The following is a 115,343-nucleotide window of genomic DNA, read 5'->3' on the forward strand; positions in this document are numbered from 1 at the left end:
ATGGAAAATATTTTGGATCTGTGGAATAAAGCACTTCAAAAAATAGAGACAAAATTGAGCAAACCCAGTTTTGAGACATGGATGAAATCGACAAAAGCCCATTCTCTTCAGGGAGATACGCTTACAATTACGGCACCTAATGAATTTGCTAGAGATTGGCTAGAGTCAAGATATCTTCACTTAATTGCTGATACCATCTATGAACTAACAGGTGAAGAGCTCAGCATTAAATTTATTATTCCTCAAAATCAGGATGAAGAGGAAGCCATGCCAAAGTCTCCTATCAAAAAAATGTCTAAAGAAGAGCCCGTTGACATTCCACAAAATATGCTGAATCCAAAATATACATTTGATACTTTTGTTATTGGTTCAGGCAACCGTTTTGCTCATGCCGCTTCACTTGCAGTCGCGGAAGCACCAGCAAAAGCATATAACCCGCTTTTTATTTATGGGGGCGTTGGTTTAGGAAAGACTCACTTGATGCATGCGATTGGTCATTACGTGATCGACCATAATCCATCAGCCAAAGTGGTCTATCTATCATCTGAAAAATTTACTAATGAATTTATCAACTCAATCCGAGATAACAAAGCTGTCGACTTCCGTAACCGCTATCGGAATGTAGATGTGCTTTTGATAGATGATATTCAATTTTTAGCAGGAAAAGAACAAACACAAGAAGAGTTTTTCCATACATTCAACACACTTCACGAAGAAAGTAAGCAAATCGTCATTTCTAGTGACCGGCCTCCGAAGGAAATTCCGACACTTGAAGACAGATTACGCTCTCGATTTGAATGGGGCTTAATTACAGACATTACCCCGCCAGATCTAGAAACGCGTATCGCGATACTGCGAAAAAAAGCAAAAGCAGAAGGCTTAGACATTCCAAATGAAGTCATGCTGTACATTGCCAATCAAATCGACAGCAACATTCGTGAGCTGGAGGGTGCTTTGATTCGTGTCGTTGCTTACTCATCTTTAATTAATAAAGACATTAATGCAGATCTAGCAGCTGAGGCGCTAAAGGACATCATTCCTTCGTCAAAGCCTAAGGTCATTACAATTAAAGATATTCAAAGAATTGTAGGGCAGCAATTTAATATTCGATTAGAGGATTTCAAAGCAAAGAAACGTACAAAGTCAGTTGCTTATCCAAGACAAATTGCCATGTACCTCTCTAGAGAAATGACCGATTCCTCTCTGCCTAAAATCGGAGAAGAATTTGGCGGTCGTGATCATACGACTGTCATTCATGCTCATGAGAAGATTTCGAAATTAATTGTTGAAGATGAACAGCTTCAGCAGCATGTCAAAGAGATCAAAGAACAATTAAAATAATCAAGCTGATATAATGAGTACGGGAAAATGTGAATAACTAGAGCATAGTCATACACAGTCTGTCCACATGTGGATAGGCTGTCTTTCCTTTCTTTTTCTCGACTTATCCACATATTCACAAGCCCTACTATTACTTCTACGATTTTTATTAATAAAATATATATACATGTCATTAAGAAAATTTAGGAGGACCACTATGAAATTCACGATTCAAAAAGATCGTCTTGTCCAAAGTGTCCAAGATGTATTAAAGGCCGTATCCTCTAGAACAACGATTCCTATTTTGACAGGGATTAAAATTGTTGCGTCTGATGAAGGGGTTTCTCTAACAGGAAGCGATTCTGATATCTCAATTGAATCTTTCATTCCTCAAAGAGATGGAGATTTAGAGGTTATCACCATTGATCGTCCGGGAAGTATTGTGCTTCAAGCCCGCTTTTTTAGTGAAATTGTAAAGAAACTGCCTATGTCTACTGTCGAAATTGAAGTAGAACAAAATCACCTGACTATCATCCGCTCTGGTTCAGCGGAATTTAACTTAAACGGCTTAGATGCTGAAGAATATCCGCATCTTCCACAAATTGAAGAGCATCATGCATTTCAAATTCCGACAGATCTGCTTAAAAACTTGATTCGTCAAACTGTTTTTGCAGTGTCCACCTCAGAAACACGACCTATCTTGACAGGTGTAAACTGGAAGGTTGAAAAAGGTGAATTAATATGCACAGCAACGGATAGCCACCGTCTTGCTTTAAGAAAAGCGAAGTTAGATATTAACGAGGAAAGTTCGTATAATGTCGTGATTCCAGGGAAGAGTTTAACTGAGCTAAGTAAAATTCTTGATGATGGACAAGATCTTGTGAGCATCGTCATTACAGAAACCCAAGTTCTTTTTAAAGCACAAAACGTACTGTTCTTCTCAAGGTTGCTGGATGGAAATTATCCAGATACGGCCCGTCTGATCCCGCAAGAAAGTAAAACGGATGTCGTGGTCAACACGAAAGAGTTCCTTCAAGCCATTGATCGTGCATCACTTTTGGCAAGAGAAGGACGTAATAATGTCGTGAAACTGTCAGCTGATCCTGAACAAAGCCTTGAAATCTCTTCTAACTCGCCTGAGATCGGTAAAGTGGTGGAGACGGTTCAAGCAGATGACATTAAAGGGGAAGATCTTAAAATCTCCTTCAGTCCAAAATATATGCTGGATGCGTTAAAAGTATTAGAGGGAACAGATATTCATGTAAGCTTCACTGGTGCAATGAGACCGTTCCTGCTGCGTACGCCGAATGATGATTCTATCTTGCAATTGATTCTTCCGGTAAGAACGTATTAATTCAATCTAAAATGGCTGCTGTGTGAGTGCACAGCAGCTTTTCTTCTCGTTTTCCATGCTTTCTTTCATCCCAGTTCGCTTTCCCCCTTTCCTTCTTGTCTTGTTTTTTAGTACAATTAGATATTAGTGATATTGAAAGAGGTCGATACAATGCCTAATCTTATAACCATTGAAACAGAAATGATTACATTAGGGCAGTTTTTGAAATTAGCCGAAGTCATCCAATCTGGCGGAATGGCGAAATGGTTTTTAAGTGAACATGAGGTGTTCATTAATCAAGAGCCAGATAATAGACGGGGACGCAAACTATACCCAGGAGATGTTGTCGAGATTGAAGGTTACGGCACATTTCAAGTTGTGAATTAGAAACGGGTGACAATACATGTACATTCAAAGTCTGGCGTTAACTTCATACCGAAACTATGAACACACCGAGCTTCAATTCGACAATAAGGTGAATGTCATGATCGGTGAGAATGCCCAAGGTAAAACGAACTTGATGGAAGCGATCTATGTATTGTCGATGGCAAAGTCTCATCGTACGTCAAATGATAAAGAACTTATCCGATGGGACCAAGACTATGCTAAAATAGAAGGTAGAGTCATTAAAAAAAATGGTCCACTCCCAATGCAGCTCGTGATCTCAAAAAAAGGGAAAAAGGGCAAGGTCAATCACATTGAACAACAGAAGCTCAGTCATTATGTTGGTGCGTTAAACACCATTATGTTTGCGCCAGAGGACTTAAGTCTTGTGAAGGGCAGCCCGCAAATCCGCAGAAGATTCCTCGACATGGAGATTGGACAAGTTTCTGCTGTCTACTTGCATGATTTATCGCTCTATCAAAAAATCCTCTCTCAGCGGAATCATTACTTGAAACAATTGCAGACAAGAAAGCAAACGGATCAAGCGATGCTGGAGATTTTAACAGAGCAGTTGATTGATGCGGCAGCGAAAGTGGTCAAAAGACGACTGACTTTTACGAAACAGCTCGAAAAATGGGCGCAGCCGCTGCATTTTGGGATTTCTAGAGAGCTAGAAACACTTACGCTCCAATACCAGACGGCAATAGAGGTATCAGAAGTGTCAGACTTGTCGAAAATAAAGAATAGCTATGAAGAATCGTTTCAGAAACTAAGAGAGAGAGAAATCGACCGAGGGGTGACACTGTGGGGGCCTCACAGAGATGACCTGCTTTTCTTTGTGAATGGTCGGGATGTTCAGACATATGGCTCTCAAGGGCAGCAAAGAACAACAGCTCTTTCACTAAAGCTGGCAGAAATTGATCTGATACATGAAGAAATCGGAGAATATCCCATTCTTCTACTTGATGATGTGTTATCTGAACTTGATGATTACAGACAGTCTCATTTGCTCCATACCATTCAGGGACGTGTACAGACCTTCGTCACCACAACAAGTGTTGAAGGCATCGATCACGCCACCCTGAAAGAAGCGGAAATTTTCAGAGTAGCCAGTGGAAAAGTAATTGACTGATAAATGAGGTGTGAGTCTTGTATATTCATTTAGGTGATGATTGTGTTGTTTCTACACGAGAGATTGTCGCAATTGTTGATTACAAAATGAGGTCGTCTTCTGTTGTAGAAGAATTTCTACAAAAACAGGAGAAACATATCATTTCGTTATCACAAGGGACACCCAAATCCATTGTCGTCACAACTGAATCTGTTTATTACTCTCCTCTTTCCTCAAGCACGCTCAAAAAACGTGCTTCGTTTGTGGTTGAAATTGAAGTCTAAAAACTCAATTCATATAAATATATCGTTTAAGAAAAGTGTAGGTGAATGTACGTGGCAATGGAACAGCAACATAATAGTTATGATGAAAATCAGATACAGGTGCTTGAAGGACTAGAAGCTGTTAGAAAACGTCCAGGAATGTACATTGGGTCAACCAATGCAAAAGGGCTTCACCATCTTGTATGGGAAATTGTCGACAACAGTATTGATGAGGCATTAGCTGGTTATTGTACAGACATTACAGTGCAAATTGAAAAAGATAACAGCATTACAGTAAAAGATAATGGCCGCGGGATTCCTGTTGGAATTCATGAGAAAATGGGGCGTCCTGCCGTAGAGGTCATTATGACTGTTCTTCACGCTGGCGGTAAATTTGACGGCAGCGGTTATAAAGTATCAGGCGGTCTGCATGGTGTAGGGGCATCTGTTGTAAATGCATTATCTACTACCTTAGACGTGACTGTATACCGTGACGGGAAAATCCATTATCAGCAGTTCAAACGCGGCGTTCCAGTGGGAGATTTAGAGGTTATTGGTGAAACAGATGTAACCGGGACAACCACTCACTTTGTGCCAGATCCAGAAATTTTCACGGAAACCATTGAATTTGATTACGATACACTTGCTAACCGTGTTCGTGAGTTAGCCTTCTTAACAAAAGGTGTAAACATCATCATAGAAGACTTGCGTGAAGGCAAAGAGCGGAGAAATGAATACTGCTACGAAGGCGGTATTAAGAGCTATGTAGAACATTTAAACCGCTCAAAAGAAGTCGTTCATGAAGAGCCTGTGTACATCGAAGGTGAGAAAGACGGAATCACGGTTGAAGTAGCATTACAATATAACGATTCCTATACAAGCAATATCTATTCCTTCGCCAACAATATCAACACGTATGAAGGCGGAACACACGAAGCTGGTTTTAAAACCGGTCTAACGCGTGTCATCAATGACTATGCTCGTAAAAATGGCGTATTCAAGGATGGGGATGCGAATTTAAGTGGTGAAGATGTGCGAGAAGGCTTAACAGCCATTATCTCCATCAAACATCCAGACCCTCAATTCGAAGGACAAACGAAGACAAAGCTTGGGAACTCAGAAGCGAGAACCATCACAGACTCCCTTTTCTCTGAAGCACTTGAGAAATTCTTGCTTGAAAATCCTGATTCTGCGAAAAAAATTGTGGAAAAAGGACTGATGGCGGCTCGTGCAAGAATGGCTGCCAAAAAGGCTCGTGAGCTGACAAGACGTAAAAGTGCACTGGAAGTCTCCAGCTTACCTGGGAAACTAGCGGACTGTTCTTCTAAAGATCCTTCCATCTCTGAACTCTATATTGTAGAGGGAGATTCTGCGGGCGGATCTGCTAAACAAGGCCGTGATCGCCACTTCCAAGCGATCTTACCGTTAAGAGGGAAGATCCTAAACGTAGAAAAAGCTCGTTTAGATAAAATTTTATCGAACAACGAGGTTCGTTCAATGATTACAGCGTTAGGAACTGGAATCGGAGAAGACTTTACTTTAGAGAAAGCACGCTATCACAAAATTGTGATCATGACAGATGCCGATGTGGATGGAGCACACATTCGAACGCTGCTCTTAACATTCTTCTATCGCTACATGCGTGAAATCATTGAAAACGGTTATGTGTATATTGCGCAGCCGCCTTTATATAAAGTGCAGCAAGGAAAACGTGTGGAGTACGTGTATAACGATAAACAGCTGGATGAGCTGTTAAAATCACTTCCTCAAACACCAAAGCCTGGACTTCAGCGTTATAAAGGTCTTGGAGAAATGAATGCTGCTCAGCTTTGGGAAACAACAATGGACCCTGATGCGAGAACACTTCTTCAAGTCACACTTGAGGATGCGATCGATGCTGATGAGACATTTGAAATGCTGATGGGAGATAAAGTAGAACCGAGACGAAACTTTATCGAAGAAAATGCGCAATACGTGAAAAACCTTGATATTTAGATAGATCCTTTCTGAGAACAACCTTATTTCTTGTTTGGAATAAGGTTGTTTTTCAAGAAATAGGGGCGTGTAACGAATGTCCTGGTTTTCCGTGTTTTCGTTGATTTTCTAGTAAATAAATGTGTATAAAGCCGAGATTATTGATATAATGGAGAATAGTCTTGTGAAGATAAATACATATTTTACTCCCACATAATTTATTTCATGTGATACGTAAAGGGAGGTTCTTATAGTGAGTGAACAACATACACCAAATGTACGCGAAGTAAATATTAGTCAAGAAATGCGTACGTCCTTTTTAGATTATGCAATGAGTGTTATTGTTTCGCGTGCATTACCAGATGTGCGAGATGGCTTGAAGCCCGTGCATCGAAGAATTTTGTATGCGATGAATGACCTAGGTATGACAAGTGATAAACCATTTAAGAAGTCTGCACGTATCGTTGGGGAAGTTATCGGTAAGTACCACCCTCACGGTGACAGCGCTGTATACGAAGCGATGGTTCGTATGGCGCAAGACTTCAACTATCGAAATATGCTGGTTGAAGGCCACGGGAACTTTGGTTCTGTCGATGGAGACGGTGCAGCGGCAATGCGTTATACTGAGGCGCGTCTATCTAAAATTTCAATGGAAATCCTGCGTGATATCACTAAGGATACGATTGATTATCAAGATAACTACGATGGCAGTGAAAGAGAACCAATCGTCATGCCTGCTCGTTTCCCGAACTTATTAGTCAACGGGGCAACAGGTATCGCTGTAGGGATGGCAACAAACATTCCGCCTCACCAGCTAGGTGAAGTGATTGATGGGGTACTGGCGATAAGTCAAAACCCAGAAATGACTACACAGGAACTAATGGAGATCATTCCAGGACCAGACTTCCCAACTGCGGGACAAATCATTGGCCGAAGCGGAATCCGCAAAGCATATGAAACAGGCCGAGGTTCTATTACATTACGTGCAAAGTCTATCATCGAAGAAACATCCAGCGGTAAGCAGCGGATTGTCATTAATGAAATTCCATATCAGGTCAATAAAGCACGTTTGATCGAAAAAATCGCTGATCTTGTGCGCGATAAAAAGATCGATGGCATTACAGATCTCCGTGACGAGTCTGATCGTAATGGAATGCGGATCGTGATTGAACTGCGAAGAGACGCGAACGCCCACGTTCTATTAAACAATCTTTATAAACAAACGACACTTCAAACGTCATTTGGGATCAATTTATTGGCACTAGTTGATGGACAGCCGAAAGTCTTGTCCCTCAAACAATGTCTTGAATATTATTTAGAGCATCAAAAAGTGATTATTCGCAGAAGAACAGCATATGAACTTCGTAAAGCCGAAGCAAGAGCTCATATTCTAGAAGGTTTAAGAATTGCCCTTGACCACTTAGATGAAGTCATTGCATTAATTAGAAGCTCTCAAACTGCTGAAATCGCGAGAAATGGCTTAATGGAGAACTATAGCTTGTCCGAAAAACAAGCACAGGCCATTCTTGATATGCGTCTTCAGCGCTTAACTGGTTTGGAAAGAGAAAAGATAGAAGAAGAATACAAAGGACTTGTTGATTTGATTGCTGAGTTGAAAGCCATTTTAGCAGACAATGAGAAAGTTCTTGAAATCATTAGAGAAGAATTAACAGAAATCAAAGAACGTTTCAATGATACGCGCCGTACTGAAATTGTGACAGCGGGTATTGAAACAATTGAAGACGAAGATTTGATTCCTGTTGAGAACATCGTGATTACGCTGACTCATAATGGTTATATCAAGCGTCTGCCTGCATCAACATACCGCAGTCAAAAAAGAGGCGGTAAAGGTGTTCAAGGGATGGGAACCAATGAGGATGATTTCGTAGAACAGCTGATTTCAACATCTACCCATGATACAATCCTCTTCTTCTCTAATAAAGGGAAGGTTTATCGTGCGAAGGGATATGAGATTCCTGAATTCGGACGGACAGCGAAAGGGATTCCGATTATTAACCTGCTTGAAGTAGAAAAGGGAGAGTGGATTAATGCCATTATTCCAGTAAGCGAATTTGATGAAGATTCGTATCTCTTCTTTACAACAAGACACGGTGTATCAAAACGAACATCATTGTCTCAGTTTGCCAACATTCGAAACAATGGACTTATCGCATTAAGTCTTCGTGACGAAGATGAACTGATGGCTGTCCGTTTAACCAATGGAGAAAAACAAATCATCATTGGAACGAAAAAAGGTATGCTGATTCGTTTCGACGAGACAGATGTTCGTGAAATGGGACGTACGGCAGCTGGCGTGAAAGGAATTACGCTTTCTGAAGATGACATCGTCGTTGGGATGGAAATCCTTGAGGCAGATGCAAACGTATTGATCGTCACCGAAAAAGGGTATGGTAAGTTAACACCTGAAAAAGAATACCGTGTTCAAAGTCGGGGCGGTAAAGGTCTTAAAACATGTAAAATCACTGACAACAACGGTCCGCTTGTCGCGGTGAAGGCGACGAATGCTGAAGCTGAAGAGGACTTGATGATTATTACAGGAAGCGGCGTGATCATTCGTATGGCCGTTTCAGATATTTCAACAACAGGTCGAGTCACTCAAGGTGTCCGCCTGATTCGTCTAGGTGATGATGAACATGTCGCTACAGTGGCATTAGTTGAACAATCACAAGAAGATGATGAAGAGAATAGTGAAGAAAACGTAGAAACTATAGAGTCAGATCAAGAGCAATCTGAGTAAAAATAAAGCCGGTGAAGAACCGGCTTTATTTTTTTCTAAAAAAACATGAGTTTTTTTGAAATTTATAATGCTTTTTTCATAGATATGTGTTAATCTTTCAAAGGAGCAAAAAGAGGCTCTATTTTTTATCTCTTTTACAGTGGAAACTTCTTAAAAAAATAAAATGTTTTTCAAGAAAAATGTTGACTGTTGATAGAGATATATGATATATTTAAGTGGTCGCTTTGAGAGAGTGACACACAAGTTCTTTGAAAACTAAACAAGACAAAACGTACCTGTTAATTCGAGTTTTTATAAAAAAATCCTATGATACTTCATAGGTAGTCAGTCAAACTGGCGAGGCAGGAAATGATCACATGCTAAGTTCGCTACATCGTGTAGCAACGCATGTGTGATATGCATCCTGCATACCTCGGAGAGTTTGATCCTGGCTCAGGACGAACGCTGGCGGCGTGCCTAATACATGCAAGTCGAGCGGACAGAAGGGAGCTTGCTCCCGGATGTTAGCGGCGGACGGGTGAGTAACACGTGGGTAACCTGCCTGTAAGACTGGGATAACTCCGGGAAACCGGAGCTAATACCGGATAGTTCCTTGAACCGCATGGTTCAAGGATGAAAGACGGTTTCGGCTGTCACTTACAGATGGACCCGCGGCGCATTAGCTAGTTGGTGGGGTAATGGCTCACCAAGGCGACGATGCGTAGCCGACCTGAGAGGGTGATCGGCCACACTGGGACTGAGACACGGCCCAGACTCCTACGGGAGGCAGCAGTAGGGAATCTTCCGCAATGGACGAAAGTCTGACGGAGCAACGCCGCGTGAGTGATGAAGGTTTTCGGATCGTAAAGCTCTGTTGTTAGGGAAGAACAAGTGCGAGAGTAACTGCTCGCACCTTGACGGTACCTAACCAGAAAGCCACGGCTAACTACGTGCCAGCAGCCGCGGTAATACGTAGGTGGCAAGCGTTGTCCGGAATTATTGGGCGTAAAGGGCTCGCAGGCGGTTTCTTAAGTCTGATGTGAAAGCCCCCGGCTCAACCGGGGAGGGTCATTGGAAACTGGGAAACTTGAGTGCAGAAGAGGAGAGTGGAATTCCACGTGTAGCGGTGAAATGCGTAGAGATGTGGAGGAACACCAGTGGCGAAGGCGACTCTCTGGTCTGTAACTGACGCTGAGGAGCGAAAGCGTGGGGAGCGAACAGGATTAGATACCCTGGTAGTCCACGCCGTAAACGATGAGTGCTAAGTGTTAGGGGGTTTCCGCCCCTTAGTGCTGCAGCTAACGCATTAAGCACTCCGCCTGGGGAGTACGGTCGCAAGACTGAAACTCAAAGGAATTGACGGGGGCCCGCACAAGCGGTGGAGCATGTGGTTTAATTCGAAGCAACGCGAAGAACCTTACCAGGTCTTGACATCCTCTGACAACCCTAGAGATAGGGCTTTCCCTTCGGGGACAGAGTGACAGGTGGTGCATGGTTGTCGTCAGCTCGTGTCGTGAGATGTTGGGTTAAGTCCCGCAACGAGCGCAACCCTTGATCTTAGTTGCCAGCATTCAGTTGGGCACTCTAAGGTGACTGCCGGTGACAAACCGGAGGAAGGTGGGGATGACGTCAAATCATCATGCCCCTTATGACCTGGGCTACACACGTGCTACAATGGACAGAACAAAGGGCTGCAAGACCGCAAGGTTTAGCCAATCCCATAAATCTGTTCTCAGTTCGGATCGCAGTCTGCAACTCGACTGCGTGAAGCTGGAATCGCTAGTAATCGCGGATCAGCATGCCGCGGTGAATACGTTCCCGGGCCTTGTACACACCGCCCGTCACACCACGAGAGTTTGCAACACCCGAAGTCGGTGAGGTAACCTTTATGGAGCCAGCCGCCGAAGGTGGGGCAGATGATTGGGGTGAAGTCGTAACAAGGTAGCCGTATCGGAAGGTGCGGCTGGATCACCTCCTTTCTAAGGATATATGGAGCAGCGTGCGTTTTCGTCTTGTTTAGTTTTGAAGGAACTTGCAAAAGATCCTACAACATCATATCTTCGATATGAAAGATGGGCCTGTAGCTCAGCTGGTTAGAGCGCACGCCTGATAAGCGTGAGGTCGGTGGTTCGAGTCCACTCAGGCCCACCATCTTCTATTAAATCGGGGCCTTAGCTCAGCTGGGAGAGCGCCTGCCTTGCACGCAGGAGGTCAGCGGTTCGATCCCGCTAGGCTCCACCAACGTGTTCTTTGAAAACTAGATAACAATAAGTAATACATTCACATTGAATGCAATGCAAAGTTCATCACACATAGTGATTCTTTCTAAAGTAAGAAATGGTTAAGTTAGAAAGGGCGCACGGTGGATGCCTTGGCACTAGGAGCCGATGAAGGACGGGACGAACACCGATATGCTTCGGGGAGCTGTAAGCAAGCTTTGATCCGGAGATTTCCGAATGGGGAAACCCACTGCTCGTAATGGAGTAGTATCCATACTTGAATACATAGAGTATGAGAAGGCATACCCGGGGAACTGAAACATCTAAGTACCCGGAGGAAGAGAAAGCAAATGCGATTCCCTGAGTAGCGGCGAGCGAAACGGGAACAGCCCAAACCAAGAGGCTTGCCTCTTGGGGTTGTAGGACACTCTATACGGAGTTACAAAGGAATGATATAAGCGAAGAGGTCTGGAAAGGCCCGCCAAAGAAGGTAACAGCCCTGTAACTGAAATGTCATTCTCTCCAGAGTGGATCCTGAGTACGGCGGAACACGTGAAATTCCGTCGGAATCCGGGAGGACCATCTCCCAAGGCTAAATACTCCCTAGTGACCGATAGTGAACCAGTACCGTGAGGGAAAGGTGAAAAGCACCCCGGAAGGGGAGTGAAATAGATCCTGAAACCGTGTGCCTACAAGTAGTCAGAGCCCGTTAACGGGTGATGGCGTGCCTTTTGTAGAATGAACCGGCGAGTTACGATCCCGTGCAAGGTTAAGCAGAAGATGCGGAGCCGCAGCGAAAGCGAGTCTGAATAGGGCGCATGAGTACGTGGTCGTAGACCCGAAACCAGGTGATCTACCCATGTCCAGGGTGAAGTTCAGGTAACACTGAATGGAGGCCCGAACCCACGCACGTTGAAAAGTGCGGGGATGAGGTGTGGGTAGGGGTGAAATGCCAATCGAACCTGGAGATAGCTGGTTCTCTCCGAAATAGCTTTAGGGCTAGCCTCAAGGTAAGAGTCTCGGAGGTAGAGCACTGATTGGACTAGGGGCCCCTACCGGGTTACCGAATTCAGTCAAACTCCGAATGCCGATGACTTATCCTTGGGAGTCAGACTGCGAGTGATAAGATCCGTAGTCGAAAGGGAAACAGCCCAGACCGCCAGCTAAGGTCCCAAAGTATACGTTAAGTGGAAAAGGATGTGGAGTTGCTTAGACAACCAGGATGTTGGCTTAGAAGCAGCCACCATTTAAAGAGTGCGTAATAGCTCACTGGTCGAGTGACTCTGCGCCGAAAATGTACCGGGGCTAAACGTATCACCGAAGCTGCGGACTGTTCTTACGAACAGTGGTAGGAGAGCGTTCTAAGGGCTGTGAAGCCAGACCGGAAGGACTGGTGGAGCGCTTAGAAGTGAGAATGCCGGTATGAGTAGCGAAAGACGGGTGAGAATCCCGTCCACCGAATGCCTAAGGTTTCCTGAGGAAGGCTCGTCCGCTCAGGGTTAGTCGGGACCTAAGCCGAGGCCGAAAGGCGTAGGCGATGGACAACAGGTTGATATTCCTGTACCACCTCCTCACCATTTGAGCAATGGGGGGACGCAGGAGGATAGGGTAAGCGCGGTATTGGATATCCGCGTCCAAGCAGTTAGGCTGGGAAATAGGCAAATCCGTTTCCCGTGAAGGCTGAGCTGTGATGGCGAGCGAAATTTAGTAGCGAAGTTCCTGATTCCACACTGCCAAGAAAAGCCTCTAGCGAGGTGAGAGGTGCCCGTACCGCAAACCGACACAGGTAGGCGAGGAGAGAATCCTAAGGTGATCGAGAGAACTCTCGTTAAGGAACTCGGCAAAATGACCCCGTAACTTCGGGAGAAGGGGTGCTTCTTAGGGTGTTAAAGCCCCGAGAAGCCGCAGTGAATAGGCCCAGGCGACTGTTTAGCAAAAACACAGGTCTCTGCGAAGCCGTAAGGCGAAGTATAGGGGCTGACGCCTGCCCGGTGCTGGAAGGTTAAGAGGAGCGCTTAGCGTAAGCGAAGGTGCGAATTGAAGCCCCAGTAAACGGCGGCCGTAACTATAACGGTCCTAAGGTAGCGAAATTCCTTGTCGGGTAAGTTCCGACCCGCACGAAAGGCGCAACGATCTGGGCACTGTCTCAACGAGAGACTCGGTGAAATTATAGTACCTGTGAAGATGCAGGTTACCCGCGACAGGACGGAAAGACCCCGTGGAGCTTTACTGCAGCCTGATATTGAATGTTGGTACAGCTTGTACAGGATAGGTAGGAGCCTTGGAAACCGGAGCGCTAGCTTCGGTGGAGGCATCGGTGGGATACTACCCTGGCTGTATTGACCTTCTAACCCGCTGCCCTTATCGGGCAGGGAGACAGTGTCAGGTGGGCAGTTTGACTGGGGCGGTCGCCTCCTAAAATGTAACGGAGGCGCCCAAAGGTTCCCTCAGAATGGTTGGAAATCATTCGCAGAGTGTAAAGGCACAAGGGAGCTTGACTGCGAGACCTACAAGTCGAGCAGGGACGAAAGTCGGGCTTAGTGATCCGGTGGTTCCGCATGGAAGGGCCATCGCTCAACGGATAAAAGCTACCCCGGGGATAACAGGCTTATCTCCCCCAAGAGTCCACATCGACGGGGAGGTTTGGCACCTCGATGTCGGCTCATCGCATCCTGGGGCTGTAGTCGGTCCCAAGGGTTGGGCTGTTCGCCCATTAAAGCGGTACGCGAGCTGGGTTCAGAACGTCGTGAGACAGTTCGGTCCCTATCCGTCGCGGGCGCAGGAAATTTGAGAGGAGCTGTCCTTAGTACGAGAGGACCGGGATGGACGCACCGCTGGTGTACCAGTTGTTCTGCCAAGGGCATCGCTGGGTAGCTATGTGCGGACGGGATAAGTGCTGAAAGCATCTAAGCATGAAGCCCCCCTCAAGATGAGATTTCCCATTCCGCAAGGAAGTAAGATCCCTGAAAGATGATCAGGTTGATAGGTCTGAGGTGGAAGCGTGGTGACACGTGGAGCTGACAGATACTAATAGATCGAGGACTTAACCTATATTCTAATGTGAAGCATGAACATTGTTATCTAGTTTTGAGAGAACATTCTCTCCATCAGGTTTGGTGGCGATAGCGAAGAGGTCACACCCGTTCCCATACCGAACACGGAAGTTAAGCTCTTCAGCGCCGATGGTAGTTGGGGGTTTCCCCCTGTGAGAGTAGGACGCCGCCAAGCTTCTATAAGGATCAGTTCCAGTCGGAACTGGTCTTTTTTGTTTTTTCTTCTAACAGCATCATGATGTAAGCTGGAAACTTCTCTTCTGCAATCTCCATGTAGCGTTCAATCATGACGTAATCATCGCTAATGTATTGAGACAGCAGCTCGTACCACCATTCTGTTTCGTAGCGGGCAATCATACTAAGGTTATACATCAATAAGTAATGGCTGATGATCTCAGGAATCCCTAGAAAAGCATCTCGTGTTGAGGGTATAAACCATTGATCCATTTCTAAATCATAATGAAGATGAGTAGCAAGTGCTGGGTTTTCTTCCAGAAATACATCAAACGTCAGTTTTTTAGCCTCTCTCTGTTTGAGTTTCCAGCTTGTATGAAACTCAAAGTATTCAATAAAGCGTTCAGCAGACATGTTATAAAGTAATGGAATATGATCTTGAATCATCATTCCATTAGCCTTTTCTACTTTAACTAAAGTCGAGGGCTGCTTTTGAAACTCCAGAATATGACTCATTTCAGGTATTTTAGACAGGAGATGGATCATCGTAAATCGCTCATCTTCAAGACCATTTAATTGAAATAGATGCTTTAACACATGCATACACAGCCCATTTCTTTGGATTTTCACCTCATCTTCACTAAAACGGTAATGCTGTTTCTTCCTCTTTCTCGATGTTACGCCATGAGCTAAAACAGAGGTTTGAGAAGGATAATGGGGGTCCACTGTCAGCAAACATGCTTTTAGCAGCTGTGCCATTCCATAAAACAATAAAATAGGTTTAAGTTCTAGAGGCGCGATCGCAGCCTGTTCATAAAACGTGTGGCCATGTTTTAGAAAGTAAATAAATCGTTCACAGTTTTTATAGGCTTGCTGGTTTGCATCTTGAATGTTCCGTTTCTCATATTGTTGAAATAGAAACTTTTGGGAGGTTTCGAGCGAGTAAAAACGTTTTAAATCCTTCCATCCTGAACTTTTCATCTTCTTCCTCAACTCTCTTTATATTTTCTAAAAATTGCAACTGTTTGTTGCTTCCTTGACATGCTGTTTGCTAGTTGATAATCTACATATAATATTTTGCCGAAAAGAGGGGGATTTACTAATGTGGGAAAGTAAATTTTCAAAAGAAGGTTTGACGTTTGACGATGTTTTGCTTGTTCCAGCAAAGTCTGAAGTACTTCCGCGTGATGTCGATTTATCAGTGGAGCTAACAAGCACATTAAAGCTAAACATTCCAATTATCAGTGCGGGAATGGACACAGTGACGGAATCACAAATGGCGATTGCAATGGCACGTCAAGGTGGTCTTGGTATTATTCATAAGAACATGTCCATTGAACAGCAAGCAGAACAGGTGGATAAAGTAAAACGTTCAGAGCGCGGTGTTATTACAAACCCATTCTTCTTAACACCAGAGCATCAAGTATTTGATGCAGAGCATTTGATGGGTAAATACCGTATTTCAGGTGTGCCGATTGTCAACAACGAACAAGACCAAAAGCTTGTTGGTATTATTACGAACCGTGACCTTCGTTTTATTTCGGATTATTCAATGAAGATTAGCGACGTGATGACAAAAGAGGAACTTGTGACAGCTTCTGTTGGTACAACGTTAGAAGAAGCTGAAAAAATCCTACAGCAGTACAAGATTGAAAAATTACCTCTTTTAGATGACGAAGGAACACTAAAAGGTCTCATCACAATCAAAGATATTGAAAAAGTGATTGAATTCCCTAACTCCTCTAAAGATGCACATGGCCGTTTAATTGTTGGTGCCGCTGTTGGTGTCACTGGCGATACAATGACACGTGTGAAAAAATTAGTCGAAGCCAATGTGGATGTCATTGTTATTGATACAGCACACGGTCATTCTCAAGGTGTTCTAAACACTGTATCGAAAATCCGTGAAACGTATCCTTCTCTTAACATCATTGCTGGTAATGTTGCAACAGCCGAAGCAACAAAAGCATTGTTTGAAGCAGGAGCAGATATTGTGAAAGTCGGTATCGGACCAGGATCTATTTGTACAACACGTGTTGTTGCAGGTGTCGGTGTACCACAAATCACAGCGATCTATGACTGTGCAACAGAAGCAAGAAAACATGGTAAAGCTATTATTGCAGATGGTGGAATTAAATATTCAGGTGATATCGTGAAAGCATTAGCATCTGGCGGACATGCTGTTATGCTGGGAAGCCTTCTAGCTGGTACATCTGAAAGCCCAGGAGAAACAGAAATTTTCCAAGGTAGACGATTCAAAGTTTATCGTGGTATGGGTTCTGTCGCTGCAATGGAAAAGGGAAGTAAAGATCGTTACTTCCAAGAAGATAATAAAAAATTCGTTCCTGAAGGTATTGAAGGCCGTACACCATACAAAGGGCCAGTCGTTGATACAGTGTATCAACTAGTTGGCGGTATTCGTTCTGGTATGGGTTATTGTGGAACAAAGGATTTACGCACTCTTAGAGAAGAAGCACAGTTTATTCGTATGACGGGTGCAGGACTTCGTGAGAGTCATCCACATGATGTACAAATTACAAAAGAATCACCAAACTACACAATTTCTTGATAAATTGTGACAATCAAATTACATTTGACAGGGTCTATGACTCTGTCTATTTTTTTTGTCTTTATTGTGATAAAATTTATACTGTTGTGTTGAGATAAGCCCTTGTGGATTACATATATATGAAAAACGTCGAAAAAAGATGAATACGGAGGTATGACGATTGAACAGCAAGATGTTGAAACAGCTTATGGTCTCTATCCTTGCATTGGCATTGATTGTTACAGCATTTACACCAATGTCCAAAGCAAAAGCTGCTGAAGATCCATTCAGTGTGAATGCGAAAGCAGCGATCCTTATTGAAGCTTCTACAGGTAAAATTCTTTATAGTAAAAACGCAGATCAAAGACTGCCTATTGCAAGTATGGCAAAAATGATGACAGAGTATCTATTACTAGAGGCAATTGCTGAAGGAAAAGTGAAATGGGATCAAAAGTATACGCCAGATGATTATGTATACGAAATTTCTCAGGACCGCAGCTTATCCAACGTTCCTTTGAGAAAAGATGGTTCGTATACAGTAAAAGAACTTTATCAAGCAACGGCTATTTATTCGGCAAATGCAGCAGCGATTGGTTTAGCAGAAGTGATCGCTGGATCAGAATCAAAGTTTGTTGAAAAAATGAACGCAAAAGCAAAAGAACTTGGTTTAACAAACTACAAATTCGTGAATGCAACTGGTCTAGAAAATAAAGACTTACATGGCCAACAGCCAAAAGGTACAGGTCCTGATGAAGAAAGTGAAGTATCTGCAAAAGATATGGCTTTGCTTGCACAGCATCTCATCAAAGACCATCCAGAAATTCTTGAAACAGCAAGTATTGCGAAAACAAAGTTCAGAGAAGGCACGGACGATGAAATGGACATGCCTAACTGGAACTTCATGCTTAAAGGACTTGTGAAGGAATATAAAGGTGTTGACGGTCTAAAAACAGGATCTACAGATTCAGCCGGTTCTAGCTTCACAGGTACAGCAAAACAAGGTGACATGCGTGTCATCGCAGTTATCTTGAATGCAAAAGGTAATCTTCATACAGCACGTTTCGACGTGGCAAAAAAACTGTTCGACTATGCGTTTAAAAACTTCACGATGAAAGAAATGTACAAAAAAGGTCAACAAATCAAAGGACATGAAAACATCGAAGTGGATAAAGGCAAAGATAAAGAAGTACCTGTTGTGACGAAAGAAGCATTTTCTGTGCCAGTAAAAAATGGTGACGAAAAGAGCTATAAAGCAAAAGTAAATATCGAGAAAAAGAACCTAGAAGCTCCTATTAAAAAAGGAACGAAGGTTGGCATGCTGACGACTTCTTATTCTGGTGATGAGAAGGACTACGGCTATTTAAATAAAGACCAATCAGGTGTTGAGCTTGTGACGAAAACAAGCGATGAAAAAGCAAACTGGTTCATCCTTGCAATGCGCGGTGTAGGTGGATTCTTCGCTGGCATTTGGGGCGGAATCGTTGACACAGTAAAAGGCTGGTTCTAATAAAAAAACTGCTCTCTATACAAGAGAGCAGTTTTTTTATCGTTAAAAGAAGAGCGATTGCTTCTGATTTTGAGGAGTGGATAAAGCTTGCTGAAAAATATCACATAACTTTTCCACGCCCTCGGTCAGTGCTTTTTCATTCACATAGGAAAAGCTGAGGCGGATATAATTCTGTTTCGGCTCTCCAGGATAGCAGACAGAGCCAGGCAGAAAAGTAATTTGCTGCTTACGTGCTTCATGCAACAGTGCTCGTGTATCGACCCATGAAGGAAAGCTGAGCCATAAATTGAGCCCGCCCTGTGGAATCTGCCACGTTACATCTGTCGGTGCGTGCTTCGTTAACACATCCATCATCAAATCGCGTCTCACCTTCAAGGCGGTTCTTAGCTTCTTCGTATGATCAATCATTTTCTTCGATGTCAGAAACGGCAATATGGCCTTTTGTGTGAGGAGAGGGCTGCCTAAGTCATTATTGGCCTTTGCAGCTAATAAACGGTTAAATATCGAGCCTGACGCGGTGATAATCCCTATTCTGCATCCTGGAGCCAGTGTTTTACTTAATCCTCGTAAATAAATGACGTGTCCATCATGATCCAAGCTTTTAATAGGTGCTGGCGGCTTCTTTTCAAAATAAAGCTCACGATATGGGTCATCTTCTACAATGAGACAATCTATGCTTTGAGCCAGTAAGAGAAGCTGTTTTCTGCGTTTCATCGACATACTGGCCCCTGTCGGACTGTGGAAAGTAGGAATCGTATAGATCAGCTTCGGTTTATATTTATCACAAATGCTTTGAAGCTGCTTCATGTTCATTCCTTCATGATCGACAGGGACGGTAATGATTCTTGCTCCTCTGCCCATAAAGACATCAATGGCCCCGGGATAGGTCGGTGCTTCCATGACAACCACATCATCCGGCCCAATAAACGTACGTGCCACCAAATCAAGCCCTTGCTGAGAACCACTTGTTACAAGGATATTTTCAGGGGTAGACGGCACATCCAACTTTTCTAAAAAGGACTGAATGACTTGTCGCAACTGAAGATCACCTTGTATTTCACCATACTTCGACATGATTTGAGGATGTCTGGCTAGCACATGCTGCATTTCTTTTTCTAAATACCGGTTTGGCAAAAGACCTGGATCGATCATAGAGGAAGAAAGGTTAATGGCTTCTTCGACATAGTGATACTGGGCGAATTGAGACCGTGGTAAATAATCTGGAATCGACAACTGCCAATCGAAAGAAGTAGATGATGGAACCGGGGTCTCTGCCTGCTCTTGCTGCTCATCCACAAAAGTTCCTTTACCTTGCACTGTCGTTAAATATCCATCGTCCTTTAATCGGGTATATGCCTTAGCTGCTGTGACAAGACTCACATTGAGCTGCTTAGCTAAATCACGGACAGTTGGCAGCTTTTCTCCTTGCTGAAGCAAACCCGATTGAATGTGATCGATGATTGAAAAGTAAATTTGATTTGAAAGAGATGTATCAGAGTGCCGATGGATATCAATATGCATGAAACCCCTCCATAGAATGCAAAATTGTTATACATGATTTTTAATTGTTATAGTTGTATTATAGCATGTAAATCACACTTGAAAGAGAAAACGACATGTTTTTAGCTGTAAATCCTTTATATACAAGGGTTTATTCTTTTTTATCCGCTGATTGAATTGTTATACTATTCTCTTTATTGTTATACTTCCTCGCTTGTATGATAAAGATGTTGAATGAATCGAATAGACAAATGGGAGGAAACTATTGTGAGCAATAAGGGAACTGAACGAGTGAAACGTGGAATGGCAGAAATGCAAAAGGGCGGCGTCATTATGGATGTCGTCAATGCGGAGCAGGCAAAAATTGCAGAAGAAGCAGGTGCGGTGGCAGTCATGGCACTAGAACGAGTACCAGCTGATATCCGTGCAGCAGGCGGTGTTGCCCGTATGGCAGACCCAAGAATCGTAGAGGAAGTACAAAATGCAGTAACGATTCCAGTCATGGCAAAAGCACGTATCGGCCACATCGTCGAGGCTCGTGTTCTTGAAGCGCTTGGTGTTGATTATATCGATGAGAGTGAAGTGCTGACGCCCGCAGATGAGGAATTCCATTTAAATAAAAATGAATACACAGTACCTTTTGTCTGTGGATGCCGCGATTTAGGTGAGGCAACCCGCCGTATCGCAGAAGGCGCTTCTATGCTTCGTACAAAAGGAGAACCTGGGACAGGCAACATCGTAGAAGCTGTGCGTCATATGAGAAAGGTCAATGCTCAGATTCGTAAAGTATCGGCTATGAGTGAAGATGAACTGATGACAGAAGCCAAGAATCTTGGCGCGCCTTATGAATTATTGCTGCAAATCAAAAGAGACGGCAAGCTGCCAGTTGTGAACTTTGCAGCAGGAGGCGTTGCAACACCTGCAGATGCTGCGTTAATGATGCAGCTTGGAGCAGACGGTGTATTTGTCGGATCTGGTATTTTCAAATCAGACAATCCAGCTAAATTTGCAAAAGCAATTGTTGAAGCAACGACTCATTACACTGATTACCGTCTCATTGCAGACCTTTCAAAAGAGCTTGGAACAGCTATGAAAGGAATTGAAATTTCAAATCTACTGCCAGAAGAACGTATGCAAGAGCGTGGCTGGTAATTAAGGGAGCGCAAACGAACATGCTGACAATTGGTGTACTTGGGCTTCAAGGAGCGGTGAGAGAGCATATTCAATCGATTGAAGCCTGCGGCGCAGAAGGAAAGATCATCAAACGTGTAGAAGAGCTAGAATCCGTTGACGGTTTGATTATCCCTGGTGGAGAAAGTACGACGATGAGGAGACTTATGGATACGTATCAATTCATTGAACCGATCAAAGCGTTCGCTGCTAAAGGGAAACCGATTTTCGGGACATGTGCCGGTTTGATTATGCTGGCTAAGCATATCGAAGATCGAGAAGATGCTCATCTTGGCCTGTTAAATGTATCTGTTGCACGGAACTCTTTTGGCAGACAGGTAGACAGTTTTGAAGCAGATTTAAAAGTAAAAGGACTGGATGCGCCGTTTACAGGGGTATTCATCCGTGCGCCTCATATCATCAGCGCAGATAATGACGTAGAAATCATGGCTGAATATGATGGCAGGATTGTGATGGCGAAAGAAAACAATATCTTAGGCTGCTCTTTTCATCCAGAGCTGACAGACGATCACCGGTTAACACAGCTGTTTGTAGACATGGTGAAGTCCTACAAAACGAAGCTTGCTGTATAAAACGGTTGAAAAGAGATAAAACTTATAGTACATTAAAATCACAATCAAAGATCGAAAAAGCGTTGACGGGAAATAGTAAGAAGCCCCTCTTTCTCAGAGAGCCGATGGTTGGTGAGAATCGGTGAAAGATGCATTCTGAATCCATCCTTGAGCGAAATGCTGAAACACGAGAAGTAAGCATTTACGGTGATACCGTTACAGAGGAAAGAGGAAAGCGTGCTTCTGCATGTTTTCAATCAGGGTGGCAACGCGAGAGCTCTCGTCCCTTTCATGGGATGAGGGCTCTTTTTATTTTTCGATAAAAAAAGGAGTGTTACACATGCTTGATATTAAACAACTGCGCACGGACTTTGATCAAATCAAAGAAAAATTAGCACACCGAGGCGAAGATTTAGCGGATTTTGATAAGTTTGGTGAGCTAGATCAAAAAAGAAGAGAATTAATCGGGAAAACAGAAGAATTAAAGAGCCGAAGAAATGAAGTATCACAGCAAGTGGCCGTTCTAAAAAGAGAAAAGAAAGACGCCGATCACATTATTCAAGAAATGCGTGAGGTAGGAGATGAGATCAAGAAGCTGGATGATGAGCTAAGAACAGTAGAAGAAAGCCTGCAGCACATCCTGTTCTCAATTCCAAATATCCCTCATGACTCTGTACCAGTTGGTGAAACAGAAGACGACAACGTAGAAGTGAGAAAATGGGGCGAACAGCCAGCCTTCTCATTTGAGCCAAAACCACATTGGGACGTAGCTGATGAGCTAAAAATCCTTGATTTTGAACGTGCAGGAAAAGTGACAGGAAGCCGTTTCGTTTTTTATAAAGGGCTTGGTGCCCGCTTAGAGCGCGCATTGTATAACTTTATGCTCGATTTACATGTGGATGAGTTTGGTTTTACTGAAGTGCTTCCACCTTATATGGTCAACAGAGCAAGCATGACAGGAACTGGTCAGCTTCCAAAATTCGAAGAGGATGCCTTTAAAATACGTGAAGAAGATTACTTCCTCATTCCAACAGCAGAAGTGCCAATTACGAACATGCATCGCGACGAAATTCTCGAAGGTGAACAGCTGCCAATCAACTATGCAGCATTCAGTGCTTGCTTTAGATCAGAAGCTGGATCTGCTGGAAGAGATACACGTGGACTCATCCGTCAGCATCAATTTAACAAGGTAGAGCTTGTGAAATTTGTCAGACCAGAAGATTCTTATGAAGAATTAGAGAAACTAACAAATCAAGCAGAAAAAGTTCTTCAGCTATTGAACCTGCCATACCGTGTCATGAGCATGTGTACGGGAGATTTAGGATTCACAGCTGCGAAGAAATACGATATCGAAGTGTGGATTCCGAGCCAGAATACGTACCGTGAAATTTCTTCTTGCAGTAACTTCGAAGCATTCCAGGCAAGACGTGCAAACATTCGTTTCCGTCCAGAACCTAAAGCGAAGCCAGAACATGTCCACACATTAAATGGATCTGGATTAGCGGTAGGAAGAACCGTAGCGGCTATTTTAGAAAACTATCAACAAGAGGACGGCACAGTGATCATTCCTGAAGTACTGCGTCCTTATATGGGAAATAAAGAAGTGATGAAATAAGATGCCGTCAAGGCATCTTTTTCTTTTTACCAAAAGTCCTACAGTTTTCCTAAATTTAGCCGATAAAAAAATTAAAAGCTTCTAGGAAAGAAGGAATAACCTTGAATAGGCTTGACTATTATGTTGAAATGGCTCATTTACTTAGAAAGGTACTAGATGAAAGTATTCTTTTCGGCATCACAGATACAGAGAAGATACTTTGTTATTACCCGTCTAACACAATAGATTTTGGTATGAAAGTTGGAGACCCATTGAACCCAGAAGACCAAAATGTGGCGACGACATTAAGAGGACAAGAATATGACGGTCATCTATCAGAACATTTATATGGTTATGAAATTGCTGTAAAAGGTTACCCGATTTTTGATGAAGATAGAAAAGTAATTGGCTCTTTTTTAGTGGCATTTTCACATCATCGTGAAAAGAAATTAAGCGGTTATATGGAGCAAATCAATAAAGTAGCGAAAGAACTCCAAGGTGGAATTGAGCAAATTGCTGCACATTCTCAAGAGCTGGCTGCCACAAGTTTAGAAATAAGCGAACAGGCAGGAAGAGCGGAAGAGAAATCTGCGAATATTGAAGAAGTCGTCAAAACCATTGGCGGGATCGCTAGACAAACAAATCTGCTCGGTTTAAACGCTGCAATTGAAGCCGCAAGAGCAGGCGAGAACGGAAAAGGGTTTGCTGTCGTTGCTGATGAAGTTCGCAAATTATCAGATGGCTCGAAGGAAGCGGCTGAAACCATTAATACATTTTTAAAAGAAATCCAAGACAGCATTGGCACTTTGTCTGAAAACATCTCACAAATCAGCAGTTCAACAAATGAACAAGCCAAACAAGTGACAGACTTTACGAAGATTATCGAGTCATTAAATGACTTTAAAGTAGAGATGAATCAGTTTATTGAAGAAATTAGACAGGATACGAAATAGATCAAGAGCAGCCGTCAATGGCTACTTCAGCGTGTAGTCAAACCCTCGCATTCGTTGTCAGGTCTGCGCTTCGGTGCTCACGAATGTCAAATTCGCTCCGCTCCGGTGCTCGCCCTTCCTAGACTGCAAAGGTTTTCTATCACGCTGAAAAGAAGACAAAGGGCTAAAATCAAAATCATTTTAGCCCTTTGTCAACAATCTGGAGCAGCCATCAATGGCTGCTTTTTTATAGGCAAATATCATGCCGAAATCACATATTGAAATTTTTTTCGAAAAGATGTTGACTTCAAATAAAATGATATGGTATATTAATTCTTGTCGATACGGAGGAATACCCAAGTCCGGCTGAAGGGATCGGTCTTGAAAACCGACAGGGGTGTCAAAGCCCGCGGGGGTTCGAATCCCTCTTCCTCCGCCATATTGATTTTTTACCTTAGTTGAATTGAACGCAAGCATAAAAATTGGAAATTGTCAAACCGCTGCATTTCGCGAATGCAGCGGTTTTTTTTATTTTGTTTTAGAGCGATTTTTTTGAATAACAGAAGCTATTTCATGAAGAATGGGATCAAGTGAGCTTTCATCATGAAGTAAGTCGTAATCTTCAATATTAATTTTAATCACTGGGCATAAATCAAATTGTTCGATCCATTCCGTGTATCGAGTGTACATTTCTTCCCAATAAGCCCGGTCAGTTTGAGTTTCCATCTCTCTGCCGCGTTCCTCTATACGATGTAAAATATGATCTAAATCCCCGTGTAGATAGATGAGGACATCAGGGTGAGGGAAGTAAGGTGTCATCACCATCGCCTCAAATAGGCTTGTATACGTTTCATAATCAACCTCAGACATCGTACCTTTGTCCGCATGCATTTTTGCAAAAATGCCAGTATCCTCATAAATGGAACGATCTTGTACATATCCTCCGCCAGATTCAAAAATCCGCTTTTGCTCCTTAAAACGCTCAGCTAAGAAATAGACCTGTAAGTGGAAGCTCCATCTTTGGAAATCTGAATAAAAAGGCTCTAAATATGGGTTATCATCTACTTTTTCAAGAGAGGTTTGAAACCCTAGCTTGTCCGCTATTGTTTTGGTCATAGTTGATTTGCCGACACCAACAGTCCCGGCAATTGTGATGACTGCGTCCTTTGGTATTTCGATATTGTTCATAGCACTTGCTCCTTTATGTTCTGTACAATTTGCTGGTAATCTTGCTGTGAGGAAACGAAGTCTGTATGATCTCCTTCAATTGTAATGATAGGAAGCCCTGGCTCAGTCTGTTTTAAATGTTCAATAGCCAGGTCGTAATCTTCAATGAGTGTTTTTAAATAAGCTGGGTCGATGTCTTCTTCAAAAGAGCGTCCTCTCATCTGTATTCTTTCAAGTAAGGTGGGAAGGCTGGCTTTTATATAGATCATGGCATTTGGTTTAGGAAGATCGTCTGTTAGCAGGTGATAGATCTTTCTGTATTTATCCATGTGCTTTTTTGATAATGTTCTTTCTGCAAATATCATATTTTTATAGACGTGATAATCAGTGACAACTGGCTGCTGTTTATTCACATAGTTTTCTTCAATTGATTCTAACTGTTTGAACCGATTGCATAAAAAGAACATCTCAAGCTGAAAGCTCCATTGTTCCATATCTTCATAAAATTTATCTAAGAATGGATTTTCTTCTACAATCTCTTTTACTAAAGGAAATTGAAATTCCTTCGCAAGCATTGTAGCCAAAGTTGTTTTTCCGGCTCCAATCGGGCCTTCCACTGCAATAAAAGGGGCAGGATACATAGGCGTTCTCCTCTATCTATAAAGTTAAAGTTGTCAAACCAATGTATATTGTACCATACCCCTTCTAATAGATAGAGTGAATGGATTACGATGTCGTTCTTTTTTCAATATTAAATTGATCTGATAATAAGAGCCAATTTTGTGGGAAAGATAGACCTAATTTCCAATAAGCAATGCCGTTCAAATTTAGCTCTTTGATGAGGTTGAACTTTGCTTGAATTGATCTAGCGTCTTCGAACCAGACCTCATGCTCTTTGTTGTTGGCATCTGTATAACGAAAATGGGGTGCTTGTGCTGTTTCGTCGTATAAGATAGAGACATTGTGCTCTCTAGCAAGTGCAATTGCTTGTTGAGGACTGACGGCTTTGGCTATGGGGCCGCCCTGGACGAAAGGAAGTGTCCAATCATAGCCGTATAAATTCTGCCCCATTACAATTTTATTGGCAGGTATGACAGTTAATGCATATTCAATGACTTGGCGGACAGGTCCAATTGGAGAGACAGCTTGTGGAGGGCCGCCGCTGTACCCCCATTCATAGGTCATCAACACAACGTGATCGACGATTTTACCGATCGCTTCATAGTCATGGGCTTCATACCATTTGCCCTTTTGCTGACTACTTGTTTTTGGTGCAAGTGCAACAGATATTGTCCATCCTTCTTGATGGAAACGGGCTGTTGCTTCTCTTAAAAATTGAATATAAGCATCTTTATCAGCAGGGCGTAAATATTCAAAATCAAAATGGATTTCCTTGAATTGATACTTTTTGGCAACACGAACAATTTCATTTAAAAATGCCGTTTTGACAGATTGGTTAGTTAAAAGAATACGTCCAAGTTCATCACTGAATTTTTCATTCTCTAGATTTGTCACCACCATGGTTAATACAGTTCTGTTCTGAGCGGCAATCTGGGGTAGTTGGTCTAACGGTGGTTCTCGCAGTGTCCCATCTCTTTGTGCTTGAAAACTAAAGACGTCTAAATGGGTTAAGTATGGGGAGGCCTCTCTAGCTGCCTGCTTTAAGTTTTCACTGACTTGATTTCCCCGTGGTTCAATATAAGCATTGGAATTAATGTTCCTTTTCGGTCTTTGTGGAATATAGAGCAAGAAACGAATAGGCAATATCGCTTCAGGCCGAATTCTGTTCACGCGTGCCAATTCTTCCACTGAGATTTGAAACCGTCTACCAATTTGATATAGTGTGTCATTTTGTTTGACCTCATAAAATTGACCTCTAATTGGAATGACAATTGTTTGTCCAATGACGAGTTGATTTGGTGTTTCGATTTCGTTAGTACGGATGATTTCATTGACTGTCGTTTTAAAACGCATAGCAATGTCGTTTAAAGTATCTCCTCTTTTGACAACATAAATTTGAATAGTCAACGCCCCCTTTGTTATTGCTAACAATTTATGAGGGTTATAGCTAAATCATGTTTGATTTTCATTCGTGATTTCCTTAGCGGTAGTGATTTTGGCTAGAAGAACGTTCTCCATCATCGTTAAAGCGTAGTCGTTATCTCTGTCGTCGTTTGAAGCGATACAATCTTTAGGTACAATTAGATTGTATTCTCGCATGTATGCGTCATTTGCAGTGAACAAAACGCAAATGTTTCCGGCAATCCCGGTTAGAATAATGTCCTCAACACCTAATTCATTTAAGAGTGTCTCTAGTGCAGTACCGTAGAAGGCAGAATGCTTAGGTTTAATTAAGAAGTAATTATCTTTAGATGGTGTCATTTTCTCTAAAATAGGAGCGCTTCTTTCGTTTTTGCATGTTTCCATAACAGCTTGGATATCAGCCTTCCAAAGTCCGTAGTGATCGTTGATATAAATGATTGGCCAATTTTCCTTGAAAGCATGTTGTTTAAGAGCTAAAATTTTATTGGTCATTTGCTCTGTTTTTTCTGCAAGCACATGTCCCATTTCAAAATCAAAATCATTAATCATGTCGATAATAAGCAGCGCCTTTTTTTGCTTTGACAAAATAAGACCCCCTTTTTAAAAGATTGTGATAATATGTTAACCTCAATTTCCTTTTAAAAAACATGAAAAGAGAGCCGTGCCATGACGAAAGATGAAAAGTTTATGCAAGAAGCCATTTCTGAAGCCTTAAAAGCAGAACAAATAGGGGAAGTGCCGATTGGTGCGATCATTGTTGTTGATGATCAAATCGTGAGCCGGGCTCATAATTTAAGGGAAAGTGAGCAGCGTTCGATTGCACATGCAGAATTACTTGCTATTGATGAAGCCTGTAAAGCGACAGGGAGCTGGCGTTTAGAAGATGCTGTGCTTTACGTTACGCTTGAGCCATGCCCAATGTGTGCGGGTGCTATTGTTCTCTCTAGAGTGAAAAAGGTCGTATTTGGTGCATACGATCCAAAAGGTGGATGCGCAGGTACTTTAATGAATTTACTGGATGATGAACGGTTCAATCATCAGTCTGAAGTCATCGGTGGTGTACTTGAAAATCAGTGTGGTGAGCTGTTAAGTCAGTTCTTCAGAAATCTCCGTCAGCGAAAGAAACAAGCCAAAAGTAAATGAATGGATGTCGTTTGCAATTTGAGCTATAAGAAGGTATACTTATGTCTGCGTCACTAACAATTTAATATTCATTTTGCCGTGCTAAGCGGGGAGGTAGCGGTGCCCTGTACTCGCAATCCGCTCTAGCGAGGCCGAATCCCTTCTCGAGGTTCGTTTACTTCAAGGTCTGCCTTAAATAAGTGGTGTTGACGTCTGGGTCCTGCGCAATGGGAATTCATGAACCATGTCAGGTCCGGAAGGAAGCAGCATTAAGTGAAACCTCTCATGTGCCGCAGGGTTGCCTGGGCCGAGCTAACTGTTTAAGTAACGCTTGGGGTAGCGAATCGACAGAAGGTGCACGGTAAATCAATATTAAATGTAACTCATCTAGTTTAACTAGGTGAGTTTTTTGTTGTTGTTCAAAGAATAGCTTAACTGCTTTGGTTATACAAATAGATAAAAAGTCTTTTTGGAGCCATTTGTTTTTTTCACTAATCGCAAAAAGAACTGGTGTTCTGTTTGGAGTTTCAGGTCTTTTTACATAGCTAGAAAATACGTTTTTAATACATGGAAAGTAGAAAATCTCTAGTTGAAATCATCTTTTTGGCATATTAGAAAATAAAGGTGTGCTTTTGAATTGATCGGTGCATCATGTATAATGAAAAGGATGATAAATGGAGGAGGGCGTATTTGTGAGTTATCAAGCTTTATATCGAGTGTTCAGACCTCAAGTTTTTGAGGATGTTGTTGGACAAGAACACATCACAAAAACGTTGCAAAATGCCCTTTTGCAGAAAAAGTTTTCTCATGCTTACTTATTTTCAGGTCCTAGAGGAACAGGTAAAACAAGTGCTGCCAAAATCTTTGCTAAGGCAGTGAACTGTGAAAAGTCACCTGTTAGCGAGCCGTGTAATGAATGTGATGCCTGTAAAGGGATTACAAACGGTTCAATTTCAGACGTGATTGAAATAGATGCTGCCTCGAATAACGGGGTAGATGAAATCCGGGATATACGTGATAAAGTGAAATTTGCTCCTTCGGCGGTTACATATAAGGTTTATATTATAGATGAAGTACATATGCTCTCTATCGGTGCATTTAATGCTCTCCTTAAAACGCTGGAAGAACCGCCTGCTCATTGTATCTTTATTTTGGCTACCACAGAGCCCCATAAGATTCCTCTTACCATCATATCTCGTTGTCAGCGATTTGATTTTAAACGAATCACGAGTAAAGATATTGTTGGAAGAATGGAGAAAATTGTAGATGCAGAAGGCCTTGACGTACAGGAGGGTTCGCTCGAGATTATTGCTAGTGCAGCTGATGGCGGTATGCGTGATGCACTAAGTCTCTTGGATCAAGCGATCTCATTTAGTGGTGAACAATTGACAATTGATGATGCGCTGCTCATTACAGGTGCTGTATCTCAGCATTTCATTAGTCAGCTTGCTGAAGCAATTTTTGATCAAAATATTGCCACAGCGTTAGATACATTAAATGAATTGCTCCAGCAGGGGAAAGATGCTGCTAAATTAATAGAGGATATGATTTTTTACTTTAGAGATATGCTGCTTTATAAAACGGCACCAGATCTCGAGGGGGTCCTTGAAAAGGTAAAGGTCGACGAAAGTTTCGTGGCGCTGTCAGATCGTGTGACACCTCAGTTTCTGTATGAAACCATTGAAGTCCTGAATAAAAGCCACCAAGAAATGAAATGGACAAATCATCCAAGGATTTTCTTTGAGGTAGCTGTTGTAAAGCTGTGTCAGTCAACAGCAGGATTGACACAAGGCCATGCTGAAGCTGATTTAACGGCGCTAACAGATAAAATAAACAGGCTGGAACAGGAACTATCGAGGCTAAGAGCCGAAGGTGTACCAATGTCTCCATCTCATAGCCCTCAAGAAAAAAAGGAAGCGTCTCGACCACAAACGAGTAACAAAAATGGCTATCGTGCTCCTGTCGGCCGAATTCATGAGATTCTAAAAGAAGCGAAACGGCCTGAGTTAGAAAAAATTAAAGGCAAATGGGGAGAGCTCCTTGCCCAGTTGAAACAGCAGAATAAGGTGTCTCACGCTGCGTTATTAACGGACAGTGAGCCAGTTGCGGCTGCTTCGCATGCCTTTGTTTTAAAATTCAAATTTGAAATACATTGTAAAATGGTTGCTGAAGATAAAAGCGGTGTTCGGACCAATCTTGAACAACTGCTAGAGTCTATGTTAGGAAAAAGAGTGGAATTAGTTGGCGTTCCTGACGCTCAATGGGGTAAAATAAGAGAAGAATTTTTAAGAGATCATCAGCCGGATGAACAAGCAGATGGTCAGGGAACTTCTACTGAAGAGGATCCATTGATTGCGGAAGCAAAAAAATTAGTAGGAACTGATTTAATTGAAATTAAAGATTAATAAAAATGAAAGAGAGTGGTGTTCATATGCGCGGTGGAATGGGAAATATGCAAAAAATGATGAAACAAATGCAAAAAATGCAAAAGGATATGGCGAAGGCTCAAGAAGAGCTTGCAGAAAAAGTTCTTGAAGGTACAGCTGGTGGCGGTATGGTCACTGTCAAAGTAAATGGACAAAAAGAAGTCATTGATGTAGCAATTAATGAAGAAGTTGTTGATCCAGAAGATATTGATATGCTTCAAGATCTTGTACTTGCTGCGACAAACGATGCATTGAAAAAAGTCGATGAGCTAACGAATGAAACGATGGGTCAATTCACAAAAGGAATGAACATGCCAGGTTTATTCTAGGAGGAATAACTGAAGATGCAATATCCTGAACCAATATCAAAGCTGATTGACAGCTTTATGAAATTGCCAGGAATCGGACCGAAAACTGCGGTCCGTCTGGCTTTTTTTGTTCTTAGTATGCAGGAAGATGTCGTACTAGATTTTGCGAAGGCGCTTGTAAATGCAAAGCGTAATTTAACTTATTGTTCGGTATGCGGTCATATCACAGACCAAGATCCTTGCTATATTTGTGAAGATACAAGAAGAGATCAATCTGTTATCTGTGTAGTGCAGGATCCAAAAGATGTAATCGCAATGGAAAAAATGAAAGAATACAACGGCTTATATCATGTGCTTCATGGTGCCATTTCGCCAATGGACGGAATTGGCCCAGAGGATATTAAAATTCCTGACCTATTAAAAAGATTGCAAGACGATCAAGTGACAGAGGTGATCCTTGCAACCAATCCAAACATTGAAGGAGAAGCAACAGCCATGTATATCTCCAGATTGTTAAAACCATCAGGGATTAAACTCTCTCGCATTGCTCACGGACTTCCAGTAGGCGGGGATTTAGAGTATGCGGATGAAGTTACACTGTCTAAGGCTCTAGAAGGCAGACGTGAGATGTAGGAAGGAGAAGTACGGTACATGGGTTTTCTTCGCAGAAAATCAATTCGAAAAGAATTCGATGAGAAATTAATTCAACAGCTTTTTAAGCAAAAGGAAGAATGGAACAGACAAAAAAAGCTTGTCGCAAATAGCGTTGAGCCTTCACCGGACATTCTATTCGAATTAAAGCTTGCTCAAGCAAAGTACTTTTTCTATCTGAGAGAAGCGAAAAAGAGAAATTTACGTTTAAACAACTGGAAATAGCAGGTCTATTATACATAGTCCTCTCATATGCTTGTACTATTCATATGAAGAGGAGATGAGAGGATTATGGAACCTGTTATTGTGATCGGGTCAATTTTGCTAGCTGTGCTATTGTTGTTTATGTCAGGTGTGCAGGCGAATCCATTCAAATGGTTAGGGCTTATCGGAGTGAAGTTTATAGCAGGCGCTCTTTTTTTATTTTGCCTCAACCTATTTGGCGAGAGTCTAGGATTACATGTCTCTATTAACCCTGTAACGAGTGGAATTAGTGGTTTATTGGGTATTCCGGGCGTAGCAGCTTTAATCGTTATTGAAAAGTTTATTATTTAATGAAAAATATTATTGACTTTGATTCGATAGGGTGGTAAATTAATATACGTCGCTGATGACGAAGAAACGAAAAAACATAATAACAAAAAAGTTGTTGACACTAACAACTTGGATGTGATAAGATGTTCTAGTCGCTTCTGAAGCGGTAAACAAGTTCTTTGAAAACTAAACAAGACAAAACGTACCTGTTAATTCGAGTTTTTTATAAAAAATCCTATGATACTTCATAGGTAGTCAGTCAAACTGGCGAGGCAGGAAATGATCACATGCTAAGTTCGCTACATCGTGTAGCAACGCATGTGTGATATGCATCCTGCATACCTCGGAGAGTTTGATCCTGGCTCAGGACGAACGCTGGCGGCGTGCCTAATACATGCAAGTCGAGCGGACAGAAGGGAGCTTGCTCCCGGATGTTAGCGGCGGACGGGTGAGTAACACGTGGGTAACCTGCCTGTAAGACTGGGATAACTCCGGGAAACCGGAGCTAATACCGGATAGTTCCTTGAACCGCATGGTTCAAGGATGAAAGACGGTTTCGGCTGTCACTTACAGATGGACCCGCGGCGCATTAGCTAGTTGGTGGGGTAATGGCTCACCAAGGCGACGATGCGTAGCCGACCTGAGAGGGTGATCGGCCACACTGGGACTGAGACACGGCCCAGACTCCTACGGGAGGCAGCAGTAGGGAATCTTCCGCAATGGACGAAAGTCTGACGGAGCAACGCCGCGTGAGTGATGAAGGTTTTCGGATCGTAAAGCTCTGTTGTTAGGGAAGAACAAGTGCGAGAGTAACTGCTCGCACCTTGACGGTACCTAACCAGAAAGCCACGGCTAACTACGTGCCAGCAGCCGCGGTAATACGTAGGTGGCAAGCGTTGTCCGGAATTATTGGGCGTAAAGGGCTCGCAGGCGGTTTCTTAAGTCTGATGTGAAAGCCCCCGGCTCAACCGGGGAGGGTCATTGGAAACTGGGAAACTTGAGTGCAGAAGAGGAGAGTGGAATTCCACGTGTAGCGGTGAAATGCGTAGAGATGTGGAGGAACACCAGTGGCGAAGGCGACTCTCTGGTCTGTAACTGACGCTGAGGAGCGAAAGCGTGGGGAGCGAACAGGATTAGATACCCTGGTAGTCCACGCCGTAAACGATGAGTGCTAAGTGTTAGGGGGTTTCCGCCCCTTAGTGCTGCAGCTAACGCATTAAGCACTCCGCCTGGGGAGTACGGTCGCAAGACTGAAACTCAAAGGAATTGACGGGGGCCCGCACAAGCGGTGGAGCATGTGGTTTAATTCGAAGCAACGCGAAGAACCTTACCAGGTCTTGACATCCTCTGACAACCCTAGAGATAGGGCTTTCCCTTCGGGGACAGAGTGACAGGTGGTGCATGGTTGTCGTCAGCTCGTGTCGTGAGATGTTGGGTTAAGTCCCGCAACGAGCGCAACCCTTGATCTTAGTTGCCAGCATTCAGTTGGGCACTCTAAGGTGACTGCCGGTGACAAACCGGAGGAAGGTGGGGATGACGTCAAATCATCATGCCCCTTATGACCTGGGCTACACACGTGCTACAATGGACAGAACAAAGGGCTGCAAGACCGCAAGGTTTAGCCAATCCCATAAATCTGTTCTCAGTTCGGATCGCAGTCTGCAACTCGACTGCGTGAAGCTGGAATCGCTAGTAATCGCGGATCAGCATGCCGCGGTGAATACGTTCCCGGGCCTTGTACACACCGCCCGTCACACCACGAGAGTTTGCAACACCCGAAGTCGGTGAGGTAACCTTTATGGAGCCAGCCGCCGAAGGTGGGGCAGATGATTGGGGTGAAGTCGTAACAAGGTAGCCGTATCGGAAGGTGCGGCTGGATCACCTCCTTTCTAAGGATATATGGAGCAGCGTGCGTTTTCGTCTTGTTTAGTTTTGAAGGAACTTGCAAAAGATCCTACAACATCATATCTTCGATATGAAAGATGGGCCTGTAGCTCAGCTGGTTAGAGCGCACGCCTGATAAGCGTGAGGTCGGTGGTTCGAGTCCACTCAGGCCCACCATCTTCTATTAAATTGGGGCCTTAGCTCAGCTGGGAGAGCGCCTGCCTTGCACGCAGGAGGTCAGCGGTTCGATCCCGCTAGGCTCCACCAACGTGTTCTTTGAAAACTAGATAACAATAAGTAATACATTCACATTGAATGCAATGCAAAGTTCATCACACATAGTGATTCTTTCTAAAGTAAGAAATGGTTAAGTTAGAAAGGGCGCACGGTGGATGCCTTGGCACTAGGAGCCGATGAAGGACGGGACGAACACCGATATGCTTCGGGGAGCTGTAAGCAAGCTTTGATCCGGAGATTTCCGAATGGGGAAACCCACTGCTCGTAATGGAGTAGTATCCATACTTGAATACATAGAGTATGAGAAGGCATACCCGGGGAACTGAAACATCTAAGTACCCGGAGGAAGAGAAAGCAAATGCGATTCCCTGAGTAGCGGCGAGCGAAACGGGAACAGCCCAAACCAAGAGGCTTGCCTCTTGGGGTTGTAGGACACTCTATACGGAGTTACAAAGGAATGATATAAGCGAAGAGGTCTGGAAAGGCCCGCCAAAGAAGGTAACAGCCCTGTAACTGAAATGTTGTTCTCTCCAGAGTGGATCCTGAGTACGGCGGAACACGTGAAATTCCGTCGGAATCCGGGAGGACCATCTCCCAAGGCTAAATACTCCCTAGTGACCGATAGTGAACCAGTACCGTGAGGGAAAGGTGAAAAGCACCCCGGAAGGGGAGTGAAATAGATCCTGAAACCGTGTGCCTACAAGTAGTCAGAGCCCGTTAACGGGTGATGGCGTGCCTTTTGTAGAATGAACCGGCGAGTTACGATCCCGTGCAAGGTTAAGCAGAAGATGCGGAGCCGCAGCGAAAGCGAGTCTGAATAGGGCGCATGAGTACGTGGTCGTAGACCCGAAACCAGGTGATCTACCCATGTCCAGGGTGAAGTTCAGGTAACACTGAATGGAGGCCCGAACCCACGCACGTTGAAAAGTGCGGGGATGAGGTGTGGGTAGGGGTGAAATGCCAATCGAACCTGGAGATAGCTGGTTCTCTCCGAAATAGCTTTAGGGCTAGCCTCAAGGTAAGAGTCTCGGAGGTAGAGCACTGATTGGACTAGGGGCCCCTACCGGGTTACCGAATTCAGTCAAACTCCGAATGCCGATGACTTATCCTTGGGAGTCAGACTGCGAGTGATAAGATCCGTAGTCGAAAGGGAAACAGCCCAGACCGCCAGCTAAGGTCCCAAAGTATACGTTAAGTGGAAAAGGATGTGGAGTTGCTTAGACAACCAGGATGTTGGCTTAGAAGCAGCCACCATTTAAAGAGTGCGTAATAGCTCACTGGTCGAGTGACTCTGCGCCGAAAATGTACCGGGGCTAAACGTATCACCGAAGCTGCGGACTGTTCTTACGAACAGTGGTAGGAGAGCGTTCTAAGGGCTGTGAAGCCAGACCGGAAGGACTGGTGGAGCGCTTAGAAGTGAGAATGCCGGTATGAGTAGCGAAAGACGGGTGAGAATCCCGTCCACCGAATGCCTAAGGTTTCCTGAGGAAGGCTCGTCCGCTCAGGGTTAGTCGGGACCTAAGCCGAGGCCGAAAGGCGTAGGCGATGGACAACAGGTTGATATTCCTGTACCACCTCCTCACCATTTGAGCAATGGGGGGACGCAGGAGGATAGGGTAAGCGCGGTATTGGATATCCGCGTCCAAGCAGTTAGGCTGGGAAATAGGCAAATCCGTTTCCCATAAAGGCTGAGCTGTGATGGCGAGCGAAATTTAGTAGCGAAGTTCCTGATTCCACACTGCCAAGAAAAGCCTCTAGCGAGGTGAGAGGTGCCCGTACCGCAAACCGACACAGGTAGGCGAGGAGAGAATCCTAAGGTGATCGAGAGAACTCTCGTTAAGGAACTCGGCAAAATGACCCCGTAACTTCGGGAGAAGGGGTGCTTCTTAGGGTGTTAAAGCCCCGAGAAGCCGCAGTGAATAGGCCCAGGCGACTGTTTAGCAAAAACACAGGTCTCTGCGAAGCCGTAAGGCGAAGTATAGGGGCTGACGCCTGCCCGGTGCTGGAAGGTTAAGAGGAGCGCTTAGCGTAAGCGAAGGTGCGAATTGAAGCCCCAGTAAACGGCGGCCGTAACTATAACGGTCCTAAGGTAGCGAAATTCCTTGTCGGGTAAGTTCCGACCCGCACGAAAGGCGCAACGATCTGGGCACTGTCTCAACGAGAGACTCGGTGAAATTATAGTACCTGTGAAGATGCAGGTTACCCGCGACAGGACGGAAAGACCCCGTGGAGCTTTACTGCAGCCTGATATTGAATGTTGGTACAGCTTGTACAGGATAGGTAGGAGCCTTGGAAACCGGAGCGCTAGCTTCGGTGGAGGCATCGGTGGGATACTACCCTGGCTGTATTGACCTTCTAACCCGCTGCCCTTATCGGGCAGGGAGACAGTGTCAGGTGGGCAGTTTGACTGGGGCGGTCGCCTCCTAAAATGTAACGGAGGCGCCCAAAGGTTCCCTCAGAATGGTTGGAAATCATTCGCAGAGTGTAAAGGCACAAGGGAGCTTGACTGCGAGACCTACAAGTCGAGCAGGGACGAAAGTCGGGCTTAGTGATCCGGTGGTTCCGCATGGAAGGGCCATCGCTCAACGGATAAAAGCTACCCCGGGGATAACAGGCTTATCTCCCCCAAGAGTCCACATCGACGGGGAGGTTTGGCACCTCGATGTCGGCTCATCGCATCCTGGGGCTGTAGTCGGTCCCAAGGGTTGGGCTGTTCGCCCATTAAAGCGGTACGCGAGCTGGGTTCAGAACGTCGTGAGACAGTTCGGTCCCTATCCGTCGCGGGCGCAGGAAATTTGAGAGGAGCTGTCCTTAGTACGAGAGGACCGGGATGGACGCACCGCTGGTGTACCAGTTGTTCTGCCAAGGGCATCGCTGGGTAGCTATGTGCGGACGGGATAAGTGCTGAAAGCATCTAAGCATGAAGCCCCCCTCAAGATGAGATTTCCCATTCCGCAAGGAAGTAAGATCCCTGAAAGATGATCAGGTTGATAGGTCTGAGGTGGAAGCGTGGTGACACGTGGAGCTGACAGATACTAATAGATCGAGGACTTAACCTATATTCTAATGTGAAGCATGAACATTGTTATCTAGTTTTGAGAGAACATTCTCTCCATCAGGTTTGGTGGCGATAGCGAAGAGGTCACACCCGTTCCCATACCGAACACGGAAGTTAAGCTCTTCAGCGCCGATGGTAGTTGGGGGTTTCCCCCTGTGAGAGTAGGACGCCGCCAAGCTTTTATAAAGATCAGTTCCAGTCGGAACTGGTCTTTTTTGTTTTTTAAGAAAAGGAACAAACACTCGATCTGACATGGATACATATACTAAACTACCATCTAAAACATTCTTAATTTTGTATACAATTGAAAGCGCTAGGGCATACTGAAGCTATAAGTGGAGGTGTCACAATGAGCAAAAAAGAGCGAGAAGCGATTTGTTTGATTTGTGAAGAGAAAAAAACAAAGGGAATTTATTTATATCATCAGTTTTTGTGCCGAGAATGTGAGAGAAAGTTAATTTCTACATCGACCTCGGATCCTAGCTATGCCGATTATGTTAGAAAGCTAAAAAATCTTCATACGCCGCCTTTGTATTCATAGACCATTAGATGGTCTTTTTTTATGAGCTATGGAGGATTGGGCCTGTTTTTTGGAACTTAGTTTGGACATCATCCGTAATTAATAATAAGATAAACAGAGAGCCTGATTATTCATAGGAGTCGATGAACATGAAATCAATCTTTTATACATTTATATGGGCCATCCTCTCTACTTTTTTTTCGCTTGTGATTTTAACCGTCAGTATTGGGGTTTTCCATCATCATGTTGGATTATCGATACTGTATGCGATGATGGGGTGGGGCGTGATGTTTGCAGGGAGCAGATGGATTGCTTTCCAGTTGTTTTTAAAGAAACACGGACTATCTCGTAGTGATTATGTATATATCAAACAGCATTTAAAAGAAGCAGGACAAAAGCTCGTACGTTTAAAGAAGGCTTTATTTGCTGTGAAGAACGTACAGACGATCAAACATAATTATGAAATTCTCCGACTTGCACGACGAATCTATACGATTACAAAAAAAGAGCCGACCCGGTTTTATGATGCACAGCGTTTTTATTTTGAAAGCTTGGATTCTGTCGTTGAACTAACTGAAAAATATGCACTATTGTATAACCAGCCTGATCGCAGTCATGAGCTGGAAATGACACTCAGTCAAACTCGAGTGACGCTGACAGAACTGCAAAAGCAATTGACGAATGATTTGCAGCAAGTATTAGGAAGAGACATAGAAGCCCTTCATATTGAGCTTGAAGTGGCAGATAAAATGATAAAGAAATAATGAAAGGAGTCAAACGTAATGAAACCAGAAGATCACATCCTAACAGCATCTGCTTCCACTACAGATCTTCAGTTTCAGGTGTTTGATACCTTATCTGATGAGGAGAAACAAGAAGCCATACAGCGTGCTGAGCAGATCCCTGACAATCCGCAAAAGCTGCTTTTCTATGGTACACGTGTGCAGGAACGATTATTGGAACAATCACAACAAATGATGAAATATGTTGAGAAAAAAGATATCGATCAAATAGGAGACGTGCTTGAGGCCTTTTTGCACCAGCTGCATGTAGTAGAACCGGAGGACTTACTGCCAAAGAAGCAGGGCTTTTTTTCGAAGTTATTTCGGCGGGAGAAGCGTTCTACTCAGGAAATCATATCGCGTTTCCAACATGCAAAATCACAGATCGAGAGATTATCAGCAAGGCTTCGTTACGCAAAAGGCGGATTAATTTCGGATCATATGTTATTAGAGCGTTTATTTGAAGAAAATCAAACTTTTTTTCAAGAGATGACGCTGCAGGTTGCAGCAGTTGAAGCGAAAATGACCACTTTAGAGAAGCAGATCATATTAGAAGCGGAGCAGATTGGTAATCGGACTATAGAGGAGCAATTGATGAGTCAGGAAGTCAATGCAGAAGAATATATGGAGAGGTTGAAAGAACGGAAATATGATTTGCTGCTAAGCCGGCAAATTGCGTTGCAATGTAATGCCCAAATTCGAATGATCCAGCATACGAATCATACATTGGCCAATCACATTCAATCAACAGTTTCTGCATCTATTCCTCTATGGATCAACCAAATGTCGATTGCATTAACGCATATTCAACAGCGTGCCAATTCAGCTCTTGAGAATCGAATCCAAAAAACATATGAAAAGGTATCAAAGCAGCAGGGGGAGCTTCTTGAAGAGGCAGCTTTTGCACCTATAGATACGTTGAAAAAGGTTCAACGCCAATTAGCTGAAACCTTACAGCAAACGTTACAGGTGAAAGAGCATGGAAGCCAAGAGCGAGCCCAATTGAAAAACAGCATGTATGAGGCAGAACAGCAGCTGGCAAATCACCAGCCAATAAAGGAATGAGAATCCATCTTTCGGTTCCCTTGTATGAACGTTATAATAGACATAAGATATCGTTAAAGTGAAAAGGGTCGATTTGTTTGAAAACACCTTTATATACAGCATTAGCACAACATGCGGAAAAGAAACCTTATTCTTTCCACGTTCCAGGACATCACAATGGAGATGTCTTTTTTGATGAGGCACGGACTTATTATGACTCAATTCTTCAGCTGGATGTAACAGAGCTTGAAGGGTTAGATGATCTCCATCATCCAACTGGTGTGATTCAAGAGGCTGAACATTTATTGGCAAAGCTATATGGATCAGATCAAAGCTTTTTCCTTGTAAATGGGACAACTGTCGGAAATTTAGCGATGGTGATGGCATCCTGTCGTGTGGGAGATGAGATTTTCGTCCAGCGAAATTGTCATAAGTCTATTTACCATGCGATTGAGCTTGCAGGAGCCACGCCTATTATGGTAGAAGCTGAGGTAGATCCACACCTGCATGTTCCAACACATGTGACGGATGAAACAGTCAAAAAAGCCATTGCCAAACATCCTAATTGCAGGGCGATCGTTTTGACTTATCCAAACTACTACGGACATGCAGCTGATTTATCAAAGCTGATTGACATGTGCCACGAAGCAGGCATGATCGTTTTAGTTGATGAGGCACATGGGGCACATTTTGTATTAGGCGGCGCTTTTCCTCCATCTGCTCTTTCCTATGGAGCTGACGTGGTGGTACAATCAGCACATAAAACCCTTCCGGCCATGACGATGGGATCCTACCTTCATCTACAGGGAGGGCGAATGGATGCTAAACGTTTGAAAACATTCCTCACGATGCTTCAAAGCAGTTCTCCATCCTATCCAATTATGGCCTCATTAGATGTGGCAAGAGCTTATGTCGAGGAGATCAAGAAAAAAGAGATCTTGGATGGAATCATGAAAGGGCTGGCAGAGCTGAAAAATGAGTTCAACCTTATACCTCAGCTTGAAGTGGTCGAGTCTGAATTGCTTTCTAACGATCCATTAAAATGTGTGATTCGATCAACAAAAGGGCTGACTGGTTATGAACTAAAACGAGTACTTGAATCAGTGGAGGTTCACCCAGAGCTTGCGGACGAACATCAGGTTTTACTTGTCTTTGGTTTAGAACAGAAGAAGGATATCCCTTTTAAACGGATAGAGCAGGCCCTTAATCAAAGCAATTCATTGCTCAAAGGAAAAGATCATTTCCAAAGAGAATCGCTGGCTGATGACAACGAGGAGCATAGACAGGATATAGAAGCCGTCCCATTTGAACATGCAGCAGGACGGGTTAGTGCAGAATCGGTTATTCCATATCCACCGGGTATTCCTTTGATCGTTAAGGGAGAGCGTATTGAAATCGATCAGATTGCGGCTTTAAGCCGTTTGCTTGGACATCAGGTTCATGTTCAAGCCAGTCAGGTGATTCATCAGAGAAAATTATATGTTTATATAGAAGAGGAGACACTATGAGCGGTATGTTTATTACGTTTGAAGGGCCAGAGGGTGCTGGAAAAACGACAGTGATTCGAAAAGTGTATGAAGAAATGGAACGCCAAGGATATGCAGTGATGGCGACACGTGAGCCTGGCGGCATTGACATTGCAGAGCAGATTCGTGAAGTCATTTTAAATGAAAAAAACACAAAAATGGATGCGAAAACAGAAGCTTTGCTGTATGCAGCCGCAAGAAGGCAGCATTTGGCTGAGAAGGTAGAACCGGCATTACAGCGCGGGCAGACGGTTTTATGTGATCGTTTTGTCGATAGCTCCCTTGCTTATCAAGGCTATGCGAGAGGGCTTGGGATTGAAGAAGTAAAGTCAATTAACGACTTTGCTATCAATGGCACGATGCCGCAAATGACCATTTATTTTTCAATTACACCTGAGGAAGGGCTAAAGCGAATTAATGCCAACCAGGGAAGAGAAAAGAATCGATTAGACATGGAGACGCTGAATTTCCACCAGCTTGTCAGAGAAGGCTATGAACTGCTTATTGCACAATCGCCAGAACGATTCCGTGTAGTGGATGCGTCTCAGCCGATGCAGGCTGTCTATGAAGAAGTCCTTCAATTGATTCAGGACACATTAAAGCAAAATCAAATATGACCTAATTCCCAATCGTTGTTATAATATAGAGGAAGACATCGGCATGTCATCTGTGCCTAAAATAAAGGAGGCCAATCAAATGAAATTAATTGTTGCCGTTGTACAGGACCAAGATAGCAGCAAGTTGTTGAAAATATTGACTGAACATCATTTCGGCGTGACAAAATTAGCTTCAACTGGTGGGTTTTTAAAGTCTGGGAATACGACTTTTATTATTGGTTGTGATGATGTCCGGGTGGATAAAGCATTACAGCTTATAAAAGAAAATTGCCGTAAACGTGATCAAATGATCGCGCCTGTCTCCCCAATGGGCGGAAATGCAGATTCATACGTACCATACCCTGTTGAGGTTGAAGTTGGCGGAGCTACTGTTTTTATTCTGCCAGTTGAACAATTTCATCAATTTTAAGGATGGGTTGCTGTGAAAATTAATCAAGATATGCGGCTGCGTTTAGAAAAGCGTGAACTTCAAGCGATGAAAGGAAGCCAAACATCTGCCTCCTTTAAAGCTTCGATGGAGACGCAAAGCGGCAAACTGCGCTTAGAACAGCTGACGGTCATGCTGAGTGATATCGAAGTGTTCGGAAAAAAGCTCGCAAAGTCACGAAACCTAAAGGATTTGGCTAGGTTTAAAGGTCTGGTGAAGCGCTTTGTGAAAGAGACAGTCGATAATGGACTAAATATAGAAACATCAAGGAGCTTTGACATTTATGGCAACACACGTACACTTGCTTTGGTCAAAGCCTTAGATGAAAAGCTGATTGAATTAACCGAGGAAATGATGGATCAAGAGAAACCATCTATTGATTTGCTTGAACGTATTGGAGAAATAAAAGGTTTATTGATTAACCTTTACACATAGAGAGTGATAACATGGCAATTAGCTGGGATGACATGAATGATTTGCAGCCGCGCGTCATGCGGCTGATTTTTAATAGTATTGATAAAGACCGACTTGCGCACGCCTACTTATTCGAAGGAAAAAAAGGAACCGGAAAACTGGATGCAGCGATGCTTTTGGCTAAGAGCTTTTTTTGTTTGGAATCAGGAGTGAAACCATGTGAATCCTGTCAAAACTGCAAAAGGATTGCATCAGGAAACCATCCCGATTTACATCTTGTGCAGCCCGATGGCCAATCAATTAAAAAGGCGCAAGTGCAGGCATTGCAAGAGGAATTTACAAAAGCAGGTGTAGAATCTCACCGGAAAATGTATATTATTCTTCATGCGGACAAAATGACGGTCAATGCCGCGAACAGTTTATTGAAGTTCCTAGAGGAGCCTAATCGGGAAACGATGGCGGTTTTAATCACTGAGCAATCGCATAAAATGCTGGATACGATTATTTCAAGATGTCAGATGCTCAGCTTTCAGCCGCTGCAGCCACAATCCTTAGAGCAGCAGCTTTTACAAGAAGGCGTATCTCAGCATCTCGCAAGGCTTTTGTCGAATTTAACCAATAATTTAGCAGAAGCACTCGAATTAAGTCGAAATGATCAGTTTGCAGAGTCTAGAGCGAAAGTGATAAAATTGTATGAAGTCTTACACCAGCGAAAAGAACATGCATTTTTTTATATACAGGATCAATGGATGCCTTTTTTCAAAGAGAAAGACCTTCAAGAAACAGGTCTGGATATGCTTTTATTTATATATCGTGATGTATTGTCGATTCAAATAGGAAATGAAGATAAAGTCATTTATCAAGACTTATTCCAGACAATGAAGCAGCATGCGCTGCATTCCACACAGCAGATGGTGACCAACCAGATCCTTGCTGTATTAGAAGCGAAAAAGAGACTTCAATCCAACGTGAATGCCCAAGGGCTGATGGAGCAATTGGTGTTGATGTTGCAGGAGGGATAAGCTTGTACAACGTAATTGGTGTTCGCTTTAAAAAAGCGGGCAAAATCTATTATTTCGATCCTAATGGATTTCATATAGAAAATGATAGTTGTGTTATTGTAGAAACGGTTAGAGGGGTTGAGTACGGACAAGTGGTCATCGCCAACAAAAAAGTAGATGAACACGATGTGGTTCTCCCTCTGCGTAAAGTCATTCGTGTAGCAGACGAACGTGACCGGCTCATCGTTGAGGAAAACAAAGAAGCAGCGATGACAGCCTTTGATACATGTCTTCAGAAAGTAAGTGAACATGGGCTGGAAATGAAATTGGTTGATGTTGAATTTACATTTGACCGAAACAAGGTCATCTTCTACTTCACAGCAGATGGCAGAGTTGATTTCCGTGAGCTAGTGAAGGATCTTGCATCAATCTTCAAAACGAGAATTGAACTTCGCCAGATTGGTGTAAGAGACGAGGCAAAAATGCTTGGCGGCATTGGTCCTTGCGGGCGAATGCTTTGCTGTTCGACATTCTTAGGAGACTTTGAACCAGTGTCGATTAAGATGGCAAAGGATCAAAACTTGTCGTTAAATCCGACAAAAATTTCAGGCCTATGCGGACGTTTGATGTGCTGCTTGAAATATGAGAATGATGAGTATGAAACAGCGAAAGAACAATTACCGGATATCGGCGAAACGATTCAGACGTCTAATGGCTCTGCAAAGGTAGTAGGGCTCAATATTTTAGAACGAATTTTGCAAGTTGAATTAACCGGGCAAGAAAAAGTGATAGAATATACATGGGAAGAATTATTACAAGAAGGCGTTGTATCTGCACAAACAACTGAGTAACGAGGTGTGCCACCTTGGATAAAAAGGAACTATTTGATACGGTGATTAATTTAGAAGAACAAATCGGTTCTCTTTATCGCCAGTTAGGTGATTTGAAAAATCATATCGGTGAAGTGATTGAAGAAAATCATCAGCTGCAAATGGAGAATCAGCACTTGCGTGAACGTCTGGATCAGTCCGATCGAGACAAATCGTCTGAGGCAGAGAATGATTCTGCCCAGAAGCCAAGTCATTCTGATATAGGAGAAGGTCATGATAACCTGGCCCGGTTATATCAGGAGGGCTTCCATATTTGTAATGTACATTATGGGAGCATTCGTAAAGAGGGAGACTGTTTGTTCTGTCTGTCATTTTTAAATAAAAAATGAGAAAAGGCTTCCGCTGAATCGGGAGCCTTTTTCACAGGAAAAGAAAGGATACATCATGGTTTCGTTAAGAGAAGATGAACGTTTAGATTACCTGCTCGCCGAAGATATGAAGATTATTCAAAGTAAAACTGTGTTTGCCTTTTCATTGGACGCGGTGTTATTAGCTAAATTTGCGTATGTGCCAATCCAAAAAGGAGAGATCATTGATCTTTGTACCGGAAATGGCATCGTGCCATTGCTGCTTTCAACTCGTTCTAAGGCATCGATTACGGGTGTTGAAATTCAAGAACGGCTGTTTGATATGGCAAAAAGAAGTGTGGAGTATAATCAACTTGCGCACCAGATCGAATTGATTCATGGTGATTTGAATGATATGCCGGAACGCTACGGCAACCATAAAGTTGATGTGATTACATGTAACCCGCCATATTTTAAAACACCCTCTAAGGATGAAATCAATGAAAATGAATATTTGGCGATTGCACGGCATGAAATTCATTGTACATTAGAGGATGTTATTCGTGTTTCTTCCACGCTGCTAAAGCAAGGGGGGAAACTGGCGATGGTTCATCGACCAGGAAGGCTGCTTGAGATTGTTGAATTAATGAAAAAATACCGAATTGAGCCGAAACGAATTCAATTTGTTTATCCCAAACAAGGGAAAGAAGCCAATACCATCTTGGTAGAGGGCATAAAAGATGGAAAACCAGATCTGAAAATTCTTCCGCCTCTTTTTGTTTATGGGGAAGATCAGGAGTATACAGATGAAATCAGGACGATACTGTATGGAGAAGCATAATCATTATTTCTATGTATTAAAATGTGCAGATGGCAGCCTGTATGCGGGTTATACAAATGATTTACAAAAAAGACTGATAACCCATAATAGTGGAAAGGGAGCAAAGTATACAAGAGCGAGACGGCCGGTTGAGCTTTTTTATCATGAATGTTTTGCAACCAAAAGAGAAGCCATGCAGCAAGAATATCGTTTCAAAACGTGGACGCGGAAAAAGAAAGATATTTATATAGAAGAAATGCGAATGGAAAAGGAGGCGGCACATGAAAAAGACACAGAAAAGCTTTGATGGTCAATCTGGCATGGGTATTCTTTATCTTGTCCCAACCCCGATCGGAAATCTAGAAGATATGACATTCCGAGCGATACAAACATTAAAAGATGTAGACTATATTGCCGCAGAAGATACAAGGCAAACGAAAAAGCTTTGTCATGTATACGAAATTGATACACCCTTAACCAGTTATCATGAACATAATAAAGACAGCAGCGGCCACAAGTTAATCGAATGGCTAAAAGAAGGGAAAAGTATCGCACTTGTGAGTGATGCCGGTTTACCAACGATATCAGATCCAGGGGCTGAAGTGGTTCGAGATTTTACTAGCATTGGAGGCTATGTCATTCCGTTACCTGGCGCAAATGCTGCACTAACAGCACTCATTGCATCAGGAATCGCGCCTCAGCCATTTTTCTTTTATGGTTTTCTCGACCGTCAGAAAAAAGAAAAGAAAAAGCAGCTTGAAGCCTTGAAGAAACGTCAAGAAACGATCATTTTCTATGAAGCGCCCCATCGGTTAAAAGAAACGCTGACTTTAATGAAGGAAGTGTGGGGGAATCGGAACATCGCAATTACGAGAGAACTGACGAAAAAATTCGAAGAGTTTATTCGTGGGGATTTAGAATCTGTGTTGACATGGGCTGCGGAGAATCAAATTCGAGGTGAGTTCTGTCTTGTGGTACAAGGAAATGATCAAGCTGAAGAAGAGCTGAATGAAGATGCTTGGTGGACGTCCTTATCTGAAAAAGAACATGTGATCCATTACATAGAGGAAGGATTAACGTCGAAGGAAGCCATTAAACGTACAGCTGTCGAACGTGGTGTACCAAAGCGCACGATATACGATGCTTATCATATTGAACAATAAAGAAAGGTTCTTGCAAACGGTGCAAGAACCTTTTTTATATGAACCTTATTTTTGTGATTGAAGTTGGTTTTGGATTTCGTTAATGATTTGCTCTGCACCTTCACGGCTAAGAACTAATTTACCATTAGCAAGTTTAAGGTTATCGTCTGATACTTCACCTGTTACTTGGCAAGTCATGTTTGGTTTATATTTTTTTAAGATAATTTTTTCATCATCAACATAAATTTCCAAAGCGTCTTTTTCAGCGATTCCTAGCGTACGGCGAAGTTCGATTGGAATCACCACGCGTCCTAATTCGTCAACTTTACGTACAATACCTGTAGATTTCATCTTCATTCTCCTCCCAAAAAGTTCTTATTCTTAAAATAATATTATCTTCGTCATTATTCGACAAATTCCTTACATTCCTAGCATAACAAGGTTTCCATAAATCGTCAATCATTTTGTTTACTATTGTTTGTAAAATATGACTCTTAAAGTCAAAAGACCTTGAAACTACTGGTGTATAAGGATTTTGTAGGCTTTTCCTATGAAAATATAAGAAATGACGAGATCAGATTAACAAGACTTTTGCCCTAATTTAGCCAATTGTAAATCTGGAAATAGATTTCATACGACAATATTCGACAAAATGTCGACGGGTTTGTCGTTTTTTTCGAAAAACTCATCTTTTTCGATCATTTCATCTCGTTCTATGTATATATGCTTGATCTTAAAGGCTAAGATGGTATCATAGAGAAAGCACAAGTGCAAAATTGAATGAATTGATCTGACACATTTTCATGTAATGATGATAACCGCTCTCGTCCATTGGGCGGGAGTTTTTGACATTTACACACACGCAGGAGGTTCCGACATGCCGGAAAAGAAAAAAACGTTTTATCTGACAACACCTATTTACTATCCGAGCGGAAAATTACATATTGGACATGCTTATACGACAGTAGCAGGAGATGCTATGGCTCGTTATAAACGTCTTCAAGGCTATGATGTGATGTATTTAACAGGTACAGATGAGCACGGACAAAAAATTCAGCAAAAAGCTGAAGAACAAAATATCACACCGATCGAGTATTTAGATCCAGTCGTTGAAGACATTAAATCATTATGGAAGAAACTCGACATTTCGAATGATGACTTCATCCGTACAACAGAAAAAAGACATACGAAAATCATTGAGCAGGTCTTCCAAAAATTGCTTGATCAAGGCGATATTTATTTAGATCAATATGAGGGCTGGTACAGTATTCCTGATGAGACATTCTATACGGAAACACAGCTTGTTGATGTTGAGCGTAATGAGAAAGGGGAAGTCATTGGCGGGAAAAGCCCTGACAGCGGCCACCCTGTTGAATTAATTAAAGAGGAATCATATTTCTTCCGTATGAGTAAGTATGCGGACCGTTTGCTCGATTATTACGAAAAGAATCCATCGTTTATTCAGCCTGAATCAAGAAAGAATGAAATGATTAATAACTTCATTAAACCAGGTTTAGAGGATTTAGCAGTATCAAGAACAACCTTTGATTGGGGAATTAAAGTTCCTAACAATCCAAAACACGTCATTTATGTATGGATTGATGCGTTATTCAACTATTTAACTGCGATTGGCTATGGAACAGATCAAGATGAAAAATATAAAAAATATTGGCCTGCCAACGTACATCTCGTAGGAAAAGAAATTGTACGCTTCCATACGATTTATTGGCCGATTATGCTGATGGCATTAGATCTGCCTCTGCCGAAACAAATTTTCGCACACGGCTGGCTGCTCATGAAAGATGGCAAAATGTCTAAATCAAAAGGGAATGTGGTAGATCCGGTCACATTAATTGATCGCTATGGCCTCGATGCCCTTCGTTATTACCTGCTTCGCGAAGTACCATTTGGTGCAGATGGTGTGTTTACGCCAGAAGGATTCGTGGAACGTGTAAACTATGACCTTGCCAATGATTTAGGTAACTTGCTTAATCGTACAGTTGCGATGGTCCAAAAATATTTTGACGGCACATTAAGCAGCTATAAAGGCCCTGTTAATGAGTTCGATGAAGAGCTGAAAGCAGTAGCTGAACAAACAGTTAAAGCCTATGAAGAAGCGATGGAAAATCTTGAATTCTCTGTGGCTCTTTCAAATGTTTGGACATTAATCAGCAGAACCAATAAATATATTGATCAAACAGCTCCGTGGGTGCTGGCAAAGGATGAAACAAAACGAAAAGAATTGCATTCTGTTATGTATCATTTAGCAGAATCACTTCGAATCACTGCAGTACTCTTAACGCCGTTCCTAACGAAAACACCTGAGAAAATCTTCTTCCAGCTTGGAATTGAAGAAGAGAAGCTCAAAAGCTGGGATAGTATCCTATCATTTGGTGCGATTCAACAAGCAACGGTACAAAAAGGAGAGCCTTTGTTCCCGCGTTTAGAGGTTGAAGAAGAAGTAGCCTACATTAAAGAAAAAATGCAGGGAAGTGCACCTAAGGTAGAAGAAGAGAAAGTGGAAATCGAAGAAACGGAATTACCTGAGCTGGGAGTAGAAATTGCATTTGATGATTTCTCAAAAGTTGATCTTCGAGTTGCACAGGTATTGGAAGCAGCCCCAGTGAAAAAAGCGGATCGTCTTTTAAAGCTTCAGCTGGATTTTGGATTTGAAAAAAGACAAATCGTCTCTGGGATTGCCAAGCACTATCAACCAGAAGAATTAGTAGGGAAAAAGCTCGTTTGCGTAGCGAATCTTACCCCAGTTAAACTCAGAGGGGAAATTTCCCAGGGAATGATTTTAACTGGAGAAACAGGCGGGAAATTGCAGGTTCTTGAAGTAGATCAAACTCTAGCAAATGGAACAAAAATTTTATAAATCAACAAAGGTGTTCCACGTGTAACATTTCGTCGAACACCTTTTGTTTTTTAGCAGAATTGTCGAAAGGAGCAATCAACCATGTTATTTGATACACATGCCCACTTGAATGCAGAACAATACAATGAAGACTTAGAACAGGTGATCGAAAGAGCGAAAAGCGAAAAAGTTGAGAAAATCGTGGTGGTAGGGTTTGACCGCCCAACAATTACGAGAGCGATGGAATTGATTGAAGAGTATGATTTCATATATGCAGCTATCGGCTGGCATCCAGTCGATGCTATTGATATGACAGATGAGGATTTGGCTTGGATCAAAGATTTATCTCAACACGAAAAAGTGGTTGCGATTGGAGAAATGGGTCTGGATTACTATTGGGACAAGTCGCCAAAAGATGTGCAAAAGGAAGTCTTTAGACGCCAAATTGCTCTTGCGAAGGAAGTGAAGCTTCCAATCGTTATTCATAATCGTGACGCAACGGAAGATGTCGTGACGATTTTAAAGGAAGAGGGAGCAGCTGAGGTTGGAGGTATTATGCACTGCTTTACTGGCAGTCTGGAAACTGCAAAAGCGTGTATGGAGATGAACTTTTATATTTCATTCGGTGGACCCGTGACATTTAAAAATGCCAAAAAGCCAAAGGAAGTTGTAAAGGAGATACCGAGTGAAAAGCTTTTGATTGAAACAGACTGCCCATACTTAACGCCAGTGCCATTTAGAGGAAAACGTAATGAGCCAAGTTATGTCAAATATATCGCAGAACAGATTGCGGAGCTGAGAGAAATCAGCTTTGAAGAGCTTGCTGAATTGACAACAAAAAATGCAAAAAAAGTTTTCCGTATAAACTGACAGTATATGATGTCAATCCTTGTTTAAGCTTGTCCAATTGTGAAACATAACGAAAAAGTTCTACACGTTTGCGCCTCCTCATAGGATAAGTTGTCGATAAGTCTTTCTTCCCTTCCTTCCATAAATCTCCCATAATAGGTTTACAATCGAGCATTTTTGTACAGTGGGTGGAAGGGTTGACAGGTTTTGAGATACTCTATATAATCTCTCCGAGGAGAAGGAGGCGTTTTTCATCGTACAAAAAATGAAAAATCTGTTTTCTGTGAAGCTAGGAAAAGGCAAGGTTTTATTACTAGTTGTTTGCTTGCTTTTAGCTGGAACTGGAACGGCTTACGGTGCGCATGAGCTCACTAAGCAGTCTATTACCATTTCAATCAATGGTAAAGAGAAGACAATTCGTACACATGAAGAGACAGTAGCTCAGCTGCTTTCAGAACTTGGCATAAGGACCAAGGCGGAGGATCATATCTCTCCAAGTCTAAATACAAAGATTCAAGACAACATGAACATTGTGTATGATGCGGCTATACCGGTTCATCTGACCCTAGATGGGAAAGAGAAAACGATATGGACAACAGATCAGACGGTTGGAGCATTATTGAAGAATGAGAAGATAGATATTGGGAAGCACGATCAAGTAACTCCAGGAAAGAATGACAAGTTAACAAAGGATATGAATCTTGTGGTTCAGCAGGCCTTCCAGGTCAGCTTAAATGATGGAGGAAAAGATAAAAAAGTGTGGACCACTTCGACTACGGTCGCTGACTTTTTAAAGCAACAAGAGCTAAAGCTCAAGAAGCACGATAAGATCAAGCCTGCGTTACATAGTAACCTTTCTAAAAAGAGCGCAGATATAAAGATCACTCGGGTGGAAAAAGTCACCGATGTAGTGGAAGAGAAAATTGCTTTTGATACCAAACATAAAAAGGATCATTCTCTTGAAAAAGGGAAAGAGAAGGTACTTAAAAAAGGTGAAGAAGGTAAATTGAAGAAGCACTATGCCATTGTGAAAGAAAACGGCAAAGTGGTGTCTAAAGAATTGATTAAAGAAGTGACCGAAAAAGATAGTAAGGACCGATTAGTGGCTATTGGTACACAAGTGGCCAAAAAGGAGCCTACAGCGTCCCCTGCGGTTTCACGAAGCAATGAATCGTCAGGAAAAGAATTTTATGTGGCGTCAACAGCCTATACAGCGAGCTGTGCTGGATGTACGGGCAGAACGTCTACAGGCTTTAATTTAAAAGCAAATCCAGGTGCAAAGGTTATAGCAGTTGATCCGAGTGTCATTCCGCTGGGCTCAAAAGTGTATGTGGAAGGCTATGGATATGCCGTTGCATCAGACACTGGATCTGCTATAAAAGGGAATAAAATTGATGTGTTCGTCCCAAGTAAGTCGGCAGCTTATCAATGGGGAAATAAACGAGTGAAGATTAGAGTACTCAAATAAACACATCAAATCATTTATATGAACAGAGGGCTTTGCGCACCCTCTGTTTTTTTGGTTATAATAGAAGCACTGTTTTCTAATTAATTAGACGCAAAAGCAGCATGAAAGGTTTCGTTTTTTTAACCAAAAAATGCAGATTGTTTTTGCAAGCGGAGGAATACATGAAAATCAAAGAAATCATTGTGGTGGAGGGTCGTGATGACACTGCCAGAGTGAAGATGGCGGTTGATGCAGATACGATCGAAACAAACGGATCCGCCATTGGCGATACAGTCATTCAACAAGTGCGTCTTGCGCAGGAGACGAGAGGGGTCATTATTTTAACAGATCCTGATTTTCCTGGTGAGAAGATCCGTAAAACCATCGCAGAGGCAGTTCCTGGCTGTAAGCACGCTTTTTTGCCAAAACATCTTGCGAAGGCGAAGCGGGATAAAGGAATTGGTGTCGAGCATGCTTCCTTGGCCAGTATTCGGGAATGTCTTGCCCATGTCCATGAAGAAATGGAAGAATCGGAAAGTGACATTACATTAGACGACTTATTTGACGCAGGCCTTATCGGTGGCGAAGCATCGAAACGCCGCCGCGAACGACTAGGAGTGCTTTTAAATATAGGATATACCAATGCGAAGCAGCTGCAAAAGCGCCTTCACATGTTCCAAATAACCAAACATGATTTTATTGCGGCCTTAAAGACCGTCATGCAGGAGGAAGCCGATGAATAAAGATATTGCGACACCCGTCAGAACGAAGGAAATACTGAAGAAGTACGGTTTCTCTTTTAAAAAGAGCTTAGGGCAGAACTTCTTAATTGATACAAATATTTTAGATCGCATTGTCGATCACGCGGAGGTTACAGATGAGACCGGCGTCATTGAAATTGGACCTGGTATCGGCGCATTGACAGAGCAGCTCGCTAAACGTGCAAAGAAAGTCACCGCTTTTGAAATCGATCAGCGTTTATTGCCTATTTTAAACGATACGCTTTCTCCATATGATAATGTCACGATCATTCATCAAGATGTATTAAAGGCGGATGTGAGAAAGGTCATCGAGGAAAATTTTGCTGACTGTAAAGAAGTGATGGTCGTAGCCAACCTTCCATATTACGTGACAACACCGATTATTATGAAATTGCTTGAAGAAAACCTTCCATTGAAAGGGATTGTGGTCATGCTGCAAAAAGAAGTAGCAGATCGTATGGCAGCAGCCCCTTCATCAAAGGAATATAATTCACTGTCTATTGCAGTTCAATTTTATACGGAAGCAAAAACAGTGATGGTTGTGCCTAAAACGGTTTTTGTTCCTCAGCCAAATGTCGATTCGGCTGTGATTAAGCTGACTGTTCGTGAAACGCCTGCTGTCTCAGTAGAAAATGATGCGTTTTTCTTTCAATTGATCCGAGCGAGCTTTGGCCAGCGCCGGAAAACATTGATGAATAATTTGATGAATAATCTACCTGATGGAAAAAAACATAAAGCGATCATCGAAGAAGCACTTCAAACAGCAGATATTGATGGAAAGCGCCGCGGAGAATCATTATCCATTGAGGAATTTGCCCGTTTGTCGAATGTTTTACAAAAAGCCCTATCGTAAGGGCTTTTTTCTTTTGTTTTTCACCACTTCAACTGTTCGGGCATAGGCTAGAAAGAACAGCATATATGAAAGACGATCATGTGTAGTGCAAGACGATACCAACAGGATATGAGCCTGATTGTGGAGTGAACAGCATGCAATTTCAAATAGGAGATATGGTGACGAGGGCATCCTATCAAATGGATATTATGTTTCGAATCATTCGAATTGATGAGACAGATCAGCACGAAGCCACTGCCATATTGCATGGGAATGAAGTGAGGCTGATTGCTGATGCTAAGATGTCGGATCTCGTCTTGATTCAAAAAGAGGAGCAGCTGACAAGGGAGAAGGACGACGAACGGAAAATTAACGAATCGCTCGACTTACTAAGACAGGATTATCAGCTGCTGCGTGAAAAACAAGAGTATTATACTTCTGGACAATATCAGCATCAGGAGCAGTATTTTCACATGCCTGGAAAGGTCCTTCATTTAGATGGAGATGCTTCATACTTAAAGAAATGCTTAGATGTATATGAACGAATTGGTGTGCCTGTATATGGAGTGCATTGCCATGAGAAGAAAATGCCAAGCGTGATCGATTCGTTACTTGATCAATATCGGCCTGATATTTTGGTCATTACAGGGCATGATGCGTATTCCAAGCAAAAGGGCGGCGTAAATGATATCGGTGCCTATCGCCATTCTCGTCATTTCGTTGAGACGGTTCAAAAAGCAAGAAAGAAAATTCCTCATTTAGATCAGCTTGTGATCTTTGCAGGCGCCTGTCAATCTCATTTCGAATCATTGATCCAAGCAGGTGCCAATTTTGCAAGCTCACCTTCACGTGTGAACATTCATGCGCTCGATCCCGTGTATATCGTTGCGAAGATCAGCTTCACTCCATTTGTAGATCGAATCAACGTATGGGATGTGCTTCGTAATACATTAACAAGAGAAAAAGGGCTCGGAGGCATCGAGACGAAGGGTGTTTTAAGGGTAGGTATGCCATATAAAAAAGACCATGAATCGACATAACCCGACTGATTTCAGTCTGGTTTTTTTTATGTGTAAAAAGAAATTTCAAACGGATACATAATTCACCGGAATTTGAGAAAAATAGGGAGGAGAAAAGGTAGAAGTTTGTCAAAATTATTTTGTTGACAATGGCTCGTGTTGGTTGATATAATTTAATTTTTATTTGACAAAAATGGGCCGTTGTTGTATAATTATCTCAGTGAGGTGGATGCAATGGCGAAGACTTTGTCCGACATCAAAAGATCGCTTGATGGTAACTTAGGTAAACGTTTGACGTTAAAGGCTAACGGAGGCCGCCGTAAAACAATTGAGCGTTCGGGCATTTTAGCTGAAACGTACCCTTCTGTATTTGTGATTCAATTAGATCAAGATGAGAATTCGTTTGAAAGAGTTTCTTACAGTTATGCAGATATACTGACTGAGACGGTCGAATTAACGTTCGATGATGCCGCTAGCTCAGTCGCCTATTAATGGGCAGTGAACTTCTTGTTTACTGCTTTTTGTTTTGCCTTTTTTTCTGAATGGGAGTCTGTCCATTTTTTGAAAGGGGTAAAAGAAAGGATTCGATACAAAATAAGAAAGCCACAAAAGCAGTGGCACTGATTCGAATTCTCGACTAAAGGGGCTGTTTCGTTTGGGTAGACGCCGAGGCATTATGTCAGATGAGTTCAAATACGAGCTGGCGAAGGATCTTGGATTTTATGATACCGTCAAAAATGGAGGCTGGGGAGAAATTCGTGCGCGTGACGCAGGTAATATGGTCAAACGTGCCATCGAATTAGCTCAGCAGCACATGGCTCAGGATGAGAATCAACGATAGAAAAATGGTCAGGGATACCTCAGGTGTCTCTGGCTTTTTTTGTTGAAAAAGTCAGTGTGCTGGGCGTAAAAGCCAATATTCATCAGATCCATCAAATGTGATACAATATTGATACTTATGTTTAGATGGAGAAGTAGGTGAAATGTTTGCGTATTTTAGAAAAAGCACCGGCAAAAATTAATCTCTCACTTGATGTCCATGGAAAAAGACCGGATGGATATCACGAAGTAGAGATGGTGATGACAACAATAGACCTTGCAGATCGACTTGAGCTGACTGAGCTGGACAAAGACGAAATCCGTGTATCATCTCATAATCGATTTGTGCCAGATGATCAGCGTAACTTGGCTTATCAGGCGGCTAAATTACTCAAAACAAGGTTCGGTATTCAAAAAGGGGTATCGATTGTCATCACAAAAGCAATACCTGTTGCAGCAGGTTTAGCTGGAGGCAGCAGTGATGCTGCAGCAGCGCTTCGCGGTTTAAACCGTTTGTGGAAGTTAAATCTCACGTTAGATGAACTGGCTGAGCTTGGAGCGGAGATCGGCTCAGATGTGTCTTTTTGTGTACACGGAGGCACAGCACTAGCGACAGGACGTGGAGAAAAACTGAAGCATATCGTGACACCGCCGCATTGCTGGGTGATTTTAGCGAAGCCGGTGATTGGGGTATCTACAGCTGAAGTTTATAGACAATATGACGCAAGCAAAGTAGAACACCCAAATGTACAGCGTATGATTGAAGCCATTGAAGCGAAAGATTATAAAGAGATGTGCGGCTCACTCGGTAACGTTCTGGAGTCTGTGACATTAAAGATGTATCCGGAAGTAGATATGATCAAAAGACAGATGAAGCGTTTCGGTGCTGATGCTGTATTAATGAGTGGAAGCGGCCCAACGGTATTTGGCTTGATTCAATATGAATCGAAGGTACAAAGAATATATAACGGACTGAGAGGATTTTGTGATCAAGTATACGCTGTCCGCATGATCGGCGAACAAAATGCCCTTGATTAAATCCGTATATTAAGTTATATTATTCATAAATTATTCGGGTTCTGGGGGTAAGTTCATGAAGTTTCGTCGAAGCGGCAGATTGGTGGACTTAACAAATTATTTGTTAGCCCACCCGCACGTACTAGTACCTTTAACTTTTTTTGCAGAACGTTATCAATCTGCAAAGTCCTCCATTAGTGAAGACTTAACGATTATCAAACAGACCTTCGAACAGCAGGGAATAGGCACATTGCTTACTGTACCTGGCGCTGCTGGCGGAGTGAAATATATTCCAAAAATTCACCTAAAAGAAGCAGATGACGTAGTAAACGATATCGGAGAGGCATTATCAACTCCTGAACGTGTACTTCCTGGCGGTTATTTATATTTAACCGATGTTTTAGGCAATCCATCGATACTTGCGAAAATCGGTAAGCTGTTTGCGACCATCTTTGCGGACCGTGCGATTGATGTCGTCATGACCGTTGCGACAAAAGGGATTCCGATTGCCTATTCTGTTGCGGGTTATTTAAATGTGCCTGTTGTGATCGTTAGAAAAGATAATAAGGTAACCGAAGGATCAACTGTCAGTATTAATTATGCGTCAGGTTCTTCTAACCGAATTCAAACCATGTCCCTTGCAAAGCGCAGCTTAGATAAAGGCTCCAATGTGTTGATCATTGATGACTTTATGAAAGCGGGCGGAACCATTAACGGCATGATGAATTTGCTTGAGGAATTTAATGCAAATGTTGCAGGGATCGGTGTTCTTTTAGAAGATGAAGGCGTAGATGAACGTCTTGTCGATGAATATGTCTCGTTGTTAAAGCTTTCTACCATTGATATGAAGCAAAAAATCATTGAGATCAATGAAGGCAATTTCCACGAGTTTTTTCATTCGAAAGCGTAGGCTTTGATTAAACATGTATTTGAATGGGAGAGATTGATATGACAAAAGTTGTTCAAACAAAACATGCACCAGCAGCCATTGGACCTTACTCTCAAGGAATTATTGTCAATAACATGTTTTACAGCTCAGGGCAAATTCCATTAACCCCAGCTGGAGATTTTGTAAATGGAGATATTAAAGAACAAACACATCAAGTATTCCGTAATCTTGAGGCTGTACTTGAAGCAGCAGGTGCTTCCTTTGAAACAGTCGTGAAAGCAACTGTTTTCATTAAAGATATGGAACAATTCGCTGAAGTGAATGAAGTGTACGGTGAGTATTTCCATACACATAAGCCAGCTCGTTCATGTGTGGAAGTGGCAAGACTTCCAAAGGATGCGCTTGTAGAAATAGAAGTAGTTGCATTAGTTAAATAAACAGGCACTCTCAATGAAAGCCGTTTGGTTTCATCATATGCAGGGAAAGACATCATCATGATGTCTTTTTTTATGCTGAGAATGTAAGCGTCGTCACGAATATGACAAATAATGTATAAATATCCCGATATTTCAAAAAAAGTTTAAAAAAAGAGCAGGAGAATCACCACGATCGTTGAATACCTAAGTAATGCTTTTATATTGGGAAAAGGTGGTGAACTACTGTGGAAGTTACTGACGTAAGATTACGCCGCGTGAATACCGATGGTCGCATGAGGGCGATTGCATCCATCACGCTGGACCACGAATTTGTTGTTCATGATATTCGTGTGATTGATGGAAACAATGGGTTGTTTGTAGCAATGCCTAGCAAACGCACGCCTGATGGAGAGTTTCGCGATATTGCACATCCAATTAATTCAAGCACTCGGGGTAAAATCCAAGATGCTGTATTAAATGAATATCATCGCTTAGGCGAAGAGGAAGAAACAATTGAATATGAAGAAGCTGGAGCTTCTTAATCATACGTGAACCTAAAAAGACGGCTTTAAGAGAAAATGAATGTTTTCTTTTAAATGCTGTCTTTTTTGCGTTCTTTCTCTTGTTTCTTAAGTCTTTCATCTGTTAGAAAATTATTGTACTTCCTTATGTATCCTTGAAATCAGTCTTTATTTAGGATATATTTTTCTATGGATAATAGGGATATTGGAGGCCAATCAATGGATAAGCGGTTCGCAGTGATTTTAGCAGCGGGAAAAGGAACGAGAATGAAGTCAAAGCTATATAAAGTACTTCATCCAGTTTGCGGAAAGCCAATGGTCGAGCATGTGGCAGATGAAGCGTTAAAGCTTTCTTTAGCCAAGCTGGTGACGATTGTCGGTCATGGTGCAGAGGACGTGAAAGAGCAGCTTGGAGACAGAAGTGAGTATGCACTTCAAGAAGAACAGCTGGGAACAGCCCATGCCGTCAAACAAGCAAAGTCGTTCCTCGCGCAGGAAAAGGGAACAACCATTGTCATTTGTGGTGATACGCCATTATTGACAGCGGAAACAATGGAAGCCATGTTAAGCGAGCATCAAAAACATCAAGCGAAAGTCACTATTTTAACAGCACATGCGGATGATCCGACAGGCTATGGCCGTATTATTCGTGACGAAACAGGTGCTGTCGTGAAAATTGTTGAGCATAAAGATGCGAACGATGCAGAGCGTCAAGTGAATGAAATTAATACAGGGACTTATTGCTTTTCAAATGAAGATCTCTTCCGTGTGATTGAGCAAGTGTCGAATGAAAATGCACAGGGTGAATACTACTTGCCAGACGTTATTGAAATTCTAAAAAATGAAGGGCAAACAGTTGCAGCTTATCAAACACCGCATTTTGAAGAAACACTTGGAGTTAACGATCGTATCGCTCTATCACAAGCAGAGCAATTCATGAAGCGACGTATTAATCATCAGCATATGAAGAATGGTGTGACCTTGATTGATCCTGAGAACACGTATATTTCGCCAGATGCTGTCATCGGTGAAGATACAGTTATTTATCCTGGGACGGTCATCAAAGGGAATGTAAAAATCGGTGCAGACGCCACTATTGGGCCAAACACTGAAATTGTTGACAGCATCATCGGAGATCGAACAGTCATTAAGCAATCTGTCGTCTGCGATAGTGAGGTTGGAGTTGATGTGACAATTGGACCGTTTGCTCATATTCGCCCGTTGTCGAAAATTGGCGATGAAGTAAAAATCGGAAATTTTGTCGAAATCAAGAAAACAGTTTTCGGAGACCGCAGCAAAGCATCTCATCTAAGCTACATTGGAGACGCAGAGGTCGGAACTGATGTAAACCTTGGCTGTGGTTCCATTACAGTCAACTATGATGGGAAAAACAAATTCTTAACGAAGATTGAAGACGGCGCATTTATTGGCTGTAATTCAAATCTAGTTGCACCAGTCACTGTCGGAAAAGGGGCATATGTTGCAGCCGGTTCAACGGTTACAGAAGATGTACCGCAGGATGCATTGTCTATTGCTAGAGCAAGACAAGTCAATAAAGAAGATTATGTGAAAAATATTCATAAAAAATAATCCAAATACCCGGAGGTTTACCATACCATGTCTAATCGTTATGCTGATGCGAATTTAAAGATATTCTCTTTGAATTCAAACCCTGAACTTGCCAAAGAAATTGCCGATCGTATCGGAGTTGATGTAGGAAAGAGCTCTGTTAAACGTTTTAGTGACGGTGAAGTCCAAATCAATATTGAAGAAAGTATCCGCGGCTGTGATTGTTATGTCATTCAATCAACAAGTGCGCCAGTCAATGAGCATATTATGGAACTGCTCATTATGGTGGATGCGCTAAAACGCGCTTCTGCGAAAACTGTCAATATTGTGATCCCTTATTACGGATATGCACGTCAAGATCGTAAGGCAAAACCTCGTGAGCCAATCACTGCGAAGCTTTTTGCAAACTTGCTTGAAACAGCAGGTGCTACACGTGTGATTGCACTTGATCTTCATGCGCCGCAAATCCAAGGTTTCTTCGATATTCCAATCGATAACTTAATGGCTGTGCCAATCTTAACAAACTATTTCGAACAGAAAAACTTGAATGATATCGTTGTTGTGTCTCCTGACCACGGTGGTGTGACACGTGCGCGTAAAATGGCAGACCGCCTGAAAGCGCCGATCGCAATTATCGACAAACGCCGTCCAAAGCCAAACGTTGCTGAAGTCATGAACATTATTGGTAACATTGAAGGCAAAACGGCGATTCTGATCGATGATATTATTGATACAGCTGGTACTATTACACTTGCAGCAAATGCGCTAGTCGAAAATGGAGCAGCTGAAGTATATGCTTGTTGTACGCACCCAGTATTGTCTGGGCCAGCAGTAGAACGTATCACAAACTCTAAAATTAAAGAATTGGTTGTGACAAACAGTATTCAATTAACTGATGACAAGAAAGTTGGAAAATTCATTCCGCTTTCGGTTGGGCCTTTGCTTGCAGAAGCCATCATCCGTGTACATGAAGAAGAATCTGTGAGCTACCTTTTCAGCTAATTTTCTGATTAAAAAAGGCCCTAGGCATCAAGCTTGGGGTCTTTTTGCTATCATCATTCACGGCAAATAGGTTTAAAATGATTCGGTTATGGGTAATTATGAGAGTAGTGACAAAAAAGAAATAGGATGGTGCTGAATATGGCAACTTTAAAAGCAAATAAAAGAACTGATTTCAAACGTTCCACACTGCAAAAAATCCGTCATTCAGGACACGTTCCTGGTGTCATATACGGAAAAAATACAGACAGCCTGGCTGTTTCATTAGACAGCATCGATTTATTAAAAACCTTACGTGATGAAGGGAAGAATACAATCATCACCTTAGACGTGGGTGGTGAAACGAAATCTGTGATGGTGACAGAATTACAAACAGATCCGCTGAAAAACGAACTTGTCCATGCTGACTTCCAAGTTGTTGACTTACAGCGTGAAATTGAGGCAGATGTACCAATACAGCTGATTGGCGAGTCTAAAGGGGTAAAAGATGGCGGTGTGCTTCAGCAGCCACTATTTGAATTATCTGTTACAGCGAAACCAAAAGATATCCCGCAGAATATTGAAGCTGATATTACAAACTTAGAAGTCAATGATGTCTTAACAGTTGCTGATCTGCCTGTTCAGTCATCTTATCAAATCAATAATGATCCAGAAGAAGTCGTTGCCTCCATTCTGCCGCCTCAGCAATCAGAGGTTCCTGAGCCGGATAGCGAAGAAGAGCCGCAAGAGCCTGAGGCCATTAAAGAAAAGGATGACGATGGAGAATAACTGGTCATTTAAAGACGTAACCCTCCCGCGGTTGCGTCTTTTGTGCTAGAATGAAAAGAATTCATACGTTTTTACATGAGGCAATCTGATTGGCTCATTTTTTAGGCGTGTGCTGTGTGACAAAGGAGGTTATTGGTTTCATGATTGCATTCGTTGGATTAGGCAATCCAGGAAAAGAATATGAAAAAACAAGACATAATGTCGGGTTTATGACAATAGATGAATTATCGAAAAAATGGGACATTCCTTTAAATCAATCAAAATTCCATGGACAATTTGGAACTGGGTTTGTTTCGGGGCAAAAGGTTCTACTTGTAAAGCCGCTTACATATATGAACTTATCAGGAGAATGTGTGCGTCCGCTGATGGACTATTACGATATTCCCCTCGAACATTTGAAAGTGATCTATGATGATCTTGATTTGCCAGCTGGCCGGATTCGCCTACGTACAAAAGGAAGTGCAGGCGGGCATAATGGAATCAAATCATTGATTCAGCATTTAGGTTCACCTGAATTTGACCGATTCCGTATCGGCATTGGACGTCCTCAAAACGGCATGAAGGTCGTTGATTACGTGCTAGGGCGTTTCTCAGAAGAAGAACAGCCTGACATCGCATCAGCCATTCAATCGTCTGTCGAGGCTTGTGAAGCGGCTTTAAAAAAGCCATTTTTAGAAGTGATGAATGATTTTAACAAGAAGGTATAAGAATGATAAGCGAAGCACATACTGATCATAAAATCTCAGCATGGGAGGATCACGTATGGCTTTGCATTATTACTGCCGCCACTGTGGTGTAAAGGTTGGCAGTCTAGATGAATCTGCTGTCAAAAGTGAAGCACTTGGATTTCATCACTTAACAAATGAGGAAAGAAACGATATGATTTCTTATAAAGAAAATGGTGATTTACATGTACAAACCATTTGTGAGGATTGCCAAGAGGCGCTCGAAAGAAATCCTGATTACCATCAGTATCATACTTTTATTCAATAAAAAAGCTTTGGTGTAGATATTAGACCAAAGCGTTTTTCTGTTTTAAACAAACAGGGAGGAGGAGCCAAATGAAAAACATACAATCATTTATCAAACAAAGTGATGATTTTCAGTCCATTTTTAATGGGCTAAAGGAAGGGTTAAAAGAACAGCTGCTTGCCGGACTATCAGGCTCCGTCAGATCTTTATTTACAGCCGCGATATCAGACGAACTGAAGCGGCCAATGTTTATTGTGACTCACAATTTATATCAGGCGCAGAAGGTAACAGATGATCTAGCAAGTGTGATGCCGGATCGGTCGGTTCTTCTTTATCCTGTCAATGAACTCATCGCTTCAGAAATTGCAGTGGCCAGTCCTGAGCTGAGAGCACAGCGTTTGGATGTCCTGAATCGACTTGCGAATGGAGAAAACCCCATTATCGTCACTCCCGCTGCTGCGGTTCGCAGGATGCTTCCGCCAGTTGAGCTCTGGAAGGAGAGCCAGATCCATTTAAAGATCGGTGAAGAAATTGATTTGGAGGCGTTTTCAAAACAACTCGTACAAATTGGTTATGACCGGACGTCGATGGTTGCAGCGCCCGGAGATTTTAGTGTGCGCGGAGGAATTATCGACATCTATGCGTTAACGGAAGATCATCCAATCCGTATTGAACTGTTTGATACAGAAGTAGACTCGATTCGAACGTTTCATTCGGATACACAGCGTTCATTAGAAACCCTTCAAGAAATCAAAATAGGTCCTGCAAAAGAGTTAATTGTGAGAGGTCCTGAACGAGTGAGAGCCATTGAACAGCTTGATCAAGGGCTGGCGAAGAGCTTAAAGAAATTCAACTCAGATCAGCAAAAAGAACTGCTTCATCAAAATATTTCTGCTGATCGCGAGAAGCTGCTAGAAGGCATCGTGACACAGGAAATGACGAAGTACCTGTCCTATTTCTATGAAAAGCCTGCTAGTTTGCTAGATTACACATCGCAGGATACGATTATTATTTTAGATGAAATCAGCAGAATTCAGGAGATGGAAGAACAGCTTGAACAGGAAGAAGCTGATTGGACAATTAGTCTGCTTGAAGAAGGCAATATTCTTCATGATTTATCTCTATCTTTCCCGTTCCAAGAACTGATCAATCAGCAATCGAGATCCATTCTGTACTACTCTTTGTTCCTGAGACATGTCCAGCAGACAAATCCGCAAAATATCGTCAATGTATCTAGTAAGCAAATGCAGAATTTCCACGGACAGATGAATGTGCTGGCGAGTGAAATTGAACGCTATAAAAAACAGCAATACACGGTTGTCTTCTTAGGTGCTGATGAAGAGCGGACAGAAAAGCTGTCGTCTGTTCTGCATGATTATGACATTGAAGCCGCTCTTGCTAAACCGGACGCTGAGCTTGTGAGCGGACAGGTGTATATTTTACAAGGTGAACTGCAAACAGGCTTTGAACTGCCGTTATCAAAAATTGCTGTAATCACAGAGGGTGAACTCTTCAAGAAACGTGTGAAAAAACAGGCGCGTAAGCAAAAGCTGACCAATGCAGAGCGAATCAAGAGCTATTCAGAGCTTCAAGTCGGCGATTATGTGGTGCACATTAACCACGGGATCGGTAAATATTTAGGAATAGAAACGCTTGAAATCGGCGGCATTCATAAAGATTATTTAAATATTCATTATCAAGGAAGCGACAAGCTTTATGTACCGGTTGAACAAATTGATCAGGTGCAGAAATATGTAGGATCAGAAGGTAAAGAACCAAAGCTGTACAAACTAGGCGGCAGTGATTGGAAACGTGTGAAGAAAAAAGTTGAAACATCTGTACAGGACATCGCAGATGATCTGATTAAACTGTACGCAGAACGCGAGGCAAGCAAAGGATATGCCTTCTCGCCTGATCATGAGATGCAGCGCCAGTTTGAATCTGCGTTCCCTTACCAGGAAACAGATGATCAAATCCGTTCGATTCACGAAATTAAACAGGATATGGAGCGGGAACGTCCAATGGACCGTCTGCTTTGTGGAGATGTGGGTTACGGAAAAACGGAGGTGGCTATTCGTGCGGCCTTCAAAGCGATTGCTGACGGGAAGCAGGTAGCCCTGCTAGTTCCGACGACCATCTTAGCGCAGCAGCATTTTGACACAATCATGGACCGATTCCAAGACTACCCTGTCAAAATTGCGCAGCTGAGCCGTTTCCGTACAAGAAAAGAAACAACTGAAACGTTAAAAGGGCTGAAAAACGGAACGATCGATATGGTTATCGGCACACACCGTCTTCTTTCAAAAGACATCGTCTACAAGGATTTAGGGCTGCTGATCATTGATGAGGAACAGCGTTTTGGTGTGACGCATAAAGAGAAAATTAAGCAGATGAAAGCCAATATCGACGTACTGACATTAACGGCTACGCCAATTCCGCGTACGCTTCATATGTCCATGCTTGGCGTACGGGATTTATCAGTGATTGAAACACCGCCTGAAAACCGTTTCCCTGTTCAAACCTATGTGGTTGAGTATAATGGCGCTCTAGTCAGAGAAGCGATAGAGCGAGAATTAGCACGCGGCGGTCAAGTGTACTTCCTTTACAACCGTGTTGAGGATATTGAACGAAAAGCAGACGAAATCTCCATGCTGGTCCCAGACGCAAAAGTCAGTTATGCGCACGGGAAAATGAGTGAGAACGAGCTGGAATCAGTGATGATTAATTTCCTTGAAGGTGAATCAGATGTATTGGTCAGTACCACCATCATTGAAACGGGAGTCGATATTCCAAATGTGAACACGCTCATCGTCCACGATGCAGATAAAATGGGGCTCTCTCAGCTGTACCAGCTAAGAGGACGAGTCGGGCGTTCGAACCGTGTCGCTTATGCTTATTTCACGTATCGAAAAGATAAAGTTCTTTCTGAAGTTGCGGAGAAAAGACTTCAAGCCATTAAAGAATTCACAGAGCTCGGATCTGGGTTTAAAATTGCGATGCGTGATTTAACGATTCGAGGAGCAGGGAACTTACTTGGTGCTCAGCAGCATGGTTTCATTGATTCGGTTGGATTCGACCTCTATTCTCAAATGCTGAAAGAAGCCATTGAGGAAAGAAGAGGCGATACAACGGCTCAAGATAAATTCGAGCCAGAAATTGATCTTCAAATTGATGCTTACATCCCAGACACTTATATTTCGGATGGCAAGCAAAAGATTGAAATGTATAAACAGTTCAGAGCAATTGGCTCGATTGAAGAGCGGAAAGAGCTTCAGGATGAAATGATCGACCGATTTGGTGAATATCCGCAAGAAGTGGCTGACTTGTTTACGATTGCGACAATGAAGGTGTACGCTGTCCAGGAACGTGTCGAGCTGATCAAGATGGAAAAAGGCATTGTCAGACTCACCCTTGATGAGAAAGCAAGCAGTGAAATCGACGGTCAAAAATTATTTGAGCTCGGCAGTAAATATGGACGTGAAATCGGTTTAGGAATGGAAGGCAGCAAACTGATTATTTCTGTCCAAACGAAAGGCAAGAAGACCGAGGAATGGCTTGAGGTTGTTCTTAACATGCTTCGAGGCCTTCAAGATGTGAAAAAAGAAACCATTCCATCTTCATAAAATTTTGTTTGTCTCTCGTGTATATTACGTTTGATGTGACGGATACTAAACTCAGGGTCAAGTGGTGAATGTTGCATAAAGTGGACGCTTTTGTTCCATTCACCCAACACATCATCAAACGAAAGAGAGGCAGCAGTGAATGAAAGCAACTGGAATTGTACGCCGCATCGATGATTTAGGTAGAGTGGTTATTCCGAAGGAGATTCGCAGAACATTGCGCATCCGGGAAGGAGATCCGCTTGAGATTTTCGTCGACCGCGATGGAGAAGTAATTTTGAAGAAGTATTCGCCGATTAGTGAGCTAGGAGACTTTGCGAAGGAATATGCTGATGCATTATTCGACAGTCTGGGTCATTCCATCCTGATCTGTGATCGAGATACGTATATTGCTGTATCCGGCAGTTCGAAAAAAGAGTACTTGAACAAATCCATCAGTGATTTACTTGAACGAACAATGGATCAGCGTAATTCTGTGTTAGAAGAAAATAAAAAAGAAATTCAACTTGTCGATGGTATTGATGATGACGTATCTGCTTATACCATTGCACCTATTGTTGCGAACGGAGATCCGATTGGCGCCGTCGTCTTATTTTCTAAAGAGCGTTCAATGGGAGAAGTGGAGCATAAAGCGGCAGAAACGGCAGCTGGCTTCTTAGCCCGTCAAATGGAACATTAGGTCTAATAACTCTATATCATCTTGATAAAATGAAAGAATGCCGATGAAATCATTTGATTTTGTCGGTTTTTTATATGGGATGAAACAAAACGAGACATGTGCCGTCTACTCCTTAGAAAGAAACGCCTTTTCTTTCACGTATGATATAATGAGTGCGTTTAACTGTAGATCTATTTTAAAGGAGTCATCCATGAAAAATGCTGTGAATCAGCCGCACTGGCTTTTCCAGGGTGCGGTGATTTTGACCATCGCAGGCTTGTTATCAAAGGTACTAAGTGCCGTTTACCGTGTCCCATTTCAAAACATCGTAGGGGACACAGGGTTTTATATTTATCAGCAGGTATATCCATTCCTTGGCATTGCCATCATGCTTGGCACAACAGGTTTTCCTGTCATGGTGTCCAAGCTTTTGAGTGAGCATGGGGAAGAGAATCGACGGATCATTACAAGGGTATCCTTGGTCTATATCACTTTACTGAGCCTGGTCTTATTTCTTTGTCTTTACATAGGAGCAGGCACAATTGCGAGCCTTATGGCAGACAGTCAATTAATTCTGCTCATCCAGATGAGTGCTTTTGTGTTTCTATTTCTGCCGCTCACCGTGATGCTGAGGGGCGTTTTTCAGAGTGACGGTCTGATGCTTCCAACAGCTGTTTCTCAGTTGGTTGAGCAGCTCATCAGGGTAGGTGTCCTGCTTGTTTTATCCTTCTATTTCGTGAGGCACGGCTATTCGCTTTATGAAACAGGGGCGGGTGCGGTGTTCTCTTCTATCGCAGGAAGTGCGGCCTCGCTCATTTTGCTTCTTTTCCTTTGGCTGACCTATCGAAAGCAGTCTGCTGCAAGTATGTCAGGCAAACAGGCGACACTTCGAAAAAAAGATGTTATGAAGAGTTTGGTGCTGTATACATTGACGATTTGTGTCAGCGGTTTGCTCATTTTATGGATGCAAATGATTGATGCTTTTCATCTGTATGCGTTGCTGCGCAGCGAGGGTCTCAGTGAAGCGGCGGCAAAGGCGGCGAAAGGTGTATATGACCGAGGCCAGCCTTTCTTACAGCTCGGAACGGTGTTTGCCATCAGCATCGGTACCTCTCTTGTACCATTTTTATCGGCTGCCATGAGGAATGGAGAGCATGAAACGATACGGCAAAAAGTTCGGTCATCGGTTAAGACCACGTCGGTATTAGGGATTGGGTCAGCGGTTGGACTGATTTGTATTTTAGCACCAGTCAATACAATGCTTTTTCGTAATGACTTAGGCACCGATGCCTTGCAAATATTCTGTATATCGATCGCCTTTACGTCGATTGCTATTACGCAGGCGGCTTTACTGCAAGGGCTCGGGCATACTGTGTACCCTGCTGTTGTGGTGGTCCTCAGCGTGCTGGTGAAATGGATTCTAACAATTGAGTTTGTACCGTTATTTGGCATCCACGGTGCCGCGTGGTCAACTGTATGTGGTTTTCTCACAGCAGCCGTGCTCAATGCCGTTTATTTAAAGCATAAAGGATGGATTTCATTGAGAGAGCTGTTCCCGGTGAAAATTCTTTTATCAGCCGCCTTCATGGCTGTTGTCTTAATGGGATATCAGGCTCTGTTTTCATGGGTGCTCCCCTTTGAAAAACGTCCGTTTTCCGTTTTAGAGAGCCTGACATCAGTTTTTATTGGTGGTTTCGCCTTTTTATATAGTATTCTTAAGCTAGAAGTATTTACGGACGAGGAATGGAGACTCATTCCATTAGGAAAAAAGATTTTATATTTTAAACAGATGAGAGGGAATCAAAATGGCAGGTAAGATTACCGTCGTCGGTCTCGGGGCAGGCGACATGGATCAGCTGACGCTCGGTGTATTTAAGCAGCTGAAGCAGGCGAAAGAAGTATTTATGAGAACGCAGGATCATCCGCTTACCGCAGAGTTAATGCAGGAGGTCCCAGCTCTCACCTTTTTTGATGAAATTTATGAAAAGCACGATCAGTTTGATCATGTGTATCAGGAAATTACCGAAATATTATTTGCAGAGGCAGCGGAAAAAGACATTGTGTACGCAGTACCTGGTCATCCATTTGTAGCAGAAAAGACCGTACAGCTGCTCGTCGCCGGGCAGAAAGAGCGCGGGATTGAGGTGTCTTTCGCTGGTGGACAAAGCTTTCTAGATGCGACATTCAACTCCTTGCAGATTGACCCCATCGAGGGATTACAATTCGTTGATGCAGGGGATATGAGAGCGGATGATCTAAAATTAACCCAGCACGTCCTGATTTGTCAGGTATATGATCAGATGACAGCTTCGAATGTGAAACTCACGCTGATGGAAAAGCTCCCTGACGATTATGAAGTTTATATTGTGACAGCAGCTGGAAGCAGTCAGGAACAGATTACTGCCGTTCCTTTATTTGAACTTGATCGAGATGTGTCGATAAATAACTTAACGAGTGTTTATGTTCCTCCGATTCAAGATGAACAGCTGCTTTATCAACAATTTGACACCTTCCGTGACGTCATACGTACATTAAGAGGTCCGGGCGGCTGTCCATGGGATCAAAAACAAACAAATGAATCACTCAAACCATATTTAATTGAAGAATGCTATGAACTGCTTGAAGCGATAGATGAAGATGACCCAGATCATATGGTGGAAGAGCTCGGCGATGTGCTGCTGCAGGTGCTGCTTCACGCTCAAATTGGCGAAGATGACGGTTATTTCTCAATCGATGACGTCATTCAGCATGTCACAGAAAAAATGATTCGGCGCCACCCCCATGTGTTTGGTGACACGAATGTTTCTGAGGCAGCAGATGTGGTGGCCAACTGGGAAAAAATCAAACAGCAGGAGAAGCCAGAGCGGACCGGTTCTATTTTGCAATCGATTCCGGCGACACTTCCAGCACTAACAAAGGCATATAAGCTCCAAAAGAAAGCTGCCAAAGTAGGCTTTGATTGGACAGATGTTCAAGACATTTGGAACAAATACGAAGAAGAAAAGCAGGAATTTCTCGTTGAAGTGGCAGAGAAGACGGACGAAGGTGCAACGAAGCAGATGAAAGATGAATTTGGAGATCTTTTGTTTGTTCTCGTCAATATTGGCAGGTTCTATCACCTAGAGCCTGAAACGGCACTCGCTTCTGCCAACACAAAATTCATACGGCGCTTTCAGCATATCGAACAAAAAGCAAAGGACATGGGCCGTTCATTAGATGACTTAACGCTAGAGGAAATGGACGATCTATGGAACGATGCGAAACGCATAGAAAGAGGTGAACACACATGAGACTAGATAAATTTTTAAAAGTGTCCCGTTTAATTAAAAGAAGAACATTGGCAAAAGAAGTAGCTGATCAAGGCAGGATATCTATTAACGGAACACAGGCGAAAGCAAGCTCTGACGTGAAAGAAGGAGATGAGCTGCAAATCCGCTTTGGTCAAAAACTAGTGACTGTTCAAGTCAACGAGTTAAAGGACACGACGAAAAAAGAAGAAGCGGCTGGCATGTATACTGTGCTAAAAGAAGAAAAAACAGCAGAATAGGGCTTGTTCTAAATGACCCTCTTATCACATACAATGCAGTAACATGCAAGTATGAGATATGGGGGATGTATAGATGAATCAATATTATAATCAACCTCAAGGCACGAAGCTGTCATCAGACGCGGAGCACAATGTCACAATGCGAAACAGAAAGCATTTAGATATTACTGGTGTCAAACAAGTGGAAAGCTTTGATAGTGAGGAATTTCTGCTGGAGACGGTCATGGGGATTCTCGCCATCCGCGGAGAAAATCTGCAAATGAAAAACCTAGACGTCGAAAAGGGCGTTGTGTCGATCAAAGGGCGTGTTTTTGATTTAATCTATGTTGATGAGCAGCACGGGGAGAAAGCTAAAGGATTTTTTAGCAAGCTGTTTAAATGACGCTGACAGTCCAGTTTTATACGATGCTTTCCATGGCGGCGATGGGCATCTGGCTGGGCGCATCGCTTGATACGTACAAGCTGTTTGTGAACCGGGAAAAAACAGCAAAATGGCTTTTGGTTATCCACGATCTCCTTTTTTGGATGGTACAGGGTCTCTTATTCTTTTACGTCCTGCTGCTGACAAATGAGGGAGAATTCAGGCTTTATATTTTTCTAGCTGTTGCTCTAGGTTTCTCGATGTATCAGGCATTGATGAAACATTTGTATCTCAAGATTCTCAAGTTTATCATGATGTGTGTATATCAGACTGTTCTCTTCCTAAAAAGGCTGGTCATGTCGGTTGTCTTCCAGCCGATCCGCTGGATGATCACATTGATTATAAGTGCTATTCTGTTCTTGCTCCACTCGCTCTTACGTCTTGTTCGTTTTACGTTTCGGCTCGTGTGGAAGGTGCTGTCGATTGTTTGTTATCCGCTCATCTGGTTACTCAATGTGACCATTATTCATCGGATTCCCGAAAAATGGCGAACATCAATGAGATTGTTTTTCTCAAAAGGAGCAGGAATTTTACAAGGGGCCAAGAAATTATCTGGTACCATCAAAACGAAATGGAAACAATTCTGGACAAAGTAAGAGAGGAGGCCTTCAATTTTGAACAAGAGAAAAAGAAATATCGCACAAATTCAAAATGATTACCAAAAACAAATGGAACAGCAAGCGCAGCGCTTAAAACGCAAACGTCGCGGACTCCTTAGAAGGCTTACCGTGTTTGGTGTAATCGTGCTCATGTTTGCTGTCTTGGTGACAAGTGCCCTCTGGTCGCAATCGTCTTCACTAAAGGAAAAAGAAGAGAAGAAGGTTGCGCTCGAAAAAGAGTTGAAGCAATTACAAACAAAGCAGGAAGATATTTCTGATGAAATTAAGAAGCTGAAAAGCAAGGAATACGTACTCGAACTGGCACGACGGGACTATTATATGTCCAAAAAAGGCGAAAAAATCTTTGATGTGGGCAATAAGAGCGATTAGCCTTGTTGACACTTAAAATTCAGTTTATGTATAATTGAACAAATGAGATTTTTTTATAAGTCTAAGGAGGAGCACTTTTTTTATGTCGATTGAAGTTGGCAGCAAGTTACAAGGGAAAGTTACGGGCATTACAAATTTTGGAGCTTTTGTGGAGTTGCCAGGCGGTTCAACTGGTCTCGTTCATATCAGTGAGGTAGCCGATAACTATGTAAAAGATATTAATGAGCATTTAAAAGTCGGTGAACAAGTTGAAGTGAAAGTGATTAACGTTGAAAAAGACGGTAAAATCGGCTTGTCCATTAAAAAAGCAAAAGATCGTCCTCAACAACAATCAAGACCAAGCAGAAATGATTTCCGTCCGAAGGAATCGTTTGAACAAAAAATGAACAAATTCTTAAAAGATAGCGAAGATCGCTTAACATCTTTAAAACGTAACACGGAATCAAAACGTGGGGGGCGCGGAGCAAGAAGAGGTTAACTTGTTGCTGCTTTCTATATATTTTCACAACAAAGCATCTGCTGTTCAGCAGGTGCTTTTTTTCATGATCCATCCGACATTTTTTGAGATTTCGTCATTTAATTTAAAACTTTCTATTGACGGACAAGCGAATCCTTTGTATTATAGTTCTTGTGCTTCTTAGCGCATTTTCATTATGGCGGTGTAGCTCAGCTGGCTAGAGCGTACGGTTCATACCCGTGAGGTCGGGGGTTCGATCCCCTCCGCCGCTATCCTTTTAACTAGAACATAAAGCAAGGCCCGTTGGTCAAGCGGTTAAGACACCGCCCTTTCACGGCGGTAACACGGGTTCGAATCCCGTACGGGTCATCTTCGAAACAGCTTTCTATAGGAAAGCTGTTTTTTTGTGCCTTCGTAAAATTCTGATGAAAGACATCGACTTTCATGAAAGTATGCCTCTTTGACGAATAAAGCGTCGAACGTTTTATGGAAACGACAACTTCTTTTGACAAAATTTCTTTTTCACCTTCGCTATAATGACAAGCAACGAATATCAGGTGGGGGATGAGAAGATGGAAAAACTAGAAAGAAGAACTGATTTAACAGGAGCGGGGTTTGAAAGAATCAGTGCTGGATTAAAAAAGATGAAAAACCTGTTTCTGCATCACACGCATTCTCTTTTTTTCTATAAAGGGTTTATTTATGTTGTTCTAGGCTTTTTATTAGGACGAGCCTTTATATTATCTGAAATTATGCCATTTGCTCTGCCTTTCTTTGGCTCCATGCTACTTATTAAAAGAGATAAGGCGATGCTTGCTTGTCTAGCATTACTCGCTGGGGCGATGACAATATCACCTCAAAATGCATTGTTTGTGTTTGCGTCGCTGCTCATGTTTCTCCTTATGTCAAAGGTCGTTTCTTTCATCATCAAAGACCCAGTGAAAACATTACCGGTTGTCATTGTTCTCTCAATGCTGATCACCCGAGGAGCGTTTGTTTACCTAGAGCAAGGTGCTGTGCAAAGCTATGATTACGTCATGGCGGGTGTCGAAGCAGGACTTGCCTTCATTTTGACTCTGATTTTTCTTCAAAGCCTGCCGATTTTTACAGTCAGGAAAATTAAACACTCTTTAAAGGTCGAAGAAATTATTTGTTTTATGATTTTAATTGCCTCAGTTTTAACTGGTCTTGCTGGGATCACATTTCAAGGAATGCAGGCAGAGCATATTTTGTCACGTTATGTAGTGCTGACGTTTGCCTTTATTGGCGGAGCCAGTATTGGTTGTACGGTCGGTGTTGTGACAGGATTAATTCTCGGTCTCGCTAACATCGGAAACCTTTATCAGATGAGTCTTCTTGCCTTTTCAGGCTTATTAGGCGGATTGCTGAAAGAAGGGAAGAAAGCAGGAGCGGCCATCGGCTTAATTGTGGGTTCCTTACTCATTTCACTGTACGGGGAAGGGTCAGCAGGTCTCATGACCACACTGTATGAATCACTTATAGCGGTTGCGCTCTTTTTGCTCACGCCGCAATCAGTCACTTCCAAGGTAGCGAAATACATTCCTGGTACGGTAGAGCATGTACAAGAGCAGCAGCAATATGCTCGGAAGGTACGAGACGTGACAGCAAAAAAGGTAGATCAGTTCTCTCATGTATTTCATGCGCTGTCTGAGAGTTTTGCGACATTTTACGAATCCATTCCTGAAGAGAAGAAGCAGGAAGAGGATGTAGATCTTTTTTTAAGTACGATCACAGAACGATCCTGTCAAACGTGCTATAAGAAAAATAAATGCTGGGTGCAGAACTTTGATACAACCTATGAACTAATGAAACAAGTTATGCATGAATCTGATGAAAAAACGTATGAGCATAACCGAAAATTGAAAAAGAAATTTAGTCAGCACTGCTCAAAATCAAAACATGTTGAGGAATTGATCGAAGAGGAGATCGCATACTATAAAGCCAACCAGACACTGAAGAAAAAAGTCCAAGACAGCAGACGTCTTGTGGCTGAACAGCTGATGGGGGTCTCGCAAGTAATGGAGGATTTTTCCCGGGAAATAAAACGAGAAAGAGAGCAGCATTTTATTCAGGAAGAGCAGATGATCGAAGCGCTTCAGCACTTTGGTATTGAAATTCAGCAAGTAGAAATCTATAGCTTGGAGCAGGGAAATGTGGATATTGAAATGAGAATACCATATTGCCAAGGGCATGGGGAATGTGAAAAAATCATTGCTCCAATGCTTTCGGATATTTTAGAAGAACAGATTTTAGTCAAAGCAGAACAGTGTGCAGAGCATCCAACAGGCTATTGCCACGTTGTATTTGGCTCTGCTAAATCATACCGAGTGGCTACAGGCGTGGCACATGCAGCAAAAGGCGGAGGACTGGTATCTGGAGACAGCTACAGCATGATGGAGCTTGGAGCAGGCAAGTATGCCGCAGCTATTAGTGATGGAATGGGCAACGGAGCACGTGCTCATTTTGAAAGCAATGAAACGATTAAGCTGTTAGAAAAAATATTGGCGTCAGGTATCAATGAAAAAGTGGCGATTAAAACCATTAATAGTATTTTATCTTTACGAACGACGGACGAGATCTATTCCACATTGGATTTATCGATCATTGATTTACAGGATGCGAGCTGTAAGTTCCTCAAGATTGGTTCAACACCCAGCTTTATTAAACGGGGTGATCAGGTGATGAAGGTACAAGCAAGCAACTTGCCAATCGGTATTATTGATGAATTCGAAGTCGAGGTTGTGAGTGAACAGATGAAGGCAGGAGACCTATTGATTATGATGAGTGACGGTATTTTTGAGGGGCCAAAGCATATTGAAAATCATGATCTGTGGGTGAAACGGAAAATGAAAAGCTTTAAAACAGAAGATCCCCAAGAAATTGCTGATTTATTAATGGAAGAGGTTATTCGAACAAGAGCAGGCCAAATTGATGACGATATGACGGTTGTTGTCATCAGGCTCGACCACAACACACCAAAATGGGCTTCCATTCCGACCGGTACATTTTATCTTGAGAAACAAGAGATTTCTTAAAATATCGTATAATATGAATTTCTTCTGGCGATGATGGGGATATAAGCATTCAGTTACAATCCCAGGAGGAATGAAGATGCGAAAAGGTCACGTCAACCAAATCTTATTGATTACAGATGGCTGCTCAAATCACGGGGAAGATCCGCTTGCGATTGCCTCATTGGCAAAGGAACAAGGGATTACAGTCAATGTCATTGGCATTATGGAAGAAAACAGACACGATCATGAAGCGATGAAGGAAGTAGAGGGGATTGCTCTCGCAGGGGGAGGCATCCATCAAGTTGTCTACGTCCAGCAGTTATCTCAAACAGTACAAATGGTCACGAAAAAAGCAATGACACAAACGTTACAAGGTGTTGTGAATAAAGAATTGCAGCAAATACTCGGCAAAGACACTGAAATTGAAGAGCTTCCACCTGATAAGCGCGGGGAAGTAATGGAGGTTGTCGATGAGTTAGGAGAAACGGTTCACCTTCAAGTACTCGTGCTTGTTGATACAAGTGCAAGTATGAAACCGAAGCTGCCAACCGTCAAAGAAGCACTTATCGACCTTTCCATCAGTTTAAATTCAAGAATTGGAGAAAATCAGTTTGGGATGTGTGTATTTCCCGGGAAAAACTCAGATGCTGAAATTGTGTTGAATTGGACGCCTCGATTCGATTCATTATCATCTATTTTCCCAAAACTGACCACTGGAGGCATCACCCCAACGGGACCAGCGCTTCGGGAAGCACTTCAGCATTTCAAATCAGTTCGTTCACGCAAAGGGCTGCTTGAAGCAAAGGAAGAGCATGATGATGAATTCGGATTCTAACATCCCGTTAGGCACGGTGATTCAAGGGAAATGGCACCACCATCATTACCGTATTGTAAAAGAGCTTGGAAAAGGGGCGAACGGTGTTGTCTATCTGGCCGAATCGCCACATGGGCAAGCGGCCCTTAAAGTGAGTGATGACAGTATGCTCATTGCATCTGAAGTCAATGTATTAAAATCCTTTTCAAAGGCTCCTGTGAAAACCATGGGGCCTTCTTTTTATGATATGGATGATGCGATTTATCCAGGTATGCCTCAAAAACGCTCCTTTTATGTGATGGAATATGTCAGAGGTCCATTATTGCTTGAATTTGTGAAACAAAAGGGTGATGAGTGGATCGTTGTTTTGATGATTCAGCTTTTATCCAGTCTGGCTCATTTACATCAGGAAGGATGGATTTTTGGTGACTTAAAGCCGGATAATCTCATTGTTTCTGGTCCCCCGGCAACGATTCGGTGCATTGATGTGGGAGGAACGACGAAAGCAGGCAGGGCAATTAAGGAGTATACCGAGTTTTTTGATCGAGGCTATTGGGGGTTTGGCACAAGAAAAGCTGAACCATCGTATGATTTATTTGCCCTGACCATGGTGATGGTCAACTGTGCGTATAAGAAAGAATTCAAAAAAGGAGCAGAACCAGAAAAGCAGCTTTATCGAGCCATTGAAGGACATCCTTTATTAAAGCGATATGAAAGGGTGTTAAAGGCTGCTCTACAAGGTAAATATCAATCAGCAGCAGACATGAAAAGCGCGATGCTGAAAGAAGGACAGCTGATTGCAACAAGAAAAACGCGCCAAAAGAAGCAGCAGCAAAAAAACGCGCCAAAACCCGCTATTAATCAAAATCAACAAGTGGCTACACGATCGCGGGCTGCAGCAGCAAAAAGAACGTCAGCACGCAAAAAATCAGGCGGTCTTTTTGAAACCATTCTTATCGTGTGCAGTGTACTCGCTCTTTACTGTGCATATGTGGTTTTGTTCCTGTTGTAGAGCTGTAAAAAAGCAGGCTTCTTCTTTGCTTGGAGCTACTGAAAGTGATAGGATATGTATATCTTTAAATTACCTGCTCTTTGTGAGGAGGAAGTTGTGAATAGAATTGAATCTTTTTTGAAAAAGCATGATGTTTACCTTGAAAATACGACAGTCATTGTCGGGGTTTCCGGCGGACCGGATTCCATGCTCTTACTGCATGAACTTAACAAGCGCCGCAAAGGTTCCTATCAGCTGATTGCAGCCCATGTAGATCACATGTTCAGAGGAGAAGAGTCCTTTGCTGATTTGGCATTTGTTGAGGCTTACTGTAAGGAGCACGAGATCCCTTTTGAATCGTCCCGCATACAGGTCACCCAATATGCAAAAGAAAACCGCTTAAACAAACAGGCAGCTGCAAGGGAGTGCAGATATGCTTTCTTTCGTCAATTGATGGAGCAATACAACGCTCAATTTATAGCGCTTGCACATCATGGAGACGACCAAGTAGAAACAATGTTGATGAGACTTGCGAGAGGGACTGTTGGTATAGGACTCGCGGGTATCCAAGCAAAACGTCCTTTTCAAAATGGGTGGCTGATTCGACCGCTCATTGGATACTCTAAGGACGACGTACTAAAAGCTTGTGAAAAAGAACATGTCCCCTATGTCATTGATCAAAGCAATCATACGGATGACTACTTGAGAAACCGGGTAAGAAGACACATTCTTCCCGTGTTAAAAGAAGAGGCACCTCATGTACATGAAAGCTTTCAGTTTGTAAGTGACATGCTGACTGAGGATGAGCAATACTTGCAGGCTTTAACAAAGGAACAAATGAACCAAGTGATAACGAGTCAATCGCCTAAGCAAATTGAGATCAAAACGAAGCCTTTGCTTGACCTGCCTTTGCCTTTACAAAGAAGAGGCATTCAACTAATATTAAACTATCTTTATGAAAACACTCAATCAGCGTTTTCAAACCAGCATATTCTAGGGACTTTAGACTGGTTATCTCATACCGATCAACCGTCTGGATCATTAGATTTGCCAAAAGGTTTACAAGCTGTCAAGTCTTATGATCACTGTATGTTTACCTTTGAACGATCGCATGTATTAGACCAGTCTTATGCTCTTCACTTAAAGGTTGAGCTCGGAGAAGAGCTTTTTCTCCCAAATGGACAGTCTATCGCCGTATCAAATCATGTTCCGAAGGATGCACGGAACGGAAACCATTTTTTCTTGCTTCAAAAAGATCATGTTCGTCTCCCTTTGATCATTCGCTCACGAAAAAATGGTGATCGAATCAAACTTAAAGGGATGAATGGATCAAAAAAGGTGAAGGATATATTTATTGATAAAAAAGTGCCTCTTGCAGAAAGAGACAGCTGGCCGATCGTCACTGACTCGGATCATCAAATCATCTGGATCCCAGGTCTGAAAAAATCCGTTTTTGAAGAAATTGATATGACAAACAGCGATCTCATTGTATTACAATATAGACAGCACGAAAATTTGTAGGGGGCAAGCAAAAGCATGAAACAAGATATTGAAAAGATTTTGATCTCAGAAGAAGAGATCCAGCAAAAAGTGAAGGAACTGGGTGCAACATTAACCAGTGATTATGATGGTAAATTTCCCCTGGCTATTGGTGTTTTGAAAGGGGCTCTTCCATTCATGGCAGACCTGATCAAACACATTGATACATATTTAGAACTTGATTTTATGGATGTATCTAGCTACGGAAAGTCTACCGTATCTTCTGGAGAAGTAAAGATCATTAAGGATCTAGATACTTCTGTTGAAGGAAGAGATATTTTGATTATGGAAGATATCATCGACAGTGGGTTAACTTTGAGCTATCTGGTAGAGCTTTTCCGATACCGTAAAGCAAATTCCATTAAAATTGTGACATTGCTTGATAAACCAAGCGGCCGCAAAGCAGACATCAAAGCAGATTATGTTGGATTTGAAGTGCCAGATGCATTTGTTGTCGGCTATGGATTGGATTTTGCTGAACGTTACCGAAACCTCCCGTATATTGGAGTGTTAAAACCATCTGTTTACGAAGGCTAATCAGCATACGTATACATGAGGTTATTGGTTGTGTTGGAATGATTTTCTATGATACTATTGAACATAGTTGTGCTTACTGTGGGAGGAGGTAAGGAATGAATCGGGTTTTTCGTAATACGATTTTTTATATACTTATTTTATTACTTGTGATAGGGGTCGTCAGTTGGTTAGGATCCCCAAATCAAAAGCCTGAGAACATGTCTTACAGCAAATTTTCGCAAAATCTAAGTGCGGGAAAAGTGGAGAGTATCTCCATTCAGCCTGTAAGAGGGGTTTATGAAATTCGTGGTCAATTAGATGGCGCGAAGAAAGATCAATACTTCATTACCCATGTTCCAGATGGTCAAGGTGTTGACCAAATTTACAGTGCACTGAAGAATACAGATGTAAAAGTAGAACCAGCACCTGAAACAAATGGATGGCTGCAAGTTCTGACAACCATCATTCCGTTTATCATCATCTTTATCCTGTTCTTCTTCTTATTGAACCAAGCTCAGGGCGGCGGAAGCCGAGTCATGAACTTTGGTAAGAGTAAGGCGAAGCTTTACACAGAAGAGAAGAAACGTGTGAAATTTAAAGATGTTGCCGGTGCAGATGAAGAAAAGCAAGAGCTTGTAGAAGTGGTTGAATTCCTGAAGGACCCACGTAAATTTGCGGAGCTTGGCGCAAGAATCCCTAAAGGGGTTTTACTAGTAGGACCTCCAGGTACAGGTAAAACATTGCTTGCGAGAGCATCTGCAGGAGAAGCAGGCGTTCCTTTCTTCAGCATCAGTGGTTCTGACTTCGTCGAGATGTTCGTCGGTGTCGGTGCATCACGTGTACGTGATTTATTCGAAAATGCGAAAAAGAATGCACCTTGCTTAATCTTTATTGATGAGATTGATGCAGTGGGTCGTCAGCGTGGAGCCGGTCTTGGCGGTGGTCATGACGAGCGTGAACAAACGCTTAACCAGCTTCTTGTTGAAATGGATGGTTTTAGTGCCAACGAAGGTATTATTATCATTGCTGCGACAAACCGTGCAGATATTCTAGACCCTGCATTGCTGCGTCCGGGACGTTTTGACCGTCAAATTACGGTTGACCGCCCAGATGTTATTGGCCGTGAAGAAGTACTGAAAGTTCATGCGAAAAACAAACCGCTTGACGAGTCAGTTAACTTAAAAGCCATTGCAAGCAGAACACCAGGGTTCTCTGGAGCAGATCTTGAGAACTTACTAAACGAAGCAGCACTTGTTGCTGCCCGTCATAACAAAAAGAAAATCGATATGCGTGATATTGACGAAGCGACTGACCGTGTCATCGCTGGGCCGGCGAAGAAAAGCCGTGTCATTTCGAAGAAAGAACGTAATATTGTGGCTTACCATGAAGCAGGTCATACCGTCATTGGTCTTATCCTAGACGAAGCGGACATGGTGCATAAAGTAACGATCGTTCCTCGTGGTCAGGCAGGCGGATATGCGGTCATGCTTCCAAGAGAAGACCGTTATTTCCAAACGAAGCCAGAGCTTCTTGATAAGATTGTCGGCTTGCTCGGCGGTCGTGTTGCAGAGGAAATTACGTTTGGTGAAGTAAGTACAGGCGCTCACAACGACTTCCAGCGTGCAACAGGCATTGCAAGAAGAATGGTCACAGAGTTCGGTATGTCTGATAAACTTGGTCCGCTTCAATTCGGTCAATCACAAGGAGGTCAAGTCTTCCTTGGCCGTGATTTTAACAATGAGCCGAATTACAGTGAAGCGATCGCTTACGAAATTGACCAAGAAGTTCAGCGTTTCATTAAGGAGAGCTACGAACGTGCGAAACAAATTCTCACTGAGAATAAAGATAAGTTAGAAATCATCGCACAAGCCCTTCTAGAAGTTGAAACATTAGATGCTGAACAAATTAAATCTCTTTACGAAACTGGAAAGCTTCCAGAGCGTGTATATGCAGATGACGAAGAGAAAAACGATGATGTGAAAGTAAACATCAAGAAAAAAGAAGATGAGGAGATCTAATCTCCTTCTGTGAAAGCTGCCGGGATCACCGGCAGCTTTTTTTATTTCGATTCATGAATGGATCGGTTTCGAATTGTTTACAAATGGAACTCAATTCGTGTATGGTATGATAGAAAGTCGAAAAATGCTCTTTTTGAGAAACTATTCAAAGTGGTGATGAAGTTGTTACTCGTGATAGATGTAGGAAACACAAATACCGTTTTAGGTGTTTATCATAATGGCGATCTAAACTACCATTGGCGAATTGAAACAAGCCGTCATAAAACAGAAGATGAATTTGGTATGTCCATCAGGGCTTTATTCGATTATGTCGGGCTGATGTTTGACCAAATAGAAGGGATTATCATCTCGTCTGTTGTCCCGCCAATGATGTTCGCACTTGAAAGAATGTGCGAAAAGTATTTTCACATAACACCCCAAATTGTAGGGCCTGGAATGAAGACTGGATTAAACATTATGTGTGACAATCCAAAGGAAGTCGGGGCAGATCGAATTGTCAATGCAGTAGCAGCAATTCACCTATATGGGGCACCTCTTATTGTGGTAGACTTTGGAACAGCAACAACCTACTGTTATATCAATGAACAAAAACAATACATGGGTGGAGCGATTGCACCGGGTATTACCATCTCAACTGAGGCTTTATATACAAGAGCGGCGAAGCTGCCGAGAATTGAAATTGTCCGTCCAGATCACATTGTTGGAAAAAACACCATCAGTGCGATGCAATCCGGCATCCTTTATGGATATGTTGGCCAAGTCGAGGGAATAGTGAAACGGATGAAGCAGCAAGCCAAACAAACACCGAAAGTCATTGCAACAGGCGGTTTGTCTACATTGATTGGAAATGAATCAGACTGTATTGATATTGTCGATCCGTTCCTCACATTAAAAGGACTGCAGCTCATTTATGAACGTAATCGTGTCGGTGTATTATAGGAGGTTTAAATCAAATGGATTACTTAGTTAAAGCGTTAGCATATGATGGAAAAGTCCGCGCATATGCTGCAAACACAACAGATACAATCAACGAAGCACAAAGAAGACATCATACGTGGCCGACTGCATCAGCAGCCATCGGCAGAACGATGACAGCAACAGTCATGATGGGTGCTATGCTGAAAGGTGAGAATAAGCTAACTGTCAAAATAGAAGGCGGTGGACCAATCGGCGCCATTATCGCTGATGGAAATGCAAAAGGCCAGGTGCGAGGATATGTCTCAAACCCACAAGTTCACTTTGACTTAAATGAACATGGCAAGCTGGATGTTAGACGTGCAGTCGGAACATCTGGAACGTTAAGTGTTGTCAAAGATATCGGGCTGAAGGACCACTTTACAGGACAAACAGAAATTGTCTCAGGTGAAATTGGAGATGACTTCACTTATTATCTTGTTTCTTCTGAGCAAGTGCCTTCTTCTGTAGGCGTAGGCGTCCTTGTCAATCCAGATAATTCGATTCTCGCAGCAGGCGGTTTCATCATTCAATTGCTGCCTGGTACAGAAGATGCTGTCATTGAAAGACTAGAAAAGCGCCTGTCAACCATTGAACCAATCTCTAAACTCATTGAAAAAGGGATGACACCAGAACAAATATTAGAAGAAGTACTCGGTGAAAAGCCTCAAATTTTAGAAACTGTACCTGTCGAATTTTCTTGTAACTGCTCAAAAGAACGGTTTGCAAATGGCATTATCAGCCTAGGGAAAGCCGAAATTGATGATATGATTGAACAAGACGGACAAGCAGAAGCTCAATGCCATTTTTGTAACGAAACGTATGTATTTACAAAAGAAGAGCTAGAAGAGCTACGTGAAGAATTAACCCGCTAAGCTCTAAGCAGCGGGTTTTCTTTTTAGAATGGAAAGGAGACGAAAGATGAGACTAAAAGCAAGAGTGGTATGGACATTTATCCTCGTGTTGCTCATGATTAATGCCGTTGTCATTGCATATGTATTAACAAAGTCACAAATGTCACAGGCTTCTTCTAACGGGAAGAGCGGTGAAGAAATTGCGTCAATTGGAAAAGAGAAGGTGACGCGTCAAGAATGGCTAAAGAAAATGGAAGACCGCTACGGAAAGGCGACTCTTGAGCAAATGATCAATCAAAAGGTGGTCAATCAGCTTGCCAAGCAAAACAAGCTGGAAGTGTCTTCAAAAGAGATCAATCGTGAATTGCTTATGCTCAAAGCGGTGTCTAATAATTTCTATGAAGATGGACATACAAGTGAGAAGGAATGGAAAGAACAGATTCGTTATCAAATTTTATTAGAGCAGCTTTTAACAAGAGATGCCGTCGTTTCTGAAAAAGAAGCGAAATCGTTTTATGAAAAAAACAAGGACTTATATCAATATGATGATTCATACCGCATTCGCCATATCGTCGTGAAGACAAAGAGCGAGGCTGAAAATGTATTGAAAGATTTAAAAGGTGGATCTAGTTTCGAAGCCGTGGCAGCTGAACGTTCAATCGACCGTTACACCTCACCATACGGCGGAGATCTTGGATTTGTGACAGAAGAGCAGGAAAGTATCCCAGCCCTATACATACAAGAAGCTCAAAAGCTTCAGCCAGATGAATGGACGAAAGAGCCGATTCAGACCAAAAACGGGTATGCCATTATTCAGTTAAAAGAAAAATTAAATGGCCGCTCTTTCTCCTATGACGAAGTCAAAGACCAGATTAAAAGGCAGATCGCCATGGAAGATCTAGGTGAAAAGGCGAATGTCAAAACCCTGTGGAAAGAAGCAAAAGTCACATGGTTTTACGATGGCGAGCAGGACTAAAAGCATTGACAAAATTTTTTGAAATTGATAATTTAATATTAATACAATAAAATTACTCGGAGATAGAGGTGTTAGTGATGGCTCGTATTGCAAATTCAGTTTTTGAACTAATAGGAAATACACCAGTCGTTAAATTAAACCGTTTAGTAGATGAAGACAGTGCGGATGTCTACTTGAAACTTGAATATATGAACCCGGGCAGCAGTGTCAAAGATCGTATTGCTTTAGCGATGATCGAAGATGCTGAAGCAAAAGGTACATTAAAAGCCGGCGATACGCTTATTGAACCAACAAGCGGAAATACAGGAATCGGCCTTGCAATGGTAGCGGCTGCTAAAGGAATCAATGCGATTTTGGTTATGCCGGACACAATGAGTCAGGAGCGCCGCAACCTTTTACGCGCTTATGGTGCGGAACTTGTCTTAACACCAGGTGCAGAAGGAATGAAAGGTGCCATCAAAAAAGCGGAAGAATTAGCAGAAGAGCATGGTTATTTCATGCCTCAGCAATTTAGCAACGAAGCCAATGCAGAGATTCACCGTCGTACAACTGGGAAAGAAATCCTTGAACAGTTTGACGGCGAGCTTGATGCATTTATTGCAGGTGTTGGTACGGGCGGTACGATTACAGGTGCTGGTGAAGTCCTAAAAGAAGCCATCCCATCCATCCAGCTTTACGCAGTAGAGCCGACAGATTCCCCTGTATTGTCAGGCGGAAAGCCGGGTCCGCATAAAATTCAAGGAATTGGAGCAGGTTTTGTTCCTTCAATCTTGAACACAGAAATATATGACGGCATCATCCAAGTGAAAAACGAAGATGCATTTGAGCTTGCAAGAAAAGCAGCGAAAGAAGAAGGAATCCTTGGCGGTATTTCTTCCGGAGCAGCTATTTACGCAGCACTTCAAACAGCGAAAAAGCTTGGTAAAGGGAAAAAGGTTCTGGCCATTATCCCAAGTAACGGTGAGCGTTACCTCAGTACACCTCTTTATCAATTCGATTAAACCAATCACCCCAGCATTTGCTGGGGTTTTTTCATGAATTCTGAAGATGGAAAGCAAATACTATTTTCTAAATAAATTGGATTGCATTACAATAAGATTAATGAAAATGAAAAAGGATGATAACATGACACAACGCAGGCCGATGGGCATCAAAATTCCTTTTACGAAAGATGCATTCTTGAAAAGATACGAACAATTAACTGCTCGCGAAACACATCATGTGCTTCTTGAAAGTGCACGCGGCGGTTCTTATAGCATCGCTGGTATTCACCCGATCGCTAAAGCGAAGGGGAAAGATGGAATGACGACTATCCATTATCAAGATGAGGTGCTGTTCAAAGAAGGTGATCCATTCAGAGCGTTTACGGATTGGTTTCAAACTCTTCAAACCGAAACGAACGACGAATACCCCGATTTTCAAGGCGGAGCAATTGGGTTTTTAAGCTACGATTATGCTAGATACATCGAACATTTTAAGATGCTGTCAATTGATGATCTTCAAACACCAGACCTTTATTTCCTCGTATTTAACGATGTTGCAGTTTTTGATCATAAAGAGCACGCGCTGTGGCTGATTACGCACATAGAGGAAACGGAATCAGTGAGTAAAGCGAACCAAAGGCTTGAAGAATGGAAGCAAAAATGGACAAGCTCTTCAGAAGAATCAGCACAATCACCTGTCAGTGAACCTTCCACAGAATTTGTACCAGCAGCACCATTCACTGAAGAAACCTTTGGGGAAGCAGTAGAGAAAATTAAGCAATATATCGCAAACGGTGATGTGTTCCAAGTGAACTTATCCATCAGACAAGATGAACAGCTACACACTCATCCGTATGATTTATACAAAACGTTACGTCAAGTCAATCCATCTCCTTACATGTCTTACCTGCATACGCCTGACTTCCAGATTGTTTGTGGATCTCCAGAGCTGCTTATTAAGAAAAAAGGAACTCAGCTAGAAACAAGACCAATTGCCGGAACAAGATCACGAGGCAAAGACGACGCTGAGGATCAAGCTCTGGCAAAAGAGCTCATTGAAAATGAAAAAGAACGCGCAGAGCATGTGATGCTCGTTGATCTTGAGCGGAATGACCTTGGACGCGTATCCACTTATGGATCCGTAAAAGTGAATGAATTTATGGCGATTGAGAAATATTCACACGTGATGCATATTGTATCCAATGTACAAGGAGAGCTGCGTGATGAATGTGACGCGGTAGATGTCATGAGAGCTGTATTCCCAGGTGGAACGATTACAGGTGCTCCAAAAGTGAGGACGATGGAAATCATAGAAGAACTTGAGCCAACAAGACGTGGGCTTTATACTGGATCTATAGGCTGGTTTGGATTCAATCAAGATATGCACTTTAATATCGTCATTCGTACTGCGTATTGTACAGAAGGAAAAGCCTTTATGCAGTCAGGTGCGGGGATCGTCATTGATTCAGTCCCAAAACACGAATATAAAGAATCGATTAAAAAAGCCTATGCAGTGAAAAAAGCATTACAGCTGAGCAAAGAAGAGACTATTTTGAGTTAGAGGTGAGCAGAGTATGATTTTAATGATTGATAATTATGATTCATTTACGTACAACCTGGTCCAGTATTTAGGTGAGCTTGGAGAAGAATTGATCGTGAAACGGAATGATCAAGTAACCATTCAAGAAATTGAAGAGCTCAAGCCGGATTTCCTCATGATTTCTCCAGGGCCATGCAGTCCTGATGAAGCGGGGATTAGTATGGAGGCGATCAAGCACTTTGCAGGAAGTATTCCGATCTTCGGTGTGTGTCTAGGTCACCAATCCATCGCACAAGTCTTTGGCGGGGATGTCGTTCGAGCAGAGCGCTTAATGCACGGTAAAACGTCAGAGATTAAACATGACGGAAAAGGTGTCTTCACAGGACTACAAAATCCGCTCGTCGCAACGAGATATCATTCGTTAATTGTCAAAAACGAGACACTGCCAGAGTGCTTTGACGCAACAGCCAGCACAAAAGAAGGCGAGCTCATGGCGATTCGCCATAAAGAACTGCCGATTGAAAGTGTGCAATTCCATCCTGAATCGATTATGACGTCCTTCGGAAAAGAAATGCTGAAAAATTTCATTGAAACCTATCGTAAAAAGGGGCATGAAGTAAACGCATGATCATTTATCTGAACGGTCAGTATATAGAGGAGAAAGACGCGACTCTTTCTCCTTTTGATCATGGTTTTCTATATGGCATCGGTGTATTCGAAACATTTACCAGCCTGGCAGGACAAGTCTTCCTGTTAGATTGGCATCTTGAAAGGCTCAATCAATCATTACGTGACCTTTGCATCGAATCCACAATAGAGAAACCATTTGTACTCGACATCATTCATACTTTACTAAATAAAAACCAAATAGCTGGCGGCCATGCGAGAATTCGCTTGAATGTTTCTGCGGGCAGAGGCAATGGGTTTTCTGCAGATCCTTATGAAGAGCCTGTCGTTTTTGTCATGATCTCTCCATTCCGTCCAGAATCTATTTTGGATGAGAAAAAGGGAGTCATTCTTCAAACAAGAAGAAATACACCTGAAGGGCCAAAACGCCTCAAGTCTCATCACTATATGAACAACCTGCTCGGGAAAAGAGAAGTGGGGAACGACCCGGCGTTAGAAGGCATCTTTTTAACGAAAGAAGATGATGTGGCAGAAGGCATTACCTCGAATGTATTTTGGCGAAAAGATGATGTGGTCTATACACCGTCACTTGATACAGGCATTTTAAATGGGGTCACTCGTCGATACTGTATGGAAACACTCCACGCGATGGGGGTCTCGCTAAAGGAAGGACGATACCCAGTCTCACATTTGCTCTCAGCTGATGAGGCATGGATGACCAATTCTGTTCAGGGAGTTGTACCTTTCGGGAGTATAGGAGACATCCACTTGCTCAAAAACAGCCGGACCATCTCAACAAAGTTAAGAATGCAATACACAAAAGAACGTCAAGACCATAAAGAGTAGGTGGACACAATGACACAACAATTGATAAAACAGCCTAAAATCATACAGGCCAAGCATCACACCCTTAGCTATGAAGAAAAGACATTGGTCATGGGCATTTTAAATGTCACTCCTGACTCTTTTTCAGATGGAGGAAAGTTTAATCAAGTAGATAAAGCGCTGGCTCATGCAGCGCAGCTGATAGAAGACGGGGCGCATATTATTGATATTGGCGGAGAATCGACTCGTCCGGGAGCGGCACTTGTCTCGGAAGAAGAGGAGCTTTCAAGGGTCATTCCTGTCATTGAGAAGATCACAAAAGAATTAGATGTACCTATCTCTATTGATACGTATAAAGCCCGTGTCGCAGATGAAGCGGTGAAAGCTGGAGCCTCCATCATTAATGATGTATGGGGAGCGAAGGCAGATCCCCAAATGGCACATGTGGCAGCGAAGCACAATGTCCCAATCATTTTAATGCACAATCGGCCAGAACGAAACTACACACATCTTATTTCAGATATGATCGCCGATTTGAAAGAAAGTGTCCAAATTGCCCAGCAAGCGGGTGTCCGTGATGACATGATCATATTAGATCCAGGGGTAGGATTTGCGAAAAATAAAGAGGACAACCTGAAGGTCATGAATGAACTTGAACATTTTTGTCACCTTGGGTATCCACTGCTGCTAGCTACATCTCGAAAACGATTCATTGGTGCTGTCTTAGACCTGCCGCCTGAAGAACGTACTGAAGGAACAGGTGCGACGGTCTGCCTTGGGATTCAAAAGGGCAGTGCGATGGTCCGTGTACATGATGTAAAAGAAATAGCAAGAATGGCAAAAATGATGGATGCCATGCTGAATAAGGGAGGCGCTTATCATCGATAAAGTATATGTAAATGGAATGGAATTTTACGGGTACCATGGTGTATTTGCAGAAGAAAATAAATTAGGGCAGCGATTCCGCGTGGACTTAACAGCTTCACTTGATTTAAGTAAAGCCGGACAAACTGATGACCTCAATGAGACCATCAACTATGCAGAGCTTTACCAAATCTGCAAAAGCATTGTAGAAGGCGAGCCGGTCAATCTCGTTGAAACACTGACAGAAAGAATTGCAAACCAAGTGTTAAAGGACTTTCCGACAGTTCAGGAATGTACAGTGAAGGTGATCAAGCCAGACCCGCCAATTCCAGGACACTATCAGTCCGTTGCAATTGAAATGACGAGATCGCGCACATGAACAATACAGCATACATCGCATTAGGCTCAAACATAGGTAAAAAAGAAACCTATTTAAAAGAAGCCGTCAAAAAACTGCATGAACATCCAGAGGTTCAAGTGGAATTAATCTCATCGATATATGAAACAGCACCTGTAGGCTATGAAAACCAAGATGACTTTTTAAACATGGCCGTGAAAATTTCCACTTCACTTCGTCCAGAGGAGCTACTTTCTCTTACTCAGAAAATCGAGCAGGAGTTAGGCAGAACAAGAGAAGTGAGATGGGGTCCGCGAACGGCTGACCTTGACATTTTACTTTATAATCGTGAAAATATTGAAACAGAACAACTTGTAGTGCCGCATCCCAGAATGTACGAACGTTTATTCGTTCTTGTCCCGATGAGTGAGATTTGCCCAGAAATCGGCGAAGTACAAATAAATGCCGTAACAGACCAAGAAGGTGTAAGCATATGGAAAAAGACATGTGGGGTAGAAGAATTCGTGCATACCGAAAGCTAAAAGGGTATACTCAGGAAGGGTTCGCAAAAAGACTGGGCATCTCTGTCTCTGTCTTAGGAGAAATTGAGCGAGGCAATCGATTACCAACAAACCAATTGGTTAGTCAAATAGCAGATGCTTTAAATATAACGGTGGTAGAACTTTCACCAATTCTTGAAGAAGAAAGGAGGGGGAAAAATGTTTAAAATCGGAGATATCGAGATTAAAAACAAAGTAGTGCTCGCGCCAATGGCTGGTGTGTGCAACTCTGCCTTCAGACTGACAGTGAAAGAGTTTGGAGCGGGTTTAGTCTGCGCTGAAATGGTCAGTGACAAAGCGATCCTGATCAACAATGCGAGAACAATGGGTATGCTATACATTGATGAACGGGAAAAGCCTTTGAGCCTTCAGATATTTGGAGGGGAAAAAGACACACTCGTCGAAGCGGCAAAGTTCGTAGACCAGAATACCACAGCTGATATTATTGATATCAACATGGGCTGTCCTGTACCAAAGATTACGAAATGTGATGCAGGAGCGAAATGGCTCCTTGATCCAAACAAGATTTATGAAATGGTCTCTGCTGTCGTAGAAGCTGTAGACAAACCAGTTACAGTGAAAATGAGAATGGGCTGGGACGAAGACCATATCTTTGCTATCGACAATGCACGTGCTGTTGAACGAGCAGGTGGACAAGCGGTTGCGCTTCACGGACGGACACGCGTGCAAATGTACGAAGGAACAGCGAATTGGGATATTATGAAAGAGGTTAAACAATCTGTTTCAATTCCTGTCATCGGCAATGGCGATGTCAAAACCCCTCAAGATGCAAAACGTATGCTTGATGAAACAGGTGTGGACGCTGTCATGATCGGAAGAGCTGCACTAGGAAACCCGTGGATGATTTATCGAACGGTTCATTATTTAGAAACGGGTGAACTGAAAGAAGAGCCAAACGTGCGTGAGAAAATGTCAGTGTGCAAGCTTCACTTAGACAGACTCATTGATCTAAAAGGCGAGCATGTGGCTGTTAGAGAAATGAGAAAGCACGCAGCATGGTACTTAAAAGGTGTCCGAGGCAATGCGGACGTGAGAAATCAAATCAATCAAAGTGAAACGAGAGCGGAGCTTGTACAAGTTCTTGATGACTTTACGATCGAAGCCGAGGCAAAAGAGCTTCAAAGTATAAAAGTAGGATAAGATTATCTTTCTTTTTGTAGCTCACTGCTAGTGCATGTACTGGCAGTTTTTCTGCTTTTCTCTGCAAAATACATTATTGGAGTGATATAAATGAGTAATGAAGGGCTTAATAACGAAGAATTAAATGACCAATTCCAGGTCAGACGTGACAAAATGAATAAAATGAGAGAAGAGGGTATCGATCCATTCGGTGAACGATATGACCGTTCTCATCAATCTGCGCAAATTATCGCTGAATATGACGAGTTTTCTAAAGAAGACTTAGAAGGAAAAGCGGCTCAAGTAACAATCGCTGGACGTATGATGACAAAGCGCGGAAAAGGTAAAGCTGGCTTTGCGCATATTCAAGACCTAGAAGGACAAATTCAAATCTATGTTCGTAAAGATAGTGTAGGGGAAGAAGCTTACGAATTATTTAAAAGCTCAGATCTAGGCGATATCATCGGTGTAACAGGGACTGTTTTTAAAACAAATGTCGGAGAACTTTCTATTAAAGCGACTAGCTTTGAGGTTCTTACAAAAGCACTTCGCCCGCTTCCTGATAAATATCATGGATTAAAAGATGTTGAACAACGCTATCGTCAGCGCTACCTTGACCTCATTGTAAATCCAGAAAGTAAGCAGACATTCATTATGCGAAGCAAAATCATTCAATCCATGAGAAGATACTTGGATTCTAAAGGATACTTAGAAGTTGAAACACCAACAATGCACAGCATTCCTGGTGGTGCATCGGCGCGTCCTTTCATTACTCATCACAATGCACTTGATATGCCGCTTTATATGCGTATTGCGATCGAGCTGCACTTAAAACGCCTAATTGTCGGTGGTCTAGAGAAAGTATACGAGATTGGCCGCGTATTCCGTAATGAAGGTGTATCGACTCGTCATAACCCAGAATTCACTATGATTGAGCTGTATGAAGCATACGCAGACTACAAAGACATCATGAATCTGACTGAAAACTTGATTTCTCATATTGCCCAAGAGGTGCTGGGAACAACAACCATTCAATATGGAGAAGATGAAATTGATCTCAAACCTGAATGGAAGAGACTGCATATGGTTGAAGCGGTCAAAGAAGCAACAGGTGTAGACTTCTGGCAGGAGATGTCTATAGAAGAAGCAAAACAGCATGCTGCTGATCATGGTGTAGAAATCACGAAAAATATGACAGTAGGTCATATTATCAATGAGTTCTTCGAGCAAAAAGTAGAAGAAACATTGGTTCAGCCTACATTCATTTACGGACATCCAGTGGAGATTTCTCCATTAGCTAAGAAAAATCCTGAAGACCCTCGCTTCACAGATCGCTTTGAGCTGTTTATCGTGCGCCGTGAGCATGCAAATGCATTCACAGAGCTAAACGATCCAATTGATCAAAGAGAACGCTTTGAAGCTCAATTAAAAGAACGTGAAGAAGGAAATGACGAAGCACATCTAATGGATGACGATTTTGTTGAAGCATTAGAATACGGCATGCCTCCAACAGGTGGGTTAGGAATCGGGATCGACCGATTAATCATGCTTTTAACAAATTCTCCATCAATCAGAGATGTACTGCTTTTCCCGCAAATGAGAAACCGCTAATACATCAATCAAAGCGCCATTTTATCTATGGCGCTTTTTATTTTTCATAAAATGAAACTTTTTTTAAAAAAACTATTGCAAGGAAAGATTCCAGGTGGTATATTATTATTCGTTGCCGCAAAACAGCAACGAGGTTAAAAAAAGAAATTGAAAAAAGTTCTTGACTTTAACCGATGCAAAATGTTAAGATATTAAAGTCGCTTACGAGCGATAACGAACATGATCTTTGAAAACTAAACAAGACAAAACGTACCTGTTAATTCGAGTTTTTATAAAAAATCCTATGATACATCATAGGTAGTCAGTCAAACTGGCGAAAAGCAAAACTTCGGTTTTGTACTTTTTCGGAGAGTTTGATCCTGGCTCAGGACGAACGCTGGCGGCGTGCCTAATACATGCAAGTCGAGCGGACAGAAGGGAGCTTGCTCCCGGATGTTAGCGGCGGACGGGTGAGTAACACGTGGGTAACCTGCCTGTAAGACTGGGATAACTCCGGGAAACCGGAGCTAATACCGGATAGTTCCTTGAACCGCATGGTTCAAGGATGAAAGACGGTTTCGGCTGTCACTTACAGATGGACCCGCGGCGCATTAGCTAGTTGGTGGGGTAATGGCTCACCAAGGCGACGATGCGTAGCCGACCTGAGAGGGTGATCGGCCACACTGGGACTGAGACACGGCCCAGACTCCTACGGGAGGCAGCAGTAGGGAATCTTCCGCAATGGACGAAAGTCTGACGGAGCAACGCCGCGTGAGTGATGAAGGTTTTCGGATCGTAAAGCTCTGTTGTTAGGGAAGAACAAGTGCGAGAGTAACTGCTCGCACCTTGACGGTACCTAACCAGAAAGCCACGGCTAACTACGTGCCAGCAGCCGCGGTAATACGTAGGTGGCAAGCGTTGTCCGGAATTATTGGGCGTAAAGGGCTCGCAGGCGGTTTCTTAAGTCTGATGTGAAAGCCCCCGGCTCAACCGGGGAGGGTCATTGGAAACTGGGAAACTTGAGTGCAGAAGAGGAGAGTGGAATTCCACGTGTAGCGGTGAAATGCGTAGAGATGTGGAGGAACACCAGTGGCGAAGGCGACTCTCTGGTCTGTAACTGACGCTGAGGAGCGAAAGCGTGGGGAGCGAACAGGATTAGATACCCTGGTAGTCCACGCCGTAAACGATGAGTGCTAAGTGTTAGGGGGTTTCCGCCCCTTAGTGCTGCAGCTAACGCATTAAGCACTCCGCCTGGGGAGTACGGTCGCAAGACTGAAACTCAAAGGAATTGACGGGGGCCCGCACAAGCGGTGGAGCATGTGGTTTAATTCGAAGCAACGCGAAGAACCTTACCAGGTCTTGACATCCTCTGACAACCCTAGAGATAGGGCTTTCCCTTCGGGGACAGAGTGACAGGTGGTGCATGGTTGTCGTCAGCTCGTGTCGTGAGATGTTGGGTTAAGTCCCGCAACGAGCGCAACCCTTGATCTTAGTTGCCAGCATTCAGTTGGGCACTCTAAGGTGACTGCCGGTGACAAACCGGAGGAAGGTGGGGATGACGTCAAATCATCATGCCCCTTATGACCTGGGCTACACACGTGCTACAATGGACAGAACAAAGGGCTGCAAGACCGCAAGGTTTAGCCAATCCCATAAATCTGTTCTCAGTTCGGATCGCAGTCTGCAACTCGACTGCGTGAAGCTGGAATCGCTAGTAATCGCGGATCAGCATGCCGCGGTGAATACGTTCCCGGGCCTTGTACACACCGCCCGTCACACCACGAGAGTTTGCAACACCCGAAGTCGGTGAGGTAACCTTTATGGAGCCAGCCGCCGAAGGTGGGGCAGATGATTGGGGTGAAGTCGTAACAAGGTAGCCGTATCGGAAGGTGCGGCTGGATCACCTCCTTTCTAAGGATATATGGAGCAGCGTACGTTTTCGTCTTGTTTAGTTTTGAAGGATCATTCCTTCAAAACATGTCTCTAGCGAGACAGGATTGTTCTTTGAAAACTAGATAACAATAAGTAATACATTCACATTGAATGCAATGCAAAGTTCATCACACATAGTGATTCTTTCTAAAGTAAGAAATGGTTAAGTTAGAAAGGGCGCACGGTGGATGCCTTGGCACTAGGAGCCGATGAAGGACGGGACGAACACCGATATGCTTCGGGGAGCTGTAAGCAAGCTTTGATCCGGAGATTTCCGAATGGGGAAACCCACTGCTCGTAATGGAGTAGTATCCATACTTGAATACATAGAGTATGAGAAGGCATACCCGGGGAACTGAAACATCTAAGTACCCGGAGGAAGAGAAAGCAAATGCGATTCCCTGAGTAGCGGCGAGCGAAACGGGAACAGCCCAAACCAAGAGGCTTGCCTCTTGGGGTTGTAGGACACTCTATACGGAGTTACAAAGGAATGATATAAGCGAAGAGGTCTGGAAAGGCCCGCCAAAGAAGGTAACAGCCCTGTAACTGAAATGTTATTCTCTCCAGAGTGGATCCTGAGTACGGCGGAACACGTGAAATTCCGTCGGAATCCGGGAGGACCATCTCCCAAGGCTAAATACTCCCTAGTGACCGATAGTGAACCAGTACCGTGAGGGAAAGGTGAAAAGCACCCCGGAAGGGGAGTGAAATAGATCCTGAAACCGTGTGCCTACAAGTAGTCAGAGCCCGTTAACGGGTGATGGCGTGCCTTTTGTAGAATGAACCGGCGAGTTACGATCCCGTGCAAGGTTAAGCAGAAGATGCGGAGCCGCAGCGAAAGCGAGTCTGAATAGGGCGCATGAGTACGTGGTCGTAGACCCGAAACCAGGTGATCTACCCATGTCCAGGGTGAAGTTCAGGTAACACTGAATGGAGGCCCGAACCCACGCACGTTGAAAAGTGCGGGGATGAGGTGTGGGTAGGGGTGAAATGCCAATCGAACCTGGAGATAGCTGGTTCTCTCCGAAATAGCTTTAGGGCTAGCCTCAAGGTAAGAGTCTCGGAGGTAGAGCACTGATTGGACTAGGGGCCCCTACCGGGTTACCGAATTCAGTCAAACTCCGAATGCCGATGACTTATCCTTGGGAGTCAGACTGCGAGTGATAAGATCCGTAGTCGAAAGGGAAACAGCCCAGACCGCCAGCTAAGGTCCCAAAGTATACGTTAAGTGGAAAAGGATGTGGAGTTGCTTAGACAACCAGGATGTTGGCTTAGAAGCAGCCACCATTTAAAGAGTGCGTAATAGCTCACTGGTCGAGTGACTCTGCGCCGAAAATGTACCGGGGCTAAACGTATCACCGAAGCTGCGGACTGTTCTTACGAACAGTGGTAGGAGAGCGTTCTAAGGGCTGTGAAGCCAGACCGGAAGGACTGGTGGAGCGCTTAGAAGTGAGAATGCCGGTATGAGTAGCGAAAGACGGGTGAGAATCCCGTCCACCGAATGCCTAAGGTTTCCTGAGGAAGGCTCGTCCGCTCAGGGTTAGTCGGGACCTAAGCCGAGGCCGAAAGGCGTAGGCGATGGACAACAGGTTGATATTCCTGTACCACCTCCTCACCATTTGAGCAATGGGGGGACGCAGGAGGATAGGGTAAGCGCGGTATTGGATATCCGCGTCCAAGCAGTTAGGCTGGGAAATAGGCAAATCCGTTTCCCATAAAGGCTGAGCTGTGATGGCGAGCGAAATTTAGTAGCGAAGTTCCTGATTCCACACTGCCAAGAAAAGCCTCTAGCGAGGTGAGAGGTGCCCGTACCGCAAACCGACACAGGTAGGCGAGGAGAGAATCCTAAGGTGATCGAGAGAACTCTCGTTAAGGAACTCGGCAAAATGACCCCGTAACTTCGGGAGAAGGGGTGCTTCTTAGGGTGTTAAAGCCCCGAGAAGCCGCAGTGAATAGGCCCAGGCGACTGTTTAGCAAAAACACAGGTCTCTGCGAAGCCGTAAGGCGAAGTATAGGGGCTGACGCCTGCCCGGTGCTGGAAGGTTAAGAGGAGCGCTTAGCGTAAGCGAAGGTGCGAATTGAAGCCCCAGTAAACGGCGGCCGTAACTATAACGGTCCTAAGGTAGCGAAATTCCTTGTCGGGTAAGTTCCGACCCGCACGAAAGGCGCAACGATCTGGGCACTGTCTCAACGAGAGACTCGGTGAAATTATAGTACCTGTGAAGATGCAGGTTACCCGCGACAGGACGGAAAGACCCCGTGGAGCTTTACTGCAGCCTGATATTGAATGTTGGTACAGCTTGTACAGGATAGGTAGGAGCCTTGGAAACCGGAGCGCTAGCTTCGGTGGAGGCATCGGTGGGATACTACCCTGGCTGTATTGACCTTCTAACCCGCTGCCCTTATCGGGCAGGGAGACAGTGTCAGGTGGGCAGTTTGACTGGGGCGGTCGCCTCCTAAAATGTAACGGAGGCGCCCAAAGGTTCCCTCAGAATGGTTGGAAATCATTCGCAGAGTGTAAAGGCACAAGGGAGCTTGACTGCGAGACCTACAAGTCGAGCAGGGACGAAAGTCGGGCTTAGTGATCCGGTGGTTCCGCATGGAAGGGCCATCGCTCAACGGATAAAAGCTACCCCGGGGATAACAGGCTTATCTCCCCCAAGAGTCCACATCGACGGGGAGGTTTGGCACCTCGATGTCGGCTCATCGCATCCTGGGGCTGTAGTCGGTCCCAAGGGTTGGGCTGTTCGCCCATTAAAGCGGTACGCGAGCTGGGTTCAGAACGTCGTGAGACAGTTCGGTCCCTATCCGTCGCGGGCGCAGGAAATTTGAGAGGAGCTGTCCTTAGTACGAGAGGACCGGGATGGACGCACCGCTGGTGTACCAGTTGTTCTGCCAAGGGCATCGCTGGGTAGCTATGTGCGGACGGGATAAGTGCTGAAAGCATCTAAGCATGAAGCCCCCCTCAAGATGAGATTTCCCATTCCGCAAGGAAGTAAGATCCCTGAAAGATGATCAGGTTGATAGGTCTGAGGTGGAAGCGTGGTGACACGTGGAGCTGACAGATACTAATAGATCGAGGACTTAACCTATATTCTAATGTGAAGCATGAACATTGTTATCTAGTTTTGAGAGAACATTCTCTCCATCAGGTTTGGTGGCGATAGCGAAGAGGTCACACCCGTTCCCATACCGAACACGGAAGTTAAGCTCTTCAGCGCCGATGGTAGTTGGGGGTTTCCCCCTGTGAGAGTAGGACGCCGCCAAGCTTCTATAAGGATCAGTTCCAGCCGGAACTGATCTTTTTTGTGTTTTTGCATGACTTGCTTCTATATAATAGGTTTGTAAAGTGAAAATACGTTGTCCTCTCACTAATTGCCAAATAAATCCAACTTTACGTTCCTTCAATTTAACACTTCAGTCATCATATGAACCAGCAGCTCAAATTATCAAGGGTCATTAAAAGCATAGAAAACCTCCCCTTGGACTAAATAGACGTAAAGAGGTGATGGTATAGGGACACGAGATAGAAAGGCACCCCACCCCAAAGGGGATAGTCAGCCATTGTTGGATTTTTAACTTAAAAGAAGAGAAAAGAAACAAACAATAATAATGATAAGCTGTTGAGTGTTTGAAGCAGCAAAAAAATAATGTGAAACGATTTGTTGAAAAATAGTAAAGACCAGTAATTATTTTTACACTTTTTTATGCAAAAAAGATTTCTCAGAAAAATAAAATAATAACAGAATTTCTTTTTTGAATGTTTTTTATCCAGAGATATATGAAATAAAACAAGGATATGAAAGCTTCGAAATTGCTGTTTTTGCAGTGCTAGAGCCTTATTAGTGCTCTTTTTAACAAAAAAACATAAAAAAATGAAAAAAAGGCTTTTAAAAAGATGAGACAAGTGGTAAACTTCTTTAGGTGCCTTAACGAAAAGGTGAAAAAACAGCTTTAAAATAAATTCAAAAATTATTTTAAAAAAGTCTTTACAAACAATATCTTATCGTTATATAATACTATTTGTCAGATCGAGAGACACTTCGAAACGACACAATATGGAGGATTAGCTCAGCTGGGAGAGCATCTGCCTTACAAGCAGAGGGTCGGCGGTTCGAGCCCGTCATCCTCCACCATATTTATTCTTACATAATGTTAGGATAGATAAAGCCGGTGTAGCTCAACTGGTAGAGCAACTGACTTGTAATCAGTAGGTTGGGGGTTCAAGTCCTCTTGCCGGCACCACTTTCATATGGTAAGATAGACAAGTCGCTTTTAAAGCGAGCCATTAGCTCAGTTGGTAGAGCATCTGACTTTTAATCAGAGGGTCGAAGGTTCGAGTCCTTCATGGCTCACCATGTTTCATGCGGGTGTGGCGGAATTGGCAGACGCGCTAGACTTAGGATCTAGTGTCTTTATGACGTGGGGGTTCAAGTCCCTTCACCCGCATTGCCAAATAAAATAAAGAAATCCTGTAATGCGGAAGTAGTTCAGTGGTAGAACACCACCTTGCCAAGGTGGGGGTCGCGGGTTCGAATCCCGTCTTCCGCTTATACCATCCACGCCGGGGTGGTGGAATTGGCAGACACACAGGACTTAAAATCCTGCGGTAGGTGACTACCGTGCCGGTTCAAGTCCGGCCCTCGGCATTATAAATAAGCGCCCGTAGCTCAATTGGATAGAGCGTTTGACTACGGATCAAAAGGTTAGGGGTTCGACTCCTCTCGGGCGCGCCATTAAGATCGGGAAGTAGCTCAGCTTGGTAGAGCACTTGGTTTGGGACCAAGGGGTCGCAGGTTCGAATCCTGTCTTCCCGACCATCTTTTATGGGGCCTTAGCTCAGCTGGGAGAGCGCCTGCCTTGCACGCAGGAGGTCAGCGGTTCGATCCCGCTAGGCTCCACCAATATGATCTTTGAAAACTAAACAAGACAAAACGTACCTGTTAATTCGAGTTTTTATAAAAAAATCCTATGATACATCATAGGTAGTCAGTCAAACTGGCGAAAAGCAAAACTTCGGTTTTGTACTTTTTCGGAGAGTTTGATCCTGGCTCAGGACGAACGCTGGCGGCGTGCCTAATACATGCAAGTCGAGCGGACAGAAGGGAGCTTGCTCCCGGATGTTAGCGGCGGACGGGTGAGTAACACGTGGGTAACCTGCCTGTAAGACTGGGATAACTCCGGGAAACCGGAGCTAATACCGGATAGTTCCTTGAACCGCATGGTTCAAGGATGAAAGACGGTTTCGGCTGTCACTTACAGATGGACCCGCGGCGCATTAGCTAGTTGGTGGGGTAATGGCTCACCAAGGCGACGATGCGTAGCCGACCTGAGAGGGTGATCGGCCACACTGGGACTGAGACACGGCCCAGACTCCTACGGGAGGCAGCAGTAGGGAATCTTCCGCAATGGACGAAAGTCTGACGGAGCAACGCCGCGTGAGTGATGAAGGTTTTCGGATCGTAAAGCTCTGTTGTTAGGGAAGAACAAGTGCGAGAGTAACTGCTCGCACCTTGACGGTACCTAACCAGAAAGCCACGGCTAACTACGTGCCAGCAGCCGCGGTAATACGTAGGTGGCAAGCGTTGTCCGGAATTATTGGGCGTAAAGGGCTCGCAGGCGGTTTCTTAAGTCTGATGTGAAAGCCCCCGGCTCAACCGGGGAGGGTCATTGGAAACTGGGAAACTTGAGTGCAGAAGAGGAGAGTGGAATTCCACGTGTAGCGGTGAAATGCGTAGAGATGTGGAGGAACACCAGTGGCGAAGGCGACTCTCTGGTCTGTAACTGACGCTGAGGAGCGAAAGCGTGGGGAGCGAACAGGATTAGATACCCTGGTAGTCCACGCCGTAAACGATGAGTGCTAAGTGTTAGGGGGTTTCCGCCCCTTAGTGCTGCAGCTAACGCATTAAGCACTCCGCCTGGGGAGTACGGTCGCAAGACTGAAACTCAAAGGAATTGACGGGGGCCCGCACAAGCGGTGGAGCATGTGGTTTAATTCGAAGCAACGCGAAGAACCTTACCAGGTCTTGACATCCTCTGACAACCCTAGAGATAGGGCTTTCCCTTCGGGGACAGAGTGACAGGTGGTGCATGGTTGTCGTCAGCTCGTGTCGTGAGATGTTGGGTTAAGTCCCGCAACGAGCGCAACCCTTGATCTTAGTTGCCAGCATTCAGTTGGGCACTCTAAGGTGACTGCCGGTGACAAACCGGAGGAAGGTGGGGATGACGTCAAATCATCATGCCCCTTATGACCTGGGCTACACACGTGCTACAATGGACAGAACAAAGGGCTGCAAGACCGCAAGGTTTAGCCAATCCCATAAATCTGTTCTCAGTTCGGATCGCAGTCTGCAACTCGACTGCGTGAAGCTGGAATCGCTAGTAATCGCGGATCAGCATGCCGCGGTGAATACGTTCCCGGGCCTTGTACACACCGCCCGTCACACCACGAGAGTTTGCAACACCCGAAGTCGGTGAGGTAACCTTTATGGAGCCAGCCGCCGAAGGTGGGGCAGATGATTGGGGTGAAGTCGTAACAAGGTAGCCGTATCGGAAGGTGCGGCTGGATCACCTCCTTTCTAAGGATATATGGAGCAGCGTACGTTTTCGTCTTGTTTAGTTTTGAAGGATCATTCCTTCAAAACATGTCTCTAGCGAGACAGGATTGTTCTTTGAAAACTAGATAACAATAAGTAATACATTCACATTGAATGCAATGCAAAGTTCATCACACATAGTGATTCTTTCTAAAGTAAGAAATGGTTAAGTTAGAAAGGGCGCACGGTGGATGCCTTGGCACTAGGAGCCGATGAAGGACGGGACGAACACCGATATGCTTCGGGGAGCTGTAAGCAAGCTTTGATCCGGAGATTTCCGAATGGGGAAACCCACTGCTCGTAATGGAGTAGTATCCATACTTGAATACATAGAGTATGAGAAGGCATACCCGGGGAACTGAAACATCTAAGTACCCGGAGGAAGAGAAAGCAAATGCGATTCCCTGAGTAGCGGCGAGCGAAACGGGAACAGCCCAAACCAAGAGGCTTGCCTCTTGGGGTTGTAGGACACTCTATACGGAGTTACAAAGGAATGATATAAGCGAAGAGGTCTGGAAAGGCCCGCCAAAGAAGGTAACAGCCCTGTAACTGAAATGTCATTCTCTCCAGAGTGGATCCTGAGTACGGCGGAACACGTGAAATTCCGTCGGAATCCGGGAGGACCATCTCCCAAGGCTAAATACTCCCTAGTGACCGATAGTGAACCAGTACCGTGAGGGAAAGGTGAAAAGCACCCCGGAAGGGGAGTGAAATAGATCCTGAAACCGTGTGCCTACAAGTAGTCAGAGCCCGTTAACGGGTGATGGCGTGCCTTTTGTAGAATGAACCGGCGAGTTACGATCCCGTGCAAGGTTAAGCAGAAGATGCGGAGCCGCAGCGAAAGCGAGTCTGAATAGGGCGCATGAGTACGTGGTCGTAGACCCGAAACCAGGTGATCTACCCATGTCCAGGGTGAAGTTCAGGTAACACTGAATGGAGGCCCGAACCCACGCACGTTGAAAAGTGCGGGGATGAGGTGTGGGTAGGGGTGAAATGCCAATCGAACCTGGAGATAGCTGGTTCTCTCCGAAATAGCTTTAGGGCTAGCCTCAAGGTAAGAGTCTCGGAGGTAGAGCACTGATTGGACTAGGGGCCCCTACCGGGTTACCGAATTCAGTCAAACTCCGAATGCCGATGACTTATCCTTGGGAGTCAGACTGCGAGTGATAAGATCCGTAGTCGAAAGGGAAACAGCCCAGACCGCCAGCTAAGGTCCCAAAGTATACGTTAAGTGGAAAAGGATGTGGAGTTGCTTAGACAACCAGGATGTTGGCTTAGAAGCAGCCACCATTTAAAGAGTGCGTAATAGCTCACTGGTCGAGTGACTCTGCGCCGAAAATGTACCGGGGCTAAACGTATCACCGAAGCTGCGGACTGTTCTTACGAACAGTGGTAGGAGAGCGTTCTAAGGGCTGTGAAGCCAGACCGGAAGGACTGGTGGAGCGCTTAGAAGTGAGAATGCCGGTATGAGTAGCGAAAGACGGGTGAGAATCCCGTCCACCGAATGCCTAAGGTTTCCTGAGGAAGGCTCGTCCGCTCAGGGTTAGTCGGGACCTAAGCCGAGGCCGAAAGGCGTAGGCGATGGACAACAGGTTGATATTCCTGTACCACCTCCTCACCATTTGAGCAATGGGGGGACGCAGGAGGATAGGGTAAGCGCGGTATTGGATATCCGCGTCCAAGCAGTTAGGCTGGGAAATAGGCAAATCCGTTTCCCATAAAGGCTGAGCTGTGATGGCGAGCGAAATTTAGTAGCGAAGTTCCTGATTCCACACTGCCAAGAAAAGCCTCTAGCGAGGTGAGAGGTGCCCGTACCGCAAACCGACACAGGTAGGCGAGGAGAGAATCCTAAGGTGATCGAGAGAACTCTCGTTAAGGAACTCGGCAAAATGACCCCGTAACTTCGGGAGAAGGGGTGCTTCTTAGGGTGTTAAAGCCCCGAGAAGCCGCAGTGAATAGGCCCAGGCGACTGTTTAGCAAAAACACAGGTCTCTGCGAAGCCGTAAGGCGAAGTATAGGGGCTGACGCCTGCCCGGTGCTGGAAGGTTAAGAGGAGCGCTTAGCGTAAGCGAAGGTGCGAATTGAAGCCCCAGTAAACGGCGGCCGTAACTATAACGGTCCTAAGGTAGCGAAATTCCTTGTCGGGTAAGTTCCGACCCGCACGAAAGGCGCAACGATCTGGGCACTGTCTCAACGAGAGACTCGGTGAAATTATAGTACCTGTGAAGATGCAGGTTACCCGCGACAGGACGGAAAGACCCCGTGGAGCTTTACTGCAGCCTGATATTGAATGTTGGTACAGCTTGTACAGGATAGGTAGGAGCCTTGGAAACCGGAGCGCTAGCTTCGGTGGAGGCATCGGTGGGATACTACCCTGGCTGTATTGACCTTCTAACCCGCTGCCCTTATCGGGCAGGGAGACAGTGTCAGGTGGGCAGTTTGACTGGGGCGGTCGCCTCCTAAAATGTAACGGAGGCGCCCAAAGGTTCCCTCAGAATGGTTGGAAATCATTCGCAGAGTGTAAAGGCACAAGGGAGCTTGACTGCGAGACCTACAAGTCGAGCAGGGACGAAAGTCGGGCTTAGTGATCCGGTGGTTCCGCATGGAAGGGCCATCGCTCAACGGATAAAAGCTACCCCGGGGATAACAGGCTTATCTCCCCCAAGAGTCCACATCGACGGGGAGGTTTGGCACCTCGATGTCGGCTCATCGCATCCTGGGGCTGTAGTCGGTCCCAAGGGTTGGGCTGTTCGCCCATTAAAGCGGTACGCGAGCTGGGTTCAGAACGTCGTGAGACAGTTCGGTCCCTATCCGTCGCGGGCGCAGGAAATTTGAGAGGAGCTGTCCTTAGTACGAGAGGACCGGGATGGACGCACCGCTGGTGTACCAGTTGTTCTGCCAAGGGCATCGCTGGGTAGCTATGTGCGGACGGGATAAGTGCTGAAAGCATCTAAGCATGAAGCCCCCCTCAAGATGAGATTTCCCATTCCGCAAGGAAGTAAGATCCCTGAAAGATGATCAGGTTGATAGGTCTGAGGTGGAAGCGTGGTGACACGTGGAGCTGACAGATACTAATAGATCGAGGACTTAACCTATATTCTAATGTGAAGCATGAACATTGTTATCTAGTTTTGAGAGAACATTCTCTCCATCAGGTTTGGTGGCGATAGCGAAGAGGTCACACCCGTTCCCATACCGAACACGGAAGTTAAGCTCTTCAGCGCCGATGGTAGTTGGGGGTTTCCCCCTGTGAGAGTAGGACGCCGCCAAGCTTCTATAAGGATCAGTTCCAGCCGGAACTGGTCTTTTTTGTGTTTTTGAGAGGTTTGATACCATATAAATGTGGAAATAATATTGTTAGTTGAGCGATTATCTTGAAAAATCGATCGAAAAAATTTATAGTAAGATTAAAGTCAAATATAGTCAAAGTCAATGGAGGAGGAGGCGGAGTGGCACAAAATATTTCTGATATCATCGAGCAGTATTTGAAGGAAGTCTTGGATCAGAACGGTCGAGAAATATTAGAAATTAAGCGCAATGAAATTGCAGATAAATTTCAATGCGTACCTTCACAAATTAACTATGTTATCAATACACGCTTTACGAGCGAGAGAGGCTATATCGTTGAAAGTAAGCGTGGCGGCGGTGGCTATATCCGTATCATTAAAGTCAAAATGAATGATGAAGTCGACTTATTGAACAACATTATTTCCCAAATATATCATCGTTTATCACAGGCTGCATCTGATCATATCATCATGCGTCTTGTTGAAAATAACATTTTATCTGAAAGAGAAGCTAAGATGATGATTAGTGTCATGGACCGTTCTGTATTGCATATTGATTTACCTGAACGTGATGAACTGCGTGCTCGGATGATGAAAGCGATGTTAAATGCTTTGAAATTAAAGTAAAGCGGGTGAAAAGATTGATTTGTCAAGAATGTAATGAGAGACCAGCCACTTTTCACTTTACGAAAGTTATAAATGGAGAAAAACAAGAAATGCACATATGTGAACAATGTGCAAAAGAAAACAGTGATTCATATGCTATGAGTGGAAACCAAGGTTTCTCGATTCACAACTTATTATCAGGCTTATTGAATATTGATCCTAGCTTCACCACAAGTGCTAACAAGGGCTCATCTATTTTTCAAGAAGCGAAAGAAGTGGATCAATGTCCTAAGTGTGGCTTAACCTTTCAGCAGTTCAGAAAAACAGGCCGATTTGGCTGTGCAGAATGCTATCGTACATTTGATCAGTATCTGAACCCTGTTTTACGGAAAGTCCATAGTGGAAATACAGTCCATAATGGAAAAGTCCCAAAACGAATTGCCGGCAGCCTGCATGTTCGCCGGAAACTTGAGTTAATGCAGCAAGAGCTGAAGCAGCTGATTGAACAGGAAGAGTTCGAAAAGGCAGCGGAAGTTCGAGATCAAATTCGTGCATTAGAGCATGAGCAATCTCAGCAGAGGGAGGGAGATTAACGACATGTCGCTCCAGCATTTTATTCAAGACGCTCTTAGTCAGTGGATGAAACAAAAAGGACCAGAAAGTGACATTGTTCTAAGCAGTCGTATCCGGCTAGCTCGCAATCTAGAGCATGTTCGTTTCCCAACTCAGTTTTCTCAAGCTGAAGCTGAAGCTGTTCTCCAGCAATTCGAGCAAAAGTTTGCTAGCCAGGAAGTGAAGGACATTGGAAACTTTGTTCTGATTCGAATGAATGAAACGCAGCCTTTAGCAAAGAGGGTACTTGTTGAAAAGCATTTGATTAGCCCCAATTTAGCTGAATCAAGATTTGGCGGCTGTTTGCTTTCTGAAAATGAAGAAATCAGTGTGATGCTGAATGAAGAAGACCATATTCGAATCCAATGCTTATTCCCAGGTTTTCAGCTAGCCAATGCACTAAAAGCGGCTAATCAGGTAGATGACTGGATTGAAGAGCAAGTGGATTATGCGTTTTCTGAAAAGCGAGGATACTTAACAAGCTGTCCGACCAATGTAGGTACAGGTATTAGGGCTTCGGTCATGATGCATTTACCAGCATTAGCGCTCACAAGACAAATGAATCGGATTATTCCGGCCATTAATCAATTAGGTCTTGTGGTCAGAGGAATTTATGGTGAGGGCAGCGAAGCAATAGGAAACATCTTTCAAATATCAAATCAAATGACACTTGGTCAATCAGAAGAAGACATTGTAGATGACTTGAATAGTGTGACCGCTCAGCTCATTGAACAAGAGCGATCTGCACGAAAAGCTTTATATCAAACATCTAAAATTGAACTTGAGGACAGAGTGTACCGTTCCTTAGGGATTTTGGCCAATTGTCGTATGATTGAATCAAAGGAAACAGCAAAGTGTTTGTCAGATGTGCGGCTTGGAATTGATTTAGGTATCATTAAGGGGCTTTCAAGTAATATACTGAATGAACTCATGATTTTGACTCAGCCCGGCTTCCTTCAACAATATTCAGGAGGAGCCTTAGAGCCAAATGAACGAGATATAAAACGAGCAGCGATTATTAGAGAAAGGCTGCGCTTAGAAATGCATAGGAATGGACAGGAGGATGAAACGATATGATGTTTGGAAGATTCACTGAAAGAGCTCAAAAGGTATTAGCACTTGCACAAGAAGAAGCCATTCGCCTAGGCCATAAGAACATAGGTACTGAGCACATTTTACTTGGCCTTGTACGTGAAGGTGAGGGCATCGCTGCCAAAGCGTTAGAAGCACTGGGCCTTGTTTCAGATAAAATCCAAAAAGAAGTCGAAAGCTTGATTGGAAGAGGGCAAGAGGTGTCTCAAGCTATTCCTCATTATACGCCTAGAGCGAAGAAGGTCACTGAGCTTTCAATGGATGAAGCAAGAAAGCTAGGTCATTCCTATGTAGGGACAGAACATATTCTATTAGGTCTTATTCGTGAGGGAGAGGGTGTCGCTGCCCGTGTCTTAAATAACCTCGGAGTGAGCTTAAATAAAGCACGTCAGCAAGTTCTGCAGCTGCTTGGAAGCAATGAAACAGGTGCATCTGCGGCAGGCTCTAATAGCAATGCAAATACACCAACACTAGATAGCTTGGCAAGAGATTTGACAGCTATTGCAAAAGAGGACAGCTTGGACCCTGTCATTGGCCGAAGCAAAGAAATTCAACGTGTCATTGAGGTCCTAAGCAGAAGAACAAAAAATAACCCTGTGCTGATTGGTGAGCCTGGTGTTGGTAAAACAGCCATCGCAGAAGGTCTTGCACAGCAAATTATTCATAACGAAGTGCCTGAAATCCTGCGCGATAAACGAGTGATGACACTGGATATGGGAACTGTTGTAGCTGGGACGAAATATCGTGGTGAATTCGAGGATCGTTTGAAAAAAGTGATGGACGAAATTCGCCAGGCAGGAAATATCATTCTCTTTATCGACGAGCTTCATACACTCATTGGTGCTGGTGGAGCAGAGGGCGCGATTGATGCGTCTAATATCTTGAAGCCATCCTTAGCACGTGGTGAGCTTCAATGTATTGGAGCGACAACGTTAGATGAGTACCGTAAATACATTGAAAAGGACGCTGCGCTTGAACGACGTTTCCAGCCAATTCAAGTAGATCAGCCGTCTGTTGATGAAAGTATTCAAATCTTAAGAGGGCTTAGAGACCGGTATGAAGCACATCACCGTGTGTCTATTACAGATGAAGCGATTGAGGCGGCAGTGAAGCTGTCTGACCGTTATATTTCTGACCGATTCCTTCCAGATAAGGCGATTGATTTAATTGATGAGGCAGGTTCGAAAGTCCGTTTACGTTCGTTCACGACACCGCCTAATCTAAAAGAATTAGAGCAAAAGCTGGATGAAGTACGCAAGGAAAAGGATGCGGCAGTTCAAAGTCAAGAATTTGAAAAAGCAGCTTCTCTTCGCGATACAGAACAGCGTTTGCGTGAAAAAGTAGAAGTGACAAAGAAATCATGGAAAGAAAAGCAGGGACAAGAGAATTCAGAGGTATCTGTAGATGATATTGCAATGGTCGTTTCGAGCTGGACGGGAGTGCCTGTTTCGAAAATTGCTCAAACGGAGACAGATAAGCTTCTGAACATGGAACAATTGCTCCACTCTCGCGTGATCGGACAGGATGAAGCGGTTGTCGCTGTAGCCAAAGCAGTGAGACGTGCGCGTGCTGGCCTGAAAGATCCGAAGCGTCCAATCGGCTCCTTTATCTTCTTGGGTCCAACAGGGGTTGGTAAAACGGAGCTTGCAAGAGCACTCGCTGAGTCTATTTTCGGTGATGAAGAAGCAATGATCCGTATTGATATGTCTGAATACATGGAGAAACACTCTACATCCAGACTTGTTGGGTCACCTCCAGGCTATGTGGGCTATGATGAAGGTGGACAGCTGACTGAAAAAGTGAGAAGAAAACCTTATTCTGTCGTTCTTTTAGACGAGATTGAAAAGGCGCATCCAGATGTATTTAATATCTTACTGCAAGTGTTAGAAGATGGTCGTCTGACTGATTCTAAAGGGCGTACCGTTGACTTTAGAAATACGATTTTGATCATGACATCAAACGTTGGAGCTAGTGAGCTGAAGCGCAATAAATATGTTGGCTTTAACGTGCAGGATGAAAGTCAAAATTACAAGGATATGAAAGGCAAAGTGATGGGCGAGTTGAAACGTGCGTTTAGACCTGAGTTTATCAACCGTATTGATGAAATCATTGTCTTCCACTCGCTTGAGAAGAAACATCTCAAAGAGATCGTGTCTCTCATGTCTGATCAATTGACAAAACGATTAAAAGAACAAGACCTATCAATTGAATTGACGGAAGCAGCAAAAGCGAAAATTGCCGACGAAGGAGTAGATCTTGAGTACGGTGCGCGTCCGTTAAGACGAGCGATTCAAAAGCACGTGGAAGATCGACTTTCTGAGGAGCTTCTGAAGGGGAATATTGAAAAAGGTCAACATATCGTATTAGATGTGGAAGATGGAGAAATTGTCGTAAAAGCGACGGCTGCTACGAACTAATATAGTAAGAAAAAAGTGTGAGGCATACCTGCAAGGTGTATGCCTCCCTTTACTTATTTTCTGACCAGTATAAGGAGTTGTATTCTTCAATCTATGGCTAAGACAAAATCAAAATTTATATGCCAATCGTGCGGTTATGAGTCAGCCAAATGGATGGGGAAATGTCCAGGCTGCGGCACGTGGAACAGTATGACAGAAGAGGTCGTTCGCAAAGAGCCGGCAAACCGTCGAAGTGCTTTTAATCATTCTGTTCAAACCATTCAAAAACCTTCACCTATATCTGCAATTGAAACATCCGAAGAACCCCGAATTAAAACAAATTTAGAAGAATTTAACCGAGTATTAGGAAGTGGAATTGTCAAAGGTTCTCTTGTTCTCATCGGCGGAGATCCTGGGATTGGGAAGTCCACATTGTTATTACAAGTATCAGCACAGCTCTCAGACAAAAATCAGAATGTGTTATACATATCTGGTGAGGAGTCCATTAAACAAACGAAGCTAAGAGCGGACCGCCTTGGCATTGAAAGCGCCTCTTTACATGTTTTGGCTGAAACCGATATGGAGTATATAACGTCTGCTATACAGGAGATGAAACCTGCGTTTGTTGTGGTGGATTCGATTCAAACCGTTTACCAAAGCGATATCACGTCAGCTCCCGGCTCTGTATCTCAAGTTAGAGAATGTACAGCGCAGCTGATGAAGATTGCCAAGACAAATGGTATTCCTATTTTTATCGTTGGTCACGTAACCAAAGAAGGCTCGATCGCAGGTCCACGCCTTTTAGAGCATATGGTGGATACAGTTCTTTATTTTGAAGGCGAGCGTCATCATACGTTTCGTATCTTACGGGCGGTCAAAAACCGATTTGGTTCAACGAATGAATTGGGAATTTTTGAAATGAGAGAGGAAGGGCTCACGGAAGTATTAAATCCATCAGAAATCTTTTTAGAAGAGCGGTCGGCAGGTGTATCTGGTTCGTGTGTTGTTGCCTCAATGGAAGGAACAAGACCCGTACTTGTCGAGATACAGGCATTAATTTCCCCGACAAGCTTTGGGAATCCGCGAAGAATGGCCACTGGCCTTGATCATAATCGAGTATCGCTGCTCATGGCAGTTTTAGAAAAACGCGTGGGGCTGCTGCTGCAAAACCAAGATGCCTATTTAAAGGTCGCAGGCGGTGTGAAGCTTGACGAACCAGCGATTGACTTAGCTATTGCCGTCAGTATTGCATCAAGCTTTAAAGATGCAGCGCCGCATCAAGCGGATTGCTTTATAGGAGAGGTCGGTCTGACGGGAGAAGTCAGAAGAGTATCAAGAATTGAACAGCGAGTGCAGGAAGCTGCAAAACTAGGATTTAAGCGAATGTTTGTTCCTCAGGCGAATCTAGACGGATGGAAAAAGCCGAGAGGGATTGAGTTAGTTGGTGTAGAAAATGTAGCGGAGGCACTTCGAATTTCACTAGGGGGATCATAGAAATGGAAAAAGAGAAAAAAGGAGCGAGAGAACTCGATCTCTTAGATATTGTACAGTTTGTGGCACCAGGAACACCTCTGCGGGCAGGGATTGAAAACGTCCTGAGAGCCAATACTGGCGGGCTCATTGTTGTTGGTTATAATGACAAAGTAAAGAGTGTGGTAGATGGAGGATTTCACATTAATTCTGCCTTCTCCCCAGCACATTTATATGAATTGGCGAAGATGGATGGGGCCATTATTCTTAGCGATTCTGGTCAAAAAATCTTGTATGCGAATACACAGCTGATGCCAGATGCAACCATTCATTCATCGGAAACAGGCATGAGGCACCGGACGGCTGAACGTGTAGCAAAGCAGACAGGCTGCTTAATTATTGCTATTTCTGAACGGAGGAACGTCATTACCTTATACCAAGGGAATCGTCGTTATACGCTGAAAGATATTGGCTTTATTTTAACAAAGGCTAATCAAGCCATTCAAACACTTGAGAAATATAAAACGATTTTAGATCACGCCATTTCTGCGTTAAGCGCCCTAGAATTCGAAGAGCTTGTGACCTTTGGGGATGTATTATCCGTGCTGCACCGCTACGAAATGGTACTCAGAATCAAAAATGAAATCAATATGTATATCAAAGAGCTTGGAACAGAGGGACACTTGATCCGTCTGCAGGTCAATGAATTGATTACAGATATGGAGCAGGAAGCGGCTTTATTTATTAAAGATTACGTGAAAGAAAAGATTAAAGATCCGTATGTGCTGCTTAAACAACTTCAAGATATGTCGAGCTTTGAGCTTTTAGATGATTCCATTCTGTACAAGTTACTTGGATATCCCGCTTCTACAAATATTGACGAATATGTGTACACAAGAGGATACAGATTGCTCCATAAAATCCCTAGACTGCCAATGCCAATCGTCGAAAATGTGGTTGAAGCATTCGGTGTGCTAGATCGAATTATGGAAGCAGATGTACAAGAATTGGATGAAGTAGAAGGAATTGGAGAAGTAAGAGCGAAAAAGATAAAAAAAGGATTAAAAAGGTTACAAGAAAAACATTATATCGACCGTCAGCTTTAAGAAGAGAAATTTTCCTCTACTACGGTTAAAAATGGATGAATATGGGTATATTAATGATGGTTTTGTTTTCTGTTGCTCATGATAGGAAACTTAAACATATATCAATGTCAGATGAAGGTGGATTGACAGATGAAAAATAAAGGAGGTGAAGGTATGTTAAAAAGAATCGTTCAGGCGTTTTTTATCATTTTGGGTGCAGTTGTGGGGATTTTTATCATTCCAGAGTTATTTCTGCTTTTAAATGTAAAGGACATACCTTTCATAACAAATGCTTACTCTTCAGCACTAATAGGAGCCGTTGTGTTCTTCATCATTGGTAAATGGTGCACAGGTTATGTGGTTAATTGGGTGAAATGGATCGAGGATTCTCTATTGAAGGCGCCTCTTCCTGATCTTATATCTGGAAGTTTCGGATTAGTATTTGGACTTATTCTAGCATATCTTATTGTAAACGTGATCCCGCTAAACAATATCCCATATCATATTTTTGGTACCATTATTCCGATTTTCCTGGCTTTCTTTTTAGGATACCTTGGGTTTCAGGTAGGCTTTAAGAAGAAGGATGAAATGATAGGGCTGTTCTCCCGATCTGCAAAGGTCACAAAGAAAAAAGGAGCAGCTGATGATGAACCTGAAATAGAAGATAAAAAGCTGAAAATTTTAGACACAAGTGTTATCATTGATGGAAGAATCGCAGATATTTGCCAAACTGGATTCTTAGAAGGTGTCATGGTCATTCCTCAATTTGTACTCGAGGAATTACAGCATATTGCAGACTCTTCAGATGTATTAAAGAGAAATAGAGGCCGAAGAGGTCTTGATATTTTAAATCGTATTCAAAAAGAATTGGATATCAAAGTTGAAATTTACGAAGGTGACTTCGAAGACATTCAAGAGGTTGATAGCAAGCTTGTGAAGCTGGCGAAATTAACTTCAGGTGTAGTTGTGACCAATGATTTTAATTTAAATAAAGTATGCGAACTTCAAAAAGTAGCAGTGTTAAACATCAATGATCTAGCCAATGCCGTTAAACCGGTTGTACTGCCTGGGGAAGAAATGAAGGTACAGGTCATCAAAGATGGGAAAGAGCATAACCAAGGTGTTGCTTACTTAGATGACGGGACGATGATTGTGGTCGAGGAAGGACGCAATTACATTGGAAAAGACATTGACGTGCTCGTCACAAGTGTGCTGCAGACTGCTGCTGGAAGAATGATTTTTGCGAAGCCAAAACTTCTGGAGAAGGCGCTCTAAAGGGAGAACGAACATGTATTATGAAGTAGTTATTCCGGCTGCGGGGCAGGGGAAACGAATGAAGGCCGGCCGCAATAAGCTTTTTATTGAGCTGAAAAGAATGCCGGTCATCATTCATACACTAAAGGTGTTTGACGCTCATGCGCAATGCAAACGAATGATCCTAGCGATCAATGAAGAGGAGCGTCAAGACTTTGAAAGGCTACTCAAGGTACACGCTTTTCAAACGCCTGTTTCACTTGTCACTGGCGGTGAAGAACGTCAGCAAAGTGTATACGAAGGATTAAAGGCTGTGAAAGATGCGGACATCGTGCTTGTTCATGATGGGGCAAGGCCTTTTATTAAGCATACACAGATTGACTTGCTCGTTAAAGCGGCGATTGAAAAAGGCTCCGCAGTTGTAGCGGTACCAGTGAAAGACACAATCAAACGCGTTCAAGAAGGCAAAGTGGAACAAACCATTGAACGTCAGAGCTTGTGGGCAGTCCAGACCCCACAAGCTTTTCGTCATTCTATTTTAAAAGAAGCGCATGAATATGCGGAGCGGACAGGCTTCCTTGGAACAGACGACGCCAGTCTTGTTGAACAATTACAAGGTGAGAATGTGTATATTGTCCAAGGAGACTATACCAATATTAAGCTGACAACACCGGATGATTTATTGGTTGCCAAGGCAATTATGGATGCGGAAAGAGGGTACTAGATCATGTTGAGAATAGGACAAGGTTTTGATGTACATCAATTAACAGAGGGAAGACCTCTAATTATCGGCGGGGTCACCATCCCTTATGAAAAGGGACTGCTAGGTCATTCAGATGCTGACGTACTGCTTCACACAGTGGCAGATGCATGCCTGGGTGCGATTGCTGAAGGAGATATCGGCAGACATTTCCCAGACACAGATCCTGAGTTTAAGGATGCAGATTCTTTTAAATTATTGCAGCATGTGTGGGCACTTGTGAAAGAAAAGGGCTACACACTTGTGAATATTGACTGCACCATCATGGCGCAAAAGCCAAAAATGGCACCTTACATTCAACCAATGTGTGAGAAAATTGCAGAAGCGCTTGAGGCCGATGTCACACAGGTGAATGTCAAAGCAACAACGACAGAGAAACTCGGATTTACAGGAAGAGGAGAAGGAATTGCCTCTCAGGCAACAGTGCTTCTTCAGAAAAAGTAAAATCCATTTTGATGAGAATAGGTTTTGATGATAAAATACGTTTATAAAAAATTGGTGTCAGACAACATGATGCAGATGAAAGGAAGTTAAACTCATGGGAAATGAAGTGCGTGTTCGTTATGCACCGAGTCCAACTGGTCATTTACATATTGGGAATGCTAGAACGGCTCTTTTCAACTATTTGTTCGCACGCAGCCAAGGCGGCAAATTTATTATTCGAATCGAGGATACGGATCAAAAGCGTAATGTAGAAGGCGGGGAGGAAAGCCAGCTTCGCCACCTGCAATGGCTCGGTATTGATTGGGATGAGAGCATTGATAAAGATGGCGGTTACGGTCCTTATAGACAATCAGAACGTAATGATCTTTACAAAAAATATTATGACGAGCTGTTAGAGAAGGACTTGGCGTATAAGTGCTATTGTACGGCAGAAGAGCTAGAGGCAGAGCGTGAAGCACAAATCGCCCGCAGTGAAATGCCTCGATATTCTGGTAAATGCAGTCATTTATCAAAAGAAGAAGAGGACAAGCTGATTGCTGAAGGAAGAGAGCCAAGCATCCGCTTCCGAGTGCCAAAAGGAGAAATCATCAAATTTGACGACATGGTCAAAGGTGAAATTTCATTTGAAACAGACGGCATTGGTGACTTTGTTATTGTGAAAAAAGATGGCACGCCAACTTATAACTTTGCCGTAGCCGTGGATGATCATTTGATGAAAATGACTCACGTTCTTCGCGGAGAAGATCATATTTCAAATACCCCTAAACAAATCATGATTTTTCATGCATTTGGCTGGGATGTTCCGCTATTCGGACATATGACGTTGATTGTGAACGAGAACCGCAAGAAATTAAGTAAACGTGATGAATCAATTATTCAATTCATCGAGCAATATAAGAATTTAGGCTATTTACCTGAAGCCCTGTTT

General features: G+C 43.4%; 94 protein-coding genes, 16 tRNA genes, 12 rRNA genes, 1 other RNA gene and 1 other annotated feature (1 of these 124 running past the window's edge). Of the genes, 116 read left to right on the forward strand and 7 right to left on the reverse strand.

All coding sequences use genetic code 11. The features are described 5' to 3' along the window. The 12 genes from dnaA (at position 1) to rrf (MHI08_RS00060) (ending at position 14,569) form a co-directional block, all read left to right on the forward strand. The gene (gene dnaA, locus MHI08_RS00005; protein ID WP_024424073.1) at positions 1–1,341 is read left to right on the forward strand and encodes a chromosomal replication initiator protein DnaA; all 1,341 of its coding nucleotides are present in this window, start codon (positions 1–3) and stop codon (positions 1,339–1,341) included. 196 nt (positions 1,342–1,537) lie between these two features. After that, positions 1,538–2,674 (forward strand): DNA polymerase III subunit beta, encoded by a 1,137-nt coding sequence (gene dnaN, locus MHI08_RS00010; RefSeq protein ID WP_024424074.1) that lies wholly within the window; start codon positions 1,538–1,540, stop codon positions 2,672–2,674. 150 nt (positions 2,675–2,824) lie between these two features. After that, positions 2,825–3,040, forward strand: a complete 216-nt coding sequence (gene yaaA, locus MHI08_RS00015; protein WP_008360916.1) for a S4 domain-containing protein YaaA — start codon at positions 2,825–2,827, stop codon at positions 3,038–3,040. Between the two features lie 16 nt (positions 3,041–3,056). After that, positions 3,057–4,169: a DNA replication/repair protein RecF gene (gene recF / locus MHI08_RS00020; RefSeq protein WP_163114518.1), complete on the forward strand. Its 1,113-nt coding sequence runs from the start codon at positions 3,057–3,059 to the stop codon at positions 4,167–4,169. A gap of 17 nt (positions 4,170–4,186) precedes the next feature. Continuing rightward, a complete protein-coding gene (locus tag MHI08_RS00025) occupies positions 4,187–4,432 on the forward strand; it encodes an extracellular matrix/biofilm biosynthesis regulator RemA family protein (RefSeq protein WP_056766786.1) in 246 nt (81 codons plus the stop codon). Positions 4,433–4,489: 57 nt separating this feature from the next. Next, positions 4,490–6,406 (forward strand): DNA topoisomerase (ATP-hydrolyzing) subunit B, encoded by a 1,917-nt coding sequence (gene gyrB, locus MHI08_RS00030; protein WP_024424077.1) that lies wholly within the window; start codon positions 4,490–4,492, stop codon positions 6,404–6,406. Positions 6,407–6,638: 232 nt separating this feature from the next. Continuing rightward, a complete protein-coding gene (gene gyrA / locus MHI08_RS00035; RefSeq protein ID WP_024427653.1) occupies positions 6,639–9,143 on the forward strand; it encodes a DNA gyrase subunit A in 2,505 nt (834 codons plus the stop codon). A gap of 409 nt (positions 9,144–9,552) precedes the next feature. Continuing rightward, positions 9,553–11,101, forward strand: a 16S ribosomal RNA gene (locus tag MHI08_RS00040). Between the two features lie 95 nt (positions 11,102–11,196). After that, positions 11,197–11,273 (forward strand) — tRNA-Ile (locus tag MHI08_RS00045). A gap of 14 nt (positions 11,274–11,287) precedes the next feature. After that, positions 11,288–11,363 (forward strand) — tRNA-Ala (locus tag MHI08_RS00050). A gap of 98 nt (positions 11,364–11,461) precedes the next feature. Then, positions 11,462–14,392 (forward strand): 23S ribosomal RNA (locus MHI08_RS00055). A 61-nt stretch (positions 14,393–14,453) separates the two neighbouring features. After that, a 5S ribosomal RNA gene (rrf, locus tag MHI08_RS00060) occupies positions 14,454–14,569 on the forward strand. Together the 16S, 23S and 5S rRNA genes with 2 tRNA genes alongside form the textbook arrangement of a ribosomal RNA operon. A gap of 11 nt (positions 14,570–14,580) precedes the next feature. Here the strand turns inward: rrf (MHI08_RS00060) and MHI08_RS00065 are convergent. Continuing rightward, positions 14,581–15,549: a YaaC family protein gene (locus tag MHI08_RS00065; RefSeq protein WP_024426750.1), complete on the reverse strand. Its 969-nt coding sequence runs from the start codon at positions 15,547–15,549 to the stop codon at positions 14,581–14,583. A gap of 121 nt (positions 15,550–15,670) precedes the next feature. On the opposite strand from MHI08_RS00065, the gene guaB reads away from it, so the two are divergent. Both guaB and MHI08_RS00075 read left to right on the forward strand, forming a co-directional pair. Then, positions 15,671–17,137 carry an IMP dehydrogenase gene (gene guaB / locus MHI08_RS00070; protein WP_025092697.1) on the forward strand — a complete coding sequence of 489 codons (1,467 nt, stop codon included), beginning with the start codon at positions 15,671–15,673 and terminating at the stop codon, positions 17,135–17,137. Positions 17,138–17,297: 160 nt separating this feature from the next. Next, positions 17,298–18,623, forward strand: a complete 1,326-nt coding sequence (locus tag MHI08_RS00075; RefSeq protein WP_025092698.1) for a D-alanyl-D-alanine carboxypeptidase family protein — start codon at positions 17,298–17,300, stop codon at positions 18,621–18,623. A 42-nt stretch (positions 18,624–18,665) separates the two neighbouring features. On the opposite strand, the gene MHI08_RS00080 is transcribed toward MHI08_RS00075, so the two are convergent. Next, a complete protein-coding gene (locus tag MHI08_RS00080) occupies positions 18,666–20,144 on the reverse strand; it encodes a PLP-dependent aminotransferase family protein (RefSeq protein ID WP_326484237.1) in 1,479 nt (492 codons plus the stop codon). Positions 20,145–20,390: 246 nt separating this feature from the next. Between MHI08_RS00080 and pdxS the strand changes: the two genes are divergently transcribed. The 5 genes from pdxS (at position 20,391) to MHI08_RS00105 (ending at position 24,830) form a co-directional block, all read left to right on the forward strand. Beyond that, positions 20,391–21,275 (forward strand): pyridoxal 5'-phosphate synthase lyase subunit PdxS, encoded by an 885-nt coding sequence (pdxS, locus tag MHI08_RS00085; RefSeq protein ID WP_024425756.1) that lies wholly within the window; start codon positions 20,391–20,393, stop codon positions 21,273–21,275. Positions 21,276–21,295: 20 nt separating this feature from the next. Then, a complete protein-coding gene (gene pdxT, locus MHI08_RS00090) occupies positions 21,296–21,886 on the forward strand; it encodes a pyridoxal 5'-phosphate synthase glutaminase subunit PdxT (protein WP_025092700.1) in 591 nt (196 codons plus the stop codon). A 53-nt stretch (positions 21,887–21,939) separates the two neighbouring features. Beyond that, positions 21,940–22,156, forward strand: a binding site (T-box leader). 49 nt (positions 22,157–22,205) lie between these two features. Beyond that, positions 22,206–23,480 (forward strand): serine--tRNA ligase, encoded by a 1,275-nt coding sequence (gene serS, locus MHI08_RS00095; RefSeq protein ID WP_024426746.1) that lies wholly within the window; start codon positions 22,206–22,208, stop codon positions 23,478–23,480. Positions 23,481–23,581: 101 nt separating this feature from the next. After that, positions 23,582–24,412 carry a methyl-accepting chemotaxis protein gene (locus MHI08_RS00100; RefSeq protein WP_342499880.1) on the forward strand — a complete coding sequence of 277 codons (831 nt, stop codon included), beginning with the start codon at positions 23,582–23,584 and terminating at the stop codon, positions 24,410–24,412. A 325-nt stretch (positions 24,413–24,737) separates the two neighbouring features. After that, a tRNA-Ser gene (locus MHI08_RS00105) sits at positions 24,738–24,830 on the forward strand. An 89-nt stretch (positions 24,831–24,919) separates the two neighbouring features. Here the strand turns inward: MHI08_RS00105 and MHI08_RS00110 are convergent. The 4 genes from MHI08_RS00110 to MHI08_RS00125 all read right to left on the reverse strand — a co-directional run bounded on the left by MHI08_RS00110 (position 24,920) and on the right by MHI08_RS00125 (position 28,186). Further along, positions 24,920–25,579 carry a deoxynucleoside kinase gene (locus MHI08_RS00110; protein WP_003218104.1) on the reverse strand — a complete coding sequence of 220 codons (660 nt, stop codon included), beginning with the start codon at positions 25,577–25,579 and terminating at the stop codon, positions 24,920–24,922. Continuing rightward, positions 25,576–26,199 (reverse strand): deoxynucleoside kinase, encoded by a 624-nt coding sequence (locus tag MHI08_RS00115; RefSeq protein ID WP_342499881.1) that lies wholly within the window; start codon positions 26,197–26,199, stop codon positions 25,576–25,578. The genes MHI08_RS00110 and MHI08_RS00115 overlap by 4 nt, the downstream gene beginning before the upstream one ends. An 85-nt stretch (positions 26,200–26,284) precedes the next feature. Continuing rightward, a complete protein-coding gene (locus MHI08_RS00120; protein WP_025092701.1) occupies positions 26,285–27,586 on the reverse strand; it encodes a glycoside hydrolase family 18 protein in 1,302 nt (433 codons plus the stop codon). A gap of 45 nt (positions 27,587–27,631) precedes the next feature. After that, entirely contained in the window at positions 27,632–28,186 is a 555-nt protein-coding gene (locus MHI08_RS00125) for an isochorismatase family cysteine hydrolase (RefSeq protein ID WP_024426742.1), read from the reverse strand. An 81-nt stretch (positions 28,187–28,267) separates the two neighbouring features. Between MHI08_RS00125 and tadA the strand changes: the two genes are divergently transcribed. The 25 genes from tadA to rsmI all read left to right on the forward strand — a co-directional run bounded on the left by tadA (position 28,268) and on the right by rsmI (position 47,312). Continuing rightward, positions 28,268–28,744: a tRNA adenosine(34) deaminase TadA gene (gene tadA, locus MHI08_RS00130; RefSeq protein WP_024426741.1), complete on the forward strand. Its 477-nt coding sequence runs from the start codon at positions 28,268–28,270 to the stop codon at positions 28,742–28,744. A 76-nt stretch (positions 28,745–28,820) separates the two neighbouring features. Further along, an RNA gene (gene ffs, locus MHI08_RS00135) (signal recognition particle sRNA large type) lies at positions 28,821–29,085 on the forward strand. Positions 29,086–29,415: 330 nt separating this feature from the next. Further along, on the forward strand, positions 29,416–31,128 hold the full coding sequence (dnaX, locus tag MHI08_RS00140; protein WP_149126079.1) for a DNA polymerase III subunit gamma/tau: 1,713 nt from the start codon (positions 29,416–29,418) through the stop codon (positions 31,126–31,128). Between the two features lie 26 nt (positions 31,129–31,154). Then, positions 31,155–31,478 carry a YbaB/EbfC family nucleoid-associated protein gene (locus MHI08_RS00145; RefSeq protein ID WP_025206594.1) on the forward strand — a complete coding sequence of 108 codons (324 nt, stop codon included), beginning with the start codon at positions 31,155–31,157 and terminating at the stop codon, positions 31,476–31,478. Positions 31,479–31,493: 15 nt separating this feature from the next. Continuing rightward, positions 31,494–32,090: a recombination protein RecR gene (gene recR, locus MHI08_RS00150; protein WP_003218094.1), complete on the forward strand. Its 597-nt coding sequence runs from the start codon at positions 31,494–31,496 to the stop codon at positions 32,088–32,090. Between the two features lie 18 nt (positions 32,091–32,108). Then, positions 32,109–32,333 carry a YaaL family protein gene (locus tag MHI08_RS00155; RefSeq protein WP_024425764.1) on the forward strand — a complete coding sequence of 75 codons (225 nt, stop codon included), beginning with the start codon at positions 32,109–32,111 and terminating at the stop codon, positions 32,331–32,333. A 66-nt stretch (positions 32,334–32,399) separates the two neighbouring features. After that, a complete protein-coding gene (locus tag MHI08_RS00160) occupies positions 32,400–32,663 on the forward strand; it encodes a pro-sigmaK processing inhibitor BofA family protein (RefSeq protein ID WP_024425765.1) in 264 nt (87 codons plus the stop codon). A gap of 319 nt (positions 32,664–32,982) precedes the next feature. Continuing rightward, a 16S ribosomal RNA gene (locus MHI08_RS00165) occupies positions 32,983–34,531 on the forward strand. A gap of 95 nt (positions 34,532–34,626) precedes the next feature. After that, a tRNA-Ile gene (locus MHI08_RS00170) sits at positions 34,627–34,703 on the forward strand. A 14-nt stretch (positions 34,704–34,717) separates the two neighbouring features. Next, a tRNA-Ala gene (locus tag MHI08_RS00175) sits at positions 34,718–34,793 on the forward strand. Between the two features lie 98 nt (positions 34,794–34,891). After that, positions 34,892–37,822: ribosomal RNA gene (locus MHI08_RS00180) — 23S ribosomal RNA — on the forward strand. Positions 37,823–37,883: 61 nt separating this feature from the next. Next, a 5S ribosomal RNA gene (rrf, locus tag MHI08_RS00185) occupies positions 37,884–37,999 on the forward strand. Positions 38,000–38,170: 171 nt separating this feature from the next. Further along, positions 38,171–38,362: a sigma factor G inhibitor Gin gene (locus MHI08_RS00190; RefSeq protein ID WP_024425620.1), complete on the forward strand. Its 192-nt coding sequence runs from the start codon at positions 38,171–38,173 to the stop codon at positions 38,360–38,362. 128 nt (positions 38,363–38,490) lie between these two features. Beyond that, entirely contained in the window at positions 38,491–39,105 is a 615-nt protein-coding gene (locus MHI08_RS00195) for a 5-bromo-4-chloroindolyl phosphate hydrolysis family protein (RefSeq protein ID WP_034624452.1), read from the forward strand. Positions 39,106–39,123: 18 nt separating this feature from the next. Beyond that, a complete protein-coding gene (locus tag MHI08_RS00200) occupies positions 39,124–40,188 on the forward strand; it encodes a toxic anion resistance protein (RefSeq protein WP_342499882.1) in 1,065 nt (354 codons plus the stop codon). A gap of 77 nt (positions 40,189–40,265) precedes the next feature. Further along, positions 40,266–41,675 (forward strand): aminotransferase class I/II-fold pyridoxal phosphate-dependent enzyme, encoded by a 1,410-nt coding sequence (locus tag MHI08_RS00205; protein WP_163115672.1) that lies wholly within the window; start codon positions 40,266–40,268, stop codon positions 41,673–41,675. Continuing rightward, on the forward strand, positions 41,672–42,310 hold the full coding sequence (gene tmk / locus MHI08_RS00210) for a dTMP kinase (protein ID WP_025093510.1): 639 nt from the start codon (positions 41,672–41,674) through the stop codon (positions 42,308–42,310). The genes MHI08_RS00205 and tmk overlap by 4 nt, the downstream gene beginning before the upstream one ends. A 79-nt stretch (positions 42,311–42,389) precedes the next feature. Further along, entirely contained in the window at positions 42,390–42,719 is a 330-nt protein-coding gene (locus tag MHI08_RS00215; RefSeq protein ID WP_024425625.1) for a cyclic-di-AMP receptor, read from the forward strand. A 12-nt stretch (positions 42,720–42,731) separates the two neighbouring features. Continuing rightward, positions 42,732–43,172: a YaaR family protein gene (locus MHI08_RS00220; protein WP_024425626.1), complete on the forward strand. Its 441-nt coding sequence runs from the start codon at positions 42,732–42,734 to the stop codon at positions 43,170–43,172. Positions 43,173–43,183: 11 nt separating this feature from the next. Then, positions 43,184–44,173, forward strand: coding sequence for a DNA polymerase III subunit delta' (gene holB, locus MHI08_RS00225; protein ID WP_163115673.1), 990 nt, complete (start codon positions 43,184–43,186; stop codon positions 44,171–44,173). Between the two features lie 2 nt (positions 44,174–44,175). Further along, positions 44,176–45,003, forward strand: coding sequence for a stage 0 sporulation family protein (locus MHI08_RS00230; RefSeq protein ID WP_024425628.1), 828 nt, complete (start codon positions 44,176–44,178; stop codon positions 45,001–45,003). A 14-nt stretch (positions 45,004–45,017) separates the two neighbouring features. After that, complete coding sequence (gene yabA / locus MHI08_RS00235) at positions 45,018–45,371, forward strand: DNA replication initiation control protein YabA (RefSeq protein ID WP_024425629.1); 354 nt, start codon at positions 45,018–45,020, stop codon at positions 45,369–45,371. Between the two features lie 55 nt (positions 45,372–45,426). Next, positions 45,427–46,170 carry a tRNA1(Val) (adenine(37)-N6)-methyltransferase gene (locus MHI08_RS00240; RefSeq protein ID WP_024427205.1) on the forward strand — a complete coding sequence of 248 codons (744 nt, stop codon included), beginning with the start codon at positions 45,427–45,429 and terminating at the stop codon, positions 46,168–46,170. Next, positions 46,157–46,456: a GIY-YIG nuclease family protein gene (locus MHI08_RS00245; RefSeq protein ID WP_024425631.1), complete on the forward strand. Its 300-nt coding sequence runs from the start codon at positions 46,157–46,159 to the stop codon at positions 46,454–46,456. The genes MHI08_RS00240 and MHI08_RS00245 overlap by 14 nt, the downstream gene beginning before the upstream one ends. Then, a complete protein-coding gene (gene rsmI, locus MHI08_RS00250) occupies positions 46,431–47,312 on the forward strand; it encodes a 16S rRNA (cytidine(1402)-2'-O)-methyltransferase (RefSeq protein WP_172881266.1) in 882 nt (293 codons plus the stop codon). Before MHI08_RS00245 ends, rsmI begins: the two co-directional genes overlap by 26 nt. 45 nt (positions 47,313–47,357) lie before the next feature. Here the strand turns inward: rsmI and MHI08_RS00255 are convergent, their stop codons facing one another. Continuing rightward, positions 47,358–47,648 carry an AbrB/MazE/SpoVT family DNA-binding domain-containing protein gene (locus MHI08_RS00255; protein ID WP_087975202.1) on the reverse strand — a complete coding sequence of 97 codons (291 nt, stop codon included), beginning with the start codon at positions 47,646–47,648 and terminating at the stop codon, positions 47,358–47,360. Between the two features lie 520 nt (positions 47,649–48,168). On the opposite strand from MHI08_RS00255, the gene metG reads away from it, so the two are divergent. From metG to gltX, 72 genes are all read left to right on the forward strand, one after another. Beyond that, positions 48,169–50,169 carry a methionine--tRNA ligase gene (gene metG, locus MHI08_RS00260; protein ID WP_339240636.1) on the forward strand — a complete coding sequence of 667 codons (2,001 nt, stop codon included), beginning with the start codon at positions 48,169–48,171 and terminating at the stop codon, positions 50,167–50,169. A gap of 81 nt (positions 50,170–50,250) precedes the next feature. Next, complete coding sequence (locus MHI08_RS00265) at positions 50,251–51,018, forward strand: TatD family hydrolase (RefSeq protein WP_339240638.1); 768 nt, start codon at positions 50,251–50,253, stop codon at positions 51,016–51,018. A gap of 244 nt (positions 51,019–51,262) precedes the next feature. Then, the gene (locus MHI08_RS00270) at positions 51,263–52,465 is read left to right on the forward strand and encodes a G5 and 3D domain-containing protein (RefSeq protein ID WP_034624439.1); all 1,203 of its coding nucleotides are present in this window, start codon (positions 51,263–51,265) and stop codon (positions 52,463–52,465) included. A gap of 161 nt (positions 52,466–52,626) precedes the next feature. After that, positions 52,627–53,187, forward strand: coding sequence for a ribonuclease M5 (gene rnmV, locus MHI08_RS00275; protein ID WP_327823331.1), 561 nt, complete (start codon positions 52,627–52,629; stop codon positions 53,185–53,187). Further along, the gene (gene rsmA / locus MHI08_RS00280) at positions 53,180–54,058 is read left to right on the forward strand and encodes a 16S rRNA (adenine(1518)-N(6)/adenine(1519)-N(6))-dimethyltransferase RsmA (RefSeq protein ID WP_034284149.1); all 879 of its coding nucleotides are present in this window, start codon (positions 53,180–53,182) and stop codon (positions 54,056–54,058) included. The genes rnmV and rsmA overlap by 8 nt, the downstream gene beginning before the upstream one ends. A gap of 134 nt (positions 54,059–54,192) precedes the next feature. Then, positions 54,193–55,077 carry a sporulation peptidase YabG gene (gene yabG / locus MHI08_RS00285; RefSeq protein WP_024427198.1) on the forward strand — a complete coding sequence of 295 codons (885 nt, stop codon included), beginning with the start codon at positions 54,193–54,195 and terminating at the stop codon, positions 55,075–55,077. Positions 55,078–55,290: 213 nt separating this feature from the next. Continuing rightward, on the forward strand, positions 55,291–55,548 hold the full coding sequence (locus tag MHI08_RS00290; protein WP_024425637.1) for a Veg family protein: 258 nt from the start codon (positions 55,291–55,293) through the stop codon (positions 55,546–55,548). A gap of 163 nt (positions 55,549–55,711) precedes the next feature. Beyond that, a complete protein-coding gene (locus MHI08_RS00295; RefSeq protein WP_012008653.1) occupies positions 55,712–55,897 on the forward strand; it encodes a small, acid-soluble spore protein, alpha/beta type in 186 nt (61 codons plus the stop codon). Positions 55,898–56,043: 146 nt separating this feature from the next. Continuing rightward, positions 56,044–56,913: a 4-(cytidine 5'-diphospho)-2-C-methyl-D-erythritol kinase gene (ispE, locus tag MHI08_RS00300; RefSeq protein ID WP_144491851.1), complete on the forward strand. Its 870-nt coding sequence runs from the start codon at positions 56,044–56,046 to the stop codon at positions 56,911–56,913. 55 nt (positions 56,914–56,968) lie between these two features. Then, on the forward strand, positions 56,969–57,802 hold the full coding sequence (purR, locus tag MHI08_RS00305) for a pur operon repressor (protein WP_024425638.1): 834 nt from the start codon (positions 56,969–56,971) through the stop codon (positions 57,800–57,802). Positions 57,803–57,840: 38 nt separating this feature from the next. Beyond that, the gene (gene ridA, locus MHI08_RS00310; protein ID WP_024425639.1) at positions 57,841–58,218 is read left to right on the forward strand and encodes a 2-iminobutanoate/2-iminopropanoate deaminase; all 378 of its coding nucleotides are present in this window, start codon (positions 57,841–57,843) and stop codon (positions 58,216–58,218) included. A 224-nt stretch (positions 58,219–58,442) separates the two neighbouring features. Beyond that, positions 58,443–58,739 carry a septation regulator SpoVG gene (gene spoVG / locus MHI08_RS00315; RefSeq protein WP_008357439.1) on the forward strand — a complete coding sequence of 99 codons (297 nt, stop codon included), beginning with the start codon at positions 58,443–58,445 and terminating at the stop codon, positions 58,737–58,739. A gap of 198 nt (positions 58,740–58,937) precedes the next feature. Next, positions 58,938–60,308, forward strand: a complete 1,371-nt coding sequence (glmU, locus tag MHI08_RS00320; protein WP_024425640.1) for a bifunctional UDP-N-acetylglucosamine diphosphorylase/glucosamine-1-phosphate N-acetyltransferase GlmU — start codon at positions 58,938–58,940, stop codon at positions 60,306–60,308. A 27-nt stretch (positions 60,309–60,335) separates the two neighbouring features. Beyond that, a complete protein-coding gene (locus tag MHI08_RS00325; protein ID WP_024425641.1) occupies positions 60,336–61,289 on the forward strand; it encodes a ribose-phosphate diphosphokinase in 954 nt (317 codons plus the stop codon). Positions 61,290–61,427: 138 nt separating this feature from the next. After that, positions 61,428–62,054 carry a 50S ribosomal protein L25/general stress protein Ctc gene (locus tag MHI08_RS00330; protein WP_024425642.1) on the forward strand — a complete coding sequence of 209 codons (627 nt, stop codon included), beginning with the start codon at positions 61,428–61,430 and terminating at the stop codon, positions 62,052–62,054. A gap of 140 nt (positions 62,055–62,194) precedes the next feature. Further along, entirely contained in the window at positions 62,195–62,761 is a 567-nt protein-coding gene (pth, locus tag MHI08_RS00335; protein WP_342499883.1) for an aminoacyl-tRNA hydrolase, read from the forward strand. A gap of 55 nt (positions 62,762–62,816) precedes the next feature. Beyond that, positions 62,817–63,047: an anti-sigma-F factor Fin family protein gene (locus tag MHI08_RS00340; protein WP_342499884.1), complete on the forward strand. Its 231-nt coding sequence runs from the start codon at positions 62,817–62,819 to the stop codon at positions 63,045–63,047. Positions 63,048–63,115: 68 nt separating this feature from the next. After that, positions 63,116–66,649, forward strand: coding sequence for a transcription-repair coupling factor (gene mfd / locus MHI08_RS00345; RefSeq protein WP_342499885.1), 3,534 nt, complete (start codon positions 63,116–63,118; stop codon positions 66,647–66,649). A gap of 139 nt (positions 66,650–66,788) precedes the next feature. Then, a complete protein-coding gene (gene spoVT / locus MHI08_RS00350; RefSeq protein WP_024427194.1) occupies positions 66,789–67,325 on the forward strand; it encodes a stage V sporulation protein T in 537 nt (178 codons plus the stop codon). A 190-nt stretch (positions 67,326–67,515) separates the two neighbouring features. Then, positions 67,516–69,120 carry a polysaccharide biosynthesis protein gene (locus MHI08_RS00355; RefSeq protein WP_056768429.1) on the forward strand — a complete coding sequence of 535 codons (1,605 nt, stop codon included), beginning with the start codon at positions 67,516–67,518 and terminating at the stop codon, positions 69,118–69,120. Beyond that, positions 69,110–70,594: a nucleoside triphosphate pyrophosphohydrolase gene (mazG, locus tag MHI08_RS00360; protein WP_056768428.1), complete on the forward strand. Its 1,485-nt coding sequence runs from the start codon at positions 69,110–69,112 to the stop codon at positions 70,592–70,594. The genes MHI08_RS00355 and mazG overlap by 11 nt, the downstream gene beginning before the upstream one ends. Further along, the gene (locus MHI08_RS00365; RefSeq protein WP_008341839.1) at positions 70,591–70,851 is read left to right on the forward strand and encodes an RNA-binding S4 domain-containing protein; all 261 of its coding nucleotides are present in this window, start codon (positions 70,591–70,593) and stop codon (positions 70,849–70,851) included. Before mazG ends, MHI08_RS00365 begins: the two co-directional genes overlap by 4 nt. A gap of 73 nt (positions 70,852–70,924) precedes the next feature. Then, positions 70,925–71,233: a sporulation protein YabP gene (gene yabP / locus MHI08_RS00370; RefSeq protein WP_024425646.1), complete on the forward strand. Its 309-nt coding sequence runs from the start codon at positions 70,925–70,927 to the stop codon at positions 71,231–71,233. Continuing rightward, on the forward strand, positions 71,230–71,868 hold the full coding sequence (gene yabQ, locus MHI08_RS00375; RefSeq protein WP_041105727.1) for a spore cortex biosynthesis protein YabQ: 639 nt from the start codon (positions 71,230–71,232) through the stop codon (positions 71,866–71,868). Before yabP ends, yabQ begins: the two co-directional genes overlap by 4 nt. Before the next feature lie 18 nt (positions 71,869–71,886). Beyond that, positions 71,887–72,261 (forward strand): septum formation initiator family protein, encoded by a 375-nt coding sequence (locus MHI08_RS00380; protein ID WP_003217952.1) that lies wholly within the window; start codon positions 71,887–71,889, stop codon positions 72,259–72,261. Between the two features lie 82 nt (positions 72,262–72,343). Next, positions 72,344–72,739: a S1 domain-containing RNA-binding protein gene (locus tag MHI08_RS00385; protein WP_008357409.1), complete on the forward strand. Its 396-nt coding sequence runs from the start codon at positions 72,344–72,346 to the stop codon at positions 72,737–72,739. Between the two features lie 177 nt (positions 72,740–72,916). After that, a tRNA-Met gene (locus MHI08_RS00390) sits at positions 72,917–72,990 on the forward strand. Between the two features lie 25 nt (positions 72,991–73,015). Next, a tRNA-Glu gene (locus MHI08_RS00395) sits at positions 73,016–73,087 on the forward strand. 203 nt (positions 73,088–73,290) lie between these two features. Then, positions 73,291–75,774, forward strand: a complete 2,484-nt coding sequence (spoIIE, locus tag MHI08_RS00400; RefSeq protein ID WP_024425648.1) for a stage II sporulation protein E — start codon at positions 73,291–73,293, stop codon at positions 75,772–75,774. A 76-nt stretch (positions 75,775–75,850) separates the two neighbouring features. Next, the gene (locus tag MHI08_RS00405; protein WP_034325063.1) at positions 75,851–76,588 is read left to right on the forward strand and encodes a VWA domain-containing protein; all 738 of its coding nucleotides are present in this window, start codon (positions 75,851–75,853) and stop codon (positions 76,586–76,588) included. Further along, positions 76,572–77,579 (forward strand): protein kinase family protein, encoded by a 1,008-nt coding sequence (locus MHI08_RS00410; RefSeq protein ID WP_342500181.1) that lies wholly within the window; start codon positions 76,572–76,574, stop codon positions 77,577–77,579. Before MHI08_RS00405 ends, MHI08_RS00410 begins: the two co-directional genes overlap by 17 nt. A 96-nt stretch (positions 77,580–77,675) precedes the next feature. Further along, positions 77,676–79,079: a tRNA lysidine(34) synthetase TilS gene (gene tilS, locus MHI08_RS00415; protein WP_041105731.1), complete on the forward strand. Its 1,404-nt coding sequence runs from the start codon at positions 77,676–77,678 to the stop codon at positions 79,077–79,079. A gap of 15 nt (positions 79,080–79,094) precedes the next feature. Next, a complete protein-coding gene (hpt, locus tag MHI08_RS00420; protein WP_008357399.1) occupies positions 79,095–79,634 on the forward strand; it encodes a hypoxanthine phosphoribosyltransferase in 540 nt (179 codons plus the stop codon). A 95-nt stretch (positions 79,635–79,729) separates the two neighbouring features. Continuing rightward, positions 79,730–81,631 carry an ATP-dependent zinc metalloprotease FtsH gene (gene ftsH, locus MHI08_RS00425; RefSeq protein WP_024427186.1) on the forward strand — a complete coding sequence of 634 codons (1,902 nt, stop codon included), beginning with the start codon at positions 79,730–79,732 and terminating at the stop codon, positions 81,629–81,631. A 162-nt stretch (positions 81,632–81,793) separates the two neighbouring features. Beyond that, positions 81,794–82,570, forward strand: coding sequence for a type III pantothenate kinase (locus MHI08_RS00430; protein WP_024427185.1), 777 nt, complete (start codon positions 81,794–81,796; stop codon positions 82,568–82,570). Between the two features lie 14 nt (positions 82,571–82,584). Continuing rightward, complete coding sequence (gene hslO, locus MHI08_RS00435) at positions 82,585–83,460, forward strand: Hsp33 family molecular chaperone HslO (protein WP_041105733.1); 876 nt, start codon at positions 82,585–82,587, stop codon at positions 83,458–83,460. A 46-nt stretch (positions 83,461–83,506) separates the two neighbouring features. After that, positions 83,507–84,415, forward strand: coding sequence for a peptidyl-prolyl cis-trans isomerase (locus tag MHI08_RS00440; protein WP_024425654.1), 909 nt, complete (start codon positions 83,507–83,509; stop codon positions 84,413–84,415). A 77-nt stretch (positions 84,416–84,492) separates the two neighbouring features. Continuing rightward, positions 84,493–85,416 (forward strand): cysteine synthase A, encoded by a 924-nt coding sequence (cysK, locus tag MHI08_RS00445; protein ID WP_024425655.1) that lies wholly within the window; start codon positions 84,493–84,495, stop codon positions 85,414–85,416. A 124-nt stretch (positions 85,417–85,540) separates the two neighbouring features. After that, on the forward strand, positions 85,541–86,959 hold the full coding sequence (locus MHI08_RS00450; RefSeq protein ID WP_326350043.1) for an anthranilate synthase component I family protein: 1,419 nt from the start codon (positions 85,541–85,543) through the stop codon (positions 86,957–86,959). Between the two features lie 13 nt (positions 86,960–86,972). Then, on the forward strand, positions 86,973–87,566 hold the full coding sequence (gene pabA, locus MHI08_RS00455; protein ID WP_024425656.1) for an aminodeoxychorismate/anthranilate synthase component II: 594 nt from the start codon (positions 86,973–86,975) through the stop codon (positions 87,564–87,566). Further along, entirely contained in the window at positions 87,563–88,411 is an 849-nt protein-coding gene (gene pabC / locus MHI08_RS00460; protein ID WP_342499886.1) for an aminodeoxychorismate lyase, read from the forward strand. The genes pabA and pabC overlap by 4 nt, the downstream gene beginning before the upstream one ends. Positions 88,412–88,420: 9 nt before the next feature. After that, positions 88,421–89,278, forward strand: a complete 858-nt coding sequence (folP, locus tag MHI08_RS00465; RefSeq protein WP_024425658.1) for a dihydropteroate synthase — start codon at positions 88,421–88,423, stop codon at positions 89,276–89,278. Continuing rightward, complete coding sequence (gene folB / locus MHI08_RS00470; RefSeq protein WP_024425659.1) at positions 89,271–89,633, forward strand: dihydroneopterin aldolase; 363 nt, start codon at positions 89,271–89,273, stop codon at positions 89,631–89,633. The genes folP and folB overlap by 8 nt, the downstream gene beginning before the upstream one ends. Continuing rightward, a complete protein-coding gene (gene folK, locus MHI08_RS00475; protein WP_041105740.1) occupies positions 89,630–90,133 on the forward strand; it encodes a 2-amino-4-hydroxy-6-hydroxymethyldihydropteridine diphosphokinase in 504 nt (167 codons plus the stop codon). Before folB ends, folK begins: the two co-directional genes overlap by 4 nt. After that, positions 90,085–90,318 (forward strand): helix-turn-helix transcriptional regulator, encoded by a 234-nt coding sequence (locus tag MHI08_RS00480; protein WP_326149327.1) that lies wholly within the window; start codon positions 90,085–90,087, stop codon positions 90,316–90,318. Before folK ends, MHI08_RS00480 begins: the two co-directional genes overlap by 49 nt. After that, a complete protein-coding gene (gene dusB, locus MHI08_RS00485) occupies positions 90,311–91,312 on the forward strand; it encodes a tRNA dihydrouridine synthase DusB (protein WP_041105742.1) in 1,002 nt (333 codons plus the stop codon). Before MHI08_RS00480 ends, dusB begins: the two co-directional genes overlap by 8 nt. 90 nt (positions 91,313–91,402) lie before the next feature. After that, positions 91,403–92,902 (forward strand): lysine--tRNA ligase, encoded by a 1,500-nt coding sequence (lysS, locus tag MHI08_RS00490; RefSeq protein WP_326149326.1) that lies wholly within the window; start codon positions 91,403–91,405, stop codon positions 92,900–92,902. 341 nt (positions 92,903–93,243) lie between these two features. Next, positions 93,244–94,792: ribosomal RNA gene (locus MHI08_RS00495) — 16S ribosomal RNA — on the forward strand. A 182-nt stretch (positions 94,793–94,974) separates the two neighbouring features. Beyond that, positions 94,975–97,905, forward strand: a 23S ribosomal RNA gene (locus MHI08_RS00500). Between the two features lie 61 nt (positions 97,906–97,966). Next, a 5S ribosomal RNA gene (rrf, locus tag MHI08_RS00505) occupies positions 97,967–98,082 on the forward strand. Positions 98,083–98,873: 791 nt separating this feature from the next. Then, positions 98,874–98,949, forward strand: a tRNA-Val gene (locus MHI08_RS00510). Positions 98,950–98,982: 33 nt separating this feature from the next. Then, positions 98,983–99,058 (forward strand) — tRNA-Thr (locus tag MHI08_RS00515). 37 nt (positions 99,059–99,095) lie between these two features. Next, positions 99,096–99,171 (forward strand) — tRNA-Lys (locus tag MHI08_RS00520). 8 nt (positions 99,172–99,179) lie between these two features. Beyond that, positions 99,180–99,262, forward strand: a tRNA-Leu gene (locus MHI08_RS00525). A gap of 30 nt (positions 99,263–99,292) precedes the next feature. After that, positions 99,293–99,364, forward strand: a tRNA-Gly gene (locus tag MHI08_RS00530). Between the two features lie 12 nt (positions 99,365–99,376). After that, positions 99,377–99,462: transfer RNA gene (locus tag MHI08_RS00535), tRNA-Leu, on the forward strand. Positions 99,463–99,472: 10 nt separating this feature from the next. Continuing rightward, positions 99,473–99,549, forward strand: a tRNA-Arg gene (locus MHI08_RS00540). 7 nt (positions 99,550–99,556) lie between these two features. Then, positions 99,557–99,633: transfer RNA gene (locus tag MHI08_RS00545), tRNA-Pro, on the forward strand. Between the two features lie 8 nt (positions 99,634–99,641). Beyond that, a tRNA-Ala gene (locus tag MHI08_RS00550) sits at positions 99,642–99,717 on the forward strand. A 125-nt stretch (positions 99,718–99,842) separates the two neighbouring features. After that, a 16S ribosomal RNA gene (locus MHI08_RS00555) occupies positions 99,843–101,391 on the forward strand. 182 nt (positions 101,392–101,573) lie between these two features. Beyond that, a 23S ribosomal RNA gene (locus MHI08_RS00560) occupies positions 101,574–104,504 on the forward strand. A 61-nt stretch (positions 104,505–104,565) separates the two neighbouring features. Then, positions 104,566–104,681, forward strand: a 5S ribosomal RNA gene (rrf, locus tag MHI08_RS00565). A gap of 177 nt (positions 104,682–104,858) precedes the next feature. Then, on the forward strand, positions 104,859–105,323 hold the full coding sequence (locus tag MHI08_RS00570; RefSeq protein WP_003217184.1) for a CtsR family transcriptional regulator: 465 nt from the start codon (positions 104,859–104,861) through the stop codon (positions 105,321–105,323). Between the two features lie 14 nt (positions 105,324–105,337). Continuing rightward, positions 105,338–105,895 carry a UvrB/UvrC motif-containing protein gene (locus tag MHI08_RS00575; protein ID WP_024425862.1) on the forward strand — a complete coding sequence of 186 codons (558 nt, stop codon included), beginning with the start codon at positions 105,338–105,340 and terminating at the stop codon, positions 105,893–105,895. Positions 105,896–105,899: 4 nt separating this feature from the next. Continuing rightward, on the forward strand, positions 105,900–106,991 hold the full coding sequence (locus tag MHI08_RS00580; RefSeq protein WP_024425579.1) for a protein arginine kinase: 1,092 nt from the start codon (positions 105,900–105,902) through the stop codon (positions 106,989–106,991). After that, positions 106,988–109,423, forward strand: coding sequence for an ATP-dependent protease ATP-binding subunit ClpC (gene clpC, locus MHI08_RS00585; RefSeq protein ID WP_007496263.1), 2,436 nt, complete (start codon positions 106,988–106,990; stop codon positions 109,421–109,423). The genes MHI08_RS00580 and clpC overlap by 4 nt, the downstream gene beginning before the upstream one ends. Before the next feature lie 93 nt (positions 109,424–109,516). Beyond that, on the forward strand, positions 109,517–110,896 hold the full coding sequence (gene radA / locus MHI08_RS00590) for a DNA repair protein RadA (RefSeq protein ID WP_342499887.1): 1,380 nt from the start codon (positions 109,517–109,519) through the stop codon (positions 110,894–110,896). A gap of 2 nt (positions 110,897–110,898) precedes the next feature. Further along, positions 110,899–111,978, forward strand: coding sequence for a DNA integrity scanning diadenylate cyclase DisA (gene disA / locus MHI08_RS00595; RefSeq protein ID WP_024425581.1), 1,080 nt, complete (start codon positions 110,899–110,901; stop codon positions 111,976–111,978). Positions 111,979–112,131: 153 nt separating this feature from the next. After that, positions 112,132–113,232, forward strand: a complete 1,101-nt coding sequence (locus tag MHI08_RS00600; protein WP_024425582.1) for a PIN/TRAM domain-containing protein — start codon at positions 112,132–112,134, stop codon at positions 113,230–113,232. Between the two features lie 13 nt (positions 113,233–113,245). After that, positions 113,246–113,935, forward strand: coding sequence for a 2-C-methyl-D-erythritol 4-phosphate cytidylyltransferase (gene ispD / locus MHI08_RS00605; protein ID WP_024425583.1), 690 nt, complete (start codon positions 113,246–113,248; stop codon positions 113,933–113,935). Between the two features lie 3 nt (positions 113,936–113,938). Then, a complete protein-coding gene (gene ispF / locus MHI08_RS00610) occupies positions 113,939–114,415 on the forward strand; it encodes a 2-C-methyl-D-erythritol 2,4-cyclodiphosphate synthase (protein ID WP_003216928.1) in 477 nt (158 codons plus the stop codon). A 94-nt stretch (positions 114,416–114,509) separates the two neighbouring features. Further along, positions 114,510–115,343, forward strand: partial view of a glutamate--tRNA ligase gene (gene gltX, locus MHI08_RS00615; RefSeq protein ID WP_342499888.1) — the 5' portion only. 618 nt of this gene lie beyond the right edge of the window; only the first 834 of its 1,452 coding nucleotides appear in the window; its start codon is at positions 114,510–114,512; its stop codon lies beyond the right edge, outside the window.

Source organism: Bacillus sp. FSL M7-0791, from assembly GCF_038627085.1.
Lineage (GTDB): Bacteria > Bacillota > Bacilli > Bacillales > Bacillaceae > Bacillus > Bacillus safensis.

Bases quoted from the DNA above. Each gene is read 5' to 3' on its own strand.
- dnaA (WP_024424073.1), top strand. From the start codon at position 1: ATGGAAAATATTTTGGATCTGTGGAATAAAGCACTTCAAAAAATAGAG.
- clpC (WP_007496263.1), top strand. From the start codon at position 106,988: ATGATGTTTGGAAGATTCACTGAAAGAGCTCAAAAGGTATTAGCACTT.
- MHI08_RS00330 (WP_024425642.1), top strand. From the start codon at position 61,428: ATGGCAACTTTAAAAGCAAATAAAAGAACTGATTTCAAACGTTCCACA.
- MHI08_RS00340 (WP_342499884.1), top strand. From the start codon at position 62,817: ATGGCTTTGCATTATTACTGCCGCCACTGTGGTGTAAAGGTTGGCAGT.
- MHI08_RS00365 (WP_008341839.1), top strand. From the start codon at position 70,591: ATGAGACTAGATAAATTTTTAAAAGTGTCCCGTTTAATTAAAAGAAGA.
- MHI08_RS00290 (WP_024425637.1), top strand. From the start codon at position 55,291: ATGGCGAAGACTTTGTCCGACATCAAAAGATCGCTTGATGGTAACTTA.
- MHI08_RS00410 (WP_342500181.1), top strand. From the start codon at position 76,572: ATGAATTCGGATTCTAACATCCCGTTAGGCACGGTGATTCAAGGGAAA.
- lysS (WP_326149326.1), top strand. From the start codon at position 91,403: ATGAGTAATGAAGGGCTTAATAACGAAGAATTAAATGACCAATTCCAG.
- yaaA (WP_008360916.1), top strand. From the start codon at position 2,825: ATGCCTAATCTTATAACCATTGAAACAGAAATGATTACATTAGGGCAG.
- MHI08_RS00405 (WP_034325063.1), top strand. From the start codon at position 75,851: ATGCGAAAAGGTCACGTCAACCAAATCTTATTGATTACAGATGGCTGC.
- mfd (WP_342499885.1), top strand. From the start codon at position 63,116: ATGAAAAACATACAATCATTTATCAAACAAAGTGATGATTTTCAGTCC.
- disA (WP_024425581.1), top strand. From the start codon at position 110,899: ATGGAAAAAGAGAAAAAAGGAGCGAGAGAACTCGATCTCTTAGATATT.
- MHI08_RS00270 (WP_034624439.1), top strand. From the start codon at position 51,263: ATGAAAAATCTGTTTTCTGTGAAGCTAGGAAAAGGCAAGGTTTTATTA.
- yabP (WP_024425646.1), top strand. From the start codon at position 70,925: ATGAATCAATATTATAATCAACCTCAAGGCACGAAGCTGTCATCAGAC.
- rnmV (WP_327823331.1), top strand. From the start codon at position 52,627: ATGAAAATCAAAGAAATCATTGTGGTGGAGGGTCGTGATGACACTGCC.
- MHI08_RS00600 (WP_024425582.1), top strand. From the start codon at position 112,132: ATGTTAAAAAGAATCGTTCAGGCGTTTTTTATCATTTTGGGTGCAGTT.
- gyrB (WP_024424077.1), top strand. From the start codon at position 4,490: ATGGAACAGCAACATAATAGTTATGATGAAAATCAGATACAGGTGCTT.
- MHI08_RS00190 (WP_024425620.1), top strand. From the start codon at position 38,171: ATGAGCAAAAAAGAGCGAGAAGCGATTTGTTTGATTTGTGAAGAGAAA.
- hslO (WP_041105733.1), top strand. From the start codon at position 82,585: ATGGATTACTTAGTTAAAGCGTTAGCATATGATGGAAAAGTCCGCGCA.
- tadA (WP_024426741.1), top strand. From the start codon at position 28,268: ATGACGAAAGATGAAAAGTTTATGCAAGAAGCCATTTCTGAAGCCTTA.
- MHI08_RS00580 (WP_024425579.1), top strand. From the start codon at position 105,900: ATGTCGCTCCAGCATTTTATTCAAGACGCTCTTAGTCAGTGGATGAAA.
- cysK (WP_024425655.1), top strand. From the start codon at position 84,493: ATGGCTCGTATTGCAAATTCAGTTTTTGAACTAATAGGAAATACACCA.
- folP (WP_024425658.1), top strand. From the start codon at position 88,421: ATGACACAACAATTGATAAAACAGCCTAAAATCATACAGGCCAAGCAT.
- folK (WP_041105740.1), top strand. From the start codon at position 89,630: ATGAACAATACAGCATACATCGCATTAGGCTCAAACATAGGTAAAAAA.
- spoVT (WP_024427194.1), top strand. From the start codon at position 66,789: ATGAAAGCAACTGGAATTGTACGCCGCATCGATGATTTAGGTAGAGTG.
- pth (WP_342499883.1), top strand. From the start codon at position 62,195: ATGATTGCATTCGTTGGATTAGGCAATCCAGGAAAAGAATATGAAAAA.
- MHI08_RS00385 (WP_008357409.1), top strand. From the start codon at position 72,344: ATGTCGATTGAAGTTGGCAGCAAGTTACAAGGGAAAGTTACGGGCATT.
- MHI08_RS00240 (WP_024427205.1), top strand. From the start codon at position 45,427: ATGGTTTCGTTAAGAGAAGATGAACGTTTAGATTACCTGCTCGCCGAA.
- MHI08_RS00215 (WP_024425625.1), top strand. From the start codon at position 42,390: ATGAAATTAATTGTTGCCGTTGTACAGGACCAAGATAGCAGCAAGTTG.
- spoIIE (WP_024425648.1), top strand. From the start codon at position 73,291: ATGGAAAAACTAGAAAGAAGAACTGATTTAACAGGAGCGGGGTTTGAA.
- MHI08_RS00245 (WP_024425631.1), top strand. From the start codon at position 46,157: ATGGAGAAGCATAATCATTATTTCTATGTATTAAAATGTGCAGATGGC.
- MHI08_RS00160 (WP_024425765.1), top strand. From the start codon at position 32,400: ATGGAACCTGTTATTGTGATCGGGTCAATTTTGCTAGCTGTGCTATTG.
- purR (WP_024425638.1), top strand. From the start codon at position 56,969: ATGAAGTTTCGTCGAAGCGGCAGATTGGTGGACTTAACAAATTATTTG.
- MHI08_RS00480 (WP_326149327.1), top strand. From the start codon at position 90,085: ATGGAAAAAGACATGTGGGGTAGAAGAATTCGTGCATACCGAAAGCTA.
- MHI08_RS00265 (WP_339240638.1), top strand. From the start codon at position 50,251: ATGTTATTTGATACACATGCCCACTTGAATGCAGAACAATACAATGAA.
- MHI08_RS00255 (WP_087975202.1), bottom strand. From the start codon at position 47,648: ATGAAGATGAAATCTACAGGTATTGTACGTAAAGTTGACGAATTAGGA.
- MHI08_RS00115 (WP_342499881.1), bottom strand. From the start codon at position 26,199: ATGTATCCTGCCCCTTTTATTGCAGTGGAAGGCCCGATTGGAGCCGGA.
- MHI08_RS00325 (WP_024425641.1), top strand. From the start codon at position 60,336: ATGTCTAATCGTTATGCTGATGCGAATTTAAAGATATTCTCTTTGAAT.
- MHI08_RS00200 (WP_342499882.1), top strand. From the start codon at position 39,124: ATGAAACCAGAAGATCACATCCTAACAGCATCTGCTTCCACTACAGAT.
- MHI08_RS00065 (WP_024426750.1), bottom strand. From the start codon at position 15,549: ATGAAAAGTTCAGGATGGAAGGATTTAAAACGTTTTTACTCGCTCGAA.
- serS (WP_024426746.1), top strand. From the start codon at position 22,206: ATGCTTGATATTAAACAACTGCGCACGGACTTTGATCAAATCAAAGAA.
- rsmA (WP_034284149.1), top strand. From the start codon at position 53,180: ATGAATAAAGATATTGCGACACCCGTCAGAACGAAGGAAATACTGAAG.
- MHI08_RS00155 (WP_024425764.1), top strand. From the start codon at position 32,109: ATGGGTTTTCTTCGCAGAAAATCAATTCGAAAAGAATTCGATGAGAAA.
- pdxT (WP_025092700.1), top strand. From the start codon at position 21,296: ATGCTGACAATTGGTGTACTTGGGCTTCAAGGAGCGGTGAGAGAGCAT.
- mazG (WP_056768428.1), top strand. From the start codon at position 69,110: ATGGCAGGTAAGATTACCGTCGTCGGTCTCGGGGCAGGCGACATGGAT.
- pabA (WP_024425656.1), top strand. From the start codon at position 86,973: ATGATTTTAATGATTGATAATTATGATTCATTTACGTACAACCTGGTC.
- dusB (WP_041105742.1), top strand. From the start codon at position 90,311: ATGTTTAAAATCGGAGATATCGAGATTAAAAACAAAGTAGTGCTCGCG.
- ispD (WP_024425583.1), top strand. From the start codon at position 113,246: ATGTATTATGAAGTAGTTATTCCGGCTGCGGGGCAGGGGAAACGAATG.
- recR (WP_003218094.1), top strand. From the start codon at position 31,494: ATGCAATATCCTGAACCAATATCAAAGCTGATTGACAGCTTTATGAAA.
- radA (WP_342499887.1), top strand. From the start codon at position 109,517: ATGGCTAAGACAAAATCAAAATTTATATGCCAATCGTGCGGTTATGAG.
- recF (WP_163114518.1), top strand. From the start codon at position 3,057: ATGTACATTCAAAGTCTGGCGTTAACTTCATACCGAAACTATGAACAC.
- ispF (WP_003216928.1), top strand. From the start codon at position 113,939: ATGTTGAGAATAGGACAAGGTTTTGATGTACATCAATTAACAGAGGGA.
- MHI08_RS00450 (WP_326350043.1), top strand. From the start codon at position 85,541: ATGACACAACGCAGGCCGATGGGCATCAAAATTCCTTTTACGAAAGAT.
- metG (WP_339240636.1), top strand. From the start codon at position 48,169: ATGCCGGAAAAGAAAAAAACGTTTTATCTGACAACACCTATTTACTAT.
- tmk (WP_025093510.1), top strand. From the start codon at position 41,672: ATGAGCGGTATGTTTATTACGTTTGAAGGGCCAGAGGGTGCTGGAAAA.
- dnaN (WP_024424074.1), top strand. From the start codon at position 1,538: ATGAAATTCACGATTCAAAAAGATCGTCTTGTCCAAAGTGTCCAAGAT.
- glmU (WP_024425640.1), top strand. From the start codon at position 58,938: ATGGATAAGCGGTTCGCAGTGATTTTAGCAGCGGGAAAAGGAACGAGA.
- pabC (WP_342499886.1), top strand. From the start codon at position 87,563: ATGATCATTTATCTGAACGGTCAGTATATAGAGGAGAAAGACGCGACT.
- guaB (WP_025092697.1), top strand. From the start codon at position 15,671: ATGTGGGAAAGTAAATTTTCAAAAGAAGGTTTGACGTTTGACGATGTT.
- MHI08_RS00080 (WP_326484237.1), bottom strand. From the start codon at position 20,144: ATGCATATTGATATCCATCGGCACTCTGATACATCTCTTTCAAATCAA.
- yabG (WP_024427198.1), top strand. From the start codon at position 54,193: ATGCAATTTCAAATAGGAGATATGGTGACGAGGGCATCCTATCAAATG.
- rsmI (WP_172881266.1), top strand. From the start codon at position 46,431: ATGAAAAAGACACAGAAAAGCTTTGATGGTCAATCTGGCATGGGTATT.
- MHI08_RS00195 (WP_034624452.1), top strand. From the start codon at position 38,491: ATGAAATCAATCTTTTATACATTTATATGGGCCATCCTCTCTACTTTT.
- MHI08_RS00145 (WP_025206594.1), top strand. From the start codon at position 31,155: ATGCGCGGTGGAATGGGAAATATGCAAAAAATGATGAAACAAATGCAA.
- MHI08_RS00440 (WP_024425654.1), top strand. From the start codon at position 83,507: ATGAGACTAAAAGCAAGAGTGGTATGGACATTTATCCTCGTGTTGCTC.
- ridA (WP_024425639.1), top strand. From the start codon at position 57,841: ATGACAAAAGTTGTTCAAACAAAACATGCACCAGCAGCCATTGGACCT.
- MHI08_RS00110 (WP_003218104.1), bottom strand. From the start codon at position 25,579: ATGAACAATATCGAAATACCAAAGGACGCAGTCATCACAATTGCCGGG.
- MHI08_RS00355 (WP_056768429.1), top strand. From the start codon at position 67,516: ATGAAAAATGCTGTGAATCAGCCGCACTGGCTTTTCCAGGGTGCGGTG.
- ftsH (WP_024427186.1), top strand. From the start codon at position 79,730: ATGAATCGGGTTTTTCGTAATACGATTTTTTATATACTTATTTTATTA.
- hpt (WP_008357399.1), top strand. From the start codon at position 79,095: ATGAAACAAGATATTGAAAAGATTTTGATCTCAGAAGAAGAGATCCAG.
- holB (WP_163115673.1), top strand. From the start codon at position 43,184: ATGGCAATTAGCTGGGATGACATGAATGATTTGCAGCCGCGCGTCATG.
- yabQ (WP_041105727.1), top strand. From the start codon at position 71,230: ATGACGCTGACAGTCCAGTTTTATACGATGCTTTCCATGGCGGCGATG.